Genomic DNA, 114,132 nt, shown 5'->3' with positions numbered 1-114,132 from the left:
GGCGCGTAGACGAAGAACTTGGAGGCGTCGAGGTGGCCGGCCACATCGGCCAGCGCGGCGCCGATCGCGTCCGTGTAGGACCCGAACAGCGCGGTCGCGGCAAGCACCGCCGTCGCGATCGCGATGCCCTTGGTGATCGCCTTGGTGGTGTTGCCGACGGCGTCCAACTCGGTGAGGATCTTCGCGCCCTCGCCCTCGACGTCGCCGGACATCTCGGCGATGCCCTGGGCGTTGTCGCTGACTGGGCCGAAGGTGTCCATCGCGACGATCACGCCGACGGTGGTCAGCAGACCACAGCCGGCCAGCGCGACGGCGAACAGCGCCACCGGCAGCGAACCAGACAGCAGGAACGCGCCGAACACCGCCGCGCCGATGATCAGGCCGGTGTACACGGCGGACTCGAAGCCCACCGACAGACCGGACAGGATCACGGTGGCCGCGCCGGTCAGCGACGACTTGCCGACGTCGCGCACCGGTCGGTGCTCGGTGGCGGTGAAGTAGCCGGTGAGTTTGAGGATGACCACCGCGAGCAGGATGCCGATGATCACCGCGACCAGCGCGATCAGCGCCGGGCTGCCGTGGGTGGCGCGGACGCTCTCGGAGACGCCGGTGAGCTCGGCGAACGTTCTGGGCAGGTACAGCATCGCCGCGATAGCGCAGAGCACCGCGGAGATGCCGGCCGAGATGTAGAACGACCGGTTGATCGCGGTCAGCGCGCTCTCGCCGGCGCGGGCCTTGGTGATGTAGACGCCGATCACCGCCGTGATCACGCCCAGAGCGGGCACGATCAGCGGGAACAGCAGGCCGTGCAGGCCGAACGCGGCGGTGCCCAAGATCAGCGAGGCGACCAGGGTGACCGCGTAGGACTCGAACAGGTCGGCCGCCATGCCGGCGCAGTCGCCGACGTTGTCCCCGACGTTGTCGGCGATCGTGGCGGCGTTGCGCGGGTCGTCCTCCGGGATGTTCTGCTCGACCTTGCCGACCAGGTCGGCACCCACGTCGGCGGCCTTGGTGAAGATGCCACCGCCGACTCGCATGAACATCGCCAGCAGGGCGGCGCCGAAGCCGAAGCCCTCCAGCACGCGCGGGGCACCGCCGGCGTAGACCAGCACCACCAGCGCGGCGCCGAACAAGCCGAGGCCGACGGTGATCATGCCGACCACGCCGCCGGTGCGGAACGCGACCCGCATCGCCTTCTCGCGCCCCTCGCCCGCCTCGCGGGCTGCCGCCGCGACGCGGACGTTCGCGCGGGTGGACAGCCACATGCCGAGGTAGCCGATGGTGGCCGAGAAAGCGGCCCCGAACAGGAAGAAGATCGATCGGCCGATCATCTCGCCGGTGCTCTCCGCAGGCAGCGCGAACAGCACCAGGAACACGATCACCGCGAAGATCGCCAGCGTGCGGAACTGCCGGTTCAGGTAGGCCGACGCGCCTTCCTGCACGCCTTTGGCGATGTCCTGCATCTTGGCCGTGCCTTGGCCGGCGGACAGCACCTCCTTGATCAGGACGTAGCCGAAGGCAAGGGCGGCCAGGGCGATCACCATGACCACGCCGACGACGACGTAGTCGGCGCCGCCGAGCTCGATACCGGTGGCTTGCTGGGCGAGGTCCATCCGGGTATGCGAGCTCGGTGGTGCAGCGCCCTGGGCCCAGCCGTGCTGGACCGGGGTGAGCAGGGACATCCGTCCTCCTGGGTTGTGCTCGGTTCAGCACCGGAACCCGGAACGCTCGACCAGGCTTCGATGCGCGGTAGGCGGCCCCGCCCGGTACGGCCGGTGATCTTCCGTTGGCCGTCCGTGGCGACGTCGTGGCTCGGGAGTCTATTCAGGCCACGAGTGGCTTACCTCACGGTGTGATACGCAACTCGTCCCGACGTGGGGTTCTGTTACTAAATAATCGATTCAGATGGGCGCTTAATCACCCAATTGGGCAAAGCTAAATTTGGCCCAAACGAGTGAGATGAGGTAAAGGACATGACTCCAACGGTCCACTGTGTCGCCACCGACGCCAGTGCTGCGGGCCCGAAACTGCAGAAAGAACCATCCGATCGAGCGATACCGACGCGGATGCGGGAACCGGGAACGCGTGCGCAGGACGCGATCGGCATTGTGCAAGGCTCGCTTCTGTGCGCGCAGCGGACGAGGACAAGGGGCGGCGGTTGCTCGACCGCGCCGTAGCCGGCATACCGGCCGACGAAACACCAGTGCGCCACGTCGAGCGCCTGACGGCCCGCCCGGCACGGACCGCCGACTGGCCGAAGTGGGCCCCGCCTCGGCTGGTGGACGCGCTCCGTGACCGCGGTGCGCGGGAGCCGTGGGTGCACCAGGTCGAAGGAGCCGAAGCGGTCTGGGCCGGCGAGAACGTGGTGGTCGCGACCGGCACCGCCTCCGGCAAGTCGCTGGTCTACCAGCTGCCGGTGCTGTCCACGCTGCTCGACGACGACCGGGCGACCGCGCTCTACCTCGCCCCCACCAAAGCGCTCGGCGCCGACCAGCTGCGCACGATCGACGAGCTCGGCATGCGGGAGGTCCGGGCGGCGAGCTACGACGGCGACACCCCGCAGGTGGAACGGGACTGGGTGCGTGCGCACGCGCGGTGGATCTTCACCAACCCGGACATGCTGCATTACGGCGTGCTGCCCGGTCACAGCCGGTGGGCGCGATTCTTCCGGCAGCTCAGCCACATCGTGGTCGACGAGTGCCACACCTACCGCGGAGTGTTCGGCTCGCACGTCGCGCTGCTGCTGCGCCGCCTGCGCCGTGTCGCGCAGCACTATGGCGCGGATCCGGGTTTCGTGCTCGCCTCGGCGACCGTGTCCGACCCGGCATCGCTGGCCGCGCGCCTCACCGGTGTCTCGTGCCGCGCCGTGACCGACGACGGATCACCGCGTGGGGCCCGGACGATCGCGTTCTGGGAACCGCCGCTGCTCGACGAGATCATCGGCGAGAACGGCGCCCCGGTGCGCCGGGCGGCCGGCACCGAGGCGGCGCGCATCATGACCGAGCTGGTCATCGAGGACGCCCGGACGTTGGCGTTCATCCGGTCCCGGCGCGGGGTAGAGCTGGCTGCGCTGTCCGCGCAGCGTGCGCTGTCCGATGTGGACGAATCGTTGGCCCAGAAGGTCGCCGCCTACCGCGGCGGGTACCTGCCCGAGGACCGCCGCGAGCTGGAGCGCTCCCTGCTGTCGGGCGAGCTCCGCGCGGTGGCGACCACCAACGCGCTGGAGCTCGGCGTCGACATCTCCGGCCTGGACGCCGTCGTAGTCGCCGGATATCCCGGCACCCTTGCGTCCTTCTGGCAGCAGGCCGGACGAGCCGGGCGGGACGGCGAGGGCGCCCTGGTGGTCTTCGTCGCGCGGGACGATCCGCTGGACACCTACCTGGTGCACCACCCGCCCGCCATGCTCGATCGGCCGGTCGAGGCGACGGTGCTCGACCCGACCAACCCGTACGTGCTCGAACCGCACCTGGCCTGCGCCGCAGCCGAGCTGCCGCTCGACGAGGACTCCTTCGACGTCTTCGGCGGCGAGCACGCGCGCCGGGCTGTGGAAGCGCTCACCGCGGACGGGGTGCTGCGCAAGCGCCCGCACGGCTGGTTCTGGACCTCCCGCGAGCGTCCACATCGGAACGTCGAACTGCGGGGCGCCGGTGGACACCCGATCGCCGTCGTGGAGGGCGAATCCGGGCGGATGCTCGGCACCGTGGACCCGGACTCGGCCTGCGGGACTGTGCACCCCGGCGCCGTGTACCTGCACCGCGGCGAGTCCTTCGTGGTGGACGAGCTGGACCTGGAGACCGGAATCGCCCTGGTGCACCAGGAGAACCCGGATTGGACGACCTCACCACGCAACGTCGTGGACATCTCGGTGCTGCGGACGATCGAGCGGCACGACACCGGACGCGGCGTCACGGTTTGCCTCGGCGAGGTGGAGGTCACCTCGCAGGTCGTCGGCTACCTGCGGAAACGGCCCTCCGGCGAGGTGCTGGACCAGGTTCCGCTCGATCTCCCCGCGCAGACCCTGCTGACCCGGGCAGTCTGGTACACGGTCGGCGACGAGCTGTTGGCCGGCAGCGCGCCGGGGGGCGCCGGGCTGGATCCGGCGCTCGTCCCCGGCGCGCTGCATGCCGCCGAGCACGCGGCGATCGGTCTGCTACCGCTGTTCGCGACCTGTGATCGATGGGACATCGGCGGGGTTTCCACCGCGTTGCATGCCGACACCGGGGAGGCAACGGTGTTCGTGCACGACGGTCATCCGGGAGGGGCCGGATTCGCCGATCGCGGTTATGCCGCATTGGTCCCGTGGTTGGCCGCGACGCGGGAAGCGATCGCTTCCTGCGACTGCCCGGCTGGGTGCCCGTCCTGCGTCCAGTCGCCGAAGTGCGGGAACGGCAACGAACCGCTGGACAAGGCGGGGGCGGTGGCTGTTCTCGACGCGGTGTCAACCGCGCTCGGGAGAAGCGCCGCTGGATCGGCTGGGCTCCACGGCGACCGTCCACAAGAGAGCTGAGCACGAAAGGCTGGTTCGTGCTCGTAGGAGGCGTGTCTGGTCGTACCGGGAACCCTGGGCGCGGATGCCTATCCGTTCGACGCCTGCGCGGTCGGCAGGTGGTCACCTGCCCGCTGCGAGGAGTTCCGCCACGTTCTCCGGATTGCTGTTGTCAAGGAGTTCAAGACCCGTGCAGAACGCGTCCTGCACGAAGTCGGAGCCGGGCAGCTGCCAGGCGCACACCTCGGGCTTGACCCGCCAGTGCACCGCACCTCCCGGGTAGGCCGTCGGGGGCATGGGCACCCAACTTCCGTTGCCGCGCAAGCGGATTTCATCTTGCTCGGCCAGTTCGGGGTAAAGCTCGCCGCCGCTGGACATCAGGAAGTACCAGCGGCCGTCCGGGGTGGCGACGATCGGCACGGGGAAGCCGAGTGCGCGCAGCACCGAAGCGGCCCGGCGGCCGAGGTCTGCGTCGACCTCGATGGCGTCGACCGTGGTGCCGGTGGCGATCAGCAGGCCGTACGGCCGCTCCGACCACCAGGACGTGACCTCGTCGGGGTTGGTGCCGAGCCGGTCCTGCCAGTCACGGTAGATCGGCATCAGGCCGTTTTCCTGCCGTCCGCGACGGCCGATCCAGACATCTTCTTCGGGATAAGTTCCGGGCAGCACCGGCCAGCCGCGCGAGGCGAATCCGATCGCCTGCACACGGAGTTCGATACGGCTGCTGGTCAACCCGGCCGGGTGGGCCGGGATGCCGCGGAAGGCGTTGGGCCACCTGTCCGCCGACCGTCGCATTTGCTCCGCCTCCTCGTTCCACAGTGGGCGCCGGACCGGCGGCCCGGGGTCGCCTCCGGAATCACCTTCGGCAGCCGCCTGGTTCTCGACCTCGTTGTCGTGAACCTTGGGTCCTGCGCTCACACAACTAATCAACGTCATCCGACCCCGCCGAGTACACCCCCAGTCGACGACCGGTAGCTCAGCCGCGACGAACGCTCCCGGCCGAACACGAGCACCGATAGATCATCCTGGTGAGCGGCACTGGAACGGCCGCTCCCAATGGTGATTTCGGAGCCGCTCGACCGTTCGTCGACCGCTCATCGCAGCCGGGCCGATCAGTCGTCGGTCGACCCGGCACGGGCCCGTGCGCTGGCTTTCCGACTGCCCGGGACGAACTCGGGAAGATCGGTCCGCACTGCCACGAGGGCATCCCATCCGTCCAGGGTGCATTCCGCCATCTCGACCCGCATCCCGTTCGCGACCTGGTTCGCCCGTTCGCATGCCGTTTGCTGCCCATGCGGCGCGTACGCCGCCGCGGCCAGCGCCGCGAGGTCCGCCGCCCCTTCGGCCCGGTGACGGGCGATGGTCACCGCGCCCAACTGCAGGACGAACCACAGCAGGGCGAGTAAGGCCATCGAGAGCACTGCCGAAAGCACGGTTGCCGTGCCCCGATCGCCGTTCATCGCACCACCAGCCCTTCGACCCCCGGTTCCAGCACCGCCACCGCGCGTGCGTGCAGCGACTGGCTGGGCAGGAACCCGCCGGGCAGCGGCGCACTCACCTCGGTGCTGACCTGATCGCCCTCGATCAGCACCGACAGCGACGCACCGGCCGGGGCGATGCGGCCGACCGCCTCGTCCGCGCGGGGCCGGTCGCCGCGCGCCACCAGCCGCGCGGCCTCGACAGCCGCGTCGGTGCAGCGGAGATGACCGATCAGCGCGCCTGCTCCGGTCAAGATCAACGCGAACACCGCGATCACCGAGCAGATGCCCAGCGCCGCCTCGACAGTCACCGCCCCGGCATCGCGGCCGGTCGTTCCGGCGCCGGGCGCAACGACCGGCGCCGGAACCACCTCCGCCATCAGACACCGCCGCCTTCCAGTCCGCGGGCGATGAGCCCAGCCAGCGCGTCCTTGATCGAATCACCGGTCACGACGCTGTAGAGCAGCGAAGCGAACGCCACCGCGGCGACAGTCCCCACCGCGTATTCGGCAGTGCTCATGCCTCCGTCGCCGTGCAGCAGCGTGCGGAGCCGACGCGTCGCCGTCCACCGGTTCGTTCGGGTACTCATTTCGACCGACCCCTTCCAATACTTGTCCACAATGGATTACAACGGCGCCGCGAGGCGGTGCGCCATGCCGACCACCACGGGGAGCACCCCAAGGCACAGAAACGCGGGCAGGAAGCACAGGCCCAGCGGTGCCGAGATCCACACCGTTGCTCGCTGAGCGCGTGCTTGGGCCTGCTCGGCGACCGTGGCTCGCGCGTGGCTTGCGATCTCGCCAGCAACGTCCGCCAGCGCGCTGCCGGTCCGGGCGGTTCGCCGGGCCGCACGTGCGAGCTCCGCCGTGTCTGGGTTCCGCAATGCCGGTTCCCAGCCGGTTGCGGCATCCGAGCCCAGCGCGAGGTGATCGGCGACCTCGCGCAGCGTTCGGCACGCCGAACCGGTGAGCTCGTCGGCCACGGCCCGCACGATCACCGGCACCGGCAGCCCGGCGCGCATCCCGGCAGCCAGCAGGTCCCAACCCGCAGCCAACGCCAGCGGGTCCGTTCGGTCGCGTCGCCTGTCAGCCGCCGCGGACCACCGACGCACGGCGAAGGCGGCGGCCAGGCCGATCAAGACCCCGCCGACCGGACCCACCGCCTGCACCGCACCGGCCCCGGCGGCCAGCGGGAGCATCCAGGCCACAATGGACGGTGCTGTCCGGCTCCGCCCCGGCGATCGCGGGCCGAGCGCTCGCAGCCGCGCCCGCGCCGAACTCGCCGGGACGAGCAGCAGGGCCACCGCCGCGAGCAGCAGTTCGATCACGGCTGCACCACCGCCCTGGTCAGGCGCAACGTCCAGCCGACCCCGGCGCACAGCAAGGCCACCCCGACCAGCAGGAGAAGTTGCCCGAGCAATCCGCCGGTCAGCACGGTGATCGGTGCTGCCCCGACCGCCTCGCCGAACAGCAGCCCGAAGAGCGGCAGCCCGGTGAGCACGGCAGCTGTCGACCGCGGGCCAGCCATCTTCGCTTCGACGTCCCGGCGGAACGCCGCGCGCCGTTCGACATCGCTGCGCACCGAATCGAGCAAGTCGGCCAATGCGACGCCGTGCCGCTCCGCGAGCGCCCAGGCCTTCGCCATCCGACCCAGTGGCTCACGCAGTTCGGCGGCCCCGTCGTGCGCTTCGAGAACCGTCGCGACGTCGCCGCCGAGCCGAACCGTGGTGGCCATGTCCTGGAACACCTGACCAACCGCCGGGCCCGACTCCGCCGCCGCTCCCTCGGCCGCGGCGGCCGGGTGGGCACCTACGCGCAGCTGCGCCACCAACAGCCGCAGTCCGGCGGTCAGCTCGTCGGCCTGCTTCAGCCGCTGGCGCCAGTCCCGCTGCGATCGCCAGTACTTCACTCCGAGCAACGACAGGGCAATTCCCGCGCACGAACCAACGGGACCAGCGAAACTCCAGCCCGCCACCGCGACGGCCGGAACGGCGAGCAGCCGCGCCGCCCGACGGAGTGGGAGCCCAGGAACGTAGGCCGGCACGGTGCGGAGCCGTTCGCGGGCCCGGATCTCCGGCCAGCACAGGACGGCCGCGGCCAGCACGACCAGCGCGTGGATCAGCACGGCAAGGCACCTCCCCTCGCCTCCAGCAGCACCGCCAACGCATCCCTGCCCGGCCCCCAGCCGCTTTCGACCTGCCAGGCCGGGAGCACCTCGACCAGGTCGCCGTCCCGGCGCAGCACGCCGATACCAGCGAGATGCCTGCCGCGCCGGGCGCTCCGCCGAACGTGCAGCACCACCTGCACGGCCGCGGCCAGCTGGCTGTGCAGTGCGGCACGCGGCAGTCCGCCGAGCGCCGCCAGTGCCTCCATCCGAGCCGGGACCTCTTGCGGCGAGTTGGCGTGTAGCGTGCCACCGCCCCCGTCGTGCCCGGTGTTCAGCGCGGCGAGCAGCTCACGGACCTCGCCGCCGCGCACCTCGCCAACGATGAGCCGGTCCGGCCGCATGCGCAGCGCCTGCCGGACGAGGTCCCGGACCTGGATCTCCCCCGCGCCTTCGACGTTCGCCGGGCGGGTGAGCAACCGGACCACGTGCGGATGCCGCGGGTAGAGCTCGGCGGCCTCTTCGACACACAAGATGCGCTCGGACTCCGCGACCTCGCCCAGCATCGCCGCCAGCAGCGTCGTCTTGCCGCTGGCGGTACCTCCTACCACCAGGAACGCCAGCCTGGCGGCCACGATCTCGCGCAGCACCGCGGCGGTCGGCCCGTCGAAGGCTCCGGAGCTCCGCAGCGCATCGAGGTCGTGCGCGGCAGGGCGCAGCACGCGCAGCGAGATGCAGGTGCCCTCGCCCGCGACCGGCGGCAGCACGGCGTGCAACCGCACCGGCCCAGACGCGCTTTCCTGCGGCAACCAGGCGTCGACCCACGGCTGGGCGTCGTCCAGCCGACGTCCGCTGGCAACGGCGAGCCGCTGTGCGAGACGGCGCACCGCATCCTCGTCGGCGAAGCGCACCGCCGCCCGCTGAAGCCCGTCGCCCCGGTCCACCCAGACCTTGTTCGGCGCGGTGACGAGCACGTCGGAAACCGCCGGATCGCGCAGCAGCGGCTCCAGCACTCCGGCACCGCGGAATTCCTGCCCGCGGAGGCGACGGCTGCCGAGGTCAGCGTGGCACCGCTGCCGACCAGCCGGTTGCGCACCCGCTCCAGCAATTCGCCGTCGATCGCATCGGCCACAGTGGACCCCGCTGGCGCTGCGCCGGCGATCTGATCGATTTCCAGGACACGACTCATGGACATGACTGACCCACTTCCGTTCTGGTGAAGCATCGAATAGAGCTGCTTCCCGCACCGGCCGACCGGCTGGTGCGGACCTTCCAAGCCCGCGCTCGAGATCGGTGCCGTCGCGACGAGACCGCCGCCGCCAGCACCGAAGCTGTGGGCAACTCCGAAGGCCCGCCGGCACACGGGCCTCGATCAAGAACTCAACAAGCCACAGTGGACATTTCCGCGTCGGCGAGCGCGGCCAGGACTGCCTGCGCGGCTCGCGCAACCGGCCCCCGGCGGATCGCGCCGAAGCCGCCGCGGTCCAGGGCGGCGGGCAGGCTCGGCTGTGGCCGCATGACCGACAGGACCTCCGCGCCCACCGCTCGCGCCACGTCGGCCGTGCGCAGTCCGCCCGGTGCCGGACCTCGCACCACCAGCCGGACCGGGCCAGCCGCATGTTCACGGATGCTCGCCACCGCACGGGCCGCCGCCGCGCAGGCGCGCACTTCGGCAGGGACGACGACCACCGTCAGGTCTGCCTGGCGCAGCCCGGCCACGGCCGCTGCCGGGAGGGTGCGCGGCAGGTCGCAGACGACAGTGTCGCCCGCCCGACGACCCGCACCGAGCACCGCTCGCACCGCCTCCGGGGTCAACCCGCTCGACGGCCCGTCACGGTCGCAGGACAGCACTGTGATCGCACCGGCTCCGATGCGACGCTTCGGCAACGCCTCGTGCAACGCGCTCGCCGCGAGCCGACCGGCGTTGACGGCCAACCCCGACCAGCGCAGGCCGTCGGCCGCTTCGGCTCCGACGGCGAGGTCCACGCCGCCACCGAGCGGATCGCAGTCGACCAGCAACGACCGTTCGCCGCCGCGCGCCGCGACCACCGCCACCGCCGTGGCCACCACCGAGGCACCGGCACCGCCACAACCGCCCAACACCGCGAGCACCCGGCCGCCCTGCGTCGGCACGTCGCCAGCATCGGACAACAGCTCGATGAGGGTCGCCTCGTCGGCGGGTAGTTGCAGGACGTGCTCGGCACCGATCTCGAACGCGGCGCGCCAAAGATCAGAGGTCAGGTCCCGGCACAGCACGGCGACACCGCGTCTTCGCGGCAGACCGTCGGCCGCACCGATCGCGGTTGGGTCGAGCAGCACCAGCGGCGCGGTCCGCCAGTCGGCAGCCGCCGGATCCGGGGTGTGCTCCAGCTCGACGCCGGTGGCAGCGGCCAGTCGCGAGACCTCTTCTGCCAGCACGGAATCCCGCGTGATGAGCAGCGGACGTCCAGTAGTCATGGTGATGCCTCCGGCAATCGAATGATACGAGTGGGATGAACGCGGAATTGGTGCGCTCGATAACCAAGGTGGCCGGATCTTCGACGACTGCCAACCGGGTTTTCCAAATCTGTGGACAAGTCCAGCACCTGTGGATAACTCGCATCCCCCGGAAGCGCGATACTCACCTGACGAAAAAAAGAATTCACATTCGCTTCGGCTGGATTCGCCCGCACTGGCTCCGCCGGAAATGGGACGACCCCCGCCAGGGGGGAGGAGCGGGGGTCGTCAACAGTTCAGCTCCGGGGGGTCGAGCTGAACTTGTCCGGGTAGCACCGGACTACCCTCACTCTAGCCCGTAGATCCCCTGCAACGCCCCCCGTCCATTAGAGGGAACGTTCTTGCGCTCGGTGTGCACTGAACCGAACGCTAGCCGACATTCGAGTCAAGAATTAGCCGCCATTAGACGAGAGCAACACGCAGCACCACACGCAGCGTGAGTTATCGGCACACACCGACGCACCCGGCGCGCGTCCGCGGGATGCCCGCCGATGAGTCCGGAAATCCCGGCACCGGGACCGCGCAACAACTCCCCGCAAAGAGGACAACTGCCGAACCACTCGCGCAAAACGCGACAACGGAGATCGAAGGCGAAAACAGGAATGGAAAAAGCTCCGGCAATGCGCACCCGCAGCCCGCTCCTCCCGGCTCGTATGCTGTCGGCGTGACAGAGCCCGCGAACCCATCGGCCCCCACCGGACGGCGGGTGGCCGCGTTCTTCGACCTGGACAAGACCGTCATCGCCAAGTCGAGCACGCTCGCCTTCAGCCGGCCCTTCTTCCAAGAGGGTCTGATCAACCGGCGGGCCGTGCTGAAGAGCGCCTATGCCCAGTTCGTGTTCATGCTGGCCGGCGCCGACGCCGACCAGATGGACCGGATGCGCGCGCACATCACCTCGCTGTGCACCGGCTGGGACGTCGAGCAGGTCAACGCGATCGTCGACGAAACCCTGCACGACATCGTCGACCCGCTGGTCTACAAGGAAGCCACCCAGCTCATCGCCGAACACCAGGAGCAGGGCCACGACATCGTCGTGCTGTCGGCCTCGGGCGAGGAGGTCGTCGCCCCCATCGCCAAGCTGCTCGGCGCCACGCACTGGTCCGGCACCCGGATGGTCGTGATCGACGGCCGCTACACCGGCGAGGTCGAGTTCTACTGCTCCGCGGAGAACAAGGCGACCGCCGCCAGAGAACTCGCCGACAAGTACGGCTACGACCTGTCCGAATCCCACGCCTACTCGGACTCGATCACCGACTTGCCGCTATTGGAGAGCGTCGGGCATCCCACCGTCGTCAACCCCGACCGCGGGCTGCGCAAGGAGGCCGTCCAGCGCGGCTGGCCGTCGTTGTCCTTCGAGCACCCGGTGTCGCTGCGCGCCCGGATCCCCACGCCGTCCCGCGCCGCGGTGACCGCAGCCGGCGTCGGCATGGGCGCGGTGGCGGCGGCCGGAGCCGCGTGGTGGGGCTTGCGGGCCTGGCGCCGCCGCCGCTGATGGCGCATCCGGCCGCACGTTTTCGGCTCCACACAGCGGAACCCCGGTAATCACCACCGGCGGAACCAATACCTACGGCGCACACCCGAACCCTTGCAGTGACGCGCGTCACCGACTACAAAGAGAAGTGCGGACCCTGGTTGGCCAGGGATGTTACGGAGGAGAAGTAGCATCCACCCCGATCAGACTCCGCGCGCGAGACCCAGAGCACCCACGCGTTGCCGCACACAAGGCTGGTCGTTCCACAGGGTTGCGTACCGGGACGCCGGACGCCTAGCCCGGAAGTTACGACACAAGTGCACGCTTGGTAACCCGAGTACTCGCGCGGAGGGCGGCGGCCCGTCGATCTGATCGACGGGCCGCCGCCGTATGTGCGGGGTCGTTCGCCACGCGGCTCGCGTGCGCCGGAGTTCTCCACCAGATCGGCCCGATGCCGCAGGCAGGATTGCGCCGACCAAAGCCCTCTTTGCGGGACTGCCTGTGCCCACGCCGATGCACAGCGTTGACCGGCGCGAGCCGCGTGGGTAACTTTCGAAATCGACCGATTTCGTGGTGAACACTTTCCGCCCGGCGAAATCCCCCGCCCGCAGGGAGGCCAACGTGAAGACCCGAGCGCGCCGCGCCGTTGTCGCGCTGAGCGCCATCGCCATCGGCGCCGCAGCACTTTCCGCGACCGGCGGCGCAGTCGCTCCGGCGCAACGGCTGTCACCTGACGAACTGCTCAAGCAGATGACGCTGGAGGAGAAGGTCGGGCAGCTGTTCATCACCTACGCGTACGGCCGCACCGCGGACACGCCGCACCCGAAGAACCAGGAGGAGTTCGGCGTCGACACCCCGGCGCAGGTGGTGCAGAAGTACCACCTCGGCGGCATCATCCATTTCGCCTGGACCGACAGCCTCTACGACCCCAAGCAGATCGCGGAGCTGTCCAACGGCCTGCAGAACGCCGCGCTCACCTCGGGCGCGAAGGTGCCGCTGCTGATCTCTACGGACCAGGAGCAGGGGCAGATCACCCGCATCCCGGAGCCGGCCACCCAGTTCCCGGGCAACATGGCGCTCGGCGCCAGCCGCAACCCTGAAGACGCAAGCCGCTCGGCCGCGATCACCGGACAGGAACTGCGTGCGATGGGGCTGAACCTGAACTTCGCGCCGAGCGGCGACGTCAACGTCAACCCGGCGAACCCGGTGATCGGGGTGCGGTCGTTCTCCTCCGATCCAGCGCTCGCCGCGCAGCTCACCGCCGCGCAGGTCCGCGGCTACGAGGACTCGGCCAAGCCGGGCGAGACGGTGTCGGCCTCGGTCAAGCACTTTCCGGGGCACGGCGACACCAACCAGGACAGCCACACCTCGCTGCCGGTGATCGAGCACGACCGGCAGCAGTGGGAGCAGCTGGACGCGCCGCCGTTCAGGGAAGCGATCGGCGCCGGGACCGACATGGTGATGAGCGCGCACATCGTGGTGCCCAAGCTCGACGACTCCGGTGAGCCGTCGACGCTCGCGCCGAACGTGCTCACCGGGATGCTGCGCAACGAGCTCGGCTACCAAGGCGTGATCGTCACCGACTCGCTGAAGATGGACGGCGTGCGGGAGAAACACACCGACGCCGAGATCCCGGTGCTGGCGCTCAAGGCCGGGGCCGACGTGATGCTGATACCGTTCAACGTGCCGGTCGCCATCGACGGCGTGGTCAACGCGGTGCGCACCGGCCAGCTCACCGAGCAGCGCATCGATGAGAGCGTGAAGCGCATCCTCGCGCTGAAGTCCGCCCGTGGCGTGCTGGACAACCCGTTCGTCGATGTGTCCAAAGTAGACAAGATCGTCGGGACGCGGAAGCACCTTTTCGAAGCGCAAGCCATCACCGACCGCACCACGACGGTGCTGCGCAACGACGGGATGCTGCCGCTGAAGCCGCCGACGACGATGTTCGTGACCGGCGCCGGGGACAAGGCGACCGCCGCGCTGGCGGAGCGCATCAAGGCGCGCGGCCCGCGGACGACGGCGTTGGCGACGGGCTTGAAGCCGACCCCGGAGCAGATCAACCAGGCCGTCGAAGAGGCAAGGCGCAACGACATCGCGGTGGTGCTGACCAACGCCGCTTGGAACCCGGACAACAAGGCGCAGCTCGACCTGGTCCGCGCCCTGCAGCAGACCGGGAAGCCGGTCGTCGCGGTCGCCGTGCGCGACCCGTACGACGCGGCGTACGTCGAACTGCCCGCCTGGATCGCCACCTACTCGGACAAGGCGGTGGCGATGGAATCGCTGGCGAGGTTGCTCTTCGGCGAGATCGTCCCGGTCGGCAAGCTGCCGGTCCCGGTGCCCGACCCGCACCAGCCCGGCGTCGACAAGTACCCGTTCGGCCACGGTCTGACCTGGTAAATGGGCGATTTCGCGCGAAATCGCCAGCCCGAGAACCCGGGGCGGAGCATGGTGGACACGGAAAGGACACGCATGAGTGGTGTGAATCGACGGGGCTTCCTGACTGCGGCTGCGCTGTCCGTGCCCGCAGTCGGCCTCGCGGCGAGCTCCGCGTGCGCCGCCCCGCCAGCCACCGAACTCGGTTCCGCGGTCGAGACCGGCGCGGACGTCCTAGCCGCGCGGGACTGGCAGGACGTCACCGGCCGCCGGATCGGGGTGGTGACCAACCCGACCGGCGTGCTGGCGTCGTTGGAGCACGTCGTGGATGCCATGCACGCCAGCGGCGAGGTGGACGTCGCCGCGGTTTTCGGGCCGGAGCACGGGTTCCGCGGCACGTCCCAGGCCGGCGGCTCGGAGGGCGACTACCGCGATCCGCGCACCGGGCTGCCGGTGTACGACGCGTACGGGGCCGACGCCGCGAAGCTTGCCGATATGTTCCGCAAGGCGGGCGTCGAGCAGGTCGTGTTCGACATCGCCGACGTGGGCGCCCGCTTCTACACCTACATCTGGACGATGTACACCGCGATGCAGGCGGCGCACCAGATCGGCGCGGCGTTCCTGGTGCTCGACCGGCCGAATCCGATCGGCGCCCGGGTGGCCGGGCCACGGCTGGACCCGCGGTTCGCCTCCGGCGTCGGGCTGCTGCCGATCGTGCAGCAACACGGCATGACCGTCGGCGAACTGGCGCAGCTGTTCGACCGCGAGTACCTGCCGAGCCCGCTGGACCGGCTGGACGTGATCCGCGTCGAGGGCTGGCGCGGGCGCAGTGCGGACGTTGGGCTGCCGTGGGTGCCGCCCAGCCCGAACATGCCGACCCCGGACACCGCGGCGGTGTACCCCGGGACAGGGCTGTTCGAGGGAACCTTGCTGTCCGAAGGCCGGGGCACCACGAGGCCGTTCGAGATCATCGGCGCGCCCGGCATCGACTGGCGGTGGGCGGAGGAGCTCAACGCCGCCGGGCTACCGGGACTCCGATTCCGCGAAACCTACTTCGTGCCGACCTTCTCCAAGCACGCCAACGAGACCTGCGGCGGCGTGCAGGTGTACCGCAACGGCGAGATCGACGCGATCGGCGCCTCGGTCTCGATGATCGTCACCGCTCGCCGGCTGTACCCACAGGTCTTCGGCTGGCGGCCGGACAACATGATCGACAAGTTGTCCGGTTCGGAGCGGCTGCGCACGATGGTCGATGCGGGGGCCGACGCGCACGAGATCGTCGGCGCCTGGCAGAGCGACGTGGCGGACTTCCAACGACAACGCGAACCGTACCTGCTTTACCGCTGAGGGGGACGCGATGGGCAAGACCATTCTGGCGGCGGTGGCGCTGCTTTCGGTCACCGCGCTGGCGGGGTCGGCCACGGCGGCGCCCGGCCGCGTAGACGGCCACTTCGACCGCCCGCAGGAGGGATTCGCCCCCGCCGCCACCGTGTTGCGGGACGGCACGCCCGAAGGAGTGGGGCTCGATCCCGGACCCATCGATGCGGCGCTGCGGCAGATGGCGGCCTGGACTAACAAGACGCCCGGCCTCGAACACCCGATGTACGCGGGCGCGGTCAGCCTGCTGGCGCACGACGGCGTCGTGGTGCGCCGCGAAGCGGCGGGCGACGAGCTGCGCTACTCCGACGGCAAGGGCACCGAACTGCCCGCCGACCAGCGCGAACCGATGCGGCCCGACACGATCTTCGACGTCGCCTCGATCAGCAAGCTGTTCACCTCGATCGCGGTGCTGCAGCTGATCGACGACGGAGAGGTGGACCCGGACTCGCCGGTCGCCGATTACCTGCCGGAGTTCGGCGTCAACGGCAAGCAGTCGATCACCGTCCGGCAGCTGCTCACCCACACCTCCGGGCTGCAGGCCGAGGTGAAGCTCTGGAAACTGCCCGCGGACCAGCGGATTCCGTCGATCATGCAGCTGACGCCGGAGTTCCCGCCCGGCACCCACTACACCTACTCCGACCCGAACATGATCACCCTCGGCTTGCTGGTCGCGCGCGTCGTGGGTGCCCCGCTGGACCAGGTGGTGGCGCACCGGATCACCGGGCCGCTGGGCATGACCGACACCGGCTACAACCCGCCAGCCTCGGAGCTGCATCGCATCGCGGCGACGGAAGACGAGGCCGAGCCGCCGCGCGGCATGGTGCGTGGCCAGGTCCACGACGAGAACGCGTGGTCGCTGGGCGGGGTCGCCGGCCACGCCGGGGTGTTCTCCACCGCCGACGACCTCGCGACGCTGGGGCAGGCGCTGCTCAACGGCGGCACCTACGGCGGCAACCGCATCCTGTCCAAGGTCAGCGTCGAGAACATGCTGACCAACTTCAACAGCGCTTTCCCCGGCAACGCCCACGGTTTGGGCTTCGAGCTCGACCAGCGCTGGTACATGGCCGGGCTCAGCGGGCCGCGCACCGCGGGCCACACCGGCTTCACCGGCACGTCGCTGGTGATCGACCCGGCGTCCCGCTCGGTGGCGGTGCTGCTCACCAACCGGGTGCACCCGTCGCGGGACTGGGGATCGAACAACCCCGCCCGGCAGGCACTGGCGCAGGGCATGGCGCGGTCGCTCGCCGTGGATCCGGCGCTGGGTTCCGAATCGTGGTTCTCCGAGCGCGGTGGGACGTTGACGACTGACGCGCTGGGACCGGTCAGCGGCCCGACGCAGGTGTCGTTCTTCGCGTTCGTGGATACCCAGCACGACAGCGACGGGACGGACCCGCTGCTCGTGGAGGCCAGTGTGGACGGTGCTGGGTGGCAGCCGGTGACCGTCCGCGCGTCCGGCCCTGGTGCTCCCGACGGGCCGCAGAGCTCGTTGGCCGGGGCGGGACACCGGAGCTGGTGGAAGGTGCGCGGCACGGTCGACGCGGACGCCGGCCAGCAGGTGCGCCTGCGGTGGCGCTACGCCCCCGACGGCATGTACTCCGGCCGGGGCGTGAACGTGGACGGCATCCTCGTGGCCGATCGCGACGCGACCTTGTTGGACGGCGAGCTCCAAGCGAACCGCCTCCACCCCGACGGCTGGCTTTCGACCGACCGCTGACGCGGAAGTCCGCAACTTCAATGGAAGTTGCGGAAGTTGTCCACATCCTCCGGCGTGTCGTGCATCCGACGCGCCGGAGGTCCGCGATTTCAATGGAAATCGAAGTCCGAATTCCATTGAGCGCTGTGCATAGTTCATGGGATATGAACTAACAACTTAAACTATTAGAGTTAAAACAGTTCTAGCTTGCTAGACTCGTTACATGGACGAGCCGATGGCCGCGCGCGAACTCTGCGGCCTGATCAGCGAGCTCGCGCACAACATCAACGAACACGTGCGCGGCTGCATAGCCGACACCAACCTCACCGCGCCCCAGGCGATCGCGCTGCGCGAGCTGAGCGAACCGCTGACCATGCGCGAACTCGCCGACCGGATGCACTGCGCGACATCGAACGTGACCTTCGTGGTGGACCGGCTGGAGAAAAACGGCCTGGTCACCCGGCAGCCGCACCCGCGTGACCGCCGCGCCAAACAACTCGCCCTGACCGCCGAGGGCGAGCGGCAGCGCGCGCAGATCATCGAGCGCTTCTCGGTGAACACCCCGCTGGCCGGACTCACCCAAGCGGAACAGCAAGCCCTGCACGGCCTGCTCCAACGGGCCCTCGCCGACCGCTGATCCCGGCCGGCCGCTCCGTTCGGGAACCGTTCGACTCGAGTGGCGGGTCGCGGGCGGGCAGTGTCGGACCGCAGCCGCAACCGTTGGAGGGAGTCGAAGTGTCGGCAATTCCGCGGGACCGCGAGGACATTCTGAAAAAAACGCGCCTTCGGCCACGTGGCCGCCCAGCGCCGTCGTCGCCACCGCTCTGGGCTTCCACCGGCGATAGCTGCGGGGGGTGAACCGCTGCGTGTAGTCCACCAGCTTCTCGCGCACCGCCTGGTCCTTCTGCGGATCGCTTCGCGTTGCCCCGACGGCCATCCGATGCGTCCTCCCCGAACGCGCGTGCGGACGGCAGTGTTGGGCAGAAATGTTTCGATCAAGGACGGCAGGTGTTTCGGGGTGCATGACGCCGGGCGTGAATCGCAACGTCACCGCGCGGACCAGCAATTACCCCTTTCGGAGTAGTTGGGTTCGGATGCAACCTGGGTATGAGTTTGCCGCGTCCTCCGAGCGGAAACCCAGAAGACGCCCATTGACCTGCGCAAGCTGCGGTTAGTAAGTTTCCCACATGGCCACTGACGACACGTTCCGCGAATCGGGCGAGTCAAGCCCGCTCGTCAAGATTCGCTCCCTGCTGCCCGGCCTCGCCCGAGCCGAACAGCGCGTGGCCAACATCGTGCTCGCCGACCCGGCTTCGATCGCCCGGCGCAGCATCACCGAGGTCGCCGAGGCCGCTGGCACCAGCGAAACCACCGTCACCCGGTTCTGCAAGGCGATCGGCGTCGGCGGCTACCCGGACCTGCGCATCGCGCTCGCCGCCGACACGGCGCGCACCTCCACCCGGGACCGCGAGCTGGGCAGCGACATCGCCCCGGACGACGACCTCGGGCAGATCATCGAGAAGGTCGGTTACGCCGACGCCAAGGCGGTCGAGGAGACCGCGGATCAGCTGGACGCCGCGATCCTGGTGCGGCTCGTCGACGACGTCGCCGCGGCCCGCCGCATCGACGTCTACGGCGTCGGCGCCAGCGCCTTCGTCGCGCTCGACCTGCAGCAGAAGCTGCACCGCATCGGCCTGACCTGCTTTGCCTGGGCCGACACGCACAACGCGCTGACCTCGGCGGCAGTGCTGCGGGAAGGCGATGTCGCCATCGGCATCTCGCACACGGGCGCCACCGCCGAGACGGTCGAGGCACTCCGCGAGGCGCGGCGACGCGGAGCCACCACCGCCGCCTTGACCAACTTCGCCCGCTCGCCCATCACCGAGGTCGCCGACCGCGTGCTGACCACCGCGGTGCGCGAGACCACCTACCGCTCCGGCGCGATGGCCAGCCGCATCGGGCAGCTGACCGTGATCGACTGCCTGTTCATCGGCGTCGCGCAACGCCACCTGGACCAGGCGAAGGCAGCGCTGGAAGCCACCTACGAAGCGGTGGGTGGCCACCGCCTCGGCAGCCGGCCGGACCGCCGGCGGCAGAAGGAGACCTGATGCGCGACCCCCACCCGCACCCCGACCGGGTGTTCCCGCAATTGCCGCAGGAGGCGCGATGAGCCGGGACCGCGCGGTCCGCGTCGACACCCCCACCGAACGAAACAACCCCAGTACCAGGGACATCGACCTGCTGCCGACCCTGGACGTCCTGCACGTCCTCAACGGCGAGGACCGGACGGTGCCGGTTGCGGTCGGCCGGGTGCTGCCCGAGCTGGCCCGCGCGGTGGACATGGCCGTCGCGGCGCTGCGCGCGGGTGGCCGGGTGCATTACGTCGGCGCGGGTACCTCCGGGCGGCTCGCGGTGCTGGACGCCGCCGAACTGATCCCGACCTTCAACGTGCCGCCGAACTGGGTCATCGCGCACCAGGCCGGCGGCCCGCAGGCCTTCCTGCACGCCGTGGAGAACGCCGAGGACGACGTCGAATCCGGTGCCGCCGCAATCCGCGAGGGCGCGAGCGGGCTCGACTTCGTCCTGGGGCTCGCGGCGTCCGGGCGGACGCCGTACGTGCTCGGCGCGTTGGAGGCCGCGCAGGGGCTCGGGGCGCGGACCGCGCTGGTGACGTCGAACCCGAACGTCGGGAATGTGCCGGCCGACGTGGTGATCGCGGTGGACACCGGGCCGGAGCCGATCAGCGGGTCGACCCGGATGAAGGCGGGCACCGCGCAGAAGCTGGTGCTTACCTCGTTCTCCACCGCGGTGATGATCCGGATGGGCCGGACCTACTCGAACCTGATGGTCAGCATGCTCGCCACCAACGCGAAGCTGCGCGGCCGCACGATCAGCATCCTGCAGGAAGCGACCGGAGCTTCCGAAGAGGTGTGCGCGGCAGCGCTCACGGCGGCGGACGGCGACCTCAAGACCGCGCTGGTGCACCTGCTCGCCGGCGTCGACATCGAGCGAGCGGCGGCGGCGCTGGCGGTCTCCGACGGCCACGTCCGCGACGCGCTCCGAGCCGTCGAGAACTGACCGGGAGCCCCGTTCCCGCCACTCAGGATCACGGCACTGCCGATCCGGTCCGTCAAGCCGCCAGGACTGCCGACCCCGCAACTCCCCGAGCTGGTCCCGCAACTGATCGCGCACCCGCGCCAGCGCCCTGCCCGCGGGTCAGTCCGGGAGGTTGGCGGCGACGTTGCGGTAGGCGTCGGCGACCAGGGTCCAGAAGGCTTCGGCGTCGAGGGTCGTGGCGACGTCGGCGTTGTGGACGTCGGACGGGGCCCCGAAGTCCGTGACCGTCATGCCGGCGGTGAAGCGGCCCTGCGTTTCGACGTCGACGCGGGCCGACACCGTCTGGAACAACCCCGGGTCGATCACGTACGCGATCGCGCAGGCGTCGTGGATGGCCGGGCCCTCGTCGCGGTAGCTGACGTGGCTGCCGTAGAAGTCCAGGCATGGCGTGATCAGCTCCGACTCCAGCCGACCGAGGTCGGCGAACCGCGCGCGCACCGCGGCGTTCGCCCGGGCCTGGTAGGTCAGGTCCAGCCCGATCATGACCGTCCGCCAGGGCGCGTTGAACGCGACGGCCGCGCCCTCGGGATCGGCGAGCATGTTGAACTCGGCGGCCGGATTCGTGTTGCCGCGTGTGTAGGAGCCGCCCATGATGACGAATTCCCCGGCCCACTCGGCGATCTTCGGCTCCTTGCGCAGCGCGAGCGCGATGTTGGTGAGCGGCCCGACCGCCGTCAGGCTGATCTCGCCGGGCGCGGCGGCCAAGGTGTCGATAATGAAGTCGACGGCGTGCTGGTCGCTCAGCTTCGACTTCGGCTCGGGCAGCACCACGCCGCCGAGACCGGTGTTGCCGTGCACGTCCCCGGCGGTCTTCGGCTCGCGCACCAGCGGCTGACCGGCACCGCGCGCGACCGGCACGTCCATGCCGTAGAAGTCGCGCAGCCGCAGGGCGTTGTCGGTGGTGTGCTCCAACTCGACGTTGCCTACGACGGTGGTCACGCCGACGACGTCCAGATCGGGACTGCCGTGCGCCAGCGCCAGCGCCAACGCGTCGTCGATGCCCGGATCGCAGTCGATCAAGATCTTCTTCGCCACGCCCAACCCCTTCCCGCCCAAGTCCGGGGCACCCGCGCCCCGCTCGCTTGCAAAGCCTGGTCGGGGCCCGCCAGCGCCTTCGGGGCGAACCTGAAACACCCGCGGGCCCCGACCAGGCAAAACCAGGTTCCCGGGCCGCTCAGCCCTCCTGGACGGCGTCGGCGATCGACTTCGCCTCGCGCGCCCCGGCCTCCAACGCCTGGCAGCAGTACACGATCCAGGCCGCGACCTCGTCGATCTCGCCGGTGGCGAAGCCGAGGGCGCGTTCGGCGTACTCCTCCTGCCGCCGGAAATACGCGACCTCGGGAACCACTAGGCCCTTCGGGTCGAGCCCGCTGCCGATCACGCTGAGCCGCCCCGCAGCCCGCGCGATCACCCCGTCGGCAGTGCCGAACGGCTGCAGCGCGAGGAGTTCGCCATGCACGACCGCCGCCAGCACCGGGCCCGGCCCCTGCGCTTCGCGGTCGGTGATGATCTCGGCGAGCAGGTCGAGCCGCTCGGCGATCAACGGGTCGGCCTGCGGACGGCCAAGCCGGTCCGGGTCGTCGATCAGGTCGGCCGCCGCGAGCACGTGCATCCGGGCCAGCGCCTGCCGCGGCGCGCGCTGCCACGTGGGCAGCAGCGTGCCCATCGCCTCGGCGATCCGCAGCGAACCGGCTAGCAGCGGGTCGGTGACCTCGCCGGATTCCGGGATCTCGGCCGCGCCGCCCGCGATGGCCGCCGACGCGCGGGCCGCCCGGACGGACGCCTCGGCCGCGGTGGCGGGCCAGCCGCGCCGGTTGGCCGGGTGCCGGTGCACCTCGTCGATCGCCGCGCGGGCGGCGGTCACGGCGTCGGCGACGCCGTCCAGCTCCAGCAGCGGTGCCAGCGATGGCTTCTCGTTCACGCCCGACGACGCTACCGGCACGCCATCCCCCCGCTGCCGACCCCGATTGCGACATATGACACAGTGACCGCGCTGCCACCCTGGGTAAAGGGAATTCAGACCGTAATGCGTGATTGGTCTGAACCATTCGGACGAACCCTCTGTTGCAGTGAGCCCGATCGCATTACGGTTCCTCTTGCACTGGCATCCCATAACCAGGGAGGTTCACGGCAATGAGCCAGCCCGACGGGCAGAGCAACACGCTCGACAACCTGCTCACGGAAAGCAGGACATTCCCGCCGTCCCAGGAATTCGCGGCACAGGCAAACGCCACGTCGGCGCTGTACGAGGAAGCCTCGGCGGACCGGGAGGCGTTCTGGGCCAAGCAGGCCGAGCGACTGCACTGGGACACCAAGTGGAACCAGGTCCTGGACTGGTCGAATGCCCCGTTCGCGAAGTGGTTCGTCGGCGGCAAGCTGAACGTGGCCCACAACTGCGTGGACCGGCACGTCGAGGCCGGCAGCGGCGACCGCGTCGCGATCCACTGGGAAGGCGAGCCCGGGGATTCGCGCACGATCACGTACGCGGAGCTGCAGCGGGAGGTCTCCCGCACCGCCAACGCCCTGGCTGCGCTGGGCGTCGGCGCGGGCGACCGGGTAGCGATCTACCTGCCGATGCTGCCCGAAGCGGTGTTCTCGATGCTGGCGTGCGCCAGGCTGGGCGCGATGCACAGCGTCGTCTTCGGCGGATTCTCCTCGGAGGCGCTGCGCACCCGCATCAACGACGCCGCGGCGAAAGTGGTCATCACCTCAGACGGCCAGTACCGGCGCGGCAAGGCGATGCCGCTGAAGGCCAACGTGGACGAGGCCGTCGCGGAGACCCCGAGCGTCGAGCACGTGGTGGTGGTCAAGCGCACCGGCGGCGAGGTCGCCTGGGACGACGCCCGCGACAAGTGGTGGGATGACGTCCTGGAGGGCCAGCCGGAGACCCACGCCCCGGAGGCCTTCGACGCCGAGCAGCCGCTGTTCATCCTCTACACCTCGGGCACCACCGGTAGGCCCAAGGGCATCCTGCACACCTCCGGCGGCTACCTCACCCAGGCCGCCTACACGCACCAGAACGTCTTCGACCTCAAGCCGGAGTCGGACGTGTACTGGTGCACCGCGGACATCGGCTGGGTCACCGGCCACACCTACATCGTGTACGGGCCGCTGGCCAACGGGGCGACCCAGGTCATCTACGAGGGCACCCCCAACGCGCCGCACGAGGGCCGGCACTGGGAGGTCGTGCAGAAGTACGGGGTGACGATCTACTACACCGCCCCGACGACGATCCGCACGTTCATGAAGTGGGGCGCGGAGATCCCCGCGAAGTACGACCTGTCCTCCCTGCGCGTGCTGGGCTCGGTCGGCGAGCCGATCAACCCCGAGGCCTGGATCTGGTACCGCAAGAACATCGGCGGCGACCGCACGCCGGTCGTGGACACCTGGTGGCAGACCGAGACCGGGGCGATCATGATCTCCCCGCTGCCCGGGGTCACCGCCGCCAAGCCCGGCTCGGCGCAGCGGCCGCTGCCGGGGATCTCGGCGAAGGTCGTCGACGAGACCGGGGCGGAGGTCGGCAACGGCGGCGGCGGGCTGCTGGTGCTGGACGGGCCGTGGCCGTCGATGCTCCGCGGCATCTGGGGCGACGACGACCGCTACCGGGAGACCTATTGGTCGAAGTTCGCCGACCTCGGCTTCTACTTCGCCGGCGACGGTGCCAAGTACGACGCCGACGGCGACATCTGGCTGCTGGGCCGGGTCGACGACGTCATGAACGTCTCCGGGCACCGCATCTCCACCACGGAGGTCGAGTCCGCCCTGGTGTCGCACCCCAATGTCGCCGAGGCGGCCGTGGTCGGGGCCTCCGATCCCACCACCGGCCAGGGCATCGTGGCGTTCGTGATCCTGCGCGGCGGCATCGACGACACCGCCAGCGGCGAGGCCGCCCTCAAGGAACTGCGCGAGCACGTCTCTCACGAGATCGGCCCGATCGCCAAGCCCCGCCAGATCATGGTCGTGCCTGAGCTGCCCAAGACCCGCTCCGGCAAGATCATGCGGCGGCTGCTGCGCGACGTCGCGGAGAACCGCGAGGTCGGCGACGTCACGACGCTCGCCGACTCCTCGGTCATGGACCTCATCTCCAGCGGGCTGAAGAAGTCCAGCGACGACTGACCGCACTGATGAAGCGCCGGGGACGTCCTTTTTTTGGGGGGCGTCCCCGGCGCTCTCTCCATGTCAGAGGGTCGTAAGCTTCCGGCCGAACCACCTGAGAAATGCGTCTTCACCTGCACGAACACCGCTCCTGCTGTGCTTGTGAAGGCGATCAGGCGGATCGTGGATGCTAATATTTCGACAAAGGTGTGCCGGGAAGACTGGTCGGCGTTGTAGCTCGTGCTACCCGCGATCGGAGCCGCCAGTGTCGAAAGCCGCCCGCAACCAGTCCCGGCCCGCCAAGGCCGGGCGATCCGCACGAACGTTCGACTTCGGCTCCTACTTGCGGACCGAAACCGTCGGCGGCATGGTCCTGCTGGCCGCCACCGCCGTCGCGCTGCTGCTGGCGAACTCCCCCGCGGCGGGGCTCTACCACGCGATCCGCGACTTCGAGATCGGGCCAGCGGCCCTGCACCTCGACCTGTCCATCGGCGACTGGGCAAAGGACGGGCTGCTCGCGATCTTCTTCTTCGTCGCGGGGCTGGAGCTCAAGCGCGAACTCGTGGTCGGCGAGCTGTCCAACATCAAGAGCGCGCTGCTGCCGGTGATCGCCGCGATCGGCGGCATGATCGTGCCCGCCGTGCTTGCCTTCTCGATCGGCCACGGCACGCCCGGCGCGCATGCCGCGTGGGCGATCCCGGTCGCCACCGACATCGCCTTCGCGCTGGGTGTGCTGTCGCTGACCGGCTCCTGGATGCCCACCGCGGCGCGGGTCTTTTTGCTGAGCCTCGCGGTGGTCGACGATCTGGGCGCGATCGTGGTGATCGCGGTGCTGTTCACCGGCGGGCTCAGCGCGCTCGCGCTGCTCGCAGCGGTCGTGCTCTGCGTCGCCTACTGGTACCTGCAGCGCAAGCGGATCACCACGCCGTGGCTGTACGTGCCGCTGGCCGTGGCCACCTGGATCGCGGTGCACACCAGCGGCATCCACGCGACGATCGCCGGCGTGGTGCTCGGGCTGCTCACCCGTGTGAAGCGCGACCCGCACGAGCAAGCGTCGCCGGCGATGCGCCTGGAACAGCGGCTGCAGCCCTGGTCGGCCGGGCTCATAGTGCCGGTCTTCGCGTTCTTCGCCGCCGGGGTTCCGGTGAACGGCGAGGCGCTGGCCGCGATCGGCGCGGACCGGGTGGCCATCGCGGTCATCATCGGCCTGGTGGTGGGCAAGCTGATCGGCATCTTCGGCAGCTCCTTCCTCGCGGTGAAGCTGGGCATCGGCGCGAAACCGGACTCGGTCCAGTGGCGCGACATGGCGGCGCTGGCGATGCTCGGCGGCGTCGGCTTCACGGTCAGCCTGCTGATCGCCGACCTGTCGCTGGCCGGTGCGGCGGCGGAACGCGCCAAGGCCGCAGTGCTGATCGCGTCCGGCATCGCGTCGCTGCTCGCCGCGACGGTCCTGCTGCGACGCGGCCGCAAGCTCAAGAACGGCAACGGCACCGACGACGCCTGAACCGCGTGCTGCCCTCGGGGGACCGCAGTTTCAGTTGAAACTGCGCCTCGAGGTCCCGGCACGAGGTTTCAATGAAACTGCGGAACACCTGCCGATGCGGGCCACTCACGGGTAACACACCGCGAGTCGCCCGGTCGCCCGTTGATCGCGCGTGGCACGATGGGGCTCGTGAACAGCGCCCAGAAGAGCACCAACGGCAGCCGTGACGGTGCGGGGTGGACTGCGGTCACGTCCATCCCGCTGTCCGAAGAGGGCACTGCTCCCAACGGGCAGTCCATCGGCGCGTTGGTCCGCGATGCCACGACTCACCTGTCCACATTGGTCAGGTCCGAGGTAGAGCTGGCCAAGACCGAGCTCGCCGGCGAGATGAAGAAGGCCGTCAAGGGCAGCGTCTACTTCGTCCTCGCGCTGACCGTGCTCGGCTTCAGCCTGTTCTTCCTGTTCTTCACGCTGGCCGAGGGGCTGGCCCAGCTCGGCCTGTGGCGGTGGGCGGCCTTCGGCATCGTGTTCCTCGTGATGTTGCTGGTGGCGGGGCTGCTGGCGCTGCTCGGCTACATGCGGGTGCGCAAGATCCGGGCACCGAAGCGCACCATCGAAACGCTCAAGGACACCAAGCAGATCACCAAGCGCCACCACGACACCGAGGAAACCCCGGCAGCGTCCTGAGCGACGCGCTCAGCACCGAGGGCGATCTGTTCCGCTGGTCAAGCCCGTGAGTGCTTTTGGGTGCCATAGCCATGCCATAGCCCCAGAAGCCCTCACGGGTTCTTTGTCTTTAAAGTGCCGAAGGCGCTCGGCACGCCCTCGCAGCTTGCACCGCCGCGCAGGGCCAGTTCGGAGACGATCAGTGCGTGCAGGGGCCGGTGGCGACCTCGGTGGACAGCCGGGGTGCGGCAGCCACCTCGTCGGCGACCTGGTCCGCAGTGAGGGCGAAGCCCGTCTCCGGGTCATCCACCGCAGCGCCGAAGACCACGCCCACGACCTTGCCGCTCGGGTCGATCAGCGGCCCGCCGGAGTTCCCGCTCTGCACCTTGCCGCGCACCGTATATACGTCCCGGACCACGGTGTTCGCGTCGTAGATGTTCGGCCCGCGCAGCCTGATCCGCTCCCGGATGCGGCCCGCCGACGCGGTGTAGGGCCCGTCCAGCGGGTAGCCCAGCGCGATCACGTCGTTGCCCGGGCTGGCGGGACCGGGCGCGAAGGTCATCGCGTCCGCGTCCAGATCCGGCACCGCCAGGATCGCGACGTCCTCGTCGGGTTCGTAGAGCACGACCTCCGCGTCGAACTCGCCGCGGCCGATCTCGATCGCCACCCGGTCCGTGCCCGCGACCACATGGGCGTTCGTCATCACCCGGTGCGGCGAGATCACGAACCCGGTGCCCTCCAGCGCCCGCGCGCAGGACGTGGCGCGGCCCCGGACCTTCACCACGCTGGTCCGCGCGTTGCGAACCGCCGGGCTGTTGGCCAGCGCCGCGTCCGGCGGCGCGATCTCCGCGACCGGGGTCTGCGAGAACGGTTCCAGTGCCTGCGGGAATCCGGACACCCCGAGCATTTCGCGCAGGTCGTCCGGGAGGGCCTTGGCCGATTCGGGCATCACCGAGTTGACCGCGGTCAGCACCTTCGACCGGCTTATGGCGGCCGCGAGGCCGGGCAGCGCGGACGCCGACGTGAACGGCAACGCGATCAGCCATGCCACCACGAGGACCGCGACGAACTGCAGGACCGCGCCCAGCGCGTTGTCCACACCGGTCAGCTTCGGGGAGGTGATCCGGTCCCGCAGTTCCCGGCCGGCCCACATGCCGAAGGTCTCGCCGAAGGCGACCAGCAGCACGACGATCCCGACGCCGAAGGCGAGGCGGGCGACGGGGCTGTCCAAGCGGTCCAGCAGCAGCGGCGCCACCTTCAGACCCACGACCGCGCCGATGAACACGCCCAGGAACGAGAACAGGGCGGTGACCAGGCCGCTGCGAGCCCCCGAAATCGCGGCGAGCAATGCCAGCAGCACCACCAGCAGGTCGACCCAGTTCACCCGCTCACCTCATCCTCGCCGCGACGATCGGCCCGCACCACGTTCTCAGAACCCGTCCTCGAAGCGGCGCAGCCTCGGCCCGACGCGCGCGACTCGCACCGCCGCGACGATCAGCCGAGTTCGGAGAACAGGCTCTCAAACCGCTCAAGAACGTCCGAAGCCGATGTCCTCGGCCTCCTCGGCGGCCCGCCAAGCCTCGTCGAGTTCCCTCACGTCGGCGCGGTTCCAGCGGCGCGACCAGCCGGCCAGGTCCAGCAACCCGGACAGCAGGCCGCCGGTGAAACCCCACACCAGCATCCCGGGCACCAGGAACGCCGGGCTCGGATGCCGGCCGGCCAATTCCACCCGCAGCCGGTTCGCCGGATCGGTCAGCCAGGAGATCGGCACCCGGGCCACCGCCGCCGTCTCACCGGGGTCCACCGGCGCGACCGGGGATGGTTCGACCCAGTGCGCGAGCACCGGGGTCACCCGGAATCCGCTGTGCGCCACGTGCAGTTCCGGCAGCGTCGCCACCGGGCGGACACCTTCCGGCCGCAACCCCACCTCCTCGACGGCTTCCCGCAGCGCGGCGTCGACCGGTCCGCGATCGACATCGTCGAGCGAGCCACCGGGGAAGGCAACCTGGCCGGGGTGCGAGCTCAAGCCGTCGGCGCGGCGCAGCAGCAGCACGTCCGGACCGTTCGGCCCCTCGCCGAAAACCACCAGCACCGCGGCCGGGCGGGCGTCGGCCGGCGGGCTCGCGCGCGGCCAGCCGAAGTTCCCCGGGTCCAGGTCGGCGGAACGCTTGACCAGGCCCTGCAACCAGCCGGGCAGCTCCACCGGGTCGACCAGCGGGCCCGTTCGTAGCTGGTTCACCGGTCGCTCCCCAGGGTTCGCTCGACGGCGGCCCGGACGTCGTCCGGTGACTTGAACACGACCGGCGGATCGATGCGGCGAACCTCGCCGGAGGCGGTCACCACGTAGCTCATCGGCAACACGTTCGGCGTCTTCAGCGCGGCCCGGACGCGGCTGTCTCCGTCATGCACGTTGGGGAAGTGAACGCCCAGCTGGGTAAGAAGGTCAAGGCCGTCCGCCGGATCGCTCTGGACCTGGACACCCAGAACCCGGATCGCGCCCGGCTGCTCCGCGTAGGCCTGCAGCGCGGGCAGCTCGGTGCGGCACGGCGCGCACCAGGTCGCCCACAGGTTGATCAGGGTGGGGCCACCGGCGACGGCGGCACCCACGTCGGCGGGCTGCCCGTCGGCCAGGCAGCTGCCGGTCGCCCCGGCCAGGTCATCTGGCGCGCCGCTAGCAGCTGGGCAGGGTTGCAGCGCCGCTGCGGCCCGCTGCGCCGGGTCGACGGCGCGGGCCGCTGGCACCGGGGCCGACGCGGCGGACTGCTGTTGCTGCTGCTGGTCCGCACCGCGCGGCCAGAGCGCGATCACGCCCAGCACCGCGAGCACGACCACCACGATGGTCCAGCTGATCTCATTGCGGTAGGCGCGCAGGTTCACGCGACCGGCTCCTTGGCCACAGCCTGCTCGATGGTGCGTTCCGGGACCTCGTCGACGACCCCGGCAAGCGCCAGCAGCCGCGGCGTCTCCGGGCCGCGCACCAGCTTCGCCGCCTGTGCGGGCTCGATCGGTCCCACCCCGTAGGACGGGCAGTCCTTGGCCAGTAGGCAAGCCCCGCAGGCGGGCTTGCGCGCGTGGCAGACGCGGCGACCGTGGAAGATCACCCGGTGCGAGAGCATCGTCCACTCCTTGCGCGGGATGAGCTCGCCGATCGCGTGCTCGACCTTGACCGGGTCCTCCTCGTCGGTCCAGCCCCAGCGCCGGACCAGGCGTCCGAAGTGGGTGTCCACGGTGATGCCCGGGACGTCGAAGGCGTTGCCGAGGATGACGTTGGCCGTCTTGCGGCCGATACCGGGCAGCTTGACCAGCTGCTCCAGCTTCCCCGGCACCTCGCCGTCGTACTTCTCCACCAGGGCCGCGCCCAAGCCCATCAGCGACGCCGTCTTGTTCCGGTAGAACCCGGTGGAGCGGATCATCTCCTCCAGCTCGGTGCGGTCCGCCGAGGCGTAGTCGGCGGCCGTCGGGTACTTCTTGAACAGGGCCGGGGTGACCTCGTTGACCCGCTTGTCGGTGCACTGGGCGGACAGGATCGTGGCGACCGCGAGCTCCAGCGGAGTCTCGAAGTCCAGCTCGCAGTGCGCGTCCGGGTACGCCTCGGTCAGCGACCGCAGCATCCGGCGAGCCCGCCGGATGAGCCCCAGCCGGGTTTCACCGCCCGAACGGGTCGCGGCACTCTTGCGCTTGTTCCGAGCCAGGTCTGACACCCCACCAGCCTACGGATCCGATCGCCCCGGAAACCGCCGCACCGGCGGGGCCCGGGGCCGCCGGGGCGGGTCGAGCGCCGACTGCGTTGCGCACACGGGTTAGGCTGCGCCCCGACACGGTCCGGGGACCCCGCCCGGCCATGAGAAGAGGTCGTCACGGAAGGTGGCCGAGCAGTCACGCTCGCCGGGAACCCGACCCCGGTTGCACCCGCCCCGAAGGTATGAGCGAGGATTCTTGTCATGATGGCTGCCTGGTTCGTCATCGTCGTGCCGCTCGTGATCATGTTCTTCACCCTCTTCATGGAGCGCGTGGAGGCCCGCCTGCGGCACGTCGCGGTACAAGAGAACGAGGTGGAGGAGTTGCTGGAGAACGCTCGTCCCGACGAGGTGCGGGCGCTGTTCCGGCAAGGCATTGGACGCGCGCTGGAGTTGTTCCAGCTCCGCAGGGTGGGACGCGCCGGTAGACTGCGTACTCGCCGTTCCCGCGACCAGTCTTAGAATTACTGGTAGTGATCGGCGGCACACCGCTAGATTCGCACTCGCGGGTCCGGCACCACAGACAGCCGCCGCGTCTCAACATGGAGGGACGAGGTGGACGAGACACTGGCCCGGGCCGGCATCTTCCAGGGCGTTGAGCCGGCCGCGGCGGAGGCACTGGCCCAGTCGCTGGAACCCGTGGAGTTCCCGCGAGGACATGTGATCTTCGCCGAGGGCGAGCCGGGCGACCGGCTCTACATCATTCAGTCCGGCAAGGTGAAGCTCGGACGCAAGTCGCCCGACGGTCGCGAGAACCTGCTGGCGATCATGGGCCCGTCGGACATGTTCGGCGAGCTGTCCATCTTCGATCCGGGGCCGCGCACCTCGACGGCGACCACGGTCACCGAGGTCCGCGCGCTGAGCATGGACCGGTCGGCCCTTCGGCAGTGGATCGCCACGCGCCCGGAGATCGCCGAGCAGCTGCTGCGCGTGGTCGCGCGCAGGCTGCGCCGGACCAACGGCATGCTGGCCGACCTGATCTTCACCGACGTGCCGGGCCGCGTTGCCAAGGCGTTGCTGCAGCTCGCGCAGCGCTTCGGCAGCCAGGAGGCAGGACTGCTGCGGGTCACCCACGACCTGACGCAGGAAGAGATCGCGCAGTACGTCGGCGCTTCACGCGAGACCGTGAACAAGGCGCTGGCGGACTTCGCGCACCGCGGTTGGCTGCGGCTCGAGGGCAAGAGCGTGCTCATCCTCGACCCCGAGCGGTTGGCCCGCCGCGCTCGCTGAGCACTGGTGCAGTAGCGACGCCGTGAACTGACGCGCGTCGGCCGACGGGTTCGGGACCGCTTCCCGGACTCTTCAGCTGGCGCGCGTTTTTTCGTGCCGAAAGTCAACCCGAGGGGCCCCCGCGGCGTGTAGAACCTTGATCGGTCGATCGAGAGGCGGGCGGCATGCACTGGCTTGGTTACGTCGGGGTGGGCATGTTGCTCCTGCTCGGCGTCGGCATCGTCTGGGACCGGTGGGCCGCTCGCGCCCGGCGGCATCGCCGGCGCTCGGGAGCCGACTACGCCGCCGCACGCCGGCGGGCGGCCGCACGCCGGCAAGTTTCCAGGCGGAGCGACAGCGGATCCAGCGGCGTCGACACGGGCTGGGGCTGGGACCACGGCAGTTCGTTCGGCGGACACCACAGCGGCGGACACCACAGCGGCGGACACCACGGCGGCGGATATCACGGCGGGTGGGATTCCGGCGGCGGGTGGGACTCGGGCGGTTCGGGTGATTCCGGCGGCGGCGATTCCGGCGGCGGCGGTGGCGACTGAGACTCCTTCACGTTTCGTGCTCGACCTGGAACCCCCAGTGGCGGATGGGCGTCCTACGGACGACCGAAGAACGGACGACCTGAGGGGCCGAACCGATGGGCGGAATCTTCGCAATCGCGATCGTGGCGGTGTTCGCGATCTTGATCGCCGCGTCCGTGCGAACCAAGGGTGGCCATAACCGCAGCCGCGGCTACTCCGGCAGTTCCGGCGGGGCCTACTACAGCAGCGACACCGGCAGCTACAGCGACACGAGCGGCGGCTTCGGCGGGAGTGACAGCGGGGGCGGCGGCTTCGGGGGCTGCTCCGACGGCGGCGGCGGTTTCAGCGGGGGCGGCGACGGCGGTGGCGGCAGCTGCTGACGCCCGAACCAGCTCCAGAACATGTGTGAAGGGGCCGGACGCCGCCCCCGACGCGGCGCTCCGGCCCCTCCACATGTGCGTGGTTCGTCCCCCGACGACTAACCACGCTCCCCCGATCCTCCGATGCGTCGGCCCCGAATCCTTGGCACCAGAGGAAAGCCTTCTTGTTGAAGATGCTGGACGGCCGGTGCCGCCAGCAACCCCTCTCACCTTCCAGGACGCGGCTGCCCGCACCTAGGTTGCAGAGTTCACCCGGATTGCGTAGCGACTCCTTTTTGAGTGTGCCCTGTTCGGTCGGCGGGCGAACCGGGTAGAAGGTCCCTTTTTGCCTCGTGTGAGGTGGATTACCCGAATCCGTGAGAGGCATTACCCGAACCAAAGTTGGTACTGTCGTACCAAAATTGGAATACTGTTCACGTGTCCCAATCCACGTCCCTCACCGACTACCGCACCGCCCTGACCACTCCCGGCGCCCGCGGGCCCGTCATCGCCTCCCTGCTCGGCCGCCTGCCGATCGCGATGGTCGGCCTCGCGCTGATGCTCTACGTGCAGCAGGAGACCGGCTCGTTCGCGGCGGCCGGGCTGGTGTCCGCGGGTGCGCTGATCGGTGTCGCCTGCGGCTCGGTCGCGCAGGGCCGGGTGATGGACCGGGTGGGACCGACCGTGCCGCTGTACGTCATGTCCGGCGTGTTCGCGGCACTGGTGACCGTCGAGGTGGTGGCCATCGAGTTGCACGCCCCGGTGGCGCTGATGACCGCGCTGGCGTTCCTGGTCGGGATCAGCGAGCCGATGGTGGGCCCGGCCTCGCGGGCACTGTGGGGGCGGCTACTGCCGCCCGGCCCGGCGAGGGACGCGGCCTACTCGTACGAGGCCATCAGCTTGGAGGTCTTCTTCATCCTCGGCCCGGGCCTGGCTGGCCTGATGGTCGCGATGCCGTGGCCGGGGACCGGGGTCGTGGTCGGCGCCGCCTGCATGGTCATCGGCAGCGTCGGCTTCGCCTCCACCCGAGCCGCCCGCGGCCACCGGCCGGACCCGGCGGAGCGGGTCGGCAGCAGCCTCCTCGGGGCGATCGCGAGCCCGGGGATGCGGACCGTGGCGCTCGCCGCGCTGGGCTTCGGCATCCTGATCGGCTTCATCGAGATCGGCGTGCCCGCGGCGGCCGTGGAGGCGGGCCACCCCACGGCCGGCGGCTTGCTGCTGAGCCTGCTGTCGGTGAGCTCGGTGGTCGTCGGCGTCGCCTACGGGCTGCGCCCCTGGCCGCGACCGATGCACCTGCGGCTGCCCGCGCTGCTGTTCGGCTTCGCCGCGCTGCTCACCCTGCTGGCCGTGCCGTCGACGCTGTGGGGCTTGTGTCTGGCGCTGCTGGTGGCGGGCAGCCTGATCACGCCGCAGTCCACCGCGCATTCGGTGGCGATCGAGATCGCGGCGCCAGCGGGCACCGCCACCGAGGCGTTCGGCTGGGTGGTCACCTCGGTGACGCTGGGCGCGGCCATCGGCCAGTCGCTCAGCGGTCAGCTGGTCGAGATCAGCGGCCCGGCGGCGTCGTTCCTGACCGCGAGCGCGGTCGGCGTCGTACTCGCCGCGGTCCTGTGGCTGCGCCGCCGCACCCTGGTCCCGACGTCCCGCTCCGACGTCTCCCTGGCTGGCATCTGACCGGGTCAGCGCCGGATTGCCGTTGGCGGCCAGAGCGACTGCCGGGGAGCGCATGTGGGACGGGGCGAACGGACCGTTCACCTCCATAAACGGCGCGAACAGGCCGTTCGCTCCACCCACCCAACACCGGGACCAGGCTGCTGGCACGGGGCGAACGGACCGTTCGCCTCCATAAACGGCGCAAACAGGCCGTTCGCTCCACACCACGCCACCACGTCTACAACAGGCATACCGCACCTGAAAACGTTCATGGGTGATTAGCTGCGGAAACGACCGGTGTCGGTGGGGTTGGCTAGCTTGCCCGGCATGGATCTCGACGTCACCGCCGCGACCCGCACGCTCGCGCAGGCCGCGGCCGATCTCGTTCGCCTGCTGCCCGGGCGAGTGCTTGATCCGGTGCTCAGCGGCACCGTCCTCGAAGCCACGCCGGACGGCGTGCTGCTCGCGGGCACCGATCGCGAGCGCAGCATCCGGCTGAGCCGCGGTGCGCGGACGCACTCCGAGGGGCAGCTGCTCGTTCCCGCGCGCCCCCTCGCCGAGACGCTGCGCAACATCGACAGCCCAGAGGTGCGGCTCGTCGTCGAGGGTCGCAAGCTCGCGCTGCGCACGCCGAACGCGCGCTTCGCGCTCCCGCTGCTCGACCTGCCCGCCCACCCCGCCGTCCGAGAGGCTCCGCCTCGCGTCGGCGCGCTCGACACCGCGCTCCTGCCGCTGGCCGCTGTCGCGGCGTCCACCGCGTCCCGCGATGACGCCCTACCGGTGTTCACCGGGGTCCACGTCAGGCAGCGGGGCGAGCGGCTCGTGCTCGTCGGCACCGACCGGTTCCGGATGACAGTGGCGAGCCTGCCGTGGCGGCCCGAGGTGGACGAGCTCGACGTGCTGGTGCCGGCGAACCTGCTCGCGGAGCTCGCCAAGCAGGCCGACGGCGCCGAGGTCGTGCTGCACGTCGACGCGGACCGGGTCGGCATGAGCTGGCCGTCGGCCGAGGTCAGCAGCACCGTGCTGGACGCGCCGTTCCCGAGCGAGGCGCGACACCTGGCCGACGCCTTCGACTGCACCGTGGACGTCGCGGCGCCCGAGCTCGCCGGGGCGGTGCGCCGCGTGACGCCGTTCGCAGGGGCGCAGGGCACGGTGTTGTTGGAGGTCGGCGACGCCGAGGTCCGGGTGCGCGCGGCCGATCAGCAGTTCGGCGAGGCCGAAGAGGCGGTCAAGGCCACCACCAGCGGCGATCGCTTCACCACCGCATATCAGCCCCGCTACCTCGCGGATGCACTGCAGGCGTTCGGCGCGCAGGCAGTCCACATCGGCCTCCGCTCCGGAACCCGCCGCTCGACGGTGATCACCGGCGCGGAACCGGACCCGTCCGACGCCGAGCTGCACTACGTCCTGATGCCGAAGCGGTCGTGAGTCAGTCCCGGAGTTCGCCCTGTTCTCGCAGGTAGGCGAGTTGGGCTTGGACGGTCAGTTCCGCCGCGGGCCAGACCGAGCGGTCCACGTCCGCGTAGACGACCTCCACGACCTGGCGCGGCGTGACCGCCGGTCCGAGGTCGCGGACGGCCGCGCGGACCTGGTCGAGGCGCTGTTCGCGGTGCTGAAGGTAGGCCGTCGCGATCGCTTGAGCGTCGGGGAGCTCGGGGCCGTGGCCTGGGAGCACCCGCAGGCCGGGCGGCAGCGCGGCCAGCAGGCGCAGCGACTTGAGGTAGGAGCCCAGGTGGCCGTCGGGGTGGGCCACGACCGTCGTTCCGCGGCCGAGGATGCTGTCGCCGGTAAACACGGCGGGTTCGTCGTGGTCGGCGACGAAGCACACCGAGTCGGCGGTGTGGCCCGCAGTGGCGACCGCGCGCAGCTCCACACCCCCGGCCTTGATGATCTCGCCGTCCCGGATCGCTTCCGCTCCCCTGCACAGCGCCGGGTCCAGCGCGCGCACCGGAGCGCCGGTGAGCTCGATGAACTGCCCGACTCCGTCGGTGTGGTCGCCGTGGTGGTGGGTGAGCAGCACCAGCGAGACCGAGCCCTGGTCGGCGACGCGGCGAAGGTGCTCGGCGTCGGCCGGGCCGGGGTCGATCACCACGCAGTCGCCCGCGTCCCGCTCGCGCACCACCCACGTGTTGGTGCCTTCCAGCGTCATCGGCGACGGGTTGTCCGCCAGCAAGACCGATGCGTACGGCGTGACCTGGCGCAATGCCCCGTACGCGGGGTGTTGCATCACTTCGCCTCCTTGAATCCGGGTTCGCCGGGCAGGACCGCATGCCACCGGTCGTTGCGCCGCACCAGCTTCGGCAGGATCTTGTCCAGGGTGCGTTCGGCCGCGAACGCCGTCGGTAGGCTGCCGCACTCGGCGAGCTCGCTGAGCGTGACGCGGGTCGGCGGGAGCAGGTAGCAGCGGCCCTGCTCGAAGTCCTCCAACACCTGCTTCGGCGTGGCCCAGTACGCCTCGGCGGCCTCCGTGGTGACCGCGTCGGCCCGCTGTCCTTCGGGCAACGCGGCGAGGAAGAACCGCGTGTCGTAGCGCCGCGGCTCGCGTTCCGGGGTCACCCAGTTCGCCCAGGGGCGCAGCAGGTCGGCGCGCACGACCAGGCCTTCGTCGGCGAGGAACTTCGCCAGTGAAACCTCGCGGGAGACCAGCGCGGCACGCGCATCGGCGTAGCGGCTCGTGTCGCCGACGACCGTCGTGCGGTCCGCCCCGGCCAGCAACACCCCGGACTCCTCGAACGTCTCGCGCACGGCCGCGCACACGAGCGCGCGGGCCGCGTCCGGTGAGCAGCCGAACCGCTCGGCCCACCAGCCCGCGTCGGGCCCGCTCCAGGCCACCGAGGCGTCAGCGTCGCGCTGGTCGACGCCGCCACCGGGGAAGACCGTCATGCCGCCGGCGAACGGCATGCCCTTCACTCGGCGCTGCAGGAAAACCTCTGGACCCGTCGCGCCGTTGCGGAGCAACATCACGGTCGCCGCGTCCTTGGGCACAGCCGGCTGCCCGGGCGGCGTTTCGCGGACGAATCCCGTTGGCAGGGACCGATCTTCGGGCAGTTGCACCATGCCGGTCACCCTATGCCGGAAAACCTTTGGAATGTGATTCCAGAATCAATTTCGCACGGAGAGCGCAGCGCCCGGCCGACACGCCCGCCGCGCCCGGACCCCCAATCGCCGCAACAGCGACGGGTCAACGGCACCATTGCGGCATGGACGAAGCACTGCGGGTCGGCGTGGTCGGAGCCGGTCCCTGGGCCCACCGAGTGCACGGCCCGGGTTTGTACGAACATCCAGGAACGCGGTTGGCGGCCGTGTGGGCGCGACGGCCGGACGTGGCCAAGACCTTCGCCGAACCGTACGACGCGGCGGTCGTCGACGGTTTCGACGAACTGCTGGAGTCGGTAGACGCCGTGGCATTCGCGGTGCCACCTGCGGTGCAGGCCGAGTTCGCGCCGCAAGCTGCCCGCGCGGGCAAGCACCTGGTGCTGGAGAAGCCGTTGGCCGCCGATCCGGCCGGTGCCCGCCAGATCGTCGAAGCAGTGGACGAGGCCAGGGTGGCCGCGCTGATGATGCTCACGCGCCGGTTCGCGCCGGAGGTGCGGGAGTGGCTGGCGGGCTTGCGGGAGCGCGACAGCTGGCAGGGCGGCACCGGGCGGTGGCTGGCAGGAGGGCTGTTGGCGGGTGATTACGCGATGTCGGAGTGGCGCCAGGAGCAGTACGGCGCGTTGATCGACGCGGGCCCGCACGCGATCGACCTGCTCGACGCGGCCCTCGGCGAGATCGAGCAGGTGCACTACGCGCACCGCAGCAGCGACGGCCTCTGGCAGATCGTGTTCGGCCACGCCGGCGACCTGACCAGCACGCTGACGCTGTCGCTGCGCATGCCGGTGCAGCCATCGCTGGTCGACTTCGCGGTGTACGGCGAGCACGGCCAAGCACCGCTGCTGGGTCGGCGGACGGCGGCCCGCGAGTGCTACGCGCGGATGCTCGACGACCTCCTCACGATGATCCGCGAGGAGCGCACGGAGCACCCGTGCGACGTGCGCCGGGGCCTCCACCTGCAGCAGATCCTCGCGGACGTCCAGCAGGCGACCTAGGCGCTGTTTGGTGGTCAGCTGCCGCGAGGGCGTTTGGGCGCCATAGAGGCTGTTCGGGAGCTGCGTTCCGCGAAGTGGTGCATCCCCGTTGGCTGGTGTGGAGCGAACGGCCTGTTCGCCGTGAACGGTCCGTTCGCTCCATCCCGCCACACCGGCCTTGCGCTGCCGTGGCGTGAGGCGAACGGACCGTTCACTTCACGCGCTGCAGGGTGAACAGATGGCTTCGCCGCTTCGCCGCATCCAAAGCACGCTCTATGGCGCCTCAGCGTGACCCCGAGCGTTTACCAGCTGAAACAGCGCTCCTGGGACACCTGGTCAGGAGCGCTGTTGCTGGGGGGCATAGGCCTGGTTGTTGGTCGGCGCCGCGCCGATCGGCGGGAAGCCGCCGGTGCCGCCCGGCATGGTCGACGTCCAGACCTCCTCGCCGTTGTTCGCCCCGTTGGGCCGCCGCGTCTCGGACCGGTCCTGCTCCCGCTGCGCGAGCTCCTCGTGCAGCTTGCGCAACAAGTTGCGCTCGCGATCGGTCAGCTTCGCGTCGACCGCCGGCGGCACCCGCATCGCGTTCGCCTCGGCGGCGGCTGCCGCCGCAGCGGCCTGCGCCACCGCCTCCTCATGCTCCGGCTGCGCTGGCTGTGGGATCGAGCGCTCCGGCTCCGCCGCGCGCTCCGGCTCCGCCGATGCTGCCCGCCGTTGCGGCTCCGCCGCGCCCTCCTCCGCAGGGCGCTCCGCCGGACGCTGCGCGTCCTCCGGCGCGACCGGACGCTCCCGCGTGACCGGGCGCTGCGCTTCCTCCGTCCGGTGACGCTCCGCTGCCCGGGAGGCAGGTGCGTCGAGGCGCACCCGGTGCGCCGCCGCAAGGGCTTCGCGGTGGTATTCGGGCAGTTCGGCGCCGCTTTCGAATACGTCGACCGAGCAGTTGATGCCGACCCGCCGCATGGCCTCGATCAGCTGGTAGGCGACCGCCGTGGTCGAGCCTTCCGGGCTCACCTCGGCGAGCAGGATGCGCCGGGGCACCGCTCCGTAGCTGGCGCCGGCCGGGGTGGTCCGCGAGGCGCACCACAGCCCGCGCACGCCCTGGAGCCGCCCGGTGACCGACTCCAGCGCCGCTACCAGGTCTCCGTCGTCCTCGGCCGGTTCGCCGAACCGGTGATCGTCGGACGGCAGCGAGTCCACCACGTGCACCCGGTCCGCCAGGGTGTGCATGGAGCGGGTTTCGTCCAGCACCCGGCGCAGGTGGTACTGCTCGGACGAGGTCACTGGGATGTGGCCGGCCAGCAGGCAGCCGGTGAGGAACTCGGCCGCGGCGTCCGGCTGGCCGATGCCGAGAAGTTCGCGGGCGCTGTTGATCCCGTCGTCGTCCACCCGTCCGGTCATGGCAAGCAAGAGGTTGTGCAGCCGGTCCACGGGTCCGGCCCCCTCAGCCACGTCCACCACACACGCCTCCTTCACGGATGTCGGCCGCTCAACCGCGGCGGCCGACAAGTTCTTCGGCTCCCACGCACACCAGCACCGATTCCGCGAGGGCGGCGTGGTGGTACGCGCTGGGTTCCAGCTCGGGCGGGAGCACCTCGACGCACGGGGCGGGTTCGCCGAGCGCTCGCAGGATGCGCTGGATCTCCCCGGTCAGGCCGACGACGGCGGCGGACGCCGTCACCAGCACGACCAGCTTCGTCGCGCCGCCCTCGTCGCGCCGCCAACTGCTGCGCACCTCGCGGACCCCGGGGCGGCTGCGCAGCGTGGCACCGAGCACCAGCACCGCGGAGCTGGTGCTCGCGGGGGGTTCGGGCCTGAACGCGTGCTCCGGGACGGCGTCGGGTTCCACGGGAAGAACGGCGTTAACCATCGCGGGGTCGGCGCCCAGCGGCGCCAGCGCGTCGGCCAGTAGTTGGTGTTCGGCGTCGTCGAGTGCGATCCGCTCGCGGACGAGCGTGCCCGGCAGCATCTTCGCGACCACGTCGGCGGCGTCTCCGGCCAGCCAGTCGCGGAAGCGCCACAGGTGCCGGTCCGGCAGCCGCCCTGCGAGCCGAAGAAGTAATTCGTGGCACCGCAGATCGGTTTCGCGCACCGCCACTTCGGCCCCTCCCACCCTCGTACTCCACCGATGTGGGTGTCGCTTGCCGCCCCCGGCCTCTAGCCGCACCCGTCCAGGTGAACTTTGGTCGCGAGAACCGGATCAATCAAGCCCTTGAACCGTCTTTTCGCAACACGCTGGAATCGATACCCCTATGCGGGTTACGCCAGATCTGACCAACCCAAGCAGGGGATGATCGCAGCGTACTGGTCGTGGGCGGTGCTTCGTTGCCGAGCCACCGAAAACGCCGTTCGCGATATCCGCCAACAACCCGTTGTGACGCAAGCGAAACGCGGCGTCACCCGGAACCGGGCAACGCCGCGCAAATTGCGTCACGGTGCTTATTCGACTTCGACGATCAGTTCCACCTCGACCGGGACGCCGAGCGGCAGCTCGGCCACGCCCACCGCCGAGCGGGCGTGCTGGCCCGCCTCGCCGAAGATCTCGCTGAGCAGCTCCGACGCCCCGTTGACCACCCCGGGCTGACCGGTGAAGCCCTCCGCCGAGGCCACGAAGCCGACGACCTTCACGATCCGCACCACCGAGTCCAGGCCGACCAGCCCGTCCACCGCGGCGAGCGCGTTGAGCGCGCAGATCGCGGCGTGCTGCTTGGCCTCCTCCGGGGTGATCTCCGCGCCGACCTTGCCGATCCCGGCGGGCTTGCCGGCGACCATCGGCACCTGGCCGGCGGTGTACACCAGCGAACCGGTGCGCACGGCCGGCACGTACGCCGCGACCGGAGGCACGACCTCCGGCAGCGGGATGCCGAGCTCCGCGAGGCGTTCTGTCCACCGACCCATGTCAGGCCTCCTTCGGGCGCTTCAGGTAGGCCACCAGCTGCTCGCCGGTCGGACCCGGCAGGACGGAGACCAACTCCCAGCCGTCCTCGCCCCACTGGTCGAGGATTTGCTTGGTCGCGTGGATCAACAGCGGCACCGTCGCGTACTCCCACTTCTGCATGCGTGCAGCTTAGGAGACCCGCTGCCCGCCCTCCGCGTCGCCGCGCTCACTCTCCCGTCTTGACGGGAAAGCCCCGCCCCGGCCCAGCCCTGGATGCCTTCGCGGCACTCCACGACGGTCACCTCCCCGGCGTCGCGTCTTGAGCTCGTCCCTGCGTAGCGGGAGTTCGCGGTCGGCAGACATCCGGGGAACTCGGCACTTACGCTGATCGTGTGACCGACTGGGACGGGGAACTGAATCAGGCCCGACTGCACGTCGTCAGCGGCAAAGGCGGTACCGGCAAGACGACCGTCGCCGCCGCGCTCGCCCTCGCCCTGGCCACCGGCGGACGCAAGGTGCTGCTGATCGAGGTGGAGGGCAGGCAGGGCATCGCCCAGCTCTTCGACACCGCCCCACTGCCCTACGCCGAGGAGTGGATCGCCGCGGCGCCCGGCGGCGGCGAACTCCGCGCGCTGGCCATCGATGCCGAGGCCGCGCTGCTGGAGTACCTGTCGATGTTCTACAACCTCGGCTTCGCCGGTCGCACGCTGCGCAAGATGGGCGCGATCGAGTTCGCCACGACCCTCGCGCCGGGTCTGCGCGACGTGCTGTTCACCGGGAAGATCAAGGAATGCGCCGGCCGCACCGACGAGCGCGGCCGCTACGTCTACGACGCGGTGGTCGTCGACGCGCCGCCGACCGGCCGCTTGGTCAAGTTCCTCGACGTCACACGCGCGATGGCCGACCTCGCCAAGGTCGGGCCGATCCGGGACCACAGCGACGGCGTGGTGCGCCTGCTGCACTCCAGCGACACCGTCGTGCACCTGGTGACGCTGCTCGAGGAGCTGCCCGTACGGGAAACCCTGGAGGCGGTCGCCGAACTCGACGCCGCCGACCTGCGGCCGGGTGGCGTGGTCTGCAACCGGGTCCGGCCCAACCGGCTGCCGCCCCGCTCGGTCGCCGCCGCCGCAGCGGGCCGGGTGGACGCGGAGCGGCTGCGCACCGGGATGGCCTCCGCCGGGCTCCACGTCGACGACGAGACCCTGGACGGGCTGGTGCACGAGACGATCGAGCACGCCATCCGGGCCGAGACCGAGGACGACGCCCGCGCGCAGCTCGCCGAGCTCGACCTGCCGACCGTCTCGCTGCCCGACCTCACCGCCGGGATCGACGTGGCAGAGCTCTACGAACTCGCCGAGATACTCACCGAACACGGCATCCGGAGCCCACGATGAGCGAACCGCTGCGACCCGCGCAGATCGACGTCGACGCGTTGCTGGACGACCCGAACACGCACATCGTCGTCTGCTGCGGCTCCGGCGGCGTCGGCAAGACGACCACTGCGGCCGCCCTCGCGCTGCGCGCCGCCGAACGCGGCCGCAAGACCGTGGTGCTCACCATCGACCCGGCCAAGCGGCTGGCCCAGGCGCTCGGCCTGCGGGAACTGAGCAACCAGCCCAAGCAGGTGTCGATCGAGGGCTTCGAACCGGCCGGCGACCTCAACGCGATGATGCTGGACATGCGCCGCACCTTCGACGACATGGTGCTCGCGCACGCCGGCCGGGAACGCGCCGAGCAGATCCTGAACAACCACTTCTACCAAACGATCTCCACGTCGTTCTCCGGCACGCAGGAATACATGGCGATGGAGAAGCTCGGCCAGCTGTCCGCCGCCGGCACCTGGGACCTGATCGTGGTGGACACCCCGCCGAGCCGGTCTGCGCTGGACTTCCTGGACGCGCCGCAGCGGCTGTCCACCGTGCTGGACGGGCGGCTGATCAAGATGCTGTCCAGCCCGGCCCGGGTCGGCGGGAAGGGCCTGCGCAAGATCGTCGGCGCCGGTTTCGGGATGTTCGCGAAGGCGGTGTCCACCGTCATCGGCGGCCAGTTGCTGACCGACGCCGCCGCGTTCGTGCAGGCCTTCGACTCGACCTTCGGCGGGTTCCGGGAGCGCGCCGCCCAGACCTACCGGCTGCTGCGCTCCCCCGGCACCGCGTTCCTGGTGGTCGCCGCGCCGGAGCCGGATGCGCTGCGAGAGGCCACCTACTTCGTGGAGCGGCTGGCCGGGGAGCGGATGCCGCTGGTCGGCCTGGTGGCCAACCGGACCCACCCGGTCGTCGCCGCGCTCGCCAGCACCCGGGCGGCCTCCGCCGCCGAGGAGATGGAGGCGACCGGATCCGCGCCGCTGGCTGCGGCTGTGCTGCGGGTGCACGCCGACCGCGTTGCGGTGGCCGAGCGCGAGAAGCGGCTGCTCGCCCGGTTCACCCGGGCGCACCCGGAAGTGTCGCTGGTCGGTGTCCCGGCGCTGCCGTCGGACGTGCACGACCTGGCCGGGCTCCGGGAGATCGGCCGCCGACTGGCTGGTGAATAGCAGAAGTCGGTTCGGGCAATCCGCGGTTGCGCATTGCCCAAACCGGCCTCGAACGGACTAGCTCACTTGGTACTCGGTGAAATCGGCATAATCCTGCCGGGCGGCTTCCAGCAATTCCCGCCAGTTGCGGACGTCGGGCCGGCGCCTCAACAACGCACGCCGCTCCCGCTCCGTCATTCCGCCCCAAACACCAAATTCGATCTTGTTGTCGAGCGCCTCGCTGAGGCACTCGGTGCGGACCGGGCAGCCGAAGCAGACCATTCGCGCCTTACGCTGCTCAGCCCCCCGGACGAACAATTGGTCCGGATTCTGGTCACGGCATGCGGCGTTTACCCGCCAGTCCCCCTGCTCGAACATAGAGTTCCCCCAGCTCCTCACTGGATCGTCGGCGACCGTATTTCGTCCGGAGCCCCCCGGCACCGGATGTTGTGCTCTGAACTGTTTTGACCACAACAGTGCTGTCGCTGGACGTAGACGGACTGTAGAGCCCGCTGGTTCCACAACCAAACAAGGGTTGTCGCTCCGTTATCTTTCGAACTCATCACATCGGGCGGATCTTGCCCGTGACACTCCGTCACGAAGCCGCCCCGACTTACTCTGGCGGGGTGCGTGCCCGAGACGGCTTGTTGAAGCTATTCGGTCTGTGTGTGCTGGCTGGCGTCCTGGTGGCCGGCTTGTTGTTCCCGATAACGGGGTCACTCGGAGTGGTCTCCAACCGCGCCAGCGACGCCGTCAACAGCATCTCCACCGACTTGATGACCAAGGAACCGCCACTTGTGACGACCGTCACAGATCGAGACGGTCGGCCGATCGCGTACCTCTTCGACCAGAACCGGACCCCGGCGCAGCCGGACCAGATCGCCGACACCATGAAGGCGGCGATCGTGGCGATCGAAGACCGGCGGTTCTTCGACCACCACGGCGTCGACTGGGCGGGCACCGTGCGCGCCGCCGTGACCAACCAGATGTCCGGCGAGATCGCGCAAGGTGGCTCGACGCTGACCCAGCAGTACGTGAAGAACTACCTGGTGCACGTCGTCGCCGCCGGCGACCCGGTGAAGCAGGCGAAGGCGATCGAGCAGACCCCGGCGCGCAAGCTGCGCGAGATCCGGATCGCGCTACAGGTGGAGAAGCAGCTCAGCAAGGAGGACGTGCTCGCCCGCTACCTCAACGTGGTGCCCTACGGGAACCAGGCCTACGGGATCGCCGCCGCCTCCCGCACCTACTTCGACACCACGCCCGACCAGCTCACGATCGCGCAGGCCGCGCTGCTGGCCGGCATGGTCAACAGCCCGAGCGCGCTGAACCCGGAGAACAACCCCAGCGAGGCGCTCAGCCGCCGCAACCTGGTGATCAAGGCGATGGAGGACCAGCACCGGATCACCCCGGAGGCCGCCGAGGAGGCCCGCAACTCGCCGCTGGGACTCGCGCAACCGCTGCGCGGCATCCCCAACGGCTGCGTCGGCGCCGGACCGTCGGACGGGTTCTTCTGCAAGTACGTCATCGACTACCTGGAGCGCGCCGGGTTCACCGAGGAGCAGCTCAAACGCGGCGGCTACACCATCCGCACCACGCTGGATCCGCGCGCCACCGACGCCTCGAAGGCCGCCGCCGAGCGCGGCGTGCCGAAGACGGCCAAGGGCATCGCCAACGTGATGAGCGTGGTGGAGCCCGGCCAGGACAAGCACCGGGTGCGCGCGCTGGTCGCCAACCGCGACTTCGGACTCGACGCCTCCAAGGGGCAGACCGCGTACGCGCTGCCCAGCGGCGTGGTCAAGTTCGGCGCCGGGTCGGTCTACAAGGTGTTCACCTCGGCGGCCGCGCTGGAGAAGGGGATGGGCATCTACAACACCATCCAGGCGCCGGGCTCCTACTCGTCCTCGGTGTACAAGAACGGCACGGCGCCCTACACCGTGGGCAACGCCGAAGGCGTGGCACCCGGTCCGCGTACCCTGCAGATGGCCCTGGCGACCTCGCCGAACACCGGTTTCGTGGCGTTGCAGGAACGCGTCGGGCTCGCGCAGACGGTGGACATGGCGGCGCGGCTCGGGATGCGCGAAACGCTGCTCGCCCACACCGCGGGCGGCGACCCGCTGGCGCCGAACGGGGCCAACGGGCTCTCCCAGGCCGAACAGGTCAAGCAGCGCAACATCGGCGCCTTCACGCTGGGCTACTCGCCGACCAGCCCGCTGGAGCTCAGCAACGTCGCCGCCACGATCATGAGCGGCGGCGTGTGGTGCCCGCCGACGCCGGTCGAGCAGATCCTGGACCGCAACGGCAACCCGGTGTCGATCACCGAGGACCCGTGCGAGCAGGCCGTGGACACGGGCCTGGCGAACGCGCTGGCCGTCGGGATGAGCCACGACGACCTGCCCGGTGGGACCGCCGCCGCAGCGGCCGCAGGGGCCGGGTGGAACCGGCCGCTGGCCGCGAAGACCGGCACCACCGAGGCCCACCAGTCGGCCGGGTTCCTCGGTGCCACCCCGCAGTTCGCGGGCGCGGTGCTGACCTTCAGCGACGGCACCTCGCCGCAAGGGATCTGCGACTCCGATCCGCCCCGGCTGTGCGGGGTCAACGGCGGCAACATCTACGGCGGCAAGGTCCCGGCGCGGACCTTCTTCGACGCGATGAAGGTCATCCACGAGGGCCTGCCGGTGCTGCCGCTGCCGCCGACCACCAAGCGGTACGAGGACGGCGGCGACGAGTTCCAGGTGCCCAACATCGTCGGCATGGACGCGAAGCGGGCCACCGAGGCGCTGGAGAAGGCGGGCTACAAGGTCCAGCAGCGCTCGGTGAGCAGCACGCGCAAGCAGGGCACGGTGACCAGCCAGACGCCGCGCGGGTTCGCGCTGCCCGGCGAACTCGTGTCGATCTCGGTGAGCACCGGGTACGTGCCGCCGCCGTCGCCGGAGAAGCCTCCACCCGGCCCGCCGCCGCAGGGCCAACCGCCGCAGCCGCCGGGCGACCGACCGCAGCAGCCGGAACAACCCGTGCTGCCGCCGGGCATCTTCCCGCCGTGACCGACCGTTCCCGCCGTGACCGACCGCAGGTTCCATTTGGAACTTGCGGTCGGGACCGTCGCGCGATGGGTCGGGCTGGCGGTTCTTAGACTCGGGGCGTGACGAACACGCAGGTGAGCACCAGGCGCGCGCGATCCCGCTACCGGTTGCTGGAGGTGCGGGCGACCGAGCGCGTCACGCCCCGCATGGTGCGCGTCACACTCGGCGGCTCGGAGCTCTCGGACTTCGTCAGCAACGGCAGCGACCAGCGGATCAAGCTGTGCCTGCCGCAGCCCGGTCAGCCGATGCCGCTGGGCCGGACCCGCGCCGAGGTGTTCGCGCTGCCCCGCGAGCAGCAGCCACGCCAGCGCACTTACACGGTCCGCTGGTTCGACCCGCAGCGGCAGGAGCTGGCGATCGACTTCGTCGTGCACGACCACGACGGCCCGGGAAGCACCTGGGCGGCGCAGGCCGCGCCCGGCGAACAGATCGTCACCGTCGGTCCCAGCCCCGCATACCAGCCGCAGCCGGACGCCGACCCGCTGGTGCTGGTCGGGGACGAGACGGCGCTGCCAGCCATCGCGGCAATCCTGGCGGAGCTGCCCTCGGCGGCCCGCGTGCAGGTGTTCGCCGAGGTCGCTGACGCCGCGGAGGAGCAGGCGCTCCCCTCCGACGCCGATGTGGCCTGGCACTGGCTGCACCGCGACGGCGTCCCGGCGGGCGAAAGCGCGCTGCTCGTGGACGCGCTGCGGTCGGCCGAGCTCGGCCCGAACCCGCACGTGTGGATCGGAGCGGAGGCCGAGTTGGTCCACCAGCTCCGCGAGCACTGCCAACAGGAACTCGGCCTGGAACGGCGTCGCCTCTACGCCCTCGCCTACTGGCGCCGCAACGCCGCAGGCGAATAGAAGCTGTTTCCCGGCTCGTTTGGCGGTGCGGGTAGCGGAATCTCAGACCCGCCTGGACTCCGGGATCCCCGACTCAGGTACGGGGCCCCATGCACGCCGGGGCTGTCCTCGCCAGCCGAGCCCTTCGGGGCGGGCCCAGCATGAGACGCGGCGCGGGTCTGGACCATGTCGGTCGCTGAGGTCGCCCGCCGCCTCGACGACCGCTTCGACCTGATGCGGGGCCGCGCGCGGGACGGCCCGCACCGGCACTTGCAGGTACGGGGGGCCATGAGTCTTTTGGGCTGCTACTTATGGCGACTCGAAAGACCCACGGCCCCGTGACCAGCTAGAACGAGACCTCGGGTGTCAGTCGGCGAGTTCGGCCTTGACCAGGGCTGCGACCTTGCCTCCTTCGGCGCGGCCCGCCACCTTGGCGTTGGCCGCCTTCATGACCTGGCCCATCTGCTTCATGCCCGGCCGCTCGCCCAGTTCGCCCTCGACCTCCGCGACGGCGTCCTTGACGAGTTGCGCCAACTCGTCGTCGCCCAGCGGCTTCGGCAGGTAGTGCCGCAGGATCTCCGCCTCGTCGAGCTCGGCCGCGGCCTGCTCCGCGCGCCCGGCCCCACTGAACGCCTCCGCTGCCTCGTCGCGCTTCTTGGCCTCCTTGTTCAGCACGCGCTGCACCTCTTCGTCGGTGAGCTCGCGTGCTTGCTTGCCGGCGACCTCCTCCTTGCTGACGGCGGCCAGCGCCATCCGCAGGACGCCGGTGACGGTGGTGTCGCGTTGCTTCATCGCGGCGGAGAGGTCCGCGCGCAGCTTGTCCTTGAGCTCGGCCATGCGGCGATTATCCCGCTGCAGCCGCACCGGCCCGCCCACGACCTCGGTCTCCGGAGCGGCACCGTCGGTAACGGGCCGTCAGCCGCCGGAGGCGGTGTCGTCGTAGGGTTGGTGGGGTGAACAAGTTCGGGCGGATTCTGCTCAGCACGGGCGCTCTCGGCGCCGCCGCGATCACCTACTCGGCCGCGATCGAACGTCGCCACTGGACGCTGCGGCAGGCGACGCTGCCGGTGCTCGCCGAAGACTCGGCACCGCTTCGTGTGCTGCACATCTCCGACCTGCACATGACCCCGAACCAGCGGTCCAAGCAGCGGTGGGTGGCCGCGCTCGCCGAGCTGGACCCGGATCTGGTGGTCAACACCGGCGACAACCTGGCGCACCCGCAGGCGGTGCCCGCGGCGCTGCGTGCGATGGGCCCGCTGCTGGACCGGCCGGGCATCTTCGTCTTCGGCAGCAACGACTACTACGGGCCGACCGCGAAGAACCCGGCCCGCTACCTGCTGCCGTCGCGGAAGGCCAAGCGCATCCACGGGGAACCGCTGCCGTGGCGCGACCTTCGGGCGGCGATGTCCGAGCGCGGTTGGCTGGACGCGACGCACCGGCGGCACGAGATCGAGGTCGCCGGGATGCGGATCCACCTGGCCGGGCTCGACGACCCGCACCTGCACCTGGACCGCTACGACCTGATCGGCGGGCCCGCGCCCGCCGACGTCCAGCTGCGCCTGGGCGTGACGCATTCCCCCGAGCCGCGGGTGCTCGACTCGTTCGCGGAGGACGGCTACGACCTGGTGCTGGCCGGTCACACTCACGGCGGGCAGCTGCGGCTGCCCGGCTACGGGGCGCTGGTGACCAACTGCGAGCTGGACCGTTCGCGGGCGCGCGGCGCGTCCACCTGGGGCGAGCGCATGCACCTGCACGTGTCGGCCGGGCTGGGCACCTCGCCGTACGCGCCGGTGCGTTTCGCCTGCCCGCCGGAGGCCACCCTGCTGACCTTGCTCCCCAGGTCCGAAAAACCGACATCGACCAGCGAAGACACCGGTAGGAGGACCCCGTTCGGGGCAGGTGAGAACGTCCGCTAAACTATGATCCAGCGGTTGGACGAGCACCCGAGATGTTCACCGCTGAAAGATCGGGGTGTGGCGCAGCTTGGGAGCGCGCTTCGTTCGGGTCGAAGAGGTCGTGGGTTCAAATCCCGCCACCCCGACGCAGAAAGTGGCCTTGGCCGGAGTATCCGGCCAAGGCCACTTTCTTCTGCGCACCGGGATCCCTCAGCGAGGGGGCCGTGGAGTTCGGCTGTTTCCTGTTGGAGGTGCGTCGCTGACGCCGCCCTGGGATGCGCGATTTCGCGAGGACCCGCCGTTCACCCCGCGTGCTGGTCGATTCCTCGCTCAATCACTCCGCTTCAGGCGAACGGGTGATGGTGCACCTGCTCCGCAGGTGGCTGCGTCATCGGGCAGTATCGAGGCGTGAGCACCTACCCCGAAGCGCAGATCCCCGAGAAGCTGTTCGACGACCCGGAGCGCGAGGCCCGCTGGCGGGCCAGGTTCAGCGCGCCCCGCGTGTCGCTGCCGGACTGGGCGCGGGACGCCCCGCAACGCAGCCTGTACGTGTCGAACGTCAGCGGTACCTGGGAGATCTACGCCTGGGACCGCGACTCCGACGAGCACCGCCAGATCACCGACCGTCCACAGGGGACGTTCCACGGAACGTTGTCGGCGGACGGCGAGCAGGTCTGGTGGTTCGACGACACCGACGGCGACGAGTTCGGCAGCTGGGTCGTCGAGCCGTTCGCCTCCGGTGAGACGCGGCCGGGTCTGCCGGACACCCACCCCGGGTACCCGGCGGGGCTGGAGCTCGGGTCGTCGGTGATCGGCGTGGGGATGTCCACCGACGACGGCGTGACGGTGTGGGTGGCGCGCGACGGCGGCCGTCCGGAAGTTCTCTACCAGCACGAGCAGGACGGCGGGTTGTCAGCCATGTCCTGGGACGAGTCGATGGTGGTGATCTCGCACTCCGAGCACGGCGACAGCCGCCACCCCGCGCTGCGGGTGCTGCGCGTCGACGGCTCCGAGGTCGCCGAGAAGTGGGACGGCCCCGGCAAGGGTCTGGACGCGCTGGCGTTCGCGCCGGTCACCGGCGACCCCCGGCTGCTGGTGCTGCACGAGCGGCGCGGCAAGGAGGAGCTGCTGGTCTGGGACGTCGCTGCGGACACCGAGAGCGAGATCAAGCTCGACCTGCCCGGTGAGGTCTCCGCCGACTGGTACCCGGACGGCAAGGCGCTGCTGATCGCGCATACTCACCACGCGCGGACCACGATGCACCGCTACGACCTCGCGGAAGAGATCCTCACCGAGCTGGCGACCCCGCCGGGAACGGTGGCGGGCGCGTCGGTGCGCCCAGACCACTCGGTGGAGTACGTGTGGTCGTCGGCGGCGACGCCTTCGCTGGTGCGGACGGTTTCGCGCGCCGGTGCGGACCGGGTGCTGCTGACGCCGCCCGGCGACCGCGCACCGGGTTCGGAGGCCGTCAACGACGTGTTCGTCGAGGTCCCGTATGGGCCGAACAAGACGGTGCACGCGCTGGTGGCGCGCCCGGCCGACGCCGGGGAAGGGCCGTTGCCGACGGTGTTCAACCTGCACGGCGGGCCGCACGCGGCCGACGAGGACCGGTTCTCCGCCTACCGGGCGGCTTGGCTGGATGCCGGGTTCGCCGTGGTGGAGATCAACTACCGGGGTTCGACCGGGTACGGCTCGGCGTGGCGGGACGCCATCGAGGGCCGGCCGGGCCTGACGGAACTGGCCGACGTCGCGCGGGTGCACGACTGGGCGATCGAGGCGGGGCTGACCACACCGGCGCTGAGCGTCGTCGCGGGCGCGTCGTGGGGCGGTTACCTGACGCTGCTGGCGTTGGGGACGCAGCCGGAGCGCTGGGCCGGCGGCGTCGCCGGGGTGCCGGTGGCCGACTACGTCTCGGCGTACGCCGACGAGATGGAGCCGCTGCGGGCCTACGACCGGGCTCTTTTCGGCGGCTCGCCGGAAGACGTGCCGGAGGTTTACCGGGAGGCTTCGCCGATCACCTACGTGGACGAGGTGCGGGCGCCGGTGCTGGTGCTGGCCGGGGACAACGACCCGCGCTGCCCGATCCAGCAGATCCTGAACTACCTGGACCGGTTGGGTCCGCGGGAGCTCCCGTTCGAGTTCTACCGCTACGACGCGGGCCACGGCTCGCTGGTGGTGGCGGAAACTCTCCGCCAGGTCGCGGCGGAGATCCACTTCGCCCGCCGCGCCGTCGGCCTCGGCTGACTCCCGAGAAGACTCCGCCATGCGGAACCCAGGTTCCACTACCAGCAATTTCAATGGAAATCAGAGGTCCGATATTGCACAAAACCAAACTTGGGTTCCGCATTGCGGAAATGGGGGTCCGTTTGTTTGGGTCACAGGGTTTCGGCTCGGACCACGTCGAGGTTGTGGAAGGTCGGTCCCTCGTCGCAGAGGGCGCGCATCTTGCAGGAGATCTCGTCGGTCTCCGGGAGCCGGGAATTCCGCATCGCCTCGTCGTAGGACGGGAACTCGACGAACTCGCAGTAGGTCCCCGGGTACTCGTGGTCCCGTGCCAGCACCGCTCGCTTCGCGGTGCGCTTGCCTCCGGTGGCTTCCTCCCAGTCGTCCACCAGCTTGTTCAGCTCGGGCTCCTTGCCGGTCTTGAACTCGATGAGCTGCACGAAGTTCATGCCAACGGTGGCCTGCTCGTCCACCAGCAGCTCGCAGATCTGGTCCCGCAGTTCGGGGGTGTCCTCGTGCTGGTGCACCGACCACCGCGTGCTCGGTGGCGGCGTGCAGGACCTCTTCTTCCTCGCCAATGATGGTGAGCGAGCAGTTGACCTCGCTCGGGTACTTGCGGCAATCCGCTACCTTCCTGACCACATCGCGTCTCCTGTCCTGCGGATCGGGTTGCGCAACCACCCCAGCTCGCGCTCGTACTGGGGGTCTGGATGGGTGGCGACACCCTGCACCAGCGGCGCGCGCACGTGCGCGGACGGCCAGTACCAGTCGGCACGGCGCACCACCAGGCCGGCACGTTGCAGCTGCACCAGCACCTCGACGTTGAGACGGCAGCGGCGGCAGCCGTGCAGCATCTCCTGGGCCCGGTCCTGCGCCTCGCCGACGACGCCGGGCGCCCGGGTGTGCTCGAGGAACAGCAGCTGACCGATCGGCCGCAGCACCCGGCCGATCTCGGTCAGCGCCGATTCCGGTTTTCCCGTGCTGCACAGGGAGAACCGGCAGACCACCACGTCGAAGGCGCGGTCCGGGAACGGCAGGCTCGCCGGGTCTCCGTCGAGGAATTCGGTGGGCAAATCGGGACGTTCGCCGCGCAGGTCGGGTTTCGCGTCGAGCAAAGCGAGGTAGGAGACGTGGTGGTAGGCCAGCAGGTCTTCGAGGCGGAAAGCCCCGATGTCCAGCACCCGCCCGGCAGCCCGCTTCCGGGCCAGCACCCGGAACCGCTCCAGCATCTCGGTGGGCGGCGACACCCCGGCGCGCTTGTAGTGGCACGTCACGGTGGTGGCTGAGCGGACGGCGTGGACATCGTCCGGCGGCATACCAGCAGCATGGGCACGGTGCGGCGGCTGACGCCAGGGGCTTCCGACCCCGACACCTGCTCCGATCCGGTAGCGATCCCTGGCTGCCGGATGCTCGAAGTCGCAAGTATCGAGGTCGTTTCGCACAATATCGAGAAGAGGGGTGGCGATGGGCGTCAACCGACGGGGATTCCCCGGCTCGATCGCGCTCGGCGGCCTCGCCTTGGGCAGCAGCATGGTCGTCGGCACCAACAGGGTCGTCGCGCAGGCGCAGCAGCCGGCCGGGTTGACCGTGCGCGGCGACCAGTTCCTGCTCGACGGCGAACCGTTCCGGATCGTCGCCGGCGAGATGCACTACTTCCGCACCCACCCCGACCACTGGCGGGACCGGCTCGCCCGGATGCGCGCGCTCGGCCTGAACACCGTGGACACCTACGTCGCGTGGAACTTCCACGAACCCCGGCGCGGCGCGGTCGACTTCTCCAGCTGGCGCGACCTCGTCCGGTTCGTCGAGACCGCCGCCGAGGTGGGGCTCAAGGTCGCCGTTCGGCCGGGCCCGTACATCTGCGCGGAATGGGACTTCGGCGGCCTGCCCGCCTGGCTGCTGGCCGACCCGGATCTGCCGCTGCGCTGCGACGAGACCGCCTACCCCGACCTGGTCGACGAGTGGTTCGGGGTCCTGCTGCCGCGGCTCGCCCCGCTGCAGGCGACCCGTGGTGGCCCGGTGATCGCGTTCCAGGTGGAGAACGAGTACGGCAGCTACGCCAACGACCAGGCACACCTGGACCACCTGCGGAAAACCATGCGCGACAACGGGATCGACAGCCTGCTGTACTGCTCGAACGGCCCGTCGGAATGGATGCTGCGCGGCGGGAACCTGCCGGACGTGCTCGCCACCGTCAACTTCGGCGGTGACCCCACCGAGCCGTTCGCGGCGCTGCGCCGGTACCAACCGGAGGGACCGCTGTGGTGCACGGAGTTCTGGGACGGCTGGTTCGACCACTGGGGCGAGCCGCATCACACCACCGACCCGGTCGAGACGGCCGCCGACGTCGAGAAGATATTGGCCGCCAAGGCGTCCGTGTCGCTCTACATGGCTGTCGGCAGCACGAACTTCGGCTGGTGGGCGGGCGCGAATTTCGACGAGGCGAACGGCACGTACCAGCCCACGATCACCAGTTACGACTACGACGCGCCGATCGGCGAAGCGGGCGAACTGACCACGAAGTTCCACCGGATCCGCGAGGTCATCGCCCGCCACGAGCCGGTTCCGGACGAGCCGTTGCCGCCGCTGCCTTCCCGGCTACCGGCGCAGCGCGTGCAACCGGACGCGACGGTCGGGCTGCTGGAATCCCTCGACGCGCTGTCCGCAAGTTCCATTGAAATCGAAGGTTCGACTTCAATGGAAATTGCGCCGATCCACCGGTCCGCGCCGGTGCACATGGAGGCGCTGGGCCAGCCCTACGGGTTGATCCACTACCGGACCCACGTGCAGGGGCCGCGCGAGACGGCGGGGCTCTGGGTTCGCGGGTTGGCCGACCGGGCGCTGGTCTTCGCCGACGGCGAACTGCTCGGCACACTCGACCGCAACGATCCGCAGGGTTCGGTGGAGGTACCGGTGCAGCGCGAGTCGGTGCAGCTGGACCTGGTCGTCGACACCGGGGGCCGGATCAACTTCGGGCAGCGGCTCAACGACCCCAAGGGCATCACCGACCGGGTCCTGCACGGCTCGCAGGCCCTGTTCGGCTGGGAGATCCGCCCGCTGCCGCTGGACGACCTGTCGGGCCTGGGGTTCCGGCCCGGCGCCACGAGCGGTCCCGCCTTCCACCGGGCGGTCCTGCGGATCGGCGCGCCCGCCGACGGGTTCCTCGCCCTGCCCGGCTGGGAGAAGGGAATGGTGTGGCTGAACGGTTTCCTGCTCGGCCGCTACTGGTCGGTCGGGCCGCAGCGCACCCTCTACGCCCCGAGTCCACTGTGGAGGACCGGGGAGAACGAGCTGATAGTCCTGGAGCTCCACCGGCGCGGCGGTTCGACCGAACTCCGCTCGGAGCCCGACCTGGGCTGATCACGCTCGGCGGTGCTGTGGAAGACCGCGACTTCCTGCTGCACGAGCGCGATCGTGTCGCGGACGGTCCGCAGCGGAAGGTCCGTGAGATCCACGCCATCGATTGCCAGCCGTCGCGCTGTGGGGTCGTAGAACCGCAGCAGCAGCCTGGTCAGCGTGGACTTGCCCGCCCCGCTGGGGCCGGTGACCATGACGAAATCGCCGGGCCAGACCTGCAGGCCGAAGCCCGCGAGCACCGGGCGGTCGGCGGCCGGGTAGCGGAATTCGACGCTCTCAAAGCGAATTCCCCTGTTCCGACCAGCGGGCAGCTGCCGGCTGCCGTCATGAACGCGGCAGCGCTCAAGCCCGGGAACGGAATTCCGAGCGCGTTTCCACGCTCCGGTCAGGCGGCTCCCAGCGTCAGTCGCCGCACCGCCGGTCGGGGAGCACTTCGCCACAGAGGACCCAGGTGTCGCCGCGGCGGACCCAGTGCAGCGGCTCTGGCCGTGGCGGCCAGGCCAGCAGGTAGCGGTCGCAGAGCTCGTTCATGGTCCGCACGTACTCGGCCACCGCACGCAGCCAGTGCTCGGTTCGCATGACCGTCACCCCAGTTCGAGGTCGTACCTCAGTTCGTCGAGCCGCTGCCCCCACTGCCGGACGGTTTTCCGCTCGGTGCAGCGGAATCCGGCGTCCAGGTAAAGCCGGGCGGCCGTCTCCAGCGGGTCGACGGTCCACAACTTCACGCGTTCGAAACCGCGCTCGCGCGCGTGATCCAGCAAGGCGTGCAACAGCTTCCGGCCGACTCCGCCGCCCCTCGCTGCCGGGTCGACCAGGAACCAGCGGAGCTGCGCGACGCGGTCACCTTCGTCTGTGAGCGCGACGGTGCCGACGGTTTCGTCGTCGCGCTCGGCGACCCACAGCCAGCCGGGTTCGACGCCCGGCTCGTCCCGCGCCTCGCCCAGGGCCGCGGCGAATGCGGCCAGACCGTGCGCGACGTGCGCCTCGAAGCGTTCGTCGAAGTCGTACTCCCGCGCGTAGAACTCGCTGTGCATGGTCAGCACGGTGCCCAGGTCGCCGGGGCGCGGACCGATCCGGATGCTGATCTCGGGCGACATGCGCAACTCCAGTAGACTGAAACAGTCGTTTCAGTCGTAGGCTAGCAGCCTGACCAGCATTGGAACAGGGGCGACGATGACCCAGCGGGACGACGGCCGCCGCGGCGAACTGCTCGCGAAGCTCCTGGAGTACTCCGCGACGCACGGGCTTTCCGAGGTGTCGCTGCGGCCGCTGGCGGCGGCGGTCGGCTCCAGCCCGCGCATGCTGCTGTACTTCTTCGGCTCCAAGGACGGGCTGGTCAAGGAAGTCCACCGGCACGCCCGCGACGTCCAGCTCCGGCTGCTCGCCGACACCCTCGACGACTGCACGGACCGGACCGAGGCGCTGCGCGCGCTGTGGCGCTGGCTCGGTGATCCGGCGCACCAAAACGTGATCCGGTTTTTCTTCGAGAGCTATGCGCGTTCGCTGCACGCCCGCGGCGGCGCGTGGGACGGTTTCGGCGAGACGAGCGTCCGCGAATGGCTTCCCCGGCTCCAGCAGGCCCTCGGCAGCTCCGATGCCGAGGCGACGCTGGCGCTGGCGGCGCTGCGCGGCCTGCTGCTCGACCTGCTCGCCACCGGCGACACCGCCCGCGTCGCGGCCGCCTTCGAGGAGCTGCTGGGCAAGCTCTGAGGCGTACCGGGTGCCCGCATCGTGAGATGGTCGGCGCGCCGGAATATCTCGTTCCGCCACAACGTCCATGCCCGTCGTGAGCCATCTCTTCGAACCGATCAAGCTGCGTGACGTCGTCATCCGGAACCGTGCGTGGGTCTCGCCGATGTGCCAGTACTCGGCCACCGACGGTGTGCCCGACGACTGGCACCTAGTGCACCTCGGCCAGTTCGCCACCGGCGGTGCCGGGCTGATCATCAGCGAGGCGACCGCGGTGGTACCGGAAGGCCGGATCAGCCCGCACGACACCGGGCTGTGGAACGACGAGCAGGTCGCGGCGTGGCAGCGCATCAACGACTTCCTGCACGCGCAGGGCGCGGCGACCGCGGTGCAGCTCGCGCACGCCGGCCGCAAAGCGTCGACGACCCCGCCGTGGGAGGGCGGCCAGTCGGTGCCGCCGTCCGAGGGCGGTTGGCAGTCGGTCAGTTCGACCGGCAACGCCTTCGGCACCCAGGCCGCGCCGCGCGCGCTGACCGAAGCCGAGGTCGCCGAGCTGCCCGAGCAGTTCGCGGCGGCGGCGCGCCGGGCGGAAGCGGCGGGCTTCGACGTCGTCGAGCTGCACTTCGCGCACGGCTACCTGGCGCACCAGTTCTACTCCCCGCTGGTCAACGACCGGACCGACCGCTACGGCGGCGACTTCGACAACCGGGTGCGGGCCCTGCTGGAGATCACCGAAGCCGTGCGCGCGGCCTGGCCGGCCGACAAGCCGCTGATCGTCCGCCTCTCGGCGACCGACTGGGTCGACGGCGGCTGGACCGGCGACGACTCGGTGCGGCTGTCGACGCTGCTGGCGGAGCGCGGGGTGGACCTCATCGACGTCTCGACGGGCGGCGCGGTGCCCAAGGCCGACATCCCGATCGGCGCTGGCTACCAGGTGCGCTTCGCCCGCCAGATCCGCGCGGAGACGGACATCCCGACGGCGGCAGTCGGCCTGATCACCTCGCCGGAGCAGGCGGAGGAGATCGTCGCGTCCGGCTCGGCGGACGCGGTGCTGCTCGGCCGCGAACTCCTCCGGGACCCGCACTGGCCGCTGCAAGCGGCAGACCTCCTGCACGCGGACAACATCTGGCCCAAGCAATACGAACGAGCCCGCCGCGTCTGACCCTTGCCGGGACCGGTCTGGCCTGAGCACGGGGCCGTGAGTCTTTTGTGTTGCGGATGGAAGCCCAACAGACGCACGGCCCCGGACCTGCGGAAGCAGGGCTCTAGCTACCGGCCGTGATCTTCGGCGTGAGCACGGTGCCGAGGGCGGCGGGCTCGATCGCGGAGATCCTCCGCGCCGTCTCGCCACCCGGGCCATGCCGACGGTGATCGCGGTCGCCGTGCCAGCGGTGCGCTGCGGATCGCCCGCCGCATTGCGGAGGCCAAGCCAGACGGCCGGTTCCGAACGCGCGAAGAACCGCGCGAGCAGGCGCAGCGCGAACGGGCGCACCACGCGCGCGGCGAGCACGAACGGGCGCAGCACAAGCGCGGCGCAGCACGAACGGGCGCAGCACGAACGGCGCAGCACGAGCGCGGCGAGCATTGACGCGAGCAGGATCGCGCCGACAACGCCGATGACGGCTCGCACCAGGCCGATGATCCGCGCGGTGTTCGACGAACTGGGATCCGCCGTGGCGATGACCTGTACCACGGAAATGACGAGGCAGCCGAAGCCGAGGAAATTCCGGCTGCGCTTGGTCACGCGCGACACGACCGCGTCCATGCGCAGCGCCGCGCGCCGAGAGGACGCCGTGGTCCGAGCGGTGGCTCGAGGGCTGTCGAACGCGGAGATCGGGGCGGAGCTGGCGATGAGCGAGGGCACGGTGAACGTCCACGCCAGCCGGGCCCTGGCGAAGCTGAACCTGACCAACCGCGCAGCTGGCCCTGCTCGTCCCCGACGAGCTGGCCCTACTCGTCCGCGACGCGGGCCGCTGAACCTGTTCCCAGCTGTAACGCCCGTGAGCACTTTCGGGTGCTGCAACAGCGGCTGTTCCGGAACGTGTTTGTTGAAGCGAACGGACTGTTCGCGCCACCTACCGAGGCGAACAGTCCGTTCGCTTCAACCCAGCAGCCCGGCAGCACGTCAGGTGAATGACGTGAACGGACCGTTCGTGCCGTCTACGGTGGCGAACAGTCCGTTCGCTTCACACCGCTTGGCGAGGCGGAACCAGACCGCTCAGGCTGGGGCTGCCATCGGAACCTCCAGGTAGGACGAGTTCCCACAAATGCCCCACAACTCCCGAAAACGCCCGAAAGCACTCACGGATCCGGCGCTACTCGGCGAGTTGGGCCTGCCACATCCAGTGCGACTTCTCCAGCTCCCGCGCGATGCCGATCAGCAGGTCCTGGGTCACCAGATCGGTCTTGTCGGTCTCGTCGATGCGCTCGCGGAGCCGACGGTTCAGCTCCGCCAACGTGTTCGTGATCGCCTGAACCACCTCGCGATCGCTGCGCCAGTTCGAGTCGAACTTCGGCACCCCGGAGCCGTCGGCGACCGTCGAGGCGCGCCCGTCCGGCGAGATGCCGATGGCGGCGGCGCGCTCCGCGACGTCGTCGGCGAAGCCGCGCGCGGTGGTGACCAGCTCGTCCAGGTGAAGGTGCACGTCGTGGAACAACCTGCCGACGACGTTCCAGTGCGCCTGCTTCGCCACCAGGTGCAGGTCGATCATGTCCAGCAGCGTGCCCTGCAGCACCTTGCCGGTGATCTCCCGGTCCTGGTCGGCCAACGGGCTGGTGATCGGGGCCTTCTTCGAAGCGGTCTTCTGAGCCATGAGCGCTGCTACCTCCTCGAACGCGAGCAGACCCTTCGAGGGTGCTGCCTGTGAGGTACCCACGCACTTCGAAGCGGTATGCAGGGCCGTGGGGATCTGTCGCGAGCGCCACACCGCTCAACCCACCTGCGCGGACATCGTCTGGCGAGGGCAATCTCGAAGCCGCAGGTCATGCACGCAGCCCGGGCTTGCGCCCGAGGTTCCGCCACCCGCACCGCCAAGCAGGAGATCAGCTGCGGTTGGCGAAGTCGACCACCTGGTGGCCGATGGCGCGGAGGACGTTCGCCACCTTCTCGTCCGCACACTCGCCTCCGGTCTCGAATTGCGTTTCGGCCGAGTTCACCGCTCCGCCGAGCGGCGTCGGCCAGCCTCGCAGGGCGTGCACCACCGAGCGGAGCGCCTGCAGCGTAGTGACCGTCGCCTGCCAGCCGTAGGCGATGCCGATGCAGCCCACCGCTCGCCCGTCCAGGTAGGGGCGGTCGTCGCCGCGCAGGTCTTCTGCGTAGTCCAGGGCGTTCTTGATCAGTCCGGAGATCGTGCCGTGGTAGCCCGGCGAGGCGAGGATGACGCCGTCCGCGGTGCGCAGGGCGTCCACCAGCTCCAGTGCGTTGTCGGTGCGTTCGGTCAGTTGCGGGTCGTAGAACGGCATCGACAGGCTGCTGCCCGTGATCGCGTGGACCTTCGCCCCCGCTTCACGCGCCCCGGCGAGCGCGGCGTTCAGGGCTCGCTCGGACTGCGAATCCGGTCGGACCGATCCGCCGATCCCCACCACGGTCACCGTCATGCACTGATCCTTTCACCAGAAGCTGCACCTGTCGCCCCTCGCAGGACTTCCCGCCACGCTACGACTTAGAGCTCGCTCGAGGTCAAAGCCGACCCGTCGTGTCCCACACCACAGCTACCTGCGGGTAACCTCAGCAGAACCTGTCACCTTCCCGGGGAGGTCACGCCGATGCCGAAGGTCCTCGAACTGGTACAGCCGACGCTGGAGGCCGCCGCCGTCCGCGGCATCTTCTCGCTCCCCCAGCCTGTGCGACGCCTCCTCGCTGGGCGGCCGATCCGGCTGGACGACCAGGAGCTCGCCCTCGACGCCCAACTCCTGCTCAAGCTGCAGCGACTCAGCGGCCAGGAACAGCTTGCCGCGGCCACGCCCGAGCTCGCCCGCGCGGGCATGCGGCGGTCGACCAAGATCACTTCCATGTTCGCGGTGCCCGGCGTGGTGGTGGCGGACCGGAGCATCCCGACCGAGGCGGGCGAGCTCGCGGCACGGCTGTACCGGCCGCGCGAGCTCACCGAAGCCGGACCGCTGCTGGTCTTCTTCCACGGCGGCGGCTGGGTCATCGGCAACCTGGACAGCCACGACGACCTATGCCGGTTCCTCGCCAAGCACGCCGGCATCCGGGTGCTGTCGGTGGACTATCGCCTCGCGCCGGAGTTCCCGTTCCCGGCCGCCCTGGACGACTGCATCGACGCCTACCGGTACGCCGTCGACAACGCCGCCGAGCTGGGCACCAGCAGCGAATTGGTCGCGGTCGGCGGCGACAGCGCGGGCGGCAACCTGGCCACCTCGGTCGCCCTGCACGCCACCCGGTCCGGGCTGGTGAAGCCGGTGTTCCAACTGCTGATCTACCCCGCCGTGGACGCGACCACGCGGCGGCGGTCGCGCGAGCTGTTCGGCAAGGGGTTCCTGCTCACCGACGGCGACATGAACTGGTTCATGGACCACTACGCGCCCGACCTGGACGTGCGCCACGACCCGCGGCTTTCGGTGCTGCTCGCCGAGGACCTCAGCGGGTTGCCGGCGGCGCACATCGTCACGGCTGGGTTCGACCCGCTGCGCGACGAGGCCGAGGCCTACGCGCAGCGGCTGGCGGACGCCGGGGTGCCAGTGATCGCCCGGCGGTTCCCGGACCTGATCCACGGCTTCGCCAACCTCCGCCCGATCGGCGGCCGGTTCCAGGAGGCGCTGTTCGAGATCGTCGGCACCCTCCGCGCCGCCCTGTCGCTGCAGAAGACCTGATCCGCTCACGAGCGGTTTGCGGTATGGCTGCTTGGGAAGTGGTCGTCCAAGGTGCGGTGGGGCGGGGTTTCTGCCTTTGAAACGGCGATGCCACCTGTCCACACGCCGCAGCCTGTGAAGTGAACGGACCGTTCACCTCACACCACGACAGCGTGAGAGCGGCAGGAACCCGTGAGGCGAACGGATCCTCCACGTCCATAGACGTCACAAACGGTCCGTTCGCTTCACGCCGCACCTTCCAGAACAGCCTCCACAGTCCCGCCAAACGCGCTCATGGGCACTCCCGCAGTTCGAACCCGAGTGCTCAGTGGCGGTGATCCGCGTGGCCGCGCTACGAGCGGCGAGTTCGCGGGGTGACCGGTTTCCAGGCACCGGAATTGCGCGAGAGCTGAACCGCATCCGTATGCGGTCGCGTTTCTACAGGTCCGGAGCCGTGAGTCTTTTTCGTTGACATAGCTGCCCAAAAGGCTCACGGCCCCCGTTTCGTCAGTGGCCGAGGAGTTCGCGGAGGCGGTTGAGGAGGTCTTCGCGGTTGGCGCAGCCGAGGCGTTGCTTTATGCGGCTTATGTGGTGCTCCACCGTCTTCGCCGAGATGAACAGGCGCTTGCCGACCTGCTTGTAAGTCAACCCGGCGAGGACCAGTTCCGCGACTTCCTTCTCCCGCTCGCTGAGCAGGTCGGTCTCCGCCGACATCGCCCCACGCACCGCGCGCGGTCGCGGCGGCTTGCCTTGCAACGCCCGGGCGCATTCCAGCAGCGCGAGCATCGCGCGCCGATCGGCCGTGCGGATCGCCGCCTGCCCCGCCAGCCGCGCTCCGTCCCACGCCAGCCCGGCCGCGTGCAGCGCCCGCGCCGCCCGCTCCGCCTCGTCCTGGTCGACCTGACCCGCGAGTATTCGCAGCCACACGCCAGCGGCATCGGCCATCGCCGCCGCCAGCGGGTTGTGGTGCGCCATGCCGCCCAGCTCTCCCGCGAACTGCTGCGCTTCGTCCAGCTCTTCCAGCACAACCGCGGCCTGTAGGCGCTTCCACGTGAGCATCGATGTCCACAGCGGAGGGTTGCCGAGCCGGTCCAGCAGCGCTCGCGCCTCCGCCAGGTACGGCGCGATCCAATCCTGGTCCCGCAGCCGCGCCGTGGCGACCACGAGTTCTCCCAGCGGCAGCAGGTTGAACAGGTCCACCGAGTGCTCGGCGACGGCCTGCCGGGCCTGACCGCGAGCGGCGGCCAAAGCCGCCATGTCGTTGTCCCGGCTCGCGATGCCAGCCTCGATCGCGGTTGCCAGCAGCCGATCTCGCGCTGCCAGCTCGGCCACGGGGAGTTTCGCGCGGGCGGCCACCGTGTCGCCCCGCAACAGCGGCAACCACGCCGCCAGCAGCCGGTGCCGGTAGTGCAGCAGTGGGCCGCCGGAGCCGGAGCCGATCGCCTTGTCCAACGTGGACTGGACGACGTCCAGTTCGCCGCAGTGCAGCGCGACCAGTGCGGCGACCGCCGCCGGGCTATCCGGCACCAGGGCACCGCGCCCCACCGGCTCCGACAGCGATGCGGCGCGCACCAATGTGGACAGTGCCGTCGCGGCCGATCCCACGACCGATTCCCGGACTCCAGCGGCGAGTTGCGCGGCGGCACCGGTCATAGACGTCGGCGGCCCGGCGTCGTCGGTGGAACGCAGCAGCTCCTCGGCGTCGCCCAGCCGACCGGCTCCGATCAGGCCCACCGCTGCGAACGCCCGGTCTCCGGGCCAGCGCAACCGCCCCACCGACCACCCGCACAGTTCCGCCGAGCGCTCCAGCAGCCCCCGGTGCGCCAGGACGCTCGCCGCGACCTGCACGCCGAGCTCCTTGTCCGGCACCGAATCATCGACGATCACCTGATCGGCCAGCCGCAGCGCTTCGTCCAGATCACCAGCGACTGCGGCGGCGCGTGCCTGCCGCGCCGCCACCGAAGCGGGTGGAGTTCCGGCCGACACCGCTGCGGCGAGCAGCCGTCGCGCCAGGTGCGGCGCGGACTGCAAGGCCTCCTCGCCAGCCTTCTCGAACGCCGCCGCCAGGGTCGATTCCGGCAGCAACGCGATGTCTGCCCCGAGCAGCGGGCTGACCAGCGGCAGCACCGAACTACCGCGCGCCAGCTGGATTTCGACGAGGCGACGGGTCACCCGTAGCCGCAGTTCCCACGGCGTCAGCCGCAGCGAGGCCGCCCGGGCGATCGGCAGCAGCACGTCATCAGCGCCGACCAATCCGCCGGCCCGGATCGCCAGCAGCGCGGAACCAACTGCCTCTGGAGTGAGTTCCAGCAGCGCCGCGAGCAGGTCGGGGTGCGGGGTCGCGCCGACCGCCATCGCCGTCACGCACTCCGAGCCGGCTTCGCCGAGCTGGTCCAGGTCGTGCTGGAACTGGTCGAGCGCGCGGGACGGCAGCTCCGCCGTGCCCGGCTCGGCGGTCGCGAGCACCCTGCTCACGTAGCGCGGGACGCCCCCGGTCTGCGCGTGCAACCAGCCGATCCAATCCGGCGCCGCCCATCCGGCCTGCGCCGCGATCTCCTCGCGCCCGAGCGCGGCGAGCAGCACCGGCGCGCCGAGGTCGCCGATCAGCTCCGCCAACGCCGCAGGTCGCGGCCCCGGCCGGTAGGCGACGATCAATCGCGCCCCGGGCCGCCGGGCGATCTCGCGGAGCTCGCCGAGCACCGTTTCGCCCAGCCGGTGGGCGTCGTCGACCAGCACGGCGCCTTCGTCGGCCCGGGCGAGCTCGTTCGTGCCGAACACCGCCACCCCAGCGTCGCGGTAGGTGCGCGCGAGCTGCTCCAGCAGCACCGTCTTTCCATATCCCCCGGCGCCCTGGATCCCAGCGACGAGCGACGCGGTCGGGTCCGCGGCGACCGCCGACCGCAGCCCGGCCGCGTGCCCGTCCGGCATCGGGGCGGGACGGGGGGTCGTCGAGTGGTTCACGCCTGGAATCCTTGTCATCCGGGTCACTGGCGCATGTGCTGGATCGCGCCGAGCACGCCGCTGAAACCATTGGGCAGCAAGAAGGTGAGCAGCAGGCCACCGATGATCAGCACGACGGCCACCGACAGCTTAATGATCTTGATCCGGCGGGCGCGATCCTCGTCCCGTGGTTCCAGCGGCATCGGCTCCACCTCGACCGGCGGACGCGGCGCGGCCACCGGTTCGGCGTCGAGGTCGAACGATTCGTCGGGGCCCTCGATGCGCATCAGCACGCTGGTCTCGGCCACTGAACCTTCGTCCGTGTCGGCCGACAGCACCTGCACCGCCGCCAGCGCCGCCCCACCGGCCGCGGCCAACTCGGGCGCGACGTCGACCTGCGGCTGCATCTTCAACCGCTCGGCCACCAGCTTCTTCAGCAGCGGGGTGCGCGAAGTTCCGCCTGCCAGCACCACGGAATCGAGGTCGTCCGGCGACAGCGTTGCCGACTGCACCGCCTGCAGGATCAGCTCGGGCACCCGCTCCAGATGCGGCCGAGCGAGCTGTTCGTACCGCGAGCGAGATAATGCGAATTCTGTTCGCATCCCTGGCAGTTCTACCCGCAGCTGCACGCTCGGCTGGCGCGACAACGCTTCCTTTGCCCGAACGCACTCGGCACGCAGGTGCGCGAGGGCAGCCCGCTGGTTGAGGTCGCCGAGGTCCAGCGCGTCCAGCCGGTCACCGAATTCGGCGCGCACGATGGCGAAGATCTCGTCGTCCAGGTCCTGGCCGCTGGGGTGATCGGCATTCAGCGGCGAGCCGACCACCTCGAACCCGGGCGCCCGCCGCCGCAGCACCGTCGCGTCGAAGCCGCTGCCGCCAACGTTGGCGACGACGACCGGTTCGTGCTCGGAAACGCATTGCTTGGCCGCGTAGTCCAGGGCGACCGCCATCGGCTCGGCCACCATCGTGACGTCCGTCAGCCCCAGCTGGACCAACGCCTGGTGGACGAGCCGGGTGCGATGCGGACCCCAGGTGGCGCTGTGCGCGATGGCGATGTGCTCGGCGGGATGCCCCTGCCGGTGCGCGACCGCGTCGGCCACCCACTCGATCATCGTGGCGGCCAGCCGCTGCGCCGGGATGAACTCGCTGCCCACCAAGACCGGCAGGTCGTCGCCCAGCCGCGCGGTGAAGCCGCGCGTGACCCATTCGTGGTGGGCGATCTCCTGCCGCTGGGCCGTTTCCCCGGCCACGAACGACCCGTCCTGCACCTTGCACAGCACCGTCGGCACCACCGGACCGGCCTCCAGCGCGACCGGCACGGCCGATGCCCACCGGCTACCGTCGCGGCGGGCGATGGCAGCCGTGGTCGCCGTAGCCCCCAGATGAATGCCCAAGACGTAAGGCATGCAATCCCTTCGCGTTACCGAATCGGCCACCAACGGGCGATGCCCCCGTGGCGCAGGGTGGACACAATTTAGCGTGCACTCGGTTACACACAGGTGTCGGATACCCCAAGCTACCCCCCAAAGGATCACCTACAGGATCCCCTAATAGAGACCCTGATAACTAGGAGTCGTTCCCGATGGACAGGGGCGCTCGCGCCCCTACGGTGATCAACACAGGAGTGAGGGACCGCATGACCTCACTCGGACACCCATCCGAGTACCGCTGAGCATCGGGAGGCCCAACGATGGTGAACCCTCAGCACGCGAGCGGTCATGCCGAGTCCTCCACCCCCGACCCCGGGAGGCACTCCACCACCAGCCAATCGGACGAGCCGACGCTGTACGAGTTCCTCACTCGCCTCGTCAGCGACCCGGCCGCCCGGTCGGCCTTCGACGCCGATCCGCAAGCCACGCTGGGTCAGGCCGGCCTCGGGGGCATGACCGCGACAGACGTACTCCAAGCCACGTCACTGGTTCTCGACTACGCGCCGGTCGAGGTCGTGGCGAAGTACGACCGCTCACTCCAGAGCAGCGTCGAGCAGTTCGCTGCGAGCGCCCAGCACGTCGCGATCAACCAACTGCATCCCGCACATCCAATCGAGCAGGAAGAACTGACCATGCTGAAGCCCACCCCCGCCGACTACGGCAAGGACAACGACGTCGACGCCACCCTGCCGCCGGCTCCGGCCCCGGCCCCGGCTCCGGCTCCGGCCCCGGCTCCGTCGAACAAGGTCGATATCGACGTCGAGAAGAACTACACGGACTCGTTCAACCTGGTCAGCGTCCACGACGTCGCCAGCAACAACGACATCGCCAACGGCAACATCGTCGGCAGCATCGTGGGCAGCAACGTCACCCAGGCCAACGAGACCGCCACCCACGTCTTCGACACCAGCGTCGACCTGACCGGCGGTGCCGGCTCCATCGTCCACGACGACGTGGTCAACATCGTTGGCAACGCGATCGACGTCGACGTCCTGAACGTCCTCAACAAGGCCCCGGTCGTCGGCGACATCACCGCCAACGTCACCAATGTGGTGGGCGACGTGACCGGTGGCGACGTGACCGTTGGCGACGTGACCGGTGTCGACGTCACCTCGATCGTTGCCAACGCCCCGGTCGTTGCCAACTGCCAACGCCCCGGTCGTGGGCAACGTGGTCGGCGACATCACCCCGACCGTGGCCAACGTCCCGGTCGCCGGCGATCTGGTCGTCAACGTCGCCAGTGGCAACATCACCAACGTGGGCGGCGTCGTTGACGACGTGACCAACGTCGCCGGCAACGTGCCGGTCGTCGGTGGCGTGCCCGCTGGCGACGTCTCCGCCCTGCCGGTCGAGGACGGGACCTCCGGGCTGCCGGCCGGTGACGCGACCTCCGCCCTGTCGGCCCCGAGTGACCTGCCGGTCGTCGGTGGCGGCGCCGAGAGCGTGGCGCACACCGCCGCCCTGCCGCTAGACCTGGGTCTCTGAACCTGAACGCAGTGAGCGACTGAATGCCGGGATTCGCGACATAGCGGATCCCGGCATTTCACGCGTTCCATCCCCGAATTACAGGCCTTTTTGGCTCTCCTGACGTATGTGTGGGTTAAGTGCGCCCGGGGAGGGTGAGTGTCGGGCCGCCGAGGTTGAGCATGACGAGGGCGATCAGGGCCTGGGGCGTGTGGAACCCGAAGGCCATGCGGGTGAAGAGTCTGATCTTGGTGTTAGTGGACTCGATCAGGCCCTGAGACAGCCCGTGCTCCAGGCTGGCCTCGATGGACGCGCGGATGCGGACCACGGACTTGCAGAGCTTCTGGATGGGTTCCAGGGTGCTGCGCCCGGCCTCTTTGATCCAGGCGTCGAGGATGCGTTTGCCCTGCTTACCCCTGGCTTGGAAGACGATGCGGAGTTTCTCTTTGAACGCGTAGGCCTCGTGGAGGCGGGGGCTGGAAGCCGTGATCCACTTCAGGGTGAGGCTTTGGTCCTGGGTGAGGTTGTCGGGATTTTTCAGCAGGGAGTAGCGGGCGTTTTTGAACTCCCTGGCCAGGTCCTGCCGTGGGGTTTCCGGCTTCGGATCATCGGCAGTGGGGCGGCCGACACGACGGTCCTGTTCTGCGCGTTCGGTGTCGGCGAGTGCTTTGAGGGCACGCCATTCCTGGCGGCGGACGGTATCGATGGCGTCGGTGGCCCAGGCCACGATGTGAAACGGGTCGGCGCACAAGATCGCTTGCGGGGCGCGTTGTGTGACCGTCGAGGCGATCCAGTGCGCCGCGTCAGCGCTGACGTGGGTCAAGGCCGCGGTGCGTTCGGGTCCGAGTTCGTCGAAGAACGTGCTCAACGTGGCGGCGCCCAGGCCCGGCGCGGCCCAGATGACCCGACCGGTGTCGTGGTCGACCACGATCGTCAGATAGCGATGGTTCTTCTTATAGGAAACCTCGTCGATCCCGATCTTGCGGACCCCGTCGAGCAGGTCGATCTCAGCGGAGATGTCGGCCCAGACCCGGTCGATGACCGACCCGACCGTTTTCCATGCGATTCGCAGCAACTCCCGCACGGTTGACTTCGAGGTTCGCACCGCCAGCCACGCCACCTGGGCGTCAAAGACAAGCGTGTGCCCGGCACCATGCCGAGCCCAGGGCACCCGAGCCACAGTCACCCCGTGCTCGGCACAGCGCACCCTGGGCGCGTCGGCTGCCAGCCACATCTGCGTCAGCCCGCAATCCACACTCCGCCACTCACGGTGCGGCCAGGACGGCCTTCTTCGAAAGCCACACGCTCGATCACGGTCCTGTCGTCCAGACCCGCCATCGCGCGCCATACACTGACATCCGGCACGTCGTTCGCTCCCTGATCAGCTTGTTGATCTCGCAACCAACAACCTAGCCCAAAGCGACGGCGTGCCTTCATCTTCCGGACCCAACCCCAGGCCACACGCCCACTAATCGATCACAAGAGCCGCCTTTTTGCACTCCCCGGACCCGTCGGCGATGTGAGTTCAGCCGTTTGGGTTTCTCTAATCGCTGCGGCACGCCACAATCGACGCCGTGATCGAGACGGCGTTGGTAGAACTGATCGATCGCGCGACTGCGGAATGTGCCGAGCAGCAACGCGCCGATCTGCATGGTCGACTGCGGCAAATCCGCACCCGCGTGCTCGACCCGACGCAGCTCGTGCTGGTCGTCGGCGAGTCGAAGCAGGGCAAGAGCGCCCTGGTCAACGCGATCGTGAACGCGCCCGTGTGCGCCTCCGGCGACGACGTCACCACCGTCGTGCCCACCCTCGTCCGGCACTCCGACGAACCGAGCGCCCTGCTCATCGAGCACGAGCCGGCGCAGGGCCCGGCCGCCCTGGATCGTGTTCCGGTCCCCATCGAGCAGGTCAACGAGCAGCTGGAACGCGCCCTCGCACACGGCCGCCCGGTCACCCGCAGCGAGATCGGCATCCCCCGCGCCGTGTTGCAGAACGGCCTCGCACTGATGGACACCCCCGGCGTCGGCAGCGTGTCCTCGTCGCTGACCTCCACCACGCTCTCCGTGGTCGCAGAAGCCGACGCGCTCCTGATGGTCTCCGACGCCACCCAGGAACTCACCACCAACGAGCTGGCATTCCTCAAGCAGGCCACCGCGTTGTGCCCGAACGTCGCGCTCGTGCTGCCGAAGATCGACCGGACCCCGCACTGGCGGAAAGTCCTCGAGGTCAACCGGAAACACCTGGACAACGCAGGTATAGCGGCCAAGATTTTCCCGGTTTCGGCCAACATCCGGATGCGCGCGATGCAGGCCAAGAACACCAACCTCAACGCCGAATCCGGGTTCCCGCCGCTGCTGGAATTCCTCAAGGAAATGGCCGGCAAGCACGAGAACCTGACCCGGCGCCTAGTGGCGCACAACGTCACCGAGGCGCTCACCCAGATCAACGACGCGCTGCGCACCGAACTCGCGGCGCAGAACCCGCGCACCGCAGCGGAAACCCTGGTCGAGCTGGAAAATGCGCAGCGCCGCGCCGAAGACCTCCGGCGCGTCTCAAGCCGCTGGCAGAAGGCGCTCAACGACGGCATCTCCGAGCTGTTCACCGACATCGAGTTCGACTTCCGGGAACGCAGCTGGGCGGTGCTGCACCAGGTCAACGAGGCCTTCGAGACCGCGGATCCCATCGAGGTCTGGGATGAATTCCTGGACTGGCTCTCCGCCCGGCTCACCGACGCGATCGTCGAAACCTTCGAGTGGATGGAGCTGCGCCAGGCCAAGCTAGCCGAGCACGTCGCCGACGAGATGCTGGCCGAGCACGGCGGGGCCATCCCCGAGCTGGTGCGGCTCACCCGGCCGGACCCGCTGGACGAGGTGCCCGAGCCGAAGCTGCCACCCGGCTCCGAGTACAAGCGCTTCGACCAGTTCCTCACCGGCTTGCGCGGGTCCTACGGCGGGGTGCTGATGTTCGGCATGTTCACCACGGCGGTGTTCGGCCTGGGCCTGATCAACGTGGTATCCATCTCGGCGGGCGTGCTGCTGGGCCTCAAGAGCCTCGGCGAGGACAAGGACACGCGGCTTCGCCGCCGCCAGGTCGAAGCCAAGAGCGTCGTGCAGCAGGTCGTCTTCCACGTGAACAAGGAGGCCAAGGACGCCATCCGCGGGGTTCACCGGGGCCTGCACACGCACTACACGGGCATCACCGAGGATGCCCAGATGGAAATCAGCCGGGCCATCCAGAAAATCAAGCGATCTGCGGAGCGCAGCGCGGTCGACCGCGACCAGCGGGCCAGGGACATCCGGCAGAAGCTGGAGGAGATCGCGGTGCTGCAGCGGCGCGCCACGATGCTGACCCAGAACCGGATCACCGCGGCATGAGCGGCGATGCCCTGCTGGATCGCGCGCGAGCGCTGCTGATCCGCACCATGACGTTCTACCGGGACGATCCGCGCACCTCGACGTGGCTGCGCGGCCGGCTGGAACGGCTCGACCAGCCGCTGCGCATCGCCGTCGGCGGACGGGTGAAGGCGGGCAAGTCCACGCTGATCAACGCGCTGGTCGGTGCGGAGCTCGCGCCCACCGATGCCGAGGAACGCACCCAGGTCAACACCTTCTACCAGTACGGGCCGGAACCGAAGATCCTGGTGCACACCCCGCACGGCGCGGTGCAGAACGTTCCTGTGTCCACTTTGGACGCCGGGATTATTCGCGACCTGCAGCACTGGCGGCCGGACGAGGTGGCCCGGCTGGTCATCGAGTCACCGACGCCGGGCCTGCAGGCCATCACGCTGATCGAGACGCCCGGCGTCGCGTCCGCGGCGGTGCAGGAGACCGGGCGGTCGGCGCTCGCGCAGATCCTGTCCGAAGCCGACGCGGTGCTGTACCTGACGCGGTACCCGCGGCAGGCCGACCTGCAATTCCTGCAGTCCGTCAACGAATTACAGACGGCCCGGTGCGCGCCGATCAACACGATCGTCGCGTTCTCGCGCGCCGACGAGACCGGCAGCGGCGGACCGGAAGCGCTGCAAGCGGCCGAGCGAATCGCCGAGCGCTACCGCAACGACCCCACGCTGCGGTCTTTCGCGCAGCACCTCATCCCGGTCATCGGGCTGCTCGGGCAGGCCGTCGCGACGATGACCGACGAGAACTTCCTGGCGCTGGGCAACCTTTCCCGGCTATCCCAGAACGACCAGGACGAGCTGATGCTGTCGGCGGACCGGTTCATCAACAGCGGCATGGAATCGACGCCGGGCCCCGTCCGGCAGCGGCTGCTCGAACGGTTCGGGCATTACGGCATCGAGCGGGCACTGACGTTGATGCGCAGCGGCGTGACGGAGCGGAAGAAGCTGCAGGCCGCACTACTCGACGAAAGCGGTTTGAACCTGCTGCAGGAAACCGTGCACCAGCAGTTCGTGGAGCGGCAGGACGCATTGCGGGCGCGATCGGCATTGCTGGCCGTCGACATGGTGTCGCGCGCCAATCCCCGGCCCGGCGTGCAGCAGTTGCGCGGCGAGTTCGAGCGGCTGCTGGCAAACGCGCACGAGTGGAACGAGCTGCGGCTGCTGTCGGCGATGGATTCCGGCCAGGTGCGATTCGCCCGTCCGCTCCAGGCGGAAGCGAAGCGGCTGCTGGGAGCGTTCGGCAATGCGCCGTACGCGCGGCTCGGCCGGGACGAGACGGCGTTGGCGGTGGACCTGGCCGACGAGTCGGCGGCAGCGTTGGCGCGCTGGCGGGAGCAGTCGGTGAACCCGCTACACGACCGGCAGCACCGCGAAGCGGTCCGCACGGTCCTGCGCAGCTGCGAACGCCTGATCATCCACCAGGTCCACGGCCCGCAGCAGCAAACGCCGCAGCGCCAACCGAACCCACAACACCAGCAGGACTCGCAGCAACACCAGCAGGACTCGCAGCGCCACCAGCAAGGTCCGCAGCGCCACCAGCAGGACTCGCAGCGCCACCAGCAAGGTCCGCAGCGCCACCAGCAGGACTCGCAGCGCCACCAGCAAGGTCCGCAGCGCCACCAGCAGGACTCGCAGCGCCACCAGCAAGGTCCGCAGCGCCACCAGCAGGACTCGCAGCGCCACCAGCAGGACTCGCAGCACCAGCAGCAAGGTCCGCAGCACCAGCAGGGCCACCGGACCGCGCAGCGCCCGCATCCGCCCCAGAACGCCTCGGGCGCCCACGCGCGCGACTGAGGGGATCCGCTACCTAGGAGGAGTTGACATGTCGAGCGGAAACGAAGACGCCCACGTCGCCCGCCACCCAATCTCGATCGTCGGGTTGCTGGTGTGACGCGAACGGCCGGTTTACTCCGGTAGATGTCACAAACGGTCCGTTCACCTCACCCACGCAACCTCGATCGTCGGGTTGCTGGTGTGAAGCGAACGGTCCGTTCACCTCAATAGACGCAACAAGCGGTCCGTTCACCCGCGCCTTGCCAGGATTGCCCCGGAGAGTTCGGGCGCCCCGGAAGCTCTAGGGCATGTGGATAGCCTTGGCGCTTCAGAGGCACGAGCGAACTCACCACAACGCTGTACCGCGACATTCTCAAAAGCCGCTATAACGCCTAGTAATGCTCGCGGGTTGTTCCGCGGAGGACTCCTGCGGGACCGGTTGAGGCAGCTCGGTTGCTAAGGATCGGCAGTTGGGGCAATAGCCCCAGAACACGACTTCCGCTTCGTCGACGTCGTAGCCCGACGTCGATGATGGCGTCAGGCATGGGGCCGCGCCGTGGACGCAGTCCACATCCTCGGTTCGACCGCACCTGCGGCACACCAGGTGGTGGTGGTTGTCGGCGGTCCGGGTTTCGAAGCGCGCCGAGTGGCCAGCGGGCTCGATCCGTCGCAGCAGCCCGGCGTTGCGGCACGCGTTCAGCACGTCGTACACGGCCTGTGTGGACACCGAACCCAGCTGCCGACGCACCGCAGTCGCCACCTGGTCGGCCGTCGCGTGCGGGTGACCCGCCAGCCACTGCAGCACGGCAAGACGTGGTTTGGTGACCCGCAGTCCGGCGGCGCGCAGCCGTTTGCGCGGGTCGTCCGCGCTGGTGGCGTGGTCGCCATTGGTCGCGCTGTGGGTCATAGCGAGAACCAGTATGCCACCCCAAAAAATTGGTATGAACCAACAAAGGCCCGAATGAAGCATCGGATTGCTGCATCTGGTTCGCCCGCTGCGACCAATTGACCCAACCGCTCGGACGCGCCTGGCCGGCGTCGGTTCAGAGCTCCAGGTCGCGCAGCGTCGCGTGGAGCTGCTCGGTCAGGGGGCGACGGCGGGCCATCTCCCGGGCCGCCGCCGGATCCGGTGAGACCTTGTTCTCAGGAGTCACCAACTCGGCGGCGCGCTCCAACGAGTCGAACTCACCGAGCGCCCGCCACGCCAGCAGCACCGCGCCGAGCCCGGACCCGCCGCTGCCCTCGGCCAGCTCCAGGTCGAGGTCGAGCGCCGCAGCGATCGCGTCCGCCCACACCCTGCTGCGGAACCCGCCGCCGGTGACCCGCACCGCGCGCACCTCTGCCCCGGAATCGGCCACCGCGTCCCGCACCAGCGCGAGCTGCTGTGCGACGCCCTCGACCAGGGCGCGGGTCATCTCGGCCCGGCCGTGCGAGTGCCGCAACCCCACGAACGAGCCCGTCAGACCCGGCTCCCACCACGGGGCCCGCTCGCCGAGCAGGTACGGCAGGGCCATCAACCCGTTCGCCCCCGCTGGCACCGCAGCCGCCTCGTCGAGCAGGTCCGCGACGTCGACCCCGAAGGACTCCGCGGCCCACTGCGCGACCACCGCGCCGTTGCTCACGGCACCGCCGATCACCCAGAGCCCGTCACCCATCGCGTAGCTGAACGTCCGGCACCTGTCGTCGACGCCCGGCCGATCGCGGGTCACCCGCAGCGCCCCGCTGGTGCCGAGCGACAGCGCGGCGACACCGGAGCTGACCGCCCCGACGCCGAGGTTGGCCAGCGGACCGTCCCCGCCGCCGAGCACCACCGGCAGCCCGTCGGGCAGCCCGACAGCTTTGGCGACCTGCGGTTTCAGTGGCATCGCGTCGGTCGGCGCGTGGATCTCCGGCAGCTGGTCGGCCCGGATGCCCGCGACCTCCAGCGCCGGCTCGTGCCACTGCAGCGTCGCCATGTCCTGCAGGCCGCTGCCCGAACTCAGCGAGTACTCGGTGACGAACCCGCCCACGAAGTCGGCGACGACGAAGTCCTTCAGCGCGCACCACCGCACCACGTCACGGGTCAGGTCGGGGCGGCTCCCGGTCAACCAAGCCAGCTTCACCATGACCGACTGCGTGTGCACGGGCGTCCCGGTAGCCCGGTGCAGGGCCGCTGCCGCGTCCCCCTCGGACCTCAGCCGCGCCGCAACCTCTGCGGCCTGGGTGTCGGCCCAGTTGAACGACCGCGTGGCCGGAGCACCGGCCGAGTCGAGCCCGACCAGGGTGTGCATCGAGGTGCTGAACGACAGCGCCGCGACCGGGTGGTCGTGTTCCTTCGCCCAAGCCACGCACTCGGCCAACGCCTCGATCGCCGCGTCCCGGACCTGGACGGCGTTCTGCGTCGCCTCGCCGGGCGCCTCGGTGCGCAGCGGATACCGGCGCTCGGTCTGGTGCAGCACGTGAGCGTCGCTGCCCGCCGCGACGACCTTCGTCGCGGTGGTGCCGAGATCGATTCCGAGGACGACCGGAGGATGACTCATACCGCCAACGTATCCGCCGGATGCCGTAGGCAGGCCCCTCACGTCGAGGCCCCGCGTGGCCGCAAACCGAGCGAACCGAGCGAACCGAGCTTATCGAACGAATCGAACGAATCGAACGAATCGAACGAGAGGCTCGCAGCGATTGGATCGCTCTACGTGTACGTTCCACCGCCTTGCCACGCCATGCGGTACTCGGCTCCCGAGAGCCGATGGGCCACGAGCGCCAGGCCTACCTCCGGTCGCCTACCCACGCTCACGCGAAAACGACGAGGAGCCCCTCCAAAGATGGAGAATCCCGGCCCGGGCAAGATCAAACTCTGCCGACTTCTTGACTCATGACATGCGAAGCAACGGGCGCCTCCCTCCTGTGGCCAGGAAGAAGGCGCCCTTCAGTCGGCGTGCGAGGTCAGCCGATGCGCGTGATCCGGTCGGTCGCCGGTGGGGCGATGCCGGGGTTCGCGCTCAGGTACTCGTTGAACGCGTCCAGGTCGATCGGGCCGCCGGTCAGCTCGGTGCCGCCGGTCAACGCGCTGAACCCGTCCCCGCCTGCGGCGAGGAAGTTGTTCGCGCTGACCCGGTAGGTCGCGTCCGGCTGCACCGCTTGGCCGTCGATCGTGATGCCGGAGATCTTCGATCCGATCGGCGCGGACTCCGACCAGGTGTAGTGCAGGGTCGAGGACGGCTGGAGCACCCGCACCTGGACGCTGCCGTCCGGCTTCGGCTGCCACTGCTGCTCCAGCACGGCCTTGAGCTGCACACCGCTCAGGGTGATCGTCTGCATGATGTTGGCGAACGGCTGCACGGTGTAGGCCTCGCCGTAGGTCACCACGCCGTTGCCGTCCCCGGCAGGCGAGGACGGGTACTTCAGGTCGTCGCGGACGCCACCCGGGTTCATCAGGGCGATCTGGGCACCGGCGGACCTGGTGGCCGCCAGCTGCGCATCCGCGATCAGATTGCCCAGCGGCGATTCACCGGACGGCGCGGCGGCCCTCGTGATCTCCGCGCCGATCGTGCCCACCTGCCGGTCCCCGATCGGCTTCGACTTCTCCACGGCCTGGTCGACTAGCGTCTGCACCTGCCGGTCGCCCGGAATGTCCCGCGTCACGATGTGGTTCTGCGCCTTGATGGTGGACCGAACGATGTCCTTGGTGCGCCGGTCCACCTGAACGTCCAGAGTGGAAATAATCCGGCCGAACGACGAGCCCTGGATCATCGGCCGGGGCTGACCGGCCGGGTCGGTGACGCTGCACACGTACTGCTGGTGGCTGTGCGCGGTGAAGACCGCGTCCACCTTGGGCGAGATCTGCTCGGCGATCCGCCGGGCCGGGCCGGGGGTCGTGCGGCAGTCGTCCGGTCCGCCGCCTTCGGTGTTGTCGCCCTGGTGCATCGACACCACGATGGCCTTGACGCCGTGGCGGTCCAGTTCGTCGGCGTAGCGGTTGATCGCGTCGATCTCCGGGCCGACCTTCAGCCCCTTGATCCCGTCCGGGGCCACCAGAGTCGGCAGATCCTCAAGCGTCGCGCCGATGACGCCGACGGGAATGCCATTCATGTTGCTGATGGTGTAGGGCTTGAAAGCCGGCTGACCGGTCTGCTCGGCGGTCAGGTTCGCTGAGAGGAAGGGGAAGTTCGCACCGTTGTACTTCGGCTGGAACTGGCACCCGTCGACGGGGTGGCAGCCGCCGTTCTGGATGCGCTTCAGCTCGTTGTAGCCCTCGTCGAGCTCGTGGTTGCCCACGACGGAAGCCGTGATGCCCATCGTGTTCAGCACGTCGATGGTCGGCTCGTCGTGGAACAGCGCCGAAGACAGCGGCGATGCGCCGATGTTGTCGCCGGTGCTAAGCACCATCGAGTTCTTCACCTGGCCGCGCAGGTTCTTCAGGTGGGCGGCGAGGTAGGCGGCGCCACCAGCGTCGACGGTGTTGCCGTCGGCCAGCGTGACCTTCCCGGACGACCCGGTCGGCGGCTCCAGGTTGCCGTGCAGGTCGTTGAAGCTGAGCAGCCGGATGTTGGTGATGGCGGGATCGGCGGCGGCAGGCACCGCGCCGAGACCGACGGCGGCGCAAACTGCGACAGCCGAAACGGCAAGTCGCCGCAACGACCGGGAATGACGAATCATCAGGTTCCTCCAAAACGCGCACGCCCGCATCGGAGCGGAAAGGCGCTCGGCGCTGGAGCTTGCCCAATGTGGTCTATCCGAACCAGAAGTCGCCGCGAACCGTAACTGAACGGGGAACTACTTTTGGCTCCGCCCGACCCGATCAGGTCATGCGTGAAGGGCACCTTTGACGTTGGCCAAAGGTGCCCTTCACTCGACTAAGATCCACTTTGGAGTGTGGGTCAGTTCGCCAGAGTTTCGGCGATCTCGTAGGTGTTGAGCGCCGCGCCCTTGCGGAGGTTGTCACCGCAGACGAAGAAGTCCAGCGTGTTCGGGAAGTCCAGCGCCTGCCGGACCCGGCCCACGTAGGTCGGGTCGCCGCCGACCACACCCGCCGGGGTCGGGAACACGCCCTTGTCGTGGTCGTCTTGCAGCACGATCGTCGGCTGCGCCTCGAACACGCGGTGCGCCTGCTCGACGGTCACCTCGCGCTCGAAGGCGGCGTGCACCGCCAGCGAGTGCGTGGTCACCACCGGCACCCGCACGCAGGTCGCGGACACCTTCAGGTCCGGGATGCCGAGGATCTTGCGGGACTCGTTGCGGACCTTCAGCTCCTCCGAGGTCCAGCCGTCGTCCTTGCGCGAACCGGCCCACGGCACCACGTTGAGCGCCAGCGGCGCCTTGAACGGCGTCTCCTCCGGCAGCCCGGCCGCGGCCAGCGCCTCGGCGACGTCGCCAGCCCGCGAGCCGACTCCCTTGCCGGCCACCGCCGCGATCTCCGCGTACAGCCGGTCGATGCCTTCCTGCCCGGCGCCCGAAGCCGCCTGGTAGGACGAGACCACCAGCTCGCGGAGGCCGAATTCGCGGTGCAGCGCGCCCAGCGCGGCCATCATGGACAGCGTCGTGCAGTTGGGGTTCGCGATGATCCCCTTTGGACGCTCGTGGACCTTCGCCGGGTTGACCTCCGGCACCACCAGCGGCACGTCGGGATCCATCCGGAACGCGCCCGAGTTGTCCACCGCGATCGCGCCGCGCTCGGCGGCCACCGGTGCCCACTGCGCGGAGATCTCGTCCGGCACGTCGAACAGCGCGATGTCCACGCCGTCGAACGCCTCCGGCGCGAGCTCGACGACGGTGAGCTCCTCGCCGCGCACGGTGATCTTCTTGCCGGCGGACCGGGCCGAGGCGATCAGCCGGATCTCGCCCCACGGCACCGACTCGCGGCGATTGATGATGTCGATCATGACGGTGCCGACCGTGCCGGTCGCACCCACGATCGCCAGCGTCGGTGTCTTCTTCTCCTGGGCCATCAGCGGCCACTCCCTGCGTAAACCACGGCTTCCTCGTCGCCACCGAGCTCGAACGCGTCGTGCAGGGCGCTCACCGCGTCGTCGAGCTGGGTGTCGCGGATCAGCACCGAAATCCGGATCTCCGAGGTGTTGATGATGTCGATGTTCACCCCGGCGTTGGACAGCGCCTCGCAGAACGTCGCGGTGACGCCCGGGTGCGACCGCATCCCGGCGCCGACCAGCGAGACCTTGCCCACCTGGTCGTCGTAGACGACCTGCTCGAAGCCGACCTCGTCCTTGATCTTCTCCAGCTCGGCGACCGCCACCGCGCCGTTGCTGCGCGCCACCGTGAAGGTGATGTCGGTCAGCCCGGAAGCGGTGCTGGAGACGTTCTGCAACACCATGTCGATGTCGATCTCGGCGTCGGCGACCACGCGGAAGATCCGCCCCGCGACTCCGGGGTTGTCGGGCACACCGCGCACGGTGACCTTCGCCTCCGACCGGTCGTGCGAGACGCCGGTGATCATCGCCTGTTCCACGGAAAGGTCCTCCACTGAGCCGGACACGATCGTTCCGGGCTTGGGTGAGTAGGAAGAGCGGACGTGCAGCGGCACGCTGTAGCGGCGTGCGTACTCGACGGCGCGCAGGTGCAGCACCTTCGCTCCGGTGGCCGCCATTTCGAGCATCTCCTCGTAGGTGATGCGCTCCAGGTGCTTGGCGTTGGGCACGATGCGTGGATCGGCCGTGTACACGCCGTCGACGTCGGTGTAGATCTCGCACACGTCGGCGTTCATCGCGGCAGCCACGGCGACCGCCGTGGTGTCTGAGGAGCGTCGTGATGTCCTTGGTGTCCTGGGAGACGCCCTGGAAGCCGGCGACCAGGACGACCTGGCCCTGCTCCAGCGCCTCCTGCACCCGGCCCGGGCTGACGTCGATGATCCGCGCGTTCTGGTGCGCCGAGGTCGTGATCACACCGGCCTGCGAACCGGAGAACGAGCGGGCCTCCGCGCCGAGCGACTCGATCGCCATCGCGACCAGCGCGTTGGAGATCCGCTCCCCGGCGGTCAGCAGCATGTCGAGTTCCCGCTCCGGCGGAGCCGGGTTGACCTGTTTGGCGAGGTCGAGCAGCTCGTCTGTGGTGTCACCCATCGCAGAGCACACGACGACGACATCGTTGCCCGCCTTGCGGGTCTCAACGATGCGTTCGGCGACCCGTTTGATGCGATCAGCACTTTCGAGTGAGGAACCGCCGTACTTCTGGACGACGAGCGCCACGTGAAACAAACCTCCTCGACCGTGCGGTCGTCCCGGGCGCGGGTTGTCCCCGCACTGACACCGAGTGGACGAAGGAGCCCCGGCACACCGCGTGGCGGGCCGGAGGGCCCCGCGACCGGGTAGGTGGCAGCGTCGGCCCACCGGGCCGAAACGGCCTCCTACCAGGTCGCTCCGCTGCCGGACTAGCCTACCGAACTGACACCGCCCGACCCCAACCCCGGAACGCGCTACTACCCTGTTGGACGCGATTGTCGACAAGAGCGGAGGACCGGGTTGTCCACCACTCCAGGAGCGATCGATCCACCCCTGGGGGACATCGGAAACACCGCGGCTACGCAGCGGAAACAACCGGAACCGGGGTTGCTGGACCGGCTGCGCGGGGGATCATCTCGAGGGCACCGGCTGATCATCGCTTTGGGCCCGGCTGTGGTTTACCTCGCAATCCGGCTGGTCGGGTTGCTGGTGCTGGCGTGGCTGTCGGCCGCCAACGACGAAGCGCTGGTCGACAACCTGCGGGCTTGGGACGGTCAGTGGTACCTGGAGATCGCCGCGCACGGCTACGGCGGCGTGGACCGGAACATGGTGGACGGCTTCGGGCACCGCTACCCCGAGACGCCGTTGGCGTTCTTCCCCGGCTACCCGCTGCTGATCATGGCCCTGTCGTGGATCCCGGGGGTCAGCGTCACCGGCGCGGCGGTCATCGCGAGCCTGGGCTGCGGTGTCGTCGCCGCGTACGGCCTGGCTCGGTTGGGGCGTCGGATCGGCGGCTCGGACGGGGTCGGGTTGCTGCTGGTCGTGCTGTTCGCGGCGGCTCCGATGTCCGTGGTGCTGTCGATGGCGTATTCCGAGGCGCTGTTCTGCGCGTTGGCGGTCTGGGCGCTGATCGGGGTCGTCGAGCGGAACTGGCTGCTCGCGGGCCTGTGCTGCGCTGGCGCCGGGCTCGTGCGGCCGACGGCTGCGGCGCTGATCGCGGTCGTCGGGCTGGCGGCGCTGGTCGCCATCGTGCGCCGCCGGGAGACCTGGCGCCCGTGGTTGGCGATCGTGCTCGCACCGGCCGGGATGCTGCTCTACATCGGCTGGGTCGGGCTGCAGACGAGCAACCTCACCGGGTACTTCGAGCTCCAGCAGCGGGGTTGGTCGTCGGCGTTCGACGGCGGCAAGGCCACCTTGACGTTCGTGATCAAGACCCTGACCGGGAACCGGTCCGTGCTGGAGACGTTCACGGTGTGGATAGTGCTGGCCGCGCTGGTGCTGCTGGTGCTGTGCGTGCGGCAGCGGATGCCGTGGCCGCTGGTGGCGTTCGCCGCCGCTGTGGTGGTGCTGGACCTGGGCTCCGACGGGTTGATGTACTCCAAGGTCCGCCTGATGTTGCCCGCGTTCCCGCTGCTCATCCCGGTTGCGATCGGGTTGTCGCGACGGCGGACGACTACGGCGGTGACCACTGCGGTGCTGCTGGTGTTCTTCGGTTCGTGGTTCGGTGCCTACTCGCTGACGGCGTGGCAGTACGCGATCTGATGGACAACCGGTGGCTTCGGTCGCCAGACTCGCCAGCAAGCAACCCTGGAGGTACTCGTGACCGCCGAGGAATACGCAGTCGAAGTTCCGGCGAGCAAGCCCGCGGAGACTTCTGTACCGCTGCACCCGCTGCTGGCCGAGCGGTGGAGCCCGCGCGCGTTGGACCCGGATGCGGCGGTGACCGACCGGCAGTTCACCGCGTTGTTCGAGGCGGCCCGGTGGGCTCCTTCGTGGGGCAACACCCAGCCCGCCCGGTACATCGCCGCGCGCCGGGGCGAGGCGACCTTCGACCGGATCCACGGCACGTTGTCGCGCGGCAACAAGGGCTGGACGAGCAAGGCCGCAGCGCTGGCGATCGGCGTTGCGCGCGTGGTCGACGAGGGCGGCGAGCCGATGCCCTACGGCGAGTACGGGCTGGCGCTGGCGACCGAGAACCTGGTGTTGCAGGCCGTCGCGGAGGGCCTGCACGCGCACCAGATGGCGGGCTTCGACCGGGACGCCGCGCGTGCCGAGTTCGGGATTCCGGCCGAGTTCGAGCCGATCGTCGCTGTCGCGGTCGGCAGCCTGGGCACGCTGGACGGCATGCCGGAGCGGCTGCAGGAGAAGGAGTTGCGGCCGAGGATCCGAAAGCCGCTGTCCGAGCTGGTCTTCACCGAGACCTGGGGCGAACCGGTGTTCTGACGACCACCTCCGCGCAATATCGTTTTTCGTTTCCGCAGCTCAGTGACCGCGAGCGCAAGAGGAACAGGGGCGAGTTATCCTCGGCCAAGGTCTCATGGGCAAGCCCGTCGAGGCCCAGTTCTGCCCCCATGCGCAGCTTCGCGATAAGCGACGACAACCACCTTGCGGGTTATCGCGCTCGACACGCGGTTCTATTCTAGTACTAGAATAGAACCGTGGTTGCCAACCTGACGTCCGCCGAGCTGACTTTGCTCGGCCTGCTCGTGGAGAAGCCGCGACACGGCTACGAACTGGACGAAGTCATCGGCACCCGCGGCATGCGCGAGTGGACCGAGATCGGCTTCAGCTCGATCTACTACCTGTTGGCCCGCCTCCGCGACCGCGGGCTGATCACCGAGATCGACGCGCCGCAACCTGCCCGGGGAAAGGCCCGCCGGGTGTACGGGCCAACAGCCGAGGGGCGCCGGGCGTGCGCGGAGGCGGCCGAGGCCGCGGTGGCCGAACTTCGGCCCGTGTTCCCGCCAATCCTGGTCGGTCTGGCCAACCAGCCGGTCGTTCCGCGCGAGCGCTTCCGGGCCGCACTCGACCAGCGGGCCGTAGCGCTGGCGGAGAAGATCGCCGCCGTCGGCGCAGCCCGCGACGCCCAACCCGACGCGCCCGGTTTCGTCCGCGCCATCTTCGACTATGCGCTGGGCCAACTGGCCGCCGAACAGCAGTGGCTGGCCGCCTACCGGGCGGCCGAATCCGACAAGCCCTCGCCAGGAAGGCCCGGCGTCCATGACCCGCTTTGACGTCAAACGAGAACTGAAGCAGTGCTACGCGCCGAAAAACACCGACTGGGCGCTGGTCGACGTGCCCGCGCAGCAGTTCATCGCTATCGACGGCTGCGGTGACCCCAACACCAGCGCCGACTACGCCCGCGCCGTCGAGTCGCTCTACGCCGTCGCCTACACGATCAAGTTCACCAGCAAGACCTCCCTCGGCCGGGACTTCGTCGTCGGGCCGCTCGAAGGACTGTGGTGGTCCGACCGCCCGGAAGTGTTCACCGCCCGCACCAAGGACGCCTGGCACTGGCGCATGCTCATCAGCCAGCCCGACTGGATCACCGTCGGCCTCATCGACGAGGCCAAACAGGCAGCGCTGACGAAGAAGAACCTCCCCACGATCGCCGAGATCCGCCGCGAGACCCTGGAGGAAGGCACCAGCGCTCAGCTCCTGCACGTCGGCCCCTTCGACGACGAAGGACCGGCACTCGCCAGGCTCCATCACGGGTACCTCGCCGCCAACGACCTGCGAATGTCTGGGCACCACCACGAGATCTACCTCAGCGACCACCGCCGAACCGAGCCGGCCAAGCTGAAGACCGTCCTCCGACAGCCCGTTCGGGCGGCGGGCGAATGAAGTGAGGACAACACGTCGCCGGATCCTCCTGCCCCAAGCGATCAAACCCGGCGGACGTTCGCGGCCACCTCGCTAGGCGCGGGAAAATTGCCGGAGGGCGAGCAGTCCGCCGATTCCCGGGATGACGGCGAGCCACCTGGCGCTCGGCGAGGCCGGGACCAGGAAGGTCGCCGCGATGACGACCAGATAGGCCGTGCCGTGGATCGGGCCGCCGAGCGACGTGATCGCAGGCAGGTGCGCGGTGAAGAGGTTGACCAGCAGGATCACGAGGGAAGCGGCCTCGATGCCGGCCGCGAATCGCAATGCGCGCACGGTCACGCCCCCGTGGTCGAGCCGGGGCGGACGATCATGAGCACCACGACGATCGCCCAGAGCACGTTGAAGATTCCGGTGAGCATCGTCAACCGGGTGGCCGTGGCGAGGAGGTCCTGGGCCGCCCCGAGCATGCGCTTCTGGCCGGGCAGGATGCCCATCGCGAGGATCACCGCGGCGATCGCGGTCAGCACGAGCGAGATGATCAGCCACGGGTCGGTGAGGACGCCGAGCTGGGCGCCGGTGGCGATGCCGAAGACCGGGACCGCGATCCCGACGACGGTGTAGCCGCGGCAGATCCGGTGCAGGAGGGCGGCGACACCGGCGGCTCGCCCGGCGTCGTCGGCCGCTTGCCGGGCGTAGCGGGGGAACAGCGAGGCGGCGACGGCGATCGGACCGATCACCAGGATCGCCGCGAGGACGTGCACGGACAGCAGCAGCTTGGTCACCGCGGGCCTCTCAGCTAGATAGGTTGTCTACCAACATATCGATTGGCAATCTATCTGCTGCTGCCTACATTCTTGCGTAGTCTGTCAACCTATGAGAGCGGATGCGGTCCGGGGACACCTGGACGGACTGTTGCTGGCCGTACTCGAAAACGGTCCGCTGCACGGCTACGCGATCATCACCGCGGTCCAACGCAGCAGCGGAGGAGCGCTGGAACTGCGCACGGGAACGATCTACCCTGCCTTGAACCGGCTCGAACGACTCGGATTGCTGCGCAGCAGTTGGGAATCCGTGGGCGAGCGGCGGCGGCGCTGCTACGAGCTCACCGACACCGGACAGCGCAACCTGGCCAAGGAGAGAACGGCTTGGGACGAGTTCACGACCGCGATCGGCGCAGTCCTCAACCCGTCGCCCCGGGGCAACGCATGAACGCCGACCCCATCGACGACTACGTCGCCGAGCTGACGGCCGCCCTGCACGGCCCGGCACGCGCGAAATCCCGGATGGTCGAGGAAATCCGCGACGGGCTCGTCGAAACGGTTGCGGCGCACACCGGCGAAGACCTGCGCTACCAGCGCGCTTTCCAGGCAGCGGTGCGCGAATTCGGGACACCTGTCGAGCTCGTGCCAAGCTGCCAGCAGGAACTGACCATCGCCCAGACCAGGCACACCGCCCGAGCGCTCATCCGCACCGTCGGGTTCTTGGTCGCCTGCTGGTACCTGACCTGGACGGTCGGCCACAGCCGGGGCTGGCAGCTGCCGACGGCGGTCGAAATCCTGGCCGCTATCGCGACAACTGCGGGAACGCTCGCCGCGACGGCGCTGTTCGCCACCGGAGCGCTCACCCGCTGGATGCCGGTGCCGGATCGGCTCCCGCTCGTGGTCGGCTGGATGGGCACCACGGCCAGCGTGGCGATGCCGTTCGCCGCGCTCGCGTTCGCCACGTCGATGCCCCTGGCCAGCGTCTGGCCGCTGATCGTGCTTGCGGGAGGGCTCACGGTCGCGTCGCACGCAATGCTGGCCTCCTCGGCCCGCGCCTGCCGCGAATGCGCCCGCCTGCCGATCGCCGGGACCACCTGAACCGGCCTCCGCGTTTCCGCTGCTCAGGTGCCGTTCGATTTGGTCGCTATCGAGGCAGTGTTCTTGCCTGGCGGCTCCGCTGGCCGCCCCAGCGGTAGTGGCTTGGCTCTGCCTCGCCGACCGGTGTGAAGCGAACGGCCTGTTCACCTCCGTAGACGACCCAAACGGTCCGTTCGCTTCACACCCTGAGCAGCAGGGACGGAACTTTTGGGGTGGCCGGTCGGTGCGTGGGGAGGGGATCGCACCGACCGGCCCGCAGGGGCCCGGCGCCGGAGATCGGGGGTGCGTCGGCTTCCGGACCCGAGGTTTCGGGCGGGTTAGAGGCGGTGGAGGGCTTCGACGATTCGGCGCTGGATCTCCGGTGAAGGCCGGACAAGAGCGTCCTGTGTGGAGGTTCGCGGCAGATCGTGGGCATCGGCCGGTTCGCGAAGGCGATGCCTGCCGCCTCGTTCCCGTTGATGTCGCTCGGCTTCGACGTGGGCTATCAGCTGCCAGACCGTGAAGGCGCCTTCGCCGCCTCCGGCATGTTGGGGGCGGTCAGACTTCCAGTACATCGCGATGACGAAGAAAGCGGCAACGGCGGCTATTGCGACGATGACTGGGAGCATGGTGATCATTCGGATGACCTTTCGGTGATGGTCGCGGTCGGGGATGTTTCCCTGAGCAGCAGGGAGATTTCGTCGAGTGCGGTGGCTGCGGCCTCGAAGTCGTCGGCATCGCGACGACCCGCGCCGACCTGGAAGGCGAGGTCGTCGAGCAGCCACTGGGTTCGCCGCAACAGGACGGCGAGATCTGCGTTTTCAGTGCCCATTGCATGGCGGCTTCGGCTGGGACATGTTGAGGCGAACGGAACTTTCGCCTCGTTCTACGGCGCGAAAGTTCCGTTCGCCCGGAACCACCGACGCCTGACTTGCGGCGATGCGGTGCGCCTCCGCGTTGCAGTCGCGGCAGGTCGACCACAGCCAGCCCAGCTGCGAGTTGTCAGCCGACAGCTGCTTCCGGCACAACGTCAACACCGCCATGCCGGTGAATCCAGGCTCGCGTGCCGCTCACCTTCAGCAGGAACCCAGTGAAACGGATGCATCAAGGAACACCCCACGTTGTTGCCGAAATTTGCGCTGTTTGACTATTCAATGTCAACACGAGCTGATCAGGTCGACAATTCCCTGATCGAGTGGTGATTTCCTTATTATTTGAGGGATATTCTCCGTTGCATGACCAGCAACACCCGAACCCCCAAAGCTCGGGCGCTCGGCAACGCGCTACGCGCGGCGCGCCAAGAAAAGGGCCTGACTCTGCGGAACGTCGCCGCCCAACTCGGCCGTGACCCAGGCGCCCTCTCCCGCTGGGAAACCGGCGAGCGCTCCCCGAAACCCACCGATGTAGCGCAGATCCTGACGATCCTCGGGATCAACGGCGACCACTACGAAGAAATCCTCGCCATGACAAGAGGAACGACGGACTCGCACTGGCTCGCGATCAGCCTCCCCGAACAACGCCAGCACCTTGCCGCTCTCTTGGACTTCGAACGCACCGCGACGGCAATCACGCAGGCAGCACCCCTGCTCATTCCAGGGCTTCTTCAGTCGACGAGCTACGTACGCGCGATTATGACCAGCGGTGGGGTTCCTCCGGAAGAAGTCGAAACACGAATCGCCGTGCGCATCGGCAGAAGAGAGGCCATCACCCGCAACGAAGATCCTGTGCACTTCAGAGTGGCGATCGGTGAAGCGGCGCTACGGCAGGTACTCGGCGGGCCACAGGTCATGCTCAGTCAGCTCGATCACTTGCTGCAGATGGCCGAGCTGGCAAATGTCGAGGTCTACGTGGTCCCATTCGGAAGTGGCTGGCATCCCGCGCTTGAAGGCCTGTTCATCCTGATCGAGTCGAATCACGCTCCGCCGGTCGTCCAGTTGGAGACCCGCAGATCAGGTCTGTTTCTGCACGAACCCTCCGACGTCGAGATCTACCGCGATGCTGCCGAAGGGGTGTTCAACGCCGCACTGGATCCGGCAGAGTCGAGGAAGCACATTGCCAAGATCTGCAAGGAGATGGAGGCCGCAAGATGACTTCGGTGACCGGCTGGCGGAAGTCCAGCCACAGCCAGAACTCAGGTGACTGCGTCGAAGTTGGGCGGTTAGCGGCCGGGGCCGCTGTCCGCGACAGCAAGGACGCAGGTGGCGGGTACTTCGTCACGACGCCGATGCAGTGGGGCAACTTCGTCGCTGCCTTGAAGGCTGGGCGGTTCGAGTGCTGAGATGCTGGTTGGGCCGGTCCCGGGAGCTCTTAGGCTGGGTCTTCCAGGCGGTTGGCGCGAGCGGTGAGGTGTCGGCGTTCGGGTGCGCTCGTGGTGCGGCGGGCGGCTTCGCGAAACGCGTCCGCTGCGGCGGCGCGCTCGCCTAGCAGTTCCAGCAGGTGGGCGCGGGTGGCGAAAAGGCGGTGGTGGCGGGCGATCCGCTTGTCCGCTTCCAGCGTCGCCAGCAGTTCGAGCCCGGCGGACGGGCCGTGGACCATCGCGACGGCGACCGCGCGGTTGAGGGTCACCACCGGGTTTGGTGCGGTCTGTTCGAGCAGTTCGTACAGGACGAGGATCTGGGGCCAGTCCGTGCTTTCCGCGTCCTCGGCCTCGTCGTGCACGGCGGCGATGGCCGCCTGCAGCTGGTACGGGCCGACCTGTCCGCGCGGCAGGGTGCGGCTGATCAGCTCGATCCCTTCCGAGATGAGCCGGCGGTCCCAGCCGCTGCGGTCCTGTTCCGCCAGCGGCACCAGTTCGCCGTCAGGCCCCGTGCGGGCGGGGCGGCGCGCGTCGGTCAGCAGCATCAGGGCGAGTAGCCCCGCCGTTTCGGTGTCGCCGGGCACCAGGCGGTGAAGCAGCCTGGTGAGCCGGATCGCCTCGGTCGACAGCTCCGGCGCGGTCAGGTCGGCTCCGTTCGTGCTGGTGTAGCCCTCGTTGAAGATGAGGTACAGCACGTGCCGGACCTCGGCGAGCCGCTCGGTGTGGTCGGCCCCGTCCGGCATCGTGAGCGTCTCGCCGGCGATGCCCTGCTTGGCGCGGCTGATGCGCTGCGACATGGTCGCTTCGGGCACCAGGAAAGCGGCGGCGATCTGCGCCGTGGTGAGACCCCCTACCGCGCGCAACGTCAGCGCAACCCGGCTGGCCGAGGACAGAACCGGGTGGCAGCACAGGAATAGCAGCGCCAGCGAGTCGTCCTGGTCCGAATCCGGCGTGCTGTCGGCTGCATGGCTGAGCAGCGCGGACTGCGGCGTGGCCCGGGCATCCTCGCGGCGCCGACGTGCCGCGTCGCTGCGGATCTGGTCGACGAGCTTGCGGGAAGCGACGGTGACCAGCCAGCCGCGCGGGTTGTCCGGCACGCCCGCATCCGGCCACTGGAGAGCCGCCGCGATCAGCGCCTCCTGCACGGCGTCCTCGCACGAGTCGAAGACGCCGTACCTGCGGACGAGCGCAGCGAGGACCTGCGGCGCCAGGTCGCGCAGCAGGTCCTCAACGCTCACATGTCCCCCACGGACTCGTGCAGCACCGGCCACAACTCGACCGGATCCACGTCGGCGAACGGCATGTCGGCCGCGATTTCCTGCGCGCGCTCCAGGGTTTCGCAGTCGAGCAAGTAGAAGCTGGCGAGGTACTCCTTGGTCTCCAGGTACGGGCCGTCGGTGACCGCCGGGACGCCGTCCTTGCGGCGGATGAGCTGCGCGTTCGCCGCGTCCGCCAAGCCGTAGGCACCCAGCAGCTCGCCCGTCTCCCGGTACTTCGCGTTGAACGCCTCCTGCCTGGCAATCGCCTCCGGCCAAGCCTCGGCCGGGAAGGAGTCCCACTTGGCCTGGTTGCCGTAGATCATCGCGACGTACTTCATCTCGGGTGTCCTTCCCATCCCGCGCGCCCCGCCGGCGCGCTGTCACCCTTCAGTCGGAGCCCGCGGCGGATCCTCGACATCGGGCGGCGAACTTTCTCCGACTTTTTCAGATCCCGCCGCTGACCAGCCTAAATCGGCCGTCGTCTAGGAAGGGGACCAGGAGGGACGCCAGGTCTCGGGGGCGGTCGAGCGGGATGATGTGCCCGCAATCCTCGATGAGGTGCGCCACGAGATCGTCGGCGATCGGACGCAGCTGGCGTTCGAGGGCGTTTCCGACTGGATCAGCCTGCCGCCGGCGTCGATCACCTCGGCGGCGTCCGGGCCGGTGCCGGGCGGCACGATGCCGCTGATGGCCTCGCCGGTCACCAGCACGTCGGCTTCGAAGATCTCGCCGGTGAACGTGGAGACGACGTGTCCACCGGTGATTCGCAGATCGGTCACGGCAAGGCTCCTCAGGATTCGTCGTGGCAGGTCGACCGACTCGGTCCCGCCGCAATTTCAATGGAAATCGGACCCACGATTTCCATTGAAATTGCGGAGGTTGTCCACAGGCATCGGCGTGTCGGGGTGCGACACGCCGACGGTCCGCAAGTTCCATTGAAATCGGACCCACGATTTCAATGGAACTTGCGGAAGATCTACGCGGACGGGGCATCCCGGAACCGCGGCACCAGCTGGTGCCGGTCGGGCTCGTGATCGGCAGGACTTCGGCCGACCCCGCTAAACGGCGCAAGGCGCTGCGCCGAGGGCGGCATGACCTGGGCCGATGTTAGGTGGCGAACCCGCCACCCGTTAACTACCGCCGGGTAATGCGGTATTACTTCACTCGTGTGGACCAGCACCAGGCCGACGGCGGAGACGCTCGATCGGGCCGACCCGCTCGCCGACCTGCGCATCCGCTATGACCTGCCGCCGGGCGTCATCCACCTCGACGGCAGCAGCGGCGGACCGCTGCCGCGCACCACGCCCGCCCGGCTGCGCCGATTCGTCGAGCACCGATGGGAGCAGCACACCGAGCGCCCGCGCGGAGAATCCGACTGGCGCGGGGAGGCCCGGCTCGCTGCGGCCGCGCTCGCGCCGCTGATCGGTGCCGCACCGAGCGAGATCACCGTTGCCGAGACGACGTCCATAAACCTGTTCAAGGCGCTGCTCGCGGCGGCCCGGCTTCGCCCGGACCGGCCGGTCCTCGCGGTGGGCAAGGACTGCTTCCCCGCAGACTGCTGGCTGGCGCAGTCCGCCGCCGAGTTCATCGGCGGTCGGCTGCACCTGTTCCACAGCAGGGACGAACTGGACCTGCTGCCGTGGGACGAGGTGGCGGTGGTCGCCGCGTCGCACACCGACGAGCGGTTCGGAGGCGTGCGCGACGCCGCCGCTCTCACCGCCGAGATCCACGGACACGGCTCGCTGGTGCTGTGGGAGCTGAGCGGTTCGGCCGGGGCGCTGGACGTTGATCTGCACAGCTGGGACGCGGATTTCGCCATCGGCTGCGGCCACCGGTACCTCGGCGGCGGCGCGGGGGCGCCGTCGTACTGCTTCGTCGCCGACCGGCACCGCGACGCGTTCTCGACGGGCACCTGCGGCACGGGCGGCGTGCTGCACCCGCTGGCCGACGGGCTCGCGGGCTCCGGCTCCAGCTTCTCGGTGGCCGAGCTGTGCGCGGGTCTGTCCATTTTGGATGGCGTGTCGCCGAGAGCGCTGGCGGCCAAGGCCGCCGGCCTGGTGGACTTCTTCCTGGAGCGGCTGGGCGACTTCTGCTCGGACGCGCAGATCGAGGTCGCGACCTCATCCGAAGAACTGAGCCGAAGCGCGCAGATCACCTTGCGGCACGACCGGGCCCAGCGGATCGCGGACGGGCTGTTCGACCGCGACGTGCTGGTGGACTACGCCGAACCGGACCTGCTCCGCCTGAGCTTCGCCCCGTCCTGGCTCCGCTACGTGGACATCTGGGAAGCCACCGAACAACTCCACACGACCCTCCACGAAATCGCCTGAACGGCGGGGGTTCCGCCCGGGCACGGATTGGGCGGCACGCACTGCACGTTCCACTTCAGCCGCACCGACGGCTGAGGCCGGCGAACGCTTCGGGGGCCGCGCCCTCCGAAGCGCTCACGAACCGACGCCGGTGTAGATCCGTTCCAGTTCCTCGCGGAGTTCGGCGGGAGGTACCTGGGTCGTGCGGAGTTGGCGGGTCGTGGTCCGCATCGTCGACACCAGGCGTTGGGCTTCTTGGAGGTCGTGGGGGTCGTTCCGCACGGCCTTCTCCGTGGCGGCGTCGACCACTCGTTCCAGGAGGATGATCGTCGGCCACCAGCATTCTGCCTCCGCCGCTGCCGTCGGGTCCATCAGCTGCTGTTGGAGGGCTGCGCGGAGATCCGCCAACTGGCGGTAGGTGCGGCGGCGCAGCGCCGAGCGGCCGTGGTGGACTCCGGCCAGCGACTGGGACACGTACTCCGCGACCGCCTCCACCGCGTCGGCGAACCGGCTCGGCAGCGCTGGCCCCCGGTTCAGCGGGCGCAGCAGGAAGCCTACGACCAGGATGATCCCGCAGCCGGCGACCGTGTCCACCAGCCTGGCCGCGGGCAAGAACTGCTGGTTCTGGCTCATCTGCAGCAGGACCAGCGCCGTCACGACCGCGCTGAACAGGCCGTAGTGGCGGCCGAGCGCGACGGGCAGCTTGGCGGCCAGGGCGACGATGAACGGCAGCAGCCACCAGCCGGTCGGCACGAAGGCGATCAGCGCGAACGCGATGAGCACGCCGATGACGGTGCCGACCGCGCGCAGCAGGACCCTGGCGAGGACCGAGCCGGAGTTCGGCTTCAGCACGAGCGCGACGGTCAGGGCGATCCAGTACGGCTCGGCCATGCCCGTCGCCAGCCCGAGCCCCTCCGCGAGCGCCAGGCACAGCAGCATCCGGCACACCTGAGCCCAGGTGGAGCGGCCGAAGGTCAGCCGGAGCCGCTCGTGGTTTTCGCCGGGCACCTGCGGGAGCTTCACGCGCCGGAACGCGGCGATAAGTTCCGCGATGCCCCGGTCTAGTGCACGCACCAGCGGCGACTCGTCCGCGCCTGGCTGGTAGGGCGGCGGGACGTCGCCGGTGCGCATGCAACGCGCCAGCGTTCGCAGCGCTTCGCGGGCGCGCTCGGGCGGCTGCTTTCCCGCGTGCGCCAAGGAAATCGACGCCTCGACGATCGGTGTGGCGTACGTGTAGACGAGGTAGAGGCGGTCGCGCACGCGGCTGCGTGACATCGAACCTCCGCCCACGAGCACGTCGTGCGCATTGTCGAGCGCCTTCGTCAGCTCCTGCCTCGCGGTGATCGGCGAGTCGAACATGCGCAGCGTGGTCTCGAAGATCGCCGCGACCGCGCCACGCGCCGGGGCCGTGCCGTGGAACGGCCAGGTGGCCGCGATGATCGCGAGCACCAGCAGCTCACCGGCGAAAAACCACCAGACCTGCACGCCGAGCGGCAGCGTCGACTTCTCTCCGGTCGCGACGACGCAGAACGTCAGCGTGTGCGCGCCGCCGGACGACCACAGGTCGCCCATCCGGCTGGACAGGACCGACGGAACCGCCACTGCGAGCACGATCGCCGCCGCCCACCACGGCCCTGGCGCGGCGGCTCCGGCCGCGAACCCGAGCGCGCCGAGGATCGCGGCCAGGCCCACCCGGCGCAGCCGGTACCGGTACGAGCCGGTCAGGTCCGAGAAGCTCGCGCACAGCGCGCCGATCGAGGCCAGCACGGCCTCGTCGATCCGCCCGGTGAGCAGGCCCACGACCTGCGGGGCACCCACGCCGATGCTCACGGCGCACGCCCGCGTCCAGTCGCCGGGACTCGGTATCGGGCGCAGCATCCGCGGCAACCACTGCGGCAGCACGAATCTGGGGAGCGCTTCGGTCGTCACACGCACATCCCTTCGGTGACGGGGGGGACACGCGCTCCACGCCGAGCGGCACTGAGGATGCTTCCAATTGTCACGCGGAAACTGCCACGGCACCGCAGAACGCCACCGGCGTCACACCTTGGGTTCGATCACACCCGGGACTGCTTCCAGTCTCGTATTGAGTAACGGTGCGGGTAGCGGAACCTCAGCGGTCTTCTCGGCCGCGGGATCCCGGACTTGTGCACGACCACCAGAGAAGTCCGAAGTGGACATTCAGGAGAGGGCGCGGAGGATCCGCACGGCCATCGACGTGGCGATCAGCCAGAACAGCGCCGCCACGCCGTAGTTGACCGCCACCGCGAGCTTCGGGTCGTCCGGCATGAACAGGTCCTGGAAACCCAGCGCCAGCGGCTCCGCCCAGGACGCCACGAACCGCGTGATGCCGTTGTCCGGGTTGGCACCGGCGACGGTGAACACCACGTGGATCACGAGCAGCGCGGCACCGACGTTGCCCACCCACCGGACGACGTTGACGAGCACACCGACCACACGGGCCCGTGTCCGTCGCAGGTCAGCGCGAGGCATGCCGCCCTCCTGCGCTTCGGTGCTCACGTCCTCCGCCACGATCTCCAGTTTGGCACGACCGGGGAGGTCAGCCGAACACGCGAGCCAGCACCCCGCCCACCAGCACCCAGAAAACCGCCGCCAGGCCGTAGTCGAGGAGCACCTGCAGCACCTCGCCCGGCGCCTGCACCAGACCGGGGAAGAACAACGCCAGCGGCTCGGCCGCCTGCGCCACGGACTGCGCCAACCCGTTCTCCGCCGGGAAACCGGTCACCACGAACACGATGTGCAGCACCAGCAGCGCGGCGAGCAGGAAACCCGCGCCGTTGATCAGCGCCGCGACCGCGGACCGCCCCTTCTTCGCCGCCATCCGACCGCCCCTCCCCTTGATCCACCGACCACTGTGCCAGGCGCGTAGATCGGGAAGCCAGGACTCGCCCGAAACCGGCGGACACGCGGCGCGCAGCCGGGATTCCCCTGATCACCACGTGTCAATTCCCACCATCTGGACGTCCCGCTTGCATTTCGGGCCACTACTGCGGTTAGCCTAGGGTCGTGGCTCGCGTTCTCCTGCTTCGCCGCCGCGACGGGGTCTCATAGACCGGCCCCTCGTCGCGGGGTTCGAACGTGCCGGTCGTCGGTCCAGACCCGGTAACCGAGCAGGAGAACCACTCGCATGAGCAGCAACACTCCCGACGCCCAGGCCCCGTTCGCCGGCAAGGTGAGCAAGCCGTCCCGGCCAGCGCCCGCCGACCAGGCTCCGTGGAACACGCAGCTGGGCAGCGCCATGCCCTACCACCGCTACCGCCCGTTCCACGAGCTCGTCGAGAACGTATCGCTGCCCGACCGGACCTGGCCGGACAACCGCATCACCAAGGCCCCGCTGTGGTGCGCGGTCGACCTGCGCGACGGCAACCAGGCGCTGATCGACCCGATGTCGCCGGCCCGCAAGCGCCGCATGTTCGACCTGCTCGTGCAGATGGGCTTCAAGGAGATCGAGGTCGGCTTCCCGGCCGCCAGCCAGACCGACTACGACTTCGTCCGGGAGATCATCGAGGACGGCGCGATCCCCGAAGACGTCCGCATCCAGGTGCTGACCCAGTGCCGCCCGGAACTGATCGAGCGGACCTTCCAGTCGCTGGAAGGCGCGTCACGGGCGATCGTGCACATTTACAACTCGACCTCGATCCTGCAGCGCCGCGTGGTGTTCCGGGAGGAGCGCGAGGGTATCAAGAAGATCGCGACGATGGCCGCCGAGATGACCCTCGAACTGGCCGGCAAGTACTCCGACACCGACTTCCGCTTCCAGTATTCGCCGGAGTCCTACACCGGCACCGAGCTGTCCTACGCCGCCGAGGTGTGCGACGCGGTCACCGAGATCTGGCAGCCCACCCCGGAGCGGCCGGTGATCCTGAACCTGCCCGCCACCGTCGAGATGGCCACCCCGAACGTCTACGCCGACTCCATCGAGTGGATGCACCGGAACCTGGCCCGCCGCGACTCGGTGATCCTGTCGCTGCACCCACACAACGACCGAGGCACCGGCATCGCCGCCGCCGAGCTGGGCTACCAGGCTGGCGCGGACCGCATCGAGGGCTGCCTGTTCGGCAACGGCGAGCGCACCGGCAACGTCGACTTGGTTGCGCTGGGCATGAACCTGTTCAGCCAGGGCATCGACCCGCAGATCGACTTCTCCGACATCGACTACATCAAGCGCACCGTCGAGCACTGCAACCAGCTGCCAGTGCCGGAGCGGCACCCGTGGGGCGGCGAACTGGTCTACACGGCGTTCTCCGGCAGCCACCAGGACGCCATCAACAAGGGCCTGGACGCGCTGCGCGACGAGGCGAACAAGGCCGGGACCGGCGTGGACGACTACCCGTGGGAGGTGCCGTACCTGCCGATCGACCCGAAGGACGTGGGCCGCACCTACGAGGCCGTGATCCGGGTCAACTCGCAGTCCGGCAAGGGCGGCGTCGCCTACATCATGAAAACCGAGCACCAGCTGGACCTGCCGCGCAAGCTGCAGATCGAGTTCTCCAAGGTGGTGCAGGCGCACACCGACTCCGAGGGCGGCGAGGTCAGCCCGACGGCGATGTGGTCGGCGTTCGCCAGCGAGTACCTGGAGGCCACCGCGCCGCTGAAGCTGGTCCGGCAGCGGGTGGCCGGCGAGAACGGTAACGAGAACATCACCGCGACCGTGGTCGTGGACGGCGAGGAGCAGGAGATCACCGGCACCGGAAACGGCCCGGTATCGGCCTTCGTCGACGCGCTGAGCAGCATCGGCTACGACGTGCGGGTCATGGACTACCACGAGCACGCGCTCACCGCCGGTGACGACGCGCGGGCCGCGGCCTACCTGGAGTGCGCGGTGGGCAACGAGATCTACTGGGGCGTCGGCGTCGACACTTCGACGATCACCGCGATGCTGCGCGCAGTGGTGTCCGCGGTGAACCGCGCCAACCGCTGACCGACGCAACGCGAACGGCCCGTCCACCCCGTCGATCGGGGCGAACGGGCCGTTCCCAGTTTCAATTGAAACTGCGGGCCAGCGGGGTCAGCGCACGGGAGCGTCGGTTTCGGGTTCGGTGCGTTCGGCCTCCACCGGTTCTCCGGATCCTTCCGGCTTCTCCGCTTCTTCCAGGTCCTCGGCTTCGTCGGCCTTCTCCGCGCGGCGGCGCACCACGTGCACGATCAACCAGCCGATGACGACGGTGACGATGAGGGCGACCCACGAGAACCGGTGGAACCACTGCCCGGCCACCACGCCGAAGATGTAGGCCAGCGTCGTCACCGTGCCCGCCCACGCGATGCCGCCCGTCGCGTTCGCGATCAGGAACTTGCGGTACTTCATGCCGAGGATGCCCGCCAGCGGACCTGCGAGGATGCGCAGCAGCGCCACGAACCGGCCGCCGAACACCGCCCACGCGCCGTAGCGGTCGAACGCCCGCTCCGCCTGGCGCACCGGTTTCGGCCCGAAGTGCTTCGGCAACTTGCGCCCCAGCCAACCCAGCAGCGTGCGCCCGTAGCGCTTGCCGATCGCGTAGCCGATCGAGTCACCGATGATCGCGCCGCTCGCGGCGACCGCGCCGAGCACGATCGGATTGGCTACGCCCTGCGAGGCCGCGACGCCGGCGCTGACGAGCATGATCTCGCCGGGCAGCGGGATCCCCACGCTTTCCAGCCCGATGATCAATCCGACCACCAGGTAGATCACTCCGGGTGGGATCGTGTCCAGCCACTCGATCATGAACGTCCATTTCGATTCGAGAACGCGTCGCGGTCGTCTGGGACGACCGGCCCCCGGCCAGGGTACGTATGCGGACCGCGCTTGGCGCCATCGACGGCAGAGGAAGGCACGTCCATCTTTGGCGCAGCGCGGAGGTTGATGTGACCGTAACCACACAGCAGTCGCGAGCGGGCGCAGCCCAGCCGCTCACGACGCCCTGGGGGGAGGGCGTTTTGCGCATAATCGGCATCCGCAGCATCCCGGTCGCCGTGCCGTTCAACACCGACGAGAAGTGGGCCTACGGCAGTAGGCGCGGCCTGGTCAGCGTGCTGATCGAGATTGACACCGACGAAGGCATCACCGGCCTAGGCGAGGCCCCGGCGTACCCGCGGCGAGGACCCGTTCCGCACCGAGCGGATCGCGAAGCTGATCGACATCGTCGGCACCTGGCACCACGTGGGCACCACCAGCCCCGCGATGGCCGCCATCGACATGGCCTGCTGGGACATCGTCGGCAAGGCCTGCGACCAGCCGCTGGTCAACCTTCTCGGCGGCCCGCTGCGCGAGGAGGTCGAATACCTGCACTACGTCCCGCAGGGCACCCCGGAGTGGATGCGGGAGCAGGCCTCCCGGGGCGCGGCGGCCGGCTTCGAGAGCTTCTACGTGAAGGTCGGCGACGCGGACCAGGCCACCGACGTCGAGCGGGTCGCCGCGATCCGTGACGGCCTCGGTGCCGGGCCGTCGCTGCGGATCGACGCCAACGAGTCCTGGTCCCCTGCGGCGGCGCTGCGGGCCCTGCGCGCACTGGAGCCATATGACATCGAGTTCGCCGAACAACCGGTGTCCGGCCGGAACCTTCCCGAGATGGCCCGGCTGCGCGCCCGCGCCGGGGTGCCGCTGCTTGCCGACGAAGCGTCGCGGACCCGCTACGACCAGCTGAACGTGATCCGGCAGGGTGCGGCCGACGCGATCTCGGTGGACAACATGCTGGACGGCAGCCTGCTGAACATGAAGCGCTCCGCCGGGATCTGCGAGGCGGCGGGCCTCCCGGTCGTCAAGCAGAGCCTCGGCGAGCTCGGGGTGGCGACGTACGCCGCGGCTCACCTGATCGCCGCGACGCCGGGATTCCGCTGCGCCAACCAGTCCTACGGCCGGCTGCTCGCCGACGACGTCGTCGAGGGCGGCCCGTTGCCCTATCCGGGTGGCAGGCTGCGGGTGCCGGACAGGCCGGGCATCGGAGTCCTGCTCGATCGCGACCGACTGGCCCGATACGCGGAGTTGTACCAGGTCGCAGGCCATGAGTACGGCTACGCCGACCCGGCGGATGGCACCCCGGAAGCGCCGAACCGGTGACCGGAGCACGCCGGGAAACCGCAATCCGCTGGGCCGAAGAGCAGCGCCCGGTGCGGTGAACACACTCGACCAAAGATGGTATTGCGCCTTCCTCCAAATCGGCACCATTGACACCGTCGCGGGATGCCAGGCGACGCCCCTGGGGAACACAGGATCAGGGGGAGCGGCCGGATGACGGGGGAAAACGTCGGGGCACCGGCCCCTCCCCCTGGTTTCGGGTAGTTCCAGGGTGTCCTGGTGATTCCAGGCTCCCTGGCGTAGCGGCGCGGGTCGCGGCACCTCAGACGCCGCCTGGACTGCGCGATCCCCGATTTACGTATGCTCAACTCCGCGATCCCGGCTTCCCGCGCTTGCTCGCCCCGTTGCCTGGTCGCTCCTTCCCAGCCGCCTCTCCCCCTCTTTGATCACTCGTTCGGTCTACCGGGCTTGATGATGGGCGGGTCACCGGGTTACGTCTGGCACCGAAACTCAGCAGTATTGAGGTGGACATGTGGCCGACCGAGGATCCGACCGAGAAGCTTCGCTGGCGAATCCCGTGCATCGCACCGTTGGGTTCGGGCACCATGACGGTGCTGGTGGTGGGCGATCGGGTCGCGGTGGTGCTGCCCCCGGGTGACACGCTGGTCTTCACCGCCGACGAAGCCGATGACCTCGCCGCGTTGCTGGATCGAGCCGCGGGCTACCTGTCCCGCGGCGCCGAGGTACCGGAGGCGACGTCGTGGCCCTCATCGACACCGACCTGAGCTTCGATCCCCAAGACCCCTACTTCCCCGTTCCCGGCGCGGCCGGGGTGGAGTGGGCGCTGCAAGTCTTCACCACGGCCAACGGCTACGGCTTGGACGTCGAGCGGACGCACGTCCGCGAGGGCGACCGCATCCACGTGCACGCCAACCGGTACGCGCGGCTCGGGCAGCAGGTGCCGGTCGAGGCCGGTGAGGCCGACATCGAGGTGACCCGCATGGCCGGCGTGCTGGAGTGGTCGATCACGGTGCGCCACGACGAGCCGGTGAAGGCGGTGAAGCTCCTGCTGCGCGGCCTGCCCGCGGACCAGCTGCGGGCCGGTTGGTGGGCGCCGAACACCGGTCGCGGCTGGGCGCACGGCGTCAACGGCCAGCGGTTCCAGTTGGAGTACCCGGGCTCGGACTGGGCGACGCCGTGGGTGGCGGCCGGGGACGAACCGAACGGGCTGGTGCTCAGCATCCGCGATCCGCTGGTGCGGCGGAAGATCCTGCACGTCCACCAGCCGCCCTACGCGCCGGGCCCGATCGCGGAGCTGGTGCACGTGCCGTCGGCCACCGCGCGCTCGACCACCTGCCGGGTTCCGTCGATCCGGCTGCGACTGGGCACCACCGAGCACAGCGCCGACGCTGACCTGGACGAACATCTGTCCTTCGTGGAGGGTGCGCAGAACCTGGTGCCGTGGTCGTCCCGCAAGGACGTGCCGGAGTGGCTGCGGCAGATCGCGTTGGTGGTGACCCTGCACGGGCAGCACTGGACGGGCTACGTGTTCAACACGTTCGCGCAGATGGCCGAGGCGCTGCGGTTCGTCGCGCAACACATCGACCCGCACCGTGTGCTGGCCTACCTACCCGGCTGGGAGGGCCGCTACTACTACGCCTACCCGCAGTACCGGCCCGGCGAAGACCTGGGCGGCGCCGAGGGATTCGCCGCGCTCGCGCACACCGCGCGGCAGCTGGGCGTACGGCTGATGCCGATGTTCGGCGGGCATGGCGCGAACGTGCTCGAGTACCCGGCGTGGGAGCAGTCGGTGCTGCGCAACGACACCAACCGCTACGTGGAGCTGCTGAACCGGCCGGACTGGGACAGCGACCGGGTCGGCGAGGGCGACCAGGTGTTCCTGAACCCGGGCGAGCCGGAGTTCCGCGCCCACCTGGTGACGTCGATCTCGGCGCTGGTGCGAGATTTCGGCATCGACGCGGCGTTCCTGGACACCCTGGGCTACTGGTTCAACGACCCGCGCTACGAGGTGATCGACGGCTATCGCCGGATGGCCGACGAACTGCGCCGCCGTCACCCCGAGCTGGTGCTGGCGGCGGAGGGCTGGTGGGACGCGCTGTCGGCGATCTTCCCGCTGAGCCAGCAGTGGTACGGCGCGGACCGCGACCTGCGCAAGCCCCGCGTCCTCACCCGCTACGCCCGCACCACCGGCCACCTCGCCGAGGGCACGCCGGGCCCGGGCAGCACCGGCGTGCACGAGAAGGGGTTCCTGCGCCGTCCATCCGATGTGGCGCGGGAAGCCCACATCCCGGTGGTCGGCATAGCCGACGACACCCTCCCCACGCACGCCGAAGAGGTGGCGGCGATCTGCCGCTGGGCCCGCGACCACGCCCCGAAGTAATGCGCAGAAGATCAACATTTGCGCAGGTCACTGACCAATCATCAGTCCTGCGGCCAGATTCGAGCCCAACGACGCCGGCGCGGCCGATTCCGGCGCGGCCGATTCCGGCGCGGTGTGCTCGGCGGAGGCACGACCACCGCAACCGGCCGTGCTGATCAGGGCGGCGAGGGCCACCGTGAACATGCGAACCCGTCCGGTCATTCCGGTCTTCACCTTCTGCGCGATCGAGGACGGGCGACGACCACGTTCTTCGCGATCCGCTCCCGCCACCAGCGAAGTTCGGTCCTTCTGAGCTACGTCTGATCGGGCAGCCCGGTGGCGGCGGCCGCCTCCGCCAGCAGGGCGTCGAGGACCACCCGGACCGCCGGGCGTTCCGTCGCCCCCTTCCGGGAGACGACCTCGACGTTGCGCCCGGCTCGGACACCGGCCAGCGGGCGCATGACCAGCCGCGGGCTGTCCACTGTGTATCTGGGGAGCAGCGCGACGCCGTGGCCGTCCGCGACCAGCGCCTCGGTCACGCGGAAGTCGTTGATCCGCTGCACGACCTCCGGCCGGACCCCCGTGCGGACCGCCAGGGACCGCAGCACGTCATCCACCGGGAAACCGATGTCCACGCTCAACCAGGGTTCGCCCACCAGCTCGGCCGGTTCGATGCGTTCCTTGGCGGCGAGGCGGTGGCCCTGCGGCAGCGCGACATCCAGTGGCTCCCGCAGCAGCGGCGTGATCGCCATGCGCTCGCTGTCGAACGGCGGCGCTTGGTCGTCCCGGTGCGTGACCACGAGGTCGAAGTCGGCGGTCAGCTCGGGTACTGCCGGCGGGGTCATGTCCACGTCGCGGCACTCCAAGCGCACGTTGGGCTGCTCGGCCAGCCGCCGCAGCAGGCCCGGGAGCAGCAGCAACGCGCCGGACGGGAAGATCGCGACGCGCACCACGCCGCGCGGTGTGGACCGGTAGCTGTCCAGCTCGGCCTCGGCCCGGTCCAGCGCGGCGAGCACCTCGTCGGCGCGCGCCGCGAGCGACCGGCCGGCGTCGGTCAGGCGCAGCCCGCGGCCGGCCGGTTCGGTCAGCTGCACGCCGACCTCGGCCTGTAGCGCGCGGATCTGCTGCGACACCGCCGACGGGGTGTAGGACAGGGCCCTCGCGACGGCGGTCACGGTTCCGCGATCAGCGAGTTCCCGCAGGAGTCTCAACCTGCGAACATCCATGAAGGAATAGTACACATTATCTGTAAATAATATCGCTTTTGCTTCACGGAACCGACCGGCAGGCTGCCAGTTGTGACCTCTCGTGACCGCTTGCTGGCACTGGTGGTCGCCGTGCTCTGGGGCGGCAACTTCATCGCGCTCGACTACGGCCTCGGCCAGTTCCCACCGCTGTTCTTCGCCGCACTCCGCTTCGCGGTCCTGCTGCCGGTGCTCCTGTTCGTGCCGCGCCCGAAGGTGCCGTGGCGCTGGCTGCTCGGCTACGGGCTGTTCTTCGGCACCTTGCAATTCGCGTTCCTGTTCGTTGCGATGAACATCGGGATGCCGACCGGGCTGGCCTCCCTAGTGCAGCAGGCGTCGGCGCCGTTCACGGTGCTGCTCGGCGCGCTGCTGCTGCGGGAGAGGATCACCCCGGTTCAGGTCCTCGGCATCCTCGCCGCGGTGCTCGGAATGGTGGCGATCGGCTGGCACCGCGCCCAGAGCGCCAGTCTGCTGCCGATGCTGATCACGCTGTGCGGCGCGTTCTCGTGGGCATTGGGAAACCTGTGCAGCCGGAAGGCGAACGCGCCGAACCCCCTGCACCTGACGCTGTGGATCGCCATCGTGCCGCCGCTGCCGATGTTCGCACTGTCCGCGGTGGCCGAAGGCCCGACAGCGGGCTGGCACGCGGTGGCGACCGCATTCGACTCGCCGACCGGCTGGTACGCGATCGGCGGGCTCGCCTACACGTCGCTGCTGGCGACCATCATCGGCACGGGTCTGTGGACGACCCTGATGGGCCGCTACCCGGCCAGCCTGGTCGCGCCGTTCTCGCTGCTGGTGCCGGTGGTCGGCTTCACCACGGCCTGGCTGGTGCTAGGCGAGCAGCCGCACCCGATCGAGCTCGTGGCCGGAGCGGTCGTGGTCGGCGGAGTGCTGCTGGGCAGCATCAAGCTCACCCGGCGAACGGCCCCGCCCGAGGTTCCACCCGAACCCGCCGAGCCGGACAAACTTACCGCCTCGACGAGGTCTTGCAACACACTCTAATTAAGCCGATCGGCCGTCAGCTCTTCTTCAGCTCCTCAGCGAGCATCACGATGATGCCGCTGGGACCGCGGACATACGTGAGCTTGTAGATGTCCTCATACGTCGCCACGCCACGAAGCGGACGGCAACCGTGCCTCGCGGCTATCTCAAGGGCTTTGTCGATGTCGTCGACCGAGAAGGCTACGCGGTGCATGCCAATCTCGTTGGGACGAGTGGGCGTCGACTCGATCGCTTCGGGGTGGATGTACTCGAAGAGCTCAAGGCGACCGTGACCGTCTGGCGTCTGGAGCATTGCAATGTTGGCGTGGTTGCCATCAAGGCCGACGGCAGTGTCGGTCCACTCACCACTGACCGTGTCACGGCCGACGACCGTGAGACCCAGGTCGGTGAAAAAGGCGATCGTTGCTTCGAGGTCGCGCACGGCGATGCCGACGTTCTCAAGTTTGATGGCCATGCGTTGCATGTTACCGAGCCGGGCTGAGCAGCTCTGGTGGCGAGCCGGGCTCGATCGGCAGGAACATCGGCGAGTCACCGGCCTGCCCGGACGTGATCAACGTCACAAACGGAAGCCCGTTGCCGTCGACGAGCTGGTGGATCTTTGTCGACGGGCCGCCTCGGGACCGGGCCTCCGGCAAATCCCGCCACGCGATCCCCCGCCACGCAAAACGAGCCTCGAACAGCCCTAGCCGGTGGGGCCGCGTTCGAAGTCCGGGTTGCAGACGTGGATGCCGTTGCCCTCCGGGCAGTCGTAGGGCACCAGGAGCTGGTCGGTCTCGGTCATCAGGCGTTCCGCGGTCGCCCGCTCCAGGATCGCCCGGTGCTCGCACGCGGAACACCGCGCAGCACTGCTGTACCTCACCCACTGCCTCCGTTCGACCGGACCTAGAGATCTTGTGAACCTAGATGTTCGGACCCCGGCGGCAGTGGACGACGCGCGATTTCAATGGAAATCGAAGGTCCAATTTCCATTGAAATTGCGGGAGTTGTCCACAGCAGCCGGCGTGTCGGGGGCTGACGCGCCGGAGGGCCGCGAGTTCCAATTGAAATTGCGCTCAGGCCGGGTGGGCGGAGGTGATGTCGAGGTCGCCGAAGTCCGCCGGGTTCACCGCGTCGGCCGACACCTCGTGCGGCTTCAGGCGGCCGTCGCGGATGTCCTCGGCGTAATGGCAAGCCACGCGGTGTCCCGGCTTCAGCTCCCGCAGCTCCGGCCGCTCCGTGTCGCACCGGGTCGACTGCCGCCACGGGCACCTGGTGTGGAAGCGGCAGCCCGACGGTGGCGCGGCCGGCGAGGGCAGGTCGCCGGAGAGCAGGATCTGCTCACGCTCGTCCTCCACCGTCGGATCCGGCACCGGTACCGCCGAGAGCAACGCCTTCGAGTACGGGTGCAGCGGCTCCTCGTACAGGTCGTCCGATGTGGACTCCTCCACGATGCCGCCGAGGTACATCACCCCGACCCGGTCGGCGATTTGCCGCACCACCGCGAGGTCGTGCGCGATCACCAGGTACGTCAACCCGAGCTCGGCCTGCAGGTCCTCCAGCAGGTTCAGCACCTGCGCCTGCACCGACACGTCCAGCGCGGACACCGGCTCGTCGGCAACCACCAGGTCCGGCCCAACCGACAGCGCCCGGGCGATGCCGATGCGCTGCCGCTGGCCGCCGGAGAACTCGTGCGGGTACTTGCGCAGCGAGGTCGACGGCAGGCCCACGGCCGACAGCAGCTCGCGCAGCCGCTTGTCGGTGGCCGTCCGGCCGGTGTCCATCCCATGCGCCCGCATGCCCTCGACCAGCAGCGACTGCACCGACTGCCGGGGATCCAGGGACGACAGCGGGTCCTGGAAGACCATCTGCATCCGGCGGCGCATCCGGCGCAGCTGCTCGCCCTTCATCCCGAACAGGTCGACGCCGTCGAACACCACCCGGCCCCCGGTCGGCTTCTCCAGCCGCAGCACCGCGCGCCCCAGCGTCGACTTGCCGCAGCCGGATTCCCCGACCAGGCCGTAGGTTTCGCCGCGTTCGATGCGCAGCGACACCCCGTCGACGGCGTACACGTGGCCAACCGTGCGGTCCAGCACCACGCCGCGCTTGATCGGGAAGTGCACCTCGACCTGGTCGACGTCGACGAGCACTTCCCGGGAATTCCCCGCAGTTGCCGGGGTTTCGGTCATGACGCCTCCAAGGTCCGGCGCCGGGCACCGGCATCGGATGCGGTCAACGGGTGCATGGTCTGGTCGTGTCGCGCCGGTGACCCCCACGCAATTTCAATGGCAATCGGAGGTCCGTTTTCCATTGAAATTGCGGCAGAACCAGCGGTGGGCGGCGGGAGGGGGGAGCTCATCACGCCTCCACCGGGGTCGACATCGTCTCGCGCATCGGGTTGTGGCAACGCAGCAGCCGCGCGCCGACGTCGATGCTCACGTCCGGGGTCTGCTGCTCGCAGACCTCCTTCGCGTTCGGGCAGCGCGGGCAGAACGCGCAACCAGCGTCCCACGGGATGTTGTCGCTAATCGAGCCCTTGATCGGCGACAGCCGCTGGCCGCGCGGCGAATCCAGCCGCGGAATCGAGGCCAGCAGACCCGCCGTGTAGGGGTGCCGGGGCCGGGCGAACAACTCGTGCCGCGCGGCCCGCTCCACCACCCGGCCCGCGTAAAGCACGTTCACCTCGTCGCAGAGCCCGGCCACCACGCCCAGGTCGTGCGTGATCATGATCAGCGCGGTCTCGGTCTCGGCGACCAGTTCGGTCAGCAGCTGGAGGATCTGCGCCTGGATCGTCACGTCCAGCGCGGTGGTCGGCTCGTCGGCGATGAGCAGCCGCGGCTTGCAGGCCAGCGCCATCGCGATCAGCGCGCGCTGCCGCATGCCGCCGGAGAGCTGGTGCGGGTACTCCTTCAACCGCCGCCGCGGGTCCGGGATCCCCACCCGCCGCAGCAGGTCCTCGGCCTCCGGCATCGCCTCCTTGCGCGGCAGCCCGCGGTGTCGCTCGATGACCTCCGACACCTGCAGGCCGATCGGCACCACCGGGTTCAGCGAGGTCAGCGGGTCCTGGAACACCATGCTCAGGTCGCGGCCGCGGCGCTGGTCCAGCTCGCGCCGGGGCAGCTGCAGCAGGTTGGTGCCGTCGAAGTTGACCGAACCGGAAACCTCCGCCCCGGTGCTCGGCAGCAGGCCCATGATCGCCAGCGAGGTGACCGACTTCCCGCATCCCGACTCGCCGACCAGGCCGACGGTGCGGCCCGGATCGACGTCGAAGGAGATGCCGTCCACGGCGGTGACCGGCGGCTCGCCCTTGCGGGCGAAGACCACCGAGAGGTCGCGAACTTCCAGCAGTGCCATTCGTTTCCTCACCTCTAGCGCCGGCGCTTGGGGTCCAAGGCGTCCCGCAACGACTCGCCGACCAGCGTGAACCCGAGCGCGACCAGGATGATGCAACCGGCCGGCCAGAACGCCAGCTGCGGGTGCGAGTCGATGATGTTCTGCGCGCCGCCGAGCATCTGCCCCCATTCCGGCACCGAGTCGTCGGCCGCGCCCAGCCCCAGGAAGGACAGCGCCGCCGCGTCGATGATCGCCACCGCCAGCACCAGGGTGGCCTGCACGATGACCGGGCCGAGCGCGTTGGGCAGCATGTGCCGGAACACGATCGCGCTCTCCTTCACGCCCAGCGCCCGCGCCGCCAGCACGTGATCGCTGGCCCGTTGCGCGAGCATCGTGCCCCGCAGCAACCGCCCGAAGATCGGCACCTGCACGATCGCCACCGCCAGGATCACGGTGAACTGGGTCTGCTGCGCGAACAACGCGCCGATCGACACCGCCAGCAGCAGCGACGGCACCGACAGCATCACGTCCGCGATCCGCATGACCACCGCGTCCACCCAGCCACCGAACGCGCCGGCCAGGAGGCCCAGCACCAGGCCGCCGCCGAGCCCGATCACGGTGGCCAGCACGGCGACCAGCAGCGTCTGCTGGGAGCCCAGCAGCAGCCGGGAGAACAGGTCCCGGCCGTACTGGTCGCCGCCGAACGGGAAACCCTCCTGCGGCGGCGGAATCGTGTTGTCCGCGCGCGAAACCTGCTGCTCCAGCAGGCGTTGCGCCGGGTCGTGCGGGGCGAGCACCGGCGCGAGCAGCGCCAGCAGCACGAACGCGGCGATGATCACCGCGCCGACCACGAACACCGGGTTGCGCTTCAGCCGCCGCCACGCCGACGCGGCCAGGCTCACCCCGGCGTCCGACGCCGCCGTCTCCGCCAGCGCGTCGATGCGTTCCTTGCGCTGCGTTTTCAGCACCATGACCTCACCGTGTCCGCAGTCGTGGGTCGATCAACGCGTACGAGAGGTCGACTATCAGGTTGACCAGCACGTACACCATCGCGGACGCCAGGATCACCACTTGCAGCACCGGGAAGTCCTTGCGCTGGAACCCGATGGCCACCGCCTGGCCGATCCCCGCGATGTTGAACACTCGCTCGGTCAGCACCGCCCCGGCCAGCAGCGCGCCGGTCTGCAAACCGATCGTCGTCACCACCGGCAGCATCGCGTTGTGCAGGATGTGGCGACGCCGGATCACCATGCCCGTCAGGCCTTTCGCCCGCGCGGTGCGCACGTAGTCCTCGTCCATCACGTCCAGGACCGCGGCCCGGGTGATCCGGAAGATCACCGCGAACGGGATGGTGGACAACGCGATGGCTGGCAGGATCAGGTGCACGAACGAGTTCCACGCGGCATCGAACTCGCGGGTCAGGAGCCCATCGAGGATGTAGAAGCCGGTCACCCGCGTCGCGTTCAGCCCGACGTCCTGGCGGCCGGAGGCCGGCAGCGCGCCCAGCTGGATGGCGAACACGAACTTCAGCAGGGGCACCGCAACACCGATCAGCGACCAGGTGATGCTCACGTTGTCCAGCCAGCTACCGCGCTTGCGGGCCGCCAGGTAGCCCAGCGGAATGCCAACCACCACCGCCAGCAGCAGCGCCAGGATCGACAGCTCCAGCGTCGCCGGGAAGCGGGTCAGGAACACCTCCAGCGCCGGCGACCCGCGCTGCACGCCGGTCGACGTGCCGAAGTCACCGGTGACGGCGCGCCCCAGGAAGCGCCAGTACTGCACGAAGATCGGTTGGTCCAGGCCGAGATCGGCCTCGAGCTTGGCGCGCGCCTCCGGGGTGGCGCGGTCCCCCAGCAGCGCTGACACCGGGCCGCCGGGCAACATCCGCAGCCAGGCGAACAGCAGCATCGACAGCACAACGACGACCAGCGCCAGTTGCGCGAGCCGTCGGATCGTGAAGCGGAGCACGAAACCCCCGTTTGGTCAGTCCGGACGTGAGCACGCGATTTCGCGCGAAACCGACGGCCCCCGTGCAGGAGCCGCGCCGGCTTCGCGCGAAATCGTCAACTCACTTCTCCGAGACGCTCACCGACGCGAACTCCTCGGCGGTCAACGGCGACGTCTGCAACCCGTGCACCCGCGGGCTGGTCACGATCGCCGGCGGCGAGTGCGACAGCGGCACGGCGGGCAGGTACTCGGACATCAGCTTCCGGTTGATGTCCTGGTACATCTGGTTGCGCTTGGCCTCGTCCGGCTCGCCGTCGGCGGCCTTCAGCTGCGCTGCCAGCTCCTCGCCCCACGGCGAGGCCGCGGTGTAGAACCGGTTGGTCGGCGTGCCGAAGAAGGTGCCGATGAAGTTGTCCGGCGTGTTGTAGTCGCCGGTCCAGCCGAGCAGGAAGATGTCGGCCTTGGCATTGTCCACGTCGTCGATGTAGCCGCCGTTCCACGGCTTGCTCACGGGGTTGATGGTGAAGCCCGCCTCACGCAAGTCCTCGGCGAGAGCGTTGTAGATGCCCTGCGGGTCCGGCATGTACGGCCGGGTCACCTCCGTGGGCCAGTAGAAGTTCAACGTCAGGTTCGGCACGCCTGCCTCGGCGAGCAGCTGCTTGGCCTTCGCCGGGTCGTGCGAGTACTTCTGGACGTCATCTGCGTAGCCGTCCACCGTCTTCGGGTAGAACTGGGTGGCCACCGAGGCGCCTTCGGGCATGTTGGACTTGACCAGCGTCTCCCGGTCCACCGCGTACGCCAGCGCCTGCCGCACCTTCAGGTTCTGCAGCGCCGGGTTGTTCTTCTGGGTGACGCCCAGGTACATGATGTTGAACGGGTCGCGGACCTGGACGTCGTTGCCGGCGTCGCGCAGCGCCTTTAGGTCGGCGGCGTTGGGGAAGTCGTAGCCGTCGATGGCGCCCGACTCCAGTTCCTGCTTGCGCACCGTCTCGTCCGGGATGATGCGGAAGATCAGCTCGTTGAGCTTGGCCTTCTCGCCCCAGTATTCGTCGTTGCGGACCAGCTTGATGGTGCCGTTGCTCTCGTCGTAGGACGCGAACTTGAACGGGCCGGTGCCGGTCGGGTGCGCTTTGGCGTACTCCGGGTACACGAAGCTGTCGCCCTGTGCCTGCACGTTGTTGGCCTGGTACTGGTCCATCGCGGTGGGCGACTGCATGCTGAACGACGGCAGCCCGAGGATGTCCGGGAACTTCGAGCTGGCGCGGGTCAGGTGGACCACGGCCGTGGTCGCGTCCGGGGCGTCGCACGCCTGGTACAGCGACGGGGTCTTGCCGTCGGCGAACCCACCGAAGTTCTCGATCCAGTAGTAGGACAGCGCGTTGTTCTGACCGGCGCCGGTCTGGTTGAACATGCGCTGGAAGTTCTTGCACACCGCTTCGCCGTTGAAGTCGGTGCCGTCGTGGAACTTCACGCCCTGGCGGAGCTTGAAGGTCCAGGTCTTGCCGTCCGGGCTGTGCTCCCAGCTCTCGGCGAGCTCCGGTTGGACGTCGGACGAGCCCGGCTTGAAGCCGACGAGGCCTTCCGTCATCTGACGGGTGACCCGGAAGGTCTCGCCGTCGGAGGCGTAGAAGGGGTCGAACAGGTCGGGTGCGCCTGCCGCGCCGAAGGTGAGCGTGCCGCCTTCACCGCCGCCGCCGGCCTCGCGCTGCGATTGCGCGCAGGCCGCCAGCGAGGTCGCCGCGACGATGGCGACGCCAGCGGTCACAACACGACGCCGCGTGCTTGATCCGCGACGCGGCGCCGATGGAGCTCTACTCATGGAAGCACCTCGGTGTGTCTCAGGTCTCAGAGTTCCGTGAGACTAACTCGCATTCGGAGTTGGGTGGAGCACCTGAGGTTACGATCCAGCTACTTAGGCGCGCCTAAGGGAAACCCGATTTATCGGGCATTCACCCACGTGGGCGAGCGTATTGAGCCGCCTGGACGGACCGGAAGAACTATCGGGCCACCCGGGAAAACCGGTAAAAACTGCGGAAGTCCGCTCCCGTCGCGAGCGATTCTGGCGATGCGCGAACACCTCCGGCGGTACCGCCCGCGGCCGCCTTCAACCCGACCGGGTCACGACGCCGGAACTACGGAACAGCGCAAATCAACCGGATCGGCGTCACCGCAGCAAAATGCTCGTGAGCGCATTGAGCCGCTATTACGACCCGAATTACTCACGAGCATTTAGCAGAAAAACGCGCGGGGCCCGGGAATCACATGGCGCGGCGGCCGGAGAGGGCGCGGCCGAGCGTCAGCTCGTCGGCGAACTCCAGGTCGCCACCCATCGGCAGGCCGGACGCCAGCCGCGTGACCGTCAGACCGGGGAAGTCCCGCAGCATTCGCAGCAGGTACGTCGCGGTCGCCTCGCCCTCGGTATTCGGGTCCGTCGCGATGATCACCTCGGTGGTTTCCTCCTGCCCGATGCGGGCCAGCAGCTCGCGCACCCGCAGCTGGTCCGGCCCCACCCCGGACAGCGGATCCAGCGCGCCGCCGAGCACGTGGTAGCGCCCTTTGAACTCGCGGGTGCGCTCGATCGCCAGCACGTCCTTGGGTTCCTCGACGACGCACACCAGCGCCTTGTCCCGCCGGGCGTCCCGGCAGATGCGGCAGGTCGTCTCCTCCGAGACGTTGCCGCAGACGTCGCAGAACACCACGCCTTCCTTGACCTTCTGCAGGACCTCCTGCAGCCGGGTCACGTCCGCGGGCTCCGCCGCGAGCAGGTGGAAGGCGATGCGCTGCGCGCTCTTCGGACCGATGCCAGGCAGCCTGCCGAGCTCATCGATCAAATCCTGAACCGGACCTTCGTACACTTATCGCTCGTTTCCAGGGGTTCGGTGCAGTTTCAACTGAAACCGCACTCCCCGCCGACGACGGTGCGCAGTTTCAATTGAAACTGCGATCACATGCCCGGCAGGCTGAGACCGCCGAGGCCCCCACCGCCCAGCGCACCGGTGAGCGGACCCATCTTCTCGGCCTGCAGCTCCTGCGCCGCCCGGTTCGCGTCGCGGACCGCCGCAACGACCAGGTCGGCCAGCGTCTCGGTGTCCTCCGGGTCGGCCGCCTTCGGGTCGATCGACAGCCCCTTCAGCTCGCCCGCCCCGCTGACGGTCGCGGTAACCAGGCCGCCACCGGCGCTGCCGGTGACCTCCGCGGCGGCGAGCTCCTGCTGCGCAGTCATCAGCTGCTGCTGCATCTTCTGCGCCTGTTCCATGATCTGCTGCATGTTCGGCTGGCCACCAGGCTGCACGTGATCCTCCTCCGGCTGGCGCGTGCGCGTACCCCAATTCGGGCTACGCCACCAGCCTAGAGAATGCGCGGCCCGCCCTGCCTGGCGGTGCGGGTGGCGGCGGGCCTGGGCGGTGGGGGCGAAGCATGACATGGTGATCGCATGGCGCTGGACATCGTGCGGTTGCTGGAGCTGACCAGCTGGCGGGCCTTCGACGTGTCCGCCACCGGCCGGGTCCTGGCCGGCTCCGACGAGTCCGGTTCCACCCAGCTCATCGAGCTCGCCGACGGCGAGCAGACCCCGCTGACCGCCCTGCCTGGCGCGGTGACCGGCCGCTACCTCCCCGACGAGCGCGCCGTGGTCGTCCAGCACGACACCAACGGCAACGAGCGCGGCCAGCTCTCCTTGCTGCGCCTGGACCAACCGCGCGCCCGCCCGGCACAGCTGCGCGACCTGGAGCCGCTGGTCCGCGACCCCGAACACGTGCACCGGCTGCTCGACGTCCTGCCCGGCCGGATCGTCTACGCGACCAACCGCCGCAACGACGTGGACTTCGACGTGGTGATCCGCGACGTGGCCACCGGCGACGAGCAGGTCGCCTACGACGGTGGCGGCATGGTCATGGAGGCGGCGGCCTCGCGGGACGGCCGCCACCTGGCGCTGACAGTGCCCGCCGACCCGCCGATGTCCGACCAGCTCCTCCTGGTCGACACGACAGCACCCGGGAATATGCGCGCGCTGACCGGCCGCGACGTGCCAGCCCGGCACGTCCAGCTCGGCTGGCTGCCCGACGGTCTGGTCGTCACCACCAACGCCGACCGGGACCTCACCGGCATCGCGCACATCGACCCGCGGACCGGGGCGCGTCGGTGGCTGGTGACCTCCGACGAGCACGACCTCACCGGCTGGCTCTCCCCGGACGGTTCGACGCTGCTCGTGCAAGCCAACGAGGACGGCGCGAGCCGGCTCGCGCTGCACGACGCGACCGGGTACCTGCTGCGGGCCGTCCGGCTGCCCGCCAACGGCTGGTGCGCGTTCCCGCTGCCCGCGCCGGTCTGGTCACCGGACTCGCGGTTCGTCGCGCTGTCCTTCAGCGCCGCAACGGTTCCGGGCGACGCGCTGCTGGTGAACGCCGCGACCGGCGAAAGCGAGTCGCTGACCGGTTCCGCGGAGCAGCTCCGCGGCCAGCGCCCGGTCGAGCCGAGCACGCACCGGGTGCCGACCCGCGACGGCGAGCAGCTGCCGTGCTTCGTCTACTCGCCGCGCGAGGCCAATCCGCGACTGGCAGGTTCGGCGGTGCTGATCATCCACGGCGGCCCGGAGAGCCAGTCGGTGCGGACTTTCAACCCGATCGTCCAGGCCCTCGTCGCCCAGGGGCACACGGTGCTGGTGCCCAACGTCCGCGGCTCCACCGGCTACGGGAAGCGCTGGTACTCGGCCGACGACGGGCGCAACCGGCTGGAGTCGGTGACCGACCTCGGCGACCTGCACGACTGGCTGCCGTCGATCGGACTGGACCCGAAGCGCGCGGCGCTGTGGGGCGGCTCGTACGGCGGGTACATGGTGCTCGCCGGGCTGGCGTTCCAGCCGGAGCGGTGGGCGGCCGGAGTCGACATCGTCGGGATCTCGTCCCTGGTCACGTTCCTGGAGAGGACCGCTGCCTACCGGCGCGCGCACCGCGAGCGCGAATACGGTTCGCTCGCGGCCGATGCCGAATTCCTGCGCGAGGCGTCGCCGCTGACCGAGGTCGCATCCATCACGGCGCCGCTGTTCGTGCTGCACGGGGCGAACGACCCACGGGTGCCGTTGTCCGAGGCGGAGCAGATCGCGGCGGCTGTCCGCGCCAAGGGCCTGGAGTGCGAGCTCCGGGTCTACGACGACGAGGGCCACGGCCTGGCCAAACGCGCCAACCGCCTCGACGCCTACCCGGGAGCGGTGGCCTTCCTGGCCCGCCACCTGGCAAAGCAAGCCTGACCCCGGCCGACCGGCGGCTGGCCGTGCGAGAAACCGCCGCCGTTTCCAGGGGCGCTCCGGGAGCGCGGTGCCGCTTCGCGGAAGGGCTCAGTTGTCGATCCGGCGGGCGCCGAGCTCGCGCTCGAAGAGCTCCACCGCCGCCGCTTCGGGGTCCGGCCCCAGCTGGGCGTCGGCGTCCATCGGGGACGACTCGGCGAGCATCGTCTCCGGGTCTTCCTCGTCGTCGGCGACCGGCGAACGCGGTGCCCGCGACGGCTCCGGGGGCCTGGGCGGCTCCGGAGGCGGCGGCACGTCATCCGGTGGCGGGGGCTCCTCGTCCGGCGGCTCGGGCGGCGGCGGGATGTCGTCCGGCTCCGGCGGACGCGGCACCGAACCCTGGCGCGCGGGCGAACCCGCCTGCGGCCGAGAGTGCGCCCGACCGTTGGCGGCCTCGCCACCGGCCTGCGGATTCGCGGCCTGACCGTTGGACGGCTGGGCACTGGGCTCGCTCTGCTGGGTCGACCGGCGCTGCGGCGGCTGCTTCGGCGCGGCAGGTCGAGCCGGGGGCGGCGGTGCGGCACCGGCCTCGACGCACTGGATTTCCCACTCACCGCCGACCACCTCGCGCAGCGAGTCCCGGACGAAGTCCAGCCGCCGCTGCTGAGCGAGCTGCTTGACCAGCCCGGACGTCGGCATCGACAGCACCAGCGTGCCGCCGTTGAGGTCCTGCACCGTCGCGTTGAGCAGCAACGCCTGCGTCGGCCGGTTCCGCTTCGCGACGGCCTGCAGGACGTCCGACCACACCCTCCGCACGTCGGCCGCCCCGGCGGGAGCGGCCGCCGCAGGCTGCGCCGCTGGCGCGGCTGCCGGACGCGGCTCCGCCGCTGC

Annotated in this window: 106 protein-coding genes, 1 tRNA gene and 3 pseudogenes (1 of these 110 cut by a window edge); 49 read left to right on the top strand and 61 right to left on the bottom strand. The window is 69.6% G+C overall.

The annotated features are described in order from the left end of the window. Window positions 1-1,613: the 5' portion of a sodium-translocating pyrophosphatase gene (locus tag SSPN_RS0120575; RefSeq protein ID WP_237710800.1), read on the bottom strand. 694 nt of this gene lie to the left of the window's left edge; 1,613 of the gene's 2,307 nt are visible here — the first part of the coding sequence; it begins with the start codon at window positions 1,611-1,613; its stop codon lies beyond the left edge, outside the window. A 512-nt stretch (window positions 1,614-2,125) separates the two neighbouring features. Here SSPN_RS0120575 and SSPN_RS0120570 point away from each other — a divergent pair. Further along, a complete protein-coding gene (locus tag SSPN_RS0120570; protein ID WP_010307972.1) occupies window positions 2,126-4,507 on the top strand; it encodes a DEAD/DEAH box helicase in 2,382 nt (793 codons plus the stop codon). Between the two features lie 102 nt (window positions 4,508-4,609). Here SSPN_RS0120570 and SSPN_RS0120565 read toward each other — a convergent pair whose 3' ends face one another. From SSPN_RS0120565 to ssd, 8 genes are all read right to left on the bottom strand, one after another. Next, window positions 4,610-5,404 carry a bifunctional DNA primase/polymerase gene (locus SSPN_RS0120565; RefSeq protein ID WP_010307970.1) on the bottom strand — a complete coding sequence of 265 codons (795 nt, stop codon included), beginning with the start codon at window positions 5,402-5,404 and terminating at the stop codon, window positions 4,610-4,612. A 194-nt stretch (window positions 5,405-5,598) separates the two neighbouring features. Further along, window positions 5,599-5,946 (bottom strand): Rv3654c family TadE-like protein, encoded by a 348-nt coding sequence (locus tag SSPN_RS0120560; RefSeq protein ID WP_010307966.1) that lies wholly within the window; start codon window positions 5,944-5,946, stop codon window positions 5,599-5,601. Next, a complete protein-coding gene (locus SSPN_RS0120555; protein WP_010307962.1) occupies window positions 5,943-6,344 on the bottom strand; it encodes a TadE family type IV pilus minor pilin in 402 nt (133 codons plus the stop codon). The genes SSPN_RS0120560 and SSPN_RS0120555 overlap by 4 nt, the downstream gene beginning before the upstream one ends. Further along, window positions 6,344-6,553 carry a DUF4244 domain-containing protein gene (locus SSPN_RS0120550; RefSeq protein WP_010307958.1) on the bottom strand — a complete coding sequence of 70 codons (210 nt, stop codon included), beginning with the start codon at window positions 6,551-6,553 and terminating at the stop codon, window positions 6,344-6,346. The genes SSPN_RS0120555 and SSPN_RS0120550 overlap by 1 nt, the downstream gene beginning before the upstream one ends. Window positions 6,554-6,589: 36 nt before the next feature. Beyond that, a complete protein-coding gene (locus SSPN_RS44760) occupies window positions 6,590-7,291 on the bottom strand; it encodes a type II secretion system F family protein (RefSeq protein WP_010307953.1) in 702 nt (233 codons plus the stop codon). Continuing rightward, the gene (locus SSPN_RS0120540) at window positions 7,288-8,088 is read right to left on the bottom strand and encodes a type II secretion system F family protein (protein ID WP_010307949.1); all 801 of its coding nucleotides are present in this window, start codon (window positions 8,086-8,088) and stop codon (window positions 7,288-7,290) included. Before SSPN_RS0120540 ends, SSPN_RS44760 begins: the two co-directional genes overlap by 4 nt. Continuing rightward, on the bottom strand, window positions 8,082-9,176 hold the full coding sequence (locus SSPN_RS44755) for a TadA family conjugal transfer-associated ATPase (RefSeq protein ID WP_085982144.1): 1,095 nt from the start codon (window positions 9,174-9,176) through the stop codon (window positions 8,082-8,084). The genes SSPN_RS0120540 and SSPN_RS44755 overlap by 7 nt, the downstream gene beginning before the upstream one ends. Window positions 9,177-9,447: 271 nt before the next feature. Then, on the bottom strand, window positions 9,448-10,524 hold the full coding sequence (gene ssd / locus SSPN_RS0120530; RefSeq protein ID WP_010307940.1) for a septum site-determining protein Ssd: 1,077 nt from the start codon (window positions 10,522-10,524) through the stop codon (window positions 9,448-9,450). A 703-nt stretch (window positions 10,525-11,227) separates the two neighbouring features. Between ssd and SSPN_RS0120525 the strand changes: the two genes are divergently transcribed. The 7 genes from SSPN_RS0120525 to murQ all read left to right on the top strand — a co-directional run bounded on the left by SSPN_RS0120525 (window position 11,228) and on the right by murQ (window position 20,558). Then, window positions 11,228-12,055, top strand: coding sequence for an HAD family hydrolase (locus SSPN_RS0120525; protein ID WP_029535547.1), 828 nt, complete (start codon window positions 11,228-11,230; stop codon window positions 12,053-12,055). Window positions 12,056-12,655: 600 nt separating this feature from the next. Beyond that, a complete protein-coding gene (locus tag SSPN_RS0120520) occupies window positions 12,656-14,431 on the top strand; it encodes a glycoside hydrolase family 3 protein (RefSeq protein ID WP_029535546.1) in 1,776 nt (591 codons plus the stop codon). 72 nt (window positions 14,432-14,503) lie between these two features. Further along, complete coding sequence (locus SSPN_RS0120515) at window positions 14,504-15,754, top strand: exo-beta-N-acetylmuramidase NamZ family protein (protein WP_170121531.1); 1,251 nt, start codon at window positions 14,504-14,506, stop codon at window positions 15,752-15,754. Window positions 15,755-15,764: 10 nt separating this feature from the next. Then, entirely contained in the window at window positions 15,765-17,501 is a 1,737-nt protein-coding gene (locus SSPN_RS0120510) for a serine hydrolase domain-containing protein (RefSeq protein ID WP_010307925.1), read from the top strand. Window positions 17,502-17,715: 214 nt separating this feature from the next. Next, complete coding sequence (locus tag SSPN_RS0120505; protein ID WP_010307921.1) at window positions 17,716-18,117, top strand: MarR family winged helix-turn-helix transcriptional regulator; 402 nt, start codon at window positions 17,716-17,718, stop codon at window positions 18,115-18,117. Between the two features lie 550 nt (window positions 18,118-18,667). Further along, entirely contained in the window at window positions 18,668-19,588 is a 921-nt protein-coding gene (locus SSPN_RS0120500) for a MurR/RpiR family transcriptional regulator (protein WP_010307918.1), read from the top strand. A 58-nt stretch (window positions 19,589-19,646) separates the two neighbouring features. Further along, window positions 19,647-20,558: an N-acetylmuramic acid 6-phosphate etherase gene (gene murQ, locus SSPN_RS0120495; protein ID WP_010307913.1), complete on the top strand. Its 912-nt coding sequence runs from the start codon at window positions 19,647-19,649 to the stop codon at window positions 20,556-20,558. 138 nt (window positions 20,559-20,696) lie between these two features. Here murQ and SSPN_RS0120490 read toward each other — a convergent pair whose 3' ends face one another. Both SSPN_RS0120490 and SSPN_RS0120485 read right to left on the bottom strand, forming a co-directional pair. Further along, window positions 20,697-21,632, bottom strand: a complete 936-nt coding sequence (locus SSPN_RS0120490; RefSeq protein WP_029535544.1) for a nucleoside hydrolase — start codon at window positions 21,630-21,632, stop codon at window positions 20,697-20,699. Between the two features lie 139 nt (window positions 21,633-21,771). Next, complete coding sequence (locus SSPN_RS0120485) at window positions 21,772-22,518, bottom strand: Fic family protein (protein ID WP_029535543.1); 747 nt, start codon at window positions 22,516-22,518, stop codon at window positions 21,772-21,774. A 212-nt stretch (window positions 22,519-22,730) separates the two neighbouring features. Between SSPN_RS0120485 and acs the strand changes: the two genes are divergently transcribed. From acs to SSPN_RS0120470, 3 genes are all read left to right on the top strand, one after another. Further along, on the top strand, window positions 22,731-24,713 hold the full coding sequence (gene acs, locus SSPN_RS0120480) for an acetate--CoA ligase (protein WP_010307900.1): 1,983 nt from the start codon (window positions 22,731-22,733) through the stop codon (window positions 24,711-24,713). A 244-nt stretch (window positions 24,714-24,957) separates the two neighbouring features. Then, window positions 24,958-26,196, top strand: coding sequence for a Na+/H+ antiporter NhaA (gene nhaA, locus SSPN_RS0120475; RefSeq protein ID WP_010307896.1), 1,239 nt, complete (start codon window positions 24,958-24,960; stop codon window positions 26,194-26,196). A 159-nt stretch (window positions 26,197-26,355) separates the two neighbouring features. Next, window positions 26,356-26,862, top strand: coding sequence for a phage holin family protein (locus SSPN_RS0120470; RefSeq protein WP_010307892.1), 507 nt, complete (start codon window positions 26,356-26,358; stop codon window positions 26,860-26,862). Between the two features lie 178 nt (window positions 26,863-27,040). On the opposite strand, the gene SSPN_RS0120465 is transcribed toward SSPN_RS0120470, so the two are convergent. From SSPN_RS0120465 to nth, 4 genes are all read right to left on the bottom strand, one after another. Beyond that, a complete protein-coding gene (locus tag SSPN_RS0120465; RefSeq protein ID WP_010307888.1) occupies window positions 27,041-28,225 on the bottom strand; it encodes a MarP family serine protease in 1,185 nt (394 codons plus the stop codon). Between the two features lie 144 nt (window positions 28,226-28,369). Further along, the gene (locus SSPN_RS0120460; RefSeq protein ID WP_010307883.1) at window positions 28,370-29,080 is read right to left on the bottom strand and encodes an NUDIX hydrolase; all 711 of its coding nucleotides are present in this window, start codon (window positions 29,078-29,080) and stop codon (window positions 28,370-28,372) included. Beyond that, entirely contained in the window at window positions 29,077-29,718 is a 642-nt protein-coding gene (locus SSPN_RS0120455; RefSeq protein ID WP_010307878.1) for a TlpA family protein disulfide reductase, read from the bottom strand. The genes SSPN_RS0120460 and SSPN_RS0120455 overlap by 4 nt, the downstream gene beginning before the upstream one ends. Next, the gene (gene nth / locus SSPN_RS0120450; RefSeq protein WP_010307876.1) at window positions 29,715-30,542 is read right to left on the bottom strand and encodes an endonuclease III; all 828 of its coding nucleotides are present in this window, start codon (window positions 30,540-30,542) and stop codon (window positions 29,715-29,717) included. The genes SSPN_RS0120455 and nth overlap by 4 nt, the downstream gene beginning before the upstream one ends. A 243-nt stretch (window positions 30,543-30,785) precedes the next feature. Between nth and SSPN_RS0120445 the strand changes: the two genes are divergently transcribed. The 6 genes from SSPN_RS0120445 to dnaN all read left to right on the top strand — a co-directional run bounded on the left by SSPN_RS0120445 (window position 30,786) and on the right by dnaN (window position 35,760). Beyond that, window positions 30,786-31,040: a hypothetical protein gene (locus SSPN_RS0120445; RefSeq protein WP_029535541.1), complete on the top strand. Its 255-nt coding sequence runs from the start codon at window positions 30,786-30,788 to the stop codon at window positions 31,038-31,040. A gap of 93 nt (window positions 31,041-31,133) precedes the next feature. Then, complete coding sequence (locus tag SSPN_RS0120440; protein ID WP_010307868.1) at window positions 31,134-31,808, top strand: Crp/Fnr family transcriptional regulator; 675 nt, start codon at window positions 31,134-31,136, stop codon at window positions 31,806-31,808. Window positions 31,809-31,972: 164 nt separating this feature from the next. Then, window positions 31,973-32,341 (top strand): hypothetical protein, encoded by a 369-nt coding sequence (locus tag SSPN_RS57760; RefSeq protein WP_010307866.1) that lies wholly within the window; start codon window positions 31,973-31,975, stop codon window positions 32,339-32,341. A gap of 95 nt (window positions 32,342-32,436) precedes the next feature. After that, window positions 32,437-32,700: a hypothetical protein gene (locus SSPN_RS57755; RefSeq protein ID WP_010307862.1), complete on the top strand. Its 264-nt coding sequence runs from the start codon at window positions 32,437-32,439 to the stop codon at window positions 32,698-32,700. Window positions 32,701-33,117: 417 nt separating this feature from the next. Then, on the top strand, window positions 33,118-34,353 hold the full coding sequence (locus SSPN_RS0120425) for an MFS transporter (protein WP_010307859.1): 1,236 nt from the start codon (window positions 33,118-33,120) through the stop codon (window positions 34,351-34,353). Window positions 34,354-34,659: 306 nt separating this feature from the next. Beyond that, the gene (gene dnaN / locus SSPN_RS0120420) at window positions 34,660-35,760 is read left to right on the top strand and encodes a DNA polymerase III subunit beta (protein ID WP_029535540.1); all 1,101 of its coding nucleotides are present in this window, start codon (window positions 34,660-34,662) and stop codon (window positions 35,758-35,760) included. A gap of 1 nt (window position 35,761) precedes the next feature. Here the strand turns inward: dnaN and SSPN_RS0120415 are convergent, their stop codons facing one another. Next, on the bottom strand, window positions 35,762-36,559 hold the full coding sequence (locus SSPN_RS0120415) for an MBL fold metallo-hydrolase (protein ID WP_010307855.1): 798 nt from the start codon (window positions 36,557-36,559) through the stop codon (window positions 35,762-35,764). Continuing rightward, the gene (locus SSPN_RS0120410; protein WP_044575185.1) at window positions 36,559-37,389 is read right to left on the bottom strand and encodes an NUDIX hydrolase; all 831 of its coding nucleotides are present in this window, start codon (window positions 37,387-37,389) and stop codon (window positions 36,559-36,561) included. The genes SSPN_RS0120415 and SSPN_RS0120410 overlap by 1 nt, the downstream gene beginning before the upstream one ends. 143 nt (window positions 37,390-37,532) lie before the next feature. On the opposite strand from SSPN_RS0120410, the gene SSPN_RS0120405 reads away from it, so the two are divergent. Further along, window positions 37,533-38,420, top strand: a complete 888-nt coding sequence (locus tag SSPN_RS0120405; protein ID WP_010307851.1) for a Gfo/Idh/MocA family protein — start codon at window positions 37,533-37,535, stop codon at window positions 38,418-38,420. A 315-nt stretch (window positions 38,421-38,735) separates the two neighbouring features. Here SSPN_RS0120405 and SSPN_RS0120400 read toward each other — a convergent pair whose 3' ends face one another. The 4 genes from SSPN_RS0120400 to SSPN_RS53845 all read right to left on the bottom strand — a co-directional run bounded on the left by SSPN_RS0120400 (window position 38,736) and on the right by SSPN_RS53845 (window position 41,451). After that, a complete protein-coding gene (locus SSPN_RS0120400) occupies window positions 38,736-39,851 on the bottom strand; it encodes a hypothetical protein (protein ID WP_029535539.1) in 1,116 nt (371 codons plus the stop codon). A gap of 31 nt (window positions 39,852-39,882) precedes the next feature. Beyond that, complete coding sequence (locus tag SSPN_RS0120395; protein WP_010307848.1) at window positions 39,883-40,506, bottom strand: hypothetical protein; 624 nt, start codon at window positions 40,504-40,506, stop codon at window positions 39,883-39,885. A gap of 326 nt (window positions 40,507-40,832) precedes the next feature. Further along, window positions 40,833-41,291, bottom strand: a complete 459-nt coding sequence (locus SSPN_RS0120390) for a RidA family protein (RefSeq protein WP_010307844.1) — start codon at window positions 41,289-41,291, stop codon at window positions 40,833-40,835. A gap of 1 nt (window position 41,292) precedes the next feature. Next, the gene (locus SSPN_RS53845) at window positions 41,293-41,451 is read right to left on the bottom strand and encodes a Sp36 family protein (RefSeq protein WP_010307841.1); all 159 of its coding nucleotides are present in this window, start codon (window positions 41,449-41,451) and stop codon (window positions 41,293-41,295) included. Window positions 41,452-41,663: 212 nt separating this feature from the next. Here SSPN_RS53845 and bagA point away from each other — a divergent pair, with 212 nt between their 5' ends. Further along, window positions 41,664-42,665 carry an ATPase BagA gene (gene bagA, locus SSPN_RS0120380; protein ID WP_010307839.1) on the top strand — a complete coding sequence of 334 codons (1,002 nt, stop codon included), beginning with the start codon at window positions 41,664-41,666 and terminating at the stop codon, window positions 42,663-42,665. Continuing rightward, window positions 42,662-43,801: an ATPase BagB gene (gene bagB / locus SSPN_RS0120375; RefSeq protein ID WP_010307836.1), complete on the top strand. Its 1,140-nt coding sequence runs from the start codon at window positions 42,662-42,664 to the stop codon at window positions 43,799-43,801. The genes bagA and bagB overlap by 4 nt, the downstream gene beginning before the upstream one ends. A 57-nt stretch (window positions 43,802-43,858) precedes the next feature. Here the strand turns inward: bagB and SSPN_RS0120370 are convergent, their stop codons facing one another. Then, window positions 43,859-44,158 (bottom strand): WhiB family transcriptional regulator, encoded by a 300-nt coding sequence (locus SSPN_RS0120370; protein ID WP_010307833.1) that lies wholly within the window; start codon window positions 44,156-44,158, stop codon window positions 43,859-43,861. Window positions 44,159-44,424: 266 nt separating this feature from the next. On the opposite strand from SSPN_RS0120370, the gene SSPN_RS0120365 reads away from it, so the two are divergent. Then, window positions 44,425-46,821, top strand: a complete 2,397-nt coding sequence (locus tag SSPN_RS0120365) for a transglycosylase domain-containing protein (RefSeq protein ID WP_083822185.1) — start codon at window positions 44,425-44,427, stop codon at window positions 46,819-46,821. Between the two features lie 113 nt (window positions 46,822-46,934). After that, entirely contained in the window at window positions 46,935-47,705 is a 771-nt protein-coding gene (locus SSPN_RS0120360; RefSeq protein ID WP_010307826.1) for a siderophore-interacting protein, read from the top strand. Window positions 47,706-48,050: 345 nt separating this feature from the next. Here the strand turns inward: SSPN_RS0120360 and SSPN_RS0120355 are convergent, their stop codons facing one another. Beyond that, window positions 48,051-48,521: a GatB/YqeY domain-containing protein gene (locus tag SSPN_RS0120355; RefSeq protein ID WP_029535537.1), complete on the bottom strand. Its 471-nt coding sequence runs from the start codon at window positions 48,519-48,521 to the stop codon at window positions 48,051-48,053. 116 nt (window positions 48,522-48,637) lie between these two features. Between SSPN_RS0120355 and SSPN_RS0120350 the strand changes: the two genes are divergently transcribed. From SSPN_RS0120350 to SSPN_RS0120340, 3 genes are all read left to right on the top strand, one after another. Beyond that, window positions 48,638-49,600: a metallophosphoesterase gene (locus SSPN_RS0120350; protein WP_010307816.1), complete on the top strand. Its 963-nt coding sequence runs from the start codon at window positions 48,638-48,640 to the stop codon at window positions 49,598-49,600. 51 nt (window positions 49,601-49,651) lie between these two features. Continuing rightward, window positions 49,652-49,725 (top strand) — tRNA-Pro (locus SSPN_RS0120345). A gap of 262 nt (window positions 49,726-49,987) precedes the next feature. Further along, entirely contained in the window at window positions 49,988-51,823 is a 1,836-nt protein-coding gene (locus SSPN_RS0120340) for a S9 family peptidase (RefSeq protein ID WP_010307813.1), read from the top strand. A gap of 131 nt (window positions 51,824-51,954) precedes the next feature. On the opposite strand, the gene SSPN_RS57750 is transcribed toward SSPN_RS0120340, so the two are convergent. Together SSPN_RS57750 and SSPN_RS0120330 are read right to left on the bottom strand one after the other, a co-directional pair. Further along, complete coding sequence (locus SSPN_RS57750) at window positions 51,955-52,329, bottom strand: hypothetical protein (RefSeq protein WP_010307809.1); 375 nt, start codon at window positions 52,327-52,329, stop codon at window positions 51,955-51,957. A gap of 99 nt (window positions 52,330-52,428) precedes the next feature. Continuing rightward, window positions 52,429-53,118, bottom strand: a complete 690-nt coding sequence (locus SSPN_RS0120330; protein ID WP_010307806.1) for a class I SAM-dependent methyltransferase — start codon at window positions 53,116-53,118, stop codon at window positions 52,429-52,431. A gap of 148 nt (window positions 53,119-53,266) precedes the next feature. Between SSPN_RS0120330 and SSPN_RS0120325 the strand changes: the two genes are divergently transcribed. Further along, window positions 53,267-55,162: a glycoside hydrolase family 35 protein gene (locus SSPN_RS0120325; RefSeq protein ID WP_029535535.1), complete on the top strand. Its 1,896-nt coding sequence runs from the start codon at window positions 53,267-53,269 to the stop codon at window positions 55,160-55,162. Here the strand turns inward: SSPN_RS0120325 and SSPN_RS0120320 are convergent. The 3 genes from SSPN_RS0120320 to SSPN_RS0120310 all read right to left on the bottom strand — a co-directional run bounded on the left by SSPN_RS0120320 (window position 55,054) and on the right by SSPN_RS0120310 (window position 56,256). After that, window positions 55,054-55,353: an ATP-binding cassette domain-containing protein gene (locus tag SSPN_RS0120320; RefSeq protein WP_085982142.1), complete on the bottom strand. Its 300-nt coding sequence runs from the start codon at window positions 55,351-55,353 to the stop codon at window positions 55,054-55,056. The genes SSPN_RS0120325 and SSPN_RS0120320 overlap by 109 nt on opposite strands. A gap of 208 nt (window positions 55,354-55,561) precedes the next feature. Beyond that, the gene (locus tag SSPN_RS56925) at window positions 55,562-55,738 is read right to left on the bottom strand and encodes a hypothetical protein (RefSeq protein ID WP_158309609.1); all 177 of its coding nucleotides are present in this window, start codon (window positions 55,736-55,738) and stop codon (window positions 55,562-55,564) included. A gap of 5 nt (window positions 55,739-55,743) precedes the next feature. After that, window positions 55,744-56,256, bottom strand: coding sequence for a GNAT family N-acetyltransferase (locus SSPN_RS0120310; protein WP_010307795.1), 513 nt, complete (start codon window positions 56,254-56,256; stop codon window positions 55,744-55,746). Window positions 56,257-56,332: 76 nt separating this feature from the next. Here SSPN_RS0120310 and SSPN_RS0120305 point away from each other — a divergent pair, with 76 nt between their 5' ends. The 3 genes from SSPN_RS0120305 (at window position 56,333) to SSPN_RS62175 (ending at window position 59,100) form a co-directional block, all read left to right on the top strand. Further along, window positions 56,333-56,869, top strand: coding sequence for a TetR/AcrR family transcriptional regulator (locus tag SSPN_RS0120305; protein WP_010307792.1), 537 nt, complete (start codon window positions 56,333-56,335; stop codon window positions 56,867-56,869). Between the two features lie 67 nt (window positions 56,870-56,936). After that, on the top strand, window positions 56,937-58,010 hold the full coding sequence (locus tag SSPN_RS0120300; protein WP_010307788.1) for an NADH:flavin oxidoreductase/NADH oxidase: 1,074 nt from the start codon (window positions 56,937-56,939) through the stop codon (window positions 58,008-58,010). A 196-nt stretch (window positions 58,011-58,206) separates the two neighbouring features. Further along, on the top strand, window positions 58,207-59,100 hold the full coding sequence (locus SSPN_RS62175) for a LuxR C-terminal-related transcriptional regulator (protein WP_192814545.1): 894 nt from the start codon (window positions 58,207-58,209) through the stop codon (window positions 59,098-59,100). A 63-nt stretch (window positions 59,101-59,163) separates the two neighbouring features. Here SSPN_RS62175 and SSPN_RS0120295 read toward each other — a convergent pair whose 3' ends face one another. Further along, complete coding sequence (locus SSPN_RS0120295) at window positions 59,164-59,661, bottom strand: Dps family protein (RefSeq protein ID WP_010307785.1); 498 nt, start codon at window positions 59,659-59,661, stop codon at window positions 59,164-59,166. A gap of 229 nt (window positions 59,662-59,890) precedes the next feature. Continuing rightward, window positions 59,891-60,445, bottom strand: a complete 555-nt coding sequence (locus SSPN_RS0120290; protein ID WP_010307781.1) for an NADPH-dependent FMN reductase — start codon at window positions 60,443-60,445, stop codon at window positions 59,891-59,893. Between the two features lie 168 nt (window positions 60,446-60,613). Here SSPN_RS0120290 and SSPN_RS0120285 point away from each other — a divergent pair, with 168 nt between their 5' ends. Continuing rightward, window positions 60,614-61,681 carry an alpha/beta hydrolase gene (locus tag SSPN_RS0120285; protein ID WP_010307777.1) on the top strand — a complete coding sequence of 356 codons (1,068 nt, stop codon included), beginning with the start codon at window positions 60,614-60,616 and terminating at the stop codon, window positions 61,679-61,681. 486 nt (window positions 61,682-62,167) lie between these two features. On the opposite strand, the gene SSPN_RS0120280 is transcribed toward SSPN_RS0120285, so the two are convergent. Next, entirely contained in the window at window positions 62,168-64,621 is a 2,454-nt protein-coding gene (locus SSPN_RS0120280) for a LuxR C-terminal-related transcriptional regulator (RefSeq protein WP_044574687.1), read from the bottom strand. Window positions 64,622-64,644: 23 nt separating this feature from the next. Beyond that, a complete protein-coding gene (locus SSPN_RS0120275; RefSeq protein WP_083821983.1) occupies window positions 64,645-66,006 on the bottom strand; it encodes an Hsp70 family protein in 1,362 nt (453 codons plus the stop codon). A 284-nt stretch (window positions 66,007-66,290) separates the two neighbouring features. Between SSPN_RS0120275 and SSPN_RS44745 the strand changes: the two genes are divergently transcribed. Beyond that, window positions 66,291-67,304: an IniB N-terminal domain-containing protein gene (locus SSPN_RS44745; protein ID WP_010307765.1), complete on the top strand. Its 1,014-nt coding sequence runs from the start codon at window positions 66,291-66,293 to the stop codon at window positions 67,302-67,304. Further along, a complete protein-coding gene (locus SSPN_RS60060; RefSeq protein ID WP_237710845.1) occupies window positions 67,192-67,515 on the top strand; it encodes a hypothetical protein in 324 nt (107 codons plus the stop codon). The genes SSPN_RS44745 and SSPN_RS60060 overlap by 113 nt, the downstream gene beginning before the upstream one ends. A 115-nt stretch (window positions 67,516-67,630) precedes the next feature. On the opposite strand, the pseudogene SSPN_RS44740 reads toward SSPN_RS60060, so the two are convergent. Continuing rightward, window positions 67,631-68,859: pseudogene (locus SSPN_RS44740) on the bottom strand (ISL3 family transposase). 224 nt (window positions 68,860-69,083) lie between these two features. On the opposite strand from SSPN_RS44740, the gene SSPN_RS0120255 reads away from it, so the two are divergent. Together SSPN_RS0120255 and SSPN_RS44735 are read left to right on the top strand one after the other, a co-directional pair. Next, window positions 69,084-70,868, top strand: a complete 1,785-nt coding sequence (locus tag SSPN_RS0120255; protein ID WP_237710673.1) for a dynamin family protein — start codon at window positions 69,084-69,086, stop codon at window positions 70,866-70,868. Continuing rightward, complete coding sequence (locus tag SSPN_RS44735; RefSeq protein ID WP_010307747.1) at window positions 70,865-72,685, top strand: dynamin family protein; 1,821 nt, start codon at window positions 70,865-70,867, stop codon at window positions 72,683-72,685. Before SSPN_RS0120255 ends, SSPN_RS44735 begins: the two co-directional genes overlap by 4 nt. Window positions 72,686-73,037: 352 nt before the next feature. On the opposite strand, the gene SSPN_RS0120245 is transcribed toward SSPN_RS44735, so the two are convergent. The 5 genes and pseudogenes from SSPN_RS0120245 to SSPN_RS44730 all read right to left on the bottom strand — a co-directional run bounded on the left by SSPN_RS0120245 (window position 73,038) and on the right by SSPN_RS44730 (window position 79,845). Next, a complete protein-coding gene (locus SSPN_RS0120245; RefSeq protein ID WP_010307742.1) occupies window positions 73,038-73,571 on the bottom strand; it encodes a Fur family transcriptional regulator in 534 nt (177 codons plus the stop codon). A gap of 136 nt (window positions 73,572-73,707) precedes the next feature. Then, on the bottom strand, window positions 73,708-75,183 hold the full coding sequence (locus SSPN_RS0120240; RefSeq protein WP_010307740.1) for a gluconokinase: 1,476 nt from the start codon (window positions 75,181-75,183) through the stop codon (window positions 73,708-73,710). Window positions 75,184-75,589: 406 nt separating this feature from the next. Then, complete coding sequence (locus SSPN_RS0120235; RefSeq protein WP_010307736.1) at window positions 75,590-77,302, bottom strand: bifunctional metallophosphatase/5'-nucleotidase; 1,713 nt, start codon at window positions 77,300-77,302, stop codon at window positions 75,590-75,592. 221 nt (window positions 77,303-77,523) lie between these two features. After that, window positions 77,524-78,591, bottom strand: a complete 1,068-nt coding sequence (locus tag SSPN_RS0120230) for an aspartate-semialdehyde dehydrogenase (RefSeq protein WP_010307733.1) — start codon at window positions 78,589-78,591, stop codon at window positions 77,524-77,526. Continuing rightward, a pseudogene (locus SSPN_RS44730) lies at window positions 78,591-79,845 on the bottom strand (aspartate kinase). Before SSPN_RS44730 ends, SSPN_RS0120230 begins: the two are co-directional and overlap by 1 nt. 426 nt (window positions 79,846-80,271) lie before the next feature. Here SSPN_RS44730 and SSPN_RS0120220 point away from each other — a divergent pair. The 4 genes from SSPN_RS0120220 (at window position 80,272) to SSPN_RS0120205 (ending at window position 83,442) form a co-directional block, all read left to right on the top strand. Further along, window positions 80,272-81,360, top strand: coding sequence for a glycosyltransferase family protein (locus SSPN_RS0120220; protein WP_101377180.1), 1,089 nt, complete (start codon window positions 80,272-80,274; stop codon window positions 81,358-81,360). Window positions 81,361-81,417: 57 nt separating this feature from the next. Next, window positions 81,418-82,041, top strand: a complete 624-nt coding sequence (locus SSPN_RS0120215; protein ID WP_010307719.1) for a nitroreductase family protein — start codon at window positions 81,418-81,420, stop codon at window positions 82,039-82,041. A 215-nt stretch (window positions 82,042-82,256) separates the two neighbouring features. Next, window positions 82,257-82,832 (top strand): PadR family transcriptional regulator, encoded by a 576-nt coding sequence (locus tag SSPN_RS0120210; RefSeq protein ID WP_010307716.1) that lies wholly within the window; start codon window positions 82,257-82,259, stop codon window positions 82,830-82,832. Further along, the gene (locus tag SSPN_RS0120205; protein ID WP_010307713.1) at window positions 82,819-83,442 is read left to right on the top strand and encodes a GyrI-like domain-containing protein; all 624 of its coding nucleotides are present in this window, start codon (window positions 82,819-82,821) and stop codon (window positions 83,440-83,442) included. The genes SSPN_RS0120210 and SSPN_RS0120205 overlap by 14 nt, the downstream gene beginning before the upstream one ends. Window positions 83,443-83,514: 72 nt before the next feature. Here the strand turns inward: SSPN_RS0120205 and SSPN_RS0120200 are convergent, their stop codons facing one another. Continuing rightward, window positions 83,515-83,760 (bottom strand): DUF3817 domain-containing protein, encoded by a 246-nt coding sequence (locus SSPN_RS0120200; protein ID WP_010307712.1) that lies wholly within the window; start codon window positions 83,758-83,760, stop codon window positions 83,515-83,517. Further along, window positions 83,757-84,203, bottom strand: a complete 447-nt coding sequence (locus tag SSPN_RS0120195) for a membrane protein (RefSeq protein WP_010307711.1) — start codon at window positions 84,201-84,203, stop codon at window positions 83,757-83,759. Before SSPN_RS0120195 ends, SSPN_RS0120200 begins: the two co-directional genes overlap by 4 nt. A 91-nt stretch (window positions 84,204-84,294) precedes the next feature. Between SSPN_RS0120195 and SSPN_RS0120190 the strand changes: the two genes are divergently transcribed. Then, window positions 84,295-84,630, top strand: a complete 336-nt coding sequence (locus SSPN_RS0120190) for a PadR family transcriptional regulator (RefSeq protein ID WP_010307710.1) — start codon at window positions 84,295-84,297, stop codon at window positions 84,628-84,630. Further along, entirely contained in the window at window positions 84,627-85,280 is a 654-nt protein-coding gene (locus tag SSPN_RS0120185) for a permease prefix domain 1-containing protein (protein WP_010307709.1), read from the top strand. The genes SSPN_RS0120190 and SSPN_RS0120185 overlap by 4 nt, the downstream gene beginning before the upstream one ends. A 317-nt stretch (window positions 85,281-85,597) precedes the next feature. Here the strand turns inward: SSPN_RS0120185 and SSPN_RS0120180 are convergent, their stop codons facing one another. Both SSPN_RS0120180 and SSPN_RS0120175 read right to left on the bottom strand, forming a co-directional pair. Then, window positions 85,598-85,897, bottom strand: coding sequence for a hypothetical protein (locus SSPN_RS0120180; protein WP_010307708.1), 300 nt, complete (start codon window positions 85,895-85,897; stop codon window positions 85,598-85,600). Beyond that, on the bottom strand, window positions 85,894-86,091 hold the full coding sequence (locus SSPN_RS0120175; RefSeq protein WP_010307707.1) for a hypothetical protein: 198 nt from the start codon (window positions 86,089-86,091) through the stop codon (window positions 85,894-85,896). Before SSPN_RS0120175 ends, SSPN_RS0120180 begins: the two co-directional genes overlap by 4 nt. A 403-nt stretch (window positions 86,092-86,494) precedes the next feature. On the opposite strand from SSPN_RS0120175, the gene SSPN_RS0120165 reads away from it, so the two are divergent. After that, window positions 86,495-87,349, top strand: a complete 855-nt coding sequence (locus SSPN_RS0120165; protein WP_010307705.1) for a helix-turn-helix domain-containing protein — start codon at window positions 86,495-86,497, stop codon at window positions 87,347-87,349. Then, window positions 87,346-87,537, top strand: a complete 192-nt coding sequence (locus SSPN_RS0120160) for a DUF397 domain-containing protein (protein ID WP_010307704.1) — start codon at window positions 87,346-87,348, stop codon at window positions 87,535-87,537. Before SSPN_RS0120165 ends, SSPN_RS0120160 begins: the two co-directional genes overlap by 4 nt. Window positions 87,538-87,566: 29 nt before the next feature. On the opposite strand, the gene SSPN_RS0120155 is transcribed toward SSPN_RS0120160, so the two are convergent. The 3 genes from SSPN_RS0120155 to SSPN_RS62800 all read right to left on the bottom strand — a co-directional run bounded on the left by SSPN_RS0120155 (window position 87,567) and on the right by SSPN_RS62800 (window position 89,593). Next, entirely contained in the window at window positions 87,567-88,793 is a 1,227-nt protein-coding gene (locus SSPN_RS0120155; RefSeq protein ID WP_010307703.1) for an RNA polymerase sigma factor, read from the bottom strand. Then, complete coding sequence (locus tag SSPN_RS0120150) at window positions 88,790-89,152, bottom strand: YciI family protein (protein ID WP_010307702.1); 363 nt, start codon at window positions 89,150-89,152, stop codon at window positions 88,790-88,792. Before SSPN_RS0120150 ends, SSPN_RS0120155 begins: the two co-directional genes overlap by 4 nt. A 144-nt stretch (window positions 89,153-89,296) precedes the next feature. Next, entirely contained in the window at window positions 89,297-89,593 is a 297-nt protein-coding gene (locus SSPN_RS62800; protein ID WP_010307701.1) for a hypothetical protein, read from the bottom strand. 387 nt (window positions 89,594-89,980) lie between these two features. On the opposite strand from SSPN_RS62800, the gene SSPN_RS0120140 reads away from it, so the two are divergent. Next, the gene (locus SSPN_RS0120140) at window positions 89,981-91,144 is read left to right on the top strand and encodes an aminotransferase class V-fold PLP-dependent enzyme (RefSeq protein WP_010307700.1); all 1,164 of its coding nucleotides are present in this window, start codon (window positions 89,981-89,983) and stop codon (window positions 91,142-91,144) included. 114 nt (window positions 91,145-91,258) lie between these two features. Here SSPN_RS0120140 and SSPN_RS0120135 read toward each other — a convergent pair whose 3' ends face one another. From SSPN_RS0120135 to SSPN_RS0120125, 3 genes are all read right to left on the bottom strand, one after another. Then, window positions 91,259-93,052 carry an FUSC family protein gene (locus SSPN_RS0120135; protein WP_010307699.1) on the bottom strand — a complete coding sequence of 598 codons (1,794 nt, stop codon included), beginning with the start codon at window positions 93,050-93,052 and terminating at the stop codon, window positions 91,259-91,261. Window positions 93,053-93,304: 252 nt separating this feature from the next. Further along, window positions 93,305-93,616, bottom strand: a complete 312-nt coding sequence (locus tag SSPN_RS0120130) for a hypothetical protein (protein ID WP_044575168.1) — start codon at window positions 93,614-93,616, stop codon at window positions 93,305-93,307. 67 nt (window positions 93,617-93,683) lie between these two features. Then, entirely contained in the window at window positions 93,684-93,965 is a 282-nt protein-coding gene (locus SSPN_RS0120125; protein ID WP_010307697.1) for a hypothetical protein, read from the bottom strand. A gap of 306 nt (window positions 93,966-94,271) precedes the next feature. Between SSPN_RS0120125 and leuA the strand changes: the two genes are divergently transcribed. Further along, window positions 94,272-96,065, top strand: a complete 1,794-nt coding sequence (gene leuA, locus SSPN_RS0120120) for a 2-isopropylmalate synthase (protein ID WP_029535534.1) — start codon at window positions 94,272-94,274, stop codon at window positions 96,063-96,065. An 87-nt stretch (window positions 96,066-96,152) separates the two neighbouring features. Here leuA and SSPN_RS44720 read toward each other — a convergent pair whose 3' ends face one another. Beyond that, the gene (locus SSPN_RS44720) at window positions 96,153-96,845 is read right to left on the bottom strand and encodes a DedA family protein (protein WP_010307695.1); all 693 of its coding nucleotides are present in this window, start codon (window positions 96,843-96,845) and stop codon (window positions 96,153-96,155) included. A 396-nt stretch (window positions 96,846-97,241) separates the two neighbouring features. On the opposite strand from SSPN_RS44720, the gene SSPN_RS0120105 reads away from it, so the two are divergent. From SSPN_RS0120105 to SSPN_RS0120095, 3 genes are all read left to right on the top strand, one after another. Next, window positions 97,242-98,177, top strand: a complete 936-nt coding sequence (locus SSPN_RS0120105; RefSeq protein ID WP_337466366.1) for a mandelate racemase/muconate lactonizing enzyme family protein — start codon at window positions 97,242-97,244, stop codon at window positions 98,175-98,177. A 488-nt stretch (window positions 98,178-98,665) separates the two neighbouring features. Beyond that, window positions 98,666-98,920, top strand: a complete 255-nt coding sequence (locus SSPN_RS0120100; RefSeq protein ID WP_187764754.1) for a hypothetical protein — start codon at window positions 98,666-98,668, stop codon at window positions 98,918-98,920. Next, window positions 98,896-100,536 (top strand): hypothetical protein, encoded by a 1,641-nt coding sequence (locus SSPN_RS0120095; RefSeq protein ID WP_010307691.1) that lies wholly within the window; start codon window positions 98,896-98,898, stop codon window positions 100,534-100,536. The genes SSPN_RS0120100 and SSPN_RS0120095 overlap by 25 nt, the downstream gene beginning before the upstream one ends. Before the next feature lie 27 nt (window positions 100,537-100,563). Here the strand turns inward: SSPN_RS0120095 and SSPN_RS56915 are convergent, their stop codons facing one another. Next, the gene (locus tag SSPN_RS56915) at window positions 100,564-100,737 is read right to left on the bottom strand and encodes a hypothetical protein (RefSeq protein ID WP_158309607.1); all 174 of its coding nucleotides are present in this window, start codon (window positions 100,735-100,737) and stop codon (window positions 100,564-100,566) included. A 92-nt stretch (window positions 100,738-100,829) separates the two neighbouring features. After that, a complete protein-coding gene (locus tag SSPN_RS0120085) occupies window positions 100,830-101,741 on the bottom strand; it encodes a LysR family transcriptional regulator (protein WP_029535533.1) in 912 nt (303 codons plus the stop codon). A 72-nt stretch (window positions 101,742-101,813) separates the two neighbouring features. Between SSPN_RS0120085 and SSPN_RS0120080 the strand changes: the two genes are divergently transcribed. Then, window positions 101,814-102,764 carry an EamA family transporter gene (locus tag SSPN_RS0120080; RefSeq protein WP_010307688.1) on the top strand — a complete coding sequence of 317 codons (951 nt, stop codon included), beginning with the start codon at window positions 101,814-101,816 and terminating at the stop codon, window positions 102,762-102,764. A 16-nt stretch (window positions 102,765-102,780) separates the two neighbouring features. Here the strand turns inward: SSPN_RS0120080 and SSPN_RS0120075 are convergent, their stop codons facing one another. The 9 genes from SSPN_RS0120075 to SSPN_RS0120030 form a co-directional block, all read right to left on the bottom strand. Next, a complete protein-coding gene (locus tag SSPN_RS0120075; RefSeq protein WP_010307687.1) occupies window positions 102,781-103,218 on the bottom strand; it encodes a VOC family protein in 438 nt (145 codons plus the stop codon). A 228-nt stretch (window positions 103,219-103,446) separates the two neighbouring features. Beyond that, window positions 103,447-103,623: a hypothetical protein gene (locus tag SSPN_RS56910; RefSeq protein WP_010307685.1), complete on the bottom strand. Its 177-nt coding sequence runs from the start codon at window positions 103,621-103,623 to the stop codon at window positions 103,447-103,449. 193 nt (window positions 103,624-103,816) lie between these two features. Then, window positions 103,817-104,929 carry an ABC transporter ATP-binding protein gene (locus SSPN_RS0120060; protein ID WP_029535532.1) on the bottom strand — a complete coding sequence of 371 codons (1,113 nt, stop codon included), beginning with the start codon at window positions 104,927-104,929 and terminating at the stop codon, window positions 103,817-103,819. 169 nt (window positions 104,930-105,098) lie between these two features. After that, window positions 105,099-106,094 (bottom strand): ABC transporter ATP-binding protein, encoded by a 996-nt coding sequence (locus SSPN_RS0120055; RefSeq protein ID WP_010307683.1) that lies wholly within the window; start codon window positions 106,092-106,094, stop codon window positions 105,099-105,101. 14 nt (window positions 106,095-106,108) lie between these two features. Beyond that, window positions 106,109-107,044, bottom strand: a complete 936-nt coding sequence (locus SSPN_RS0120050; protein WP_010307682.1) for an ABC transporter permease — start codon at window positions 107,042-107,044, stop codon at window positions 106,109-106,111. Between the two features lie 4 nt (window positions 107,045-107,048). Beyond that, window positions 107,049-108,041 carry an ABC transporter permease gene (locus tag SSPN_RS0120045; protein WP_010307681.1) on the bottom strand — a complete coding sequence of 331 codons (993 nt, stop codon included), beginning with the start codon at window positions 108,039-108,041 and terminating at the stop codon, window positions 107,049-107,051. A gap of 100 nt (window positions 108,042-108,141) precedes the next feature. After that, on the bottom strand, window positions 108,142-109,839 hold the full coding sequence (locus SSPN_RS0120040; protein ID WP_029535531.1) for an ABC transporter substrate-binding protein: 1,698 nt from the start codon (window positions 109,837-109,839) through the stop codon (window positions 108,142-108,144). 439 nt (window positions 109,840-110,278) lie between these two features. Further along, on the bottom strand, window positions 110,279-110,875 hold the full coding sequence (gene recR, locus SSPN_RS0120035) for a recombination mediator RecR (protein ID WP_010307679.1): 597 nt from the start codon (window positions 110,873-110,875) through the stop codon (window positions 110,279-110,281). 89 nt (window positions 110,876-110,964) lie between these two features. Continuing rightward, entirely contained in the window at window positions 110,965-111,288 is a 324-nt protein-coding gene (locus SSPN_RS0120030) for a YbaB/EbfC family nucleoid-associated protein (RefSeq protein ID WP_237710797.1), read from the bottom strand. Window positions 111,289-111,453: 165 nt separating this feature from the next. Between SSPN_RS0120030 and SSPN_RS0120025 the strand changes: the two genes are divergently transcribed. Then, on the top strand, window positions 111,454-113,265 hold the full coding sequence (locus SSPN_RS0120025; protein ID WP_010307677.1) for a S9 family peptidase: 1,812 nt from the start codon (window positions 111,454-111,456) through the stop codon (window positions 113,263-113,265). A gap of 87 nt (window positions 113,266-113,352) precedes the next feature. Here SSPN_RS0120025 and SSPN_RS56905 read toward each other — a convergent pair. After that, window positions 113,353-114,132 (bottom strand): annotated as a pseudogene (locus tag SSPN_RS56905) (DNA polymerase III subunit gamma/tau); the annotation flags it as partial.

The organism is Saccharopolyspora spinosa NRRL 18395 (assembly GCF_000194155.1).
Classification (GTDB): Bacteria; Actinomycetota; Actinomycetes; order Mycobacteriales; family Pseudonocardiaceae; genus Saccharopolyspora; species Saccharopolyspora spinosa.
The sequence above is the reverse complement of the archived record's forward strand: the minus strand, read 5'-3'. Positions and strand labels throughout refer to the sequence as shown.

Bases quoted from the DNA above. Each gene is read 5' to 3' on its own strand.
- dnaN (WP_029535540.1), top strand. From the start codon at position 34,660: ATGGATCTCGACGTCACCGCCGCGACCCGCACGCTCGCGCAGGCCGCG.
- SSPN_RS0120150 (WP_010307702.1), bottom strand. From the start codon at position 89,152: ATGAAGTACGTCGCGATGATCTACGGCAACCAGGCCAAGTGGGACTCC.
- SSPN_RS0120510 (WP_010307925.1), top strand. From the start codon at position 15,765: ATGGGCAAGACCATTCTGGCGGCGGTGGCGCTGCTTTCGGTCACCGCG.
- SSPN_RS0120130 (WP_044575168.1), bottom strand. From the start codon at position 93,616: ATGCCTCGCGCTGACCTGCGACGGACACGGGCCCGTGTGGTCGGTGTG.
- SSPN_RS0120160 (WP_010307704.1), top strand. From the start codon at position 87,346: ATGACTTCGGTGACCGGCTGGCGGAAGTCCAGCCACAGCCAGAACTCA.
- SSPN_RS0120500 (WP_010307918.1), top strand. From the start codon at position 18,668: ATGGCCACTGACGACACGTTCCGCGAATCGGGCGAGTCAAGCCCGCTC.
- SSPN_RS0120275 (WP_083821983.1), bottom strand. From the start codon at position 66,006: ATGCCTTACGTCTTGGGCATTCATCTGGGGGCTACGGCGACCACGGCT.
- SSPN_RS0120320 (WP_085982142.1), bottom strand. From the start codon at position 55,353: ATGGTCACCGGCCCCAGCGGGGCGGGCAAGTCCACGCTGACCAGGCTG.
- SSPN_RS57760 (WP_010307866.1), top strand. From the start codon at position 31,973: ATGCACTGGCTTGGTTACGTCGGGGTGGGCATGTTGCTCCTGCTCGGC.
- SSPN_RS0120030 (WP_237710797.1), bottom strand. From the start codon at position 111,288: ATGCAGCAGATCATGGAACAGGCGCAGAAGATGCAGCAGCAGCTGATG.
- SSPN_RS0120415 (WP_010307855.1), bottom strand. From the start codon at position 36,559: ATGCAACACCCCGCGTACGGGGCATTGCGCCAGGTCACGCCGTACGCA.
- SSPN_RS0120410 (WP_044575185.1), bottom strand. From the start codon at position 37,389: ATGGTGCAACTGCCCGAAGATCGGTCCCTGCCAACGGGATTCGTCCGC.
- SSPN_RS0120300 (WP_010307788.1), top strand. From the start codon at position 56,937: ATGCCCGTCGTGAGCCATCTCTTCGAACCGATCAAGCTGCGTGACGTC.
- SSPN_RS0120055 (WP_010307683.1), bottom strand. From the start codon at position 106,094: ATGGCACTGCTGGAAGTTCGCGACCTCTCGGTGGTCTTCGCCCGCAAG.
- murQ (WP_010307913.1), top strand. From the start codon at position 19,647: ATGAGCCGGGACCGCGCGGTCCGCGTCGACACCCCCACCGAACGAAAC.
- SSPN_RS62175 (WP_192814545.1), top strand. From the start codon at position 58,207: ATGCCGACGGTGATCGCGGTCGCCGTGCCAGCGGTGCGCTGCGGATCG.
- SSPN_RS0120370 (WP_010307833.1), bottom strand. From the start codon at position 44,158: ATGTTCGAGCAGGGGGACTGGCGGGTAAACGCCGCATGCCGTGACCAG.
- SSPN_RS0120165 (WP_010307705.1), top strand. From the start codon at position 86,495: ATGACCAGCAACACCCGAACCCCCAAAGCTCGGGCGCTCGGCAACGCG.
- SSPN_RS44745 (WP_010307765.1), top strand. From the start codon at position 66,291: ATGGTGAACCCTCAGCACGCGAGCGGTCATGCCGAGTCCTCCACCCCC.
- SSPN_RS0120230 (WP_010307733.1), bottom strand. From the start codon at position 78,591: ATGGCCCAGGAGAAGAAGACACCGACGCTGGCGATCGTGGGTGCGACC.
- SSPN_RS0120355 (WP_029535537.1), bottom strand. From the start codon at position 48,521: ATGGCCGAGCTCAAGGACAAGCTGCGCGCGGACCTCTCCGCCGCGATG.
- SSPN_RS57755 (WP_010307862.1), top strand. From the start codon at position 32,437: ATGGGCGGAATCTTCGCAATCGCGATCGTGGCGGTGTTCGCGATCTTG.
- SSPN_RS0120060 (WP_029535532.1), bottom strand. From the start codon at position 104,929: ATGACCGAAACCCCGGCAACTGCGGGGAATTCCCGGGAAGTGCTCGTC.
- SSPN_RS0120445 (WP_029535541.1), top strand. From the start codon at position 30,786: ATGGCTGCCTGGTTCGTCATCGTCGTGCCGCTCGTGATCATGTTCTTC.
- SSPN_RS0120550 (WP_010307958.1), bottom strand. From the start codon at position 6,553: ATGAGTACCCGAACGAACCGGTGGACGGCGACGCGTCGGCTCCGCACG.
- SSPN_RS0120285 (WP_010307777.1), top strand. From the start codon at position 60,614: ATGCCGAAGGTCCTCGAACTGGTACAGCCGACGCTGGAGGCCGCCGCC.
- SSPN_RS0120025 (WP_010307677.1), top strand. From the start codon at position 111,454: ATGGCGCTGGACATCGTGCGGTTGCTGGAGCTGACCAGCTGGCGGGCC.
- SSPN_RS0120175 (WP_010307707.1), bottom strand. From the start codon at position 86,091: ATGGGCACTGAAAACGCAGATCTCGCCGTCCTGTTGCGGCGAACCCAG.
- ssd (WP_010307940.1), bottom strand. From the start codon at position 10,524: ATGACTACTGGACGTCCGCTGCTCATCACGCGGGATTCCGTGCTGGCA.
- SSPN_RS0120040 (WP_029535531.1), bottom strand. From the start codon at position 109,839: ATGAGTAGAGCTCCATCGGCGCCGCGTCGCGGATCAAGCACGCGGCGT.
- SSPN_RS0120205 (WP_010307713.1), top strand. From the start codon at position 82,819: ATGACCCGCTTTGACGTCAAACGAGAACTGAAGCAGTGCTACGCGCCG.
- SSPN_RS0120100 (WP_187764754.1), top strand. From the start codon at position 98,666: ATGTGGCCGACCGAGGATCCGACCGAGAAGCTTCGCTGGCGAATCCCG.
- SSPN_RS0120305 (WP_010307792.1), top strand. From the start codon at position 56,333: ATGACCCAGCGGGACGACGGCCGCCGCGGCGAACTGCTCGCGAAGCTC.
- SSPN_RS0120325 (WP_029535535.1), top strand. From the start codon at position 53,267: ATGGGCGTCAACCGACGGGGATTCCCCGGCTCGATCGCGCTCGGCGGC.
- SSPN_RS0120050 (WP_010307682.1), bottom strand. From the start codon at position 107,044: ATGGTGCTGAAAACGCAGCGCAAGGAACGCATCGACGCGCTGGCGGAG.
- leuA (WP_029535534.1), top strand. From the start codon at position 94,272: ATGAGCAGCAACACTCCCGACGCCCAGGCCCCGTTCGCCGGCAAGGTG.
- SSPN_RS0120085 (WP_029535533.1), bottom strand. From the start codon at position 101,741: ATGGATGTTCGCAGGTTGAGACTCCTGCGGGAACTCGCTGATCGCGGA.
- SSPN_RS0120505 (WP_010307921.1), top strand. From the start codon at position 17,716: ATGGCCGCGCGCGAACTCTGCGGCCTGATCAGCGAGCTCGCGCACAAC.
- SSPN_RS0120190 (WP_010307710.1), top strand. From the start codon at position 84,295: ATGAGAGCGGATGCGGTCCGGGGACACCTGGACGGACTGTTGCTGGCC.
- SSPN_RS0120555 (WP_010307962.1), bottom strand. From the start codon at position 6,344: ATGGCGGAGGTGGTTCCGGCGCCGGTCGTTGCGCCCGGCGCCGGAACG.
- SSPN_RS0120235 (WP_010307736.1), bottom strand. From the start codon at position 77,302: ATGATTCGTCATTCCCGGTCGTTGCGGCGACTTGCCGTTTCGGCTGTC.
- SSPN_RS56925 (WP_158309609.1), bottom strand. From the start codon at position 55,738: ATGCGAACCGAGCACTGGCTGCGTGCGGTGGCCGAGTACGTGCGGACC.
- SSPN_RS44720 (WP_010307695.1), bottom strand. From the start codon at position 96,845: ATGATCGAGTGGCTGGACACGATCCCACCCGGAGTGATCTACCTGGTG.
- SSPN_RS0120185 (WP_010307709.1), top strand. From the start codon at position 84,627: ATGAACGCCGACCCCATCGACGACTACGTCGCCGAGCTGACGGCCGCC.
- SSPN_RS0120330 (WP_010307806.1), bottom strand. From the start codon at position 53,118: ATGCCGCCGGACGATGTCCACGCCGTCCGCTCAGCCACCACCGTGACG.
- SSPN_RS0120125 (WP_010307697.1), bottom strand. From the start codon at position 93,965: ATGGCGGCGAAGAAGGGGCGGTCCGCGGTCGCGGCGCTGATCAACGGC.
- SSPN_RS0120470 (WP_010307892.1), top strand. From the start codon at position 26,356: ATGGGGCTCGTGAACAGCGCCCAGAAGAGCACCAACGGCAGCCGTGAC.
- SSPN_RS0120295 (WP_010307785.1), bottom strand. From the start codon at position 59,661: ATGGCTCAGAAGACCGCTTCGAAGAAGGCCCCGATCACCAGCCCGTTG.
- SSPN_RS0120245 (WP_010307742.1), bottom strand. From the start codon at position 73,571: ATGACCCACAGCGCGACCAATGGCGACCACGCCACCAGCGCGGACGAC.
- SSPN_RS0120560 (WP_010307966.1), bottom strand. From the start codon at position 5,946: ATGAACGGCGATCGGGGCACGGCAACCGTGCTTTCGGCAGTGCTCTCG.
- SSPN_RS44735 (WP_010307747.1), top strand. From the start codon at position 70,865: ATGAGCGGCGATGCCCTGCTGGATCGCGCGCGAGCGCTGCTGATCCGC.
- SSPN_RS53845 (WP_010307841.1), bottom strand. From the start codon at position 41,451: ATGCAGAAGTGGGAGTACGCGACGGTGCCGCTGTTGATCCACGCGACC.
- SSPN_RS56915 (WP_158309607.1), bottom strand. From the start codon at position 100,737: ATGACCGGACGGGTTCGCATGTTCACGGTGGCCCTCGCCGCCCTGATC.
- SSPN_RS0120390 (WP_010307844.1), bottom strand. From the start codon at position 41,291: ATGGGTCGGTGGACAGAACGCCTCGCGGAGCTCGGCATCCCGCTGCCG.
- SSPN_RS0120290 (WP_010307781.1), bottom strand. From the start codon at position 60,445: ATGACGGTGACCGTGGTGGGGATCGGCGGATCGGTCCGACCGGATTCG.
- SSPN_RS0120515 (WP_170121531.1), top strand. From the start codon at position 14,504: ATGAGTGGTGTGAATCGACGGGGCTTCCTGACTGCGGCTGCGCTGTCC.
- SSPN_RS0120075 (WP_010307687.1), bottom strand. From the start codon at position 103,218: ATGGCCATCAAACTTGAGAACGTCGGCATCGCCGTGCGCGACCTCGAA.
- acs (WP_010307900.1), top strand. From the start codon at position 22,731: ATGAGCCAGCCCGACGGGCAGAGCAACACGCTCGACAACCTGCTCACG.
- SSPN_RS0120405 (WP_010307851.1), top strand. From the start codon at position 37,533: ATGGACGAAGCACTGCGGGTCGGCGTGGTCGGAGCCGGTCCCTGGGCC.
- SSPN_RS0120180 (WP_010307708.1), bottom strand. From the start codon at position 85,897: ATGATCACCATGCTCCCAGTCATCGTCGCAATAGCCGCCGTTGCCGCT.
- bagB (WP_010307836.1), top strand. From the start codon at position 42,662: ATGAGCGAACCGCTGCGACCCGCGCAGATCGACGTCGACGCGTTGCTG.
- SSPN_RS0120240 (WP_010307740.1), bottom strand. From the start codon at position 75,183: ATGAGTCATCCTCCGGTCGTCCTCGGAATCGATCTCGGCACCACCGCG.
- SSPN_RS0120310 (WP_010307795.1), bottom strand. From the start codon at position 56,256: ATGTCGCCCGAGATCAGCATCCGGATCGGTCCGCGCCCCGGCGACCTG.